We start from the raw sequence: 115,343 nt of genomic DNA, 5'->3' as shown, positions 1-115,343 counted from the left end.
ATCCAAACCGCTTTCACGATTACCAGGCCTTTCTTGCTGAAGAACAACACTATAAAAAGATTGCCGATTTAGCCGCCGCTGTGCTGGAGCAAAAACCGCTGAGCCAGTCGGTCGCAACCGAACTCAGTCAATTGCTGGCAGACAGCGACAGCACAAAGGCGCTGCAAACCTTGCAACAAACTGATTGCAGCACTGAGGAGCGTGAACTGGCGCTACAACAACTGCTCAGCCAGTTATTGGATCGCCACGGTACTGGCCGTATCTTATTTCGTAATAGCCGCAGTGCAATTTCAGGTTTTCCACAACGTCAGCCACAGACCATAGCTCTGGAGTTGCCTGAACAATATAAAAACGCACTTAAAGTGCAGCAGGCCTTTAATAAACAACAAAGTCTGGAACAAAAAGCCAAAGCCAGTTTGTTTCCTGAGCGGGTATTTCAGGAGTTTGAAGGTAAAGGCAGTAGCTGGTGGCAGTTTGACCCCAGGGTTGACCACCTGATAACGCTGCTAAAACAGCATAAACGCAGTAAATTCCTGCTGATCTGTGCTCATGCCGACACAGCGATCGCGCTGGAGGAAGCGGTGCGGGTGCGCGAAGGCATTCGGGCTTCAGTCTTCCATGAGGGCATGAGCATTGTCGAACGGGATATGGCGGCGGCGTATTTTGCCCAGGAAGACAACAGTGCTCAAATACTGATCTGTTCGGAAATCGGCAGTGAAGGTCGCAACTTCCAGTTTGCTCATCATCTGGTGCTGTTTGATTTGCCTTTGAATCCGGATTTACTGGAACAACGTATTGGTCGTCTGGACCGGATAGGTCAGACCCAGAATATTCAAATTCATATCCCCTATTTTGCGGATCATCCACAGCAGGTATTGCTGGATTGGTATCAACAAGGGTTACAGGCGTTAAGCCAGACCTGTCAAACCGGCCGATCCGTATTTGAACAAGTCGCCACAGAATTGTTTGAACTGCTTGCCGCCACAACTATGGAGCGTGCTGCAGTTCAATCCCTGATCGCAAAAAGTGCAGAACTAAACCAGCAATTGAAACAAAAGCTGGAACAAGGCCGCGATAAACTGCTTGAAATCAATAGTTCAGGTCAAGGCAAGGCACGTGAACTCGCTGAAGCTATCGCCGCTTTGGATGATGAAACGAAGTTACCCATGTTTATGTTACGTGCCTGGGATGTGCTGGGTGTCAACCAGGACGACCGGGGTGAAAACAGCATGGTGCTGACCATGTCAGAGCATCTGCATAGCCATTATCCGATGCTGGATGACGATGGCATCAGTGTCACTTTTGACAGAGCAACAGCGTTAGCGCAGGAAGATATCCAGTTTTTAAGCTGGGATCATCCGATGGTGCGGGGTACCCTGGATATTCTGACTAACGAGCAAATGGGTAATAGTTCCGTGGCCTTGTTACCCAACAAAGCCCTGCCTGCCGGCACCTACTTTGTAGAATTTGTGTTTATTGTCGAAGCCAGCGCGCCAAAAGAATTACAGCTAGGTCGTTACTTACCCGTCACTCCGGTGCGCCTGCTATTGGAAAAAAATGGCAAAAATCTGGCTGCGAATGTGGCTTTCGAGCAGTTTAATAAACAACTAAAACCTGTAGGCCGGCAACCCGCTGCCAAAATGGTGAAAGCACTGCAAAGCTTTATCCATCCGTTAATAGGTAAGGCTCAGGAGTTAGCTACTGTGCGTCTGATTGAAGTCCAACAACAAGCACAAGAGCGGATGCAACAGACACTAACCACTCAAATCGAGCGTTTGCAGGCGCTGCAAAAACTGAATCCGTCAGTACGGCAGGAAGAAATTACTCATCTGCAACAACAGAAACAACAATTAACGGATTATATCAGTAAAGCCAGGTTAAAATTTGATGCGCTGCGGGTAGTGGTTGTCAGTCATGACTAAAAGTGAATACAATGTTACTTGATTACAGACCGCCCACACACCCTTACCTGGATATTGTCTTTCAGGATGATGATATTGTGATCCTGAACAAACCAAGCGGACTGCTGACGGTTCCGGGTAAAGCGCCAGAGCACAAAGATAGTCTGGATTACAGGGTGCGTCTGGTGTGGCCACAAGCACGGATAGTCCACAGACTGGATATGGCCACCTCAGGCCTGGTGGTCATGGCGATGCATGCTCAGAGCCAACGTGATTTAAATAAACAGTTTGAATTGCGCCAAACGCAGAAGCGTTATTTTGCGTTACTCGAAGGGCAAGTCCCTGTAGACTGCGGAGCCGTTGAGTTACCTCTGTTGTGTGATTGGCCCAACAGACCCAGGCAAATGGTGCATTTTAGATCCGGAAAGCCATCACTCACGTATTTTAAAGTGCTGGAACGAAACCAACATCAAACCAAAGTTGAGTTAACACCAGTAACAGGGCGCTCCCATCAGCTCAGAGTGCATATGTTATGGCTTGGTCATCCGATCCTCGGGGACAAGTTTTATGGCACTGAACAAGGAAAAAGTTCAGTCGATCGACTTCAGTTGCACGCTGGCTCTTTGGCTTTCAGGCATCCAACTTCAGGATCTGAGCTATATTTTGAAGTTAGTTGTCCGTTTTAGTCAAAAAGGACAGTAGTAGCTGATTGCTTTGTTAACCTAAGGTTCAGTTAAATAAGGTAAACTTGGCATCAGGGTAAGTAGTCAGATGGATATCTGACTTAAATTAGTAATAACGAGCAGCTAAATTTGACTAAATTTTTTAGTTAAATAGAATAGCCGCCGCAATTTACCTCTTAGGAGATATGGATGAAACTCAGTACTAGCGCAATCGCCATTATGGCAACTTTACTTTCGACAACTGCTTTAGCAGACAGTTCAAAACCTTTAGTCACTGACCGTGTTTTTGGTTCAGTTTTTGGTGAATATTATTTCCCGGACGGCGACAAAACAGAATCAGCCGAATGGTCTTACCTGGACAGAGGTTATGGTTACGGTTTAGAAGTTGGTTACAACCTGGATGAATCCTGGGCGCTGCGTGCTGAATTCAGCAGACAACACCTGAAACAACAGCTGTCAGACGACAAGCTGGTTGGCAAGCGTGTAGGTCTTGACGCTTTATACAATCTGCCAGGTACCTCAGCTTATCTGGTCGGTGGTCTGAAACATTTAGATGTTGAAGCAATCGACGATGAAACAGCTCTGAATATCGGTATTGGTTACCGCAAATACCTGACTGAAAACTTCTCAGTTTTTGGTGAAATGAACCGTTTCCAGGGTATCAGCGAAAGTTTTGCTGACGCGAACATCAAGTTCGGTATGTCTGTACTGTTTGGTGACGCTCCTGTTGTAGCAGAGCCAACTGCAGCTCCTGAGCCTGTAGCTGCTCCTGTGGTTGTAGTAGCAGACAGCGACAACGATGGTGTACCTGATGCTAACGATCTGTGCCCAGGCACTCCGGCCACAGATAAAGTCGACGCCACAGGTTGTTCAATCTTCACTGAAAAAGAAGTGAACTTCACGCTGAAAGCTCAGTTTGCGAACGACTCAGCCGAAATCAAGCCAGAATACAGAGCAGAAATCGCTGAATTAGCGGCGTTCCTGAAACGTTTCCCTGGTACTGATGTTGAAATCGGTGGTCATGCTTCAAACGTAGGTACTGCGGCTTACAACCTGAAATTATCACAACGTCGTGCAGACGCTGTAGCTCAGGTTCTGACTAATGAGCACGGTATCAGTGCAAGCCGTGTAACGGCAACAGGTTACGGTGTAACCCGTCCGAAAGTCGAAGGTAATACTCCGGCTGCTCACGCTGCAAACCGTCGCATCGAAGCTATCGTGACAGCGACCATCAAAGAAAAAGTAGAGCGTTAATCTCTGCTGATTGAAAAAACCGCCGCAAGGCGGTTTTTTTATTCTATTTTTTCATTGATTCTTGTTGATAAAGTTTGGCTGCTGGCTGCCGATAGCCTGTCATAGATTATGAGTCTTCTGAGTTGATCCGATGCCATCAAAACTTTCAGCTATTGTCTTGTTACTAAGCGGCGGCGTTTTGGCTGCAGAACCTACCTCACTAGAGCAATGGCACCAGTCTGATTTAAGCTGGCAGCTACCCGCCGATGAAATTACCGAATTACTGGCAGGTGATAAAAGTTTTCTGGCGTTAAAAAGAGCTGCATTCACTGCACAAGTCAAAGGGACTATCTTGTTGCTGCCTGATTGGTCACAGCATGCATCCAGTCCTAAATACCTGAATTTACTTCGTAAAGAATTTAATGACTACGGCTGGAATACCTTGTCTATTGCGGTACCGGACGCACCTTTTGAAACCGACATCGCGGCCATCGATGGTTATAAAGCGCAGCTACAACAACGTATTGCAGCCGCCATGGTCAGTGTGCAAGCTGAAAACAACGCCGTTATAGTAGTTGCTCAGGGCAGTAGCGCCGCTTTAGTCAGTCAGCTATACGCGGAGAAAAAACTACCGGAACCACAATCTCTTATTTTGCTAGAGGCCTATTTACCTCAAGCCGATCAGCACCGCAGCCTGGCCCTCGCTATTGCTAAACAACAGGTTCCCACATTAGACCTGATGCAAGAACAAGGCAATCAGCAGGTTGCAGCACAATGGCAATTGAGAAAACAGCTGGCACGACAACAGCAAAAACTACTTTATCGGCAGCGTGAAATCAGTGGACTGATGGCACAGGCAGAAACTCAGCAGCGGGTCCTCAAAGAAATTCAAGGTTGGCTGAACTATCAGGGCTACTAAAAATTCCTTTGTCTTCGATAAAAAACAATTACACTGGGCGCTATCAACTGCCCTTTCACTCTATGCCACAGAGGCTGGACTATGTCGCCATTGCTCCAAACTGTTTTACTACTGACCGCCAGTAATATTTTTATGACCTTCGCCTGGTACGGGCATCTCAAGCATTTTAAAAGCTCAGCTCTGTATATCGCTATTGCGGTGTCCTGGGGAATAGCGCTGTTTGAATACATGCTGATGGTGCCTGCCAACCGGATAGGCCATCAGGTATTAAGTTTAGCTCAGCTAAAAATTCTTCAGGAAGTCATTACTTTGAGTGTGTTTATTCCATTTGCCGTGCTTTATATGAAGGAACCATTTAAATGGAATTATGTTTATGCCGGTTTGTGCCTGCTGGGTGCTGTCTATTTTATGTTTTTCCGTGATTAGCCACGGTGATTGCGGATCAACTCATAAGCAGCCTGAATATCCTGCGTTTTTTGTTTAGCCATATCCATCAACTCAGGTGGTAAACCTTGTGACATCAGCTTGTCCGGGTGATGCTGAGCCATCAGTTTTTTGTAAGCCTTTTTAATGGCCGCCTCAGAACTGTCAGCATGGACTCCTAAAATTTTATAGGCATCCGTCAGGCGATTTGCTATATCCGTAGTACCGCTCTGGCTGCTTTTGGCAAAACGGGCTTCGGCCTCGTAGCGACTAATCATCTGTTGCAGTTGAGCCGTACTAATACCCAATTCGAAAGCGACTTGTGCCAGGATCCTTTGTTCTGCGCTACTGAGATTCAAGTCGACATAAGCCGTACTGATTTGGATCTCCAAAAACATCAGCAACAGATCCGGTCTGGATCTGTACGCAGATTTAAACTCGGCTAATTGCTCTGTTAAAGGAAAATCAGCCTGTTTCCCATGCCGAAATGCCGCCTGAGCTTCTTGTTTTTGTGCCGCAGTTAAGCCAAGTTGCTCCATAAAAGCAGTAGCTTGCTGAATATGCGATTTAGTCACTACACCATTTGATTTGGCAATATGCCCCATCACTGCAAAGGTGTTATAACGGAAAATGCCCTGAGCTTCAGATTTATCGCGGGAAAAGCCATTAAAACCACCCCGGCTGGCAAAAGCACCTCCATAGGACTTATCGAACCAATGCCCAATCAAGAGTCCGAGCAACAAGCCAGGAACTTTTAGCAATGCCATACCAAACAAGGCACCAAGAATTTTACCCCACATGCCGGGACTCCAGTTGCGCTGATAACTCCATCAGTCGTTGCACTGTGCCAATATCATGCCAGACGCCCTGATACAGCTCGGCTGAGACTTTGCCCTGCTGCATGGCCTGGCGTAAATAAGGAGCCAGCTTTTGTTTACCCGACGGTATCTGTTCGAAAAACTCAGGCCTGTATACCGCAATGCCGCTAAAAGTAAAACAGCGTCCGGCCTCCGCCAACGCATACCCCTGTTCACTGATACCAAAATCGCCATCGGGATGCTGTGACGGGTTAGCGACAAGAACCAGATGCGCCAGACAATCCGCGGCCAGTTTGTGCTTTAGCGATGGGTAAGGATAATCAGTGAACACATCACCATTCACCACAACAAAAGGGCCATCGCCCAGCAAGGGCAAGGCTTTTTTAATCCCCCCTGCTGTTTCCAACCCTTCAGCGCCCTCGTCTGAGTACTGTATCTTTACCCCAAATTGCTCACCTGTCCCTAAATACTCAGGTAACAAGTGCCCCAACCAGGCATGATTGATCACTATCTGCCGGATACCTGCAGCAGATAGCGCCTCAAGGTGGTACTGGATCAAGGGTTTGCCAGCAACGGACAATAAGGGTTTGGGTAACTGATCCGTCAGAGGACGCATGCGCTCGCCACGGCCGGCAGCCAGTATCATTGCTCTCATCTTAGCCTTTGGCCTCCAACACTGGTTTTACTTTGGTTTTGAGCCACTGATCCAGCACTTCTAACTCGGGATAGAGTGAAGTAACCTCAAGCACATAATCGAAGACCCGAGGTAAATCAGCAAGGTAACCTGATTTTCCATCACGATGGTATAAGCGGCAAAAAATTCCACAGACTTTAATATGGCGCTGTAGCCCCATCCAATCAAACCACTGCTGAAACTGCTGCGGGCTGACGTCGGCTGGGATCTCGGCCTGCTCATGCAGCTCCTGATAAAACTCCTGACATAAACTGTGCACCAGCTCAGCCGGCCATTTGATGTAACAGTCTTTTAATAACGACACTGCGTCATAACTGACTGGGCCTGTCACCACATCCTGAAAATCTATCACGGCGAGACGGCCATCAGGTTGCAACATCAGATTGCGGCAATGATAATCCCTGTGCATCCCCGCCTGAGGTTGCTGCAATGCAGAGTCTGCCAGCAACAGAAAATAGTGCTGCAGCATACTATGCTCTTGTTCATTCAATGATAACTGCAGGTGTTGTAGTACGAACCAATCGATGAAAATCTGCATCTCACGCAGCAGAAATTCCCGATCAAAGACAGGTAAAGCTCCGGCACTGGTTGCACTGATCGTACGAACCTGCTTCAGTTGCGCCAAGGCCTGACGGTAAAAAGCTGTCACAGTGTTTTCGGTCAATCTGGACAATAACAATGTGTCGCCCAAATCGCTCAGTAGTAACAACCCATGCTGGATGTCTTGCGCAATGATCTGTGGAACCTGCAATCCCGCTGTGGCAAAGGCCTGTTGTGTTGCCACAAAACGACCACAATCCTCTGTTGGTGTGGGAGCGTCCATCAGAATATAACTTTGATTGCCCCTGAAAAAGCGGAAATAGCGTCGAAAACTGGCGTCACCAGTGATCGGATCCAACTGAATTGTTTCGCCAGGAAAACACGCTGCTAAAAAACTTTGAATGAACTGCATTCGCTCTGGCACTTTGCTCTCTCCATCGGGTCAAAGCCAGCACTATAACGGATTAGCAGGATCCGGAAAATTGATTTATTATAGCCCGCTCGGTGTTCCGGTCGTTTTCACCTGTTTCAGGTAATTGTACTAAGTAGGTTGCATGACTCATTCTCTGATCTATCGCCTCATTATCATGGCTCTTGGTCTCCCCTATCTCACCCATGCAGAGGAGCAAACGCCTCAACCTATTGAGCAATGTTACACCCCAATTGAAATGCCAGCGAAGTTAGCTACCCTGTCAGCGAAAGACAGCAGACTGCAAATTCTGTCTGATCGGATCAAGATGATGCAGGACCAGACGGCATTATTTGACGGTAATATAGAAATTCTTTACCGCAATACCATGCTCAACGCGGCCAATGCACAGCTCAGTCAAAAAGAACAAACCTTAGTTGCCACAGGCGGGATCCAGTATTACAGCCCAGGTTTGAGAGTCAGTAGCAGTCAGTTCAGTGCGCAGCTAAAAGAAGACAAGGCCATATTAAGCGATGCTGATTATCAGTTGGTCAGTCAGTCTGGACGCGGTTATGCCAAAGAAATGAGTGCAGTAAAGCAACAGATTAATCTGTCAGAGGCCAGTTTCACTACGTGCCCTGAAAACGACAGCAGTTGGGCTTTGCATGCAGATAAAATAGATATTAATGCAGATGATGGATGGGGCGAAGCCTGGCATTCGGTGATCAAAATTCAGGATGTTCCGGTGTTCTATTTGCCTTATATGACCTTCCCTGTCAGTGATAAGCGCAAAAGTGGTTTATTGTTTCCAAAAATTGGCAGTTCACAAAGGTTAGGACTGGATATTGAAACCCCTTATTACCTCAATCTGGCAGAAAATTACGATGCGACCATCAGTCCACGTTTGATGAGTAAAAGAGGCGCACAGCTCAATACCGAGTTTCGCTACCTGACAGAGGACCATGCCGGGCAACTGCAACTGGAAGTGTTACCTAATGACAACGATAAACCGTCAGACTTTGGCAGTCGTTATCTCACCCATTTCAGCCACACCGGCGATCTGTCGGATCGCTGGCGTGCCAGTGTTGATTTTACCGATGTCAGTGATGATGCCTATTTGTCCGAACTGGGCTCAGACTACAGTAATCAGAGTGACACACAACTGTATCGTCAGGCCAGTCTGAATTATTTCGGTGATTACCTGAACTCGGAAATTCGTCTGCAGGGTTTTGAGATCCTCGGCAATTATTCCCCTTCTTATGCAGCTTTGCCGCAGGTTGACCTCAGCTCCGCTACCCCTTTGGATTTAGCCGCAGGTTTTGAATTCAACTGGCACAGTCAGTATGCTCATTTTCGCAATGACGCAGCCATCATTAACGATGCCGACCGCTTGCACCTCGAACCCAGTATCCGCTGGCCTTTGATTACTCCGGCCATGGAGCTGGTCGCCGAAACCAGCCTGTTACATACCCGTTATCAACAAAATACCGATCAAACCACCCTGCTGGTGCAAGAAGAAACAAGCAGAACTGTGCCCAAAGTGCAGATTAACGCCAAACTGAATATGGAGAGAGAATTGGCCTGGGAAGACTCAGGCTCTCTGCAAACCCTTGAACCACAGGTGCAGTATCTTTACATTCCTTATCGCGACCAATCTGATATCGGACTTTATGATACCGCCAGGCTGCAAGACGATTATTACGGTTTGTTCCGTGAAAACAGGTATTCAGGTTTAGACCGGATTGCAGATACCAACCAACTGACAGTGGGCTGGACAACCCGGCTTTATGACTCAGAAGATACCGAGCTCTTCCGTTTCAGTTTAGGTCAGATCGTATTTCTGGATGATCCTAAGCCGATAGACAATTCCTTACTGGACAAAGAACAGTCTACGGACTCAGTGCTTGCTTCTGAACTACTGTGGAACTGGAGCAAAGGCTGGTACCTCAATACGGCATTGCAGTATGATTCCAGTAATGAGCGTATGGTGAAAAGTAACGTTACATTGGATTATGTGGCTGACGATAAAAGTTTGATCCAGTTGAACCACCGTTACAGTCGTGAGGTCTCAGACTACGAAATTGCTCAGGTTGGTTTTCTTGGCACCACACCTATCGATGATAAATGGAAATTGATTGCCAGTTATTATCGTGACATCAACAAGCATCATATGATAGAAGCTAACTTTGGTTTGCAATATGAGTCCTGTTGTTGGGCAATACGTATGGTTGCCAAGCGCCAAATCAATACCAACCTTGAATTGGCACTGAATGATTTATCACAACCTCCAACTTTTGATAACGGGATCGCCGTACAATTTGTCTTAAAAGGTTTTGGTGAAGGCGCTGGCTTCTCGGTCAGCGACATGTTGTCGAACGGTATTTTTGGTTATAGACGCCCATATTTACTAAATAATTAATGTAGGAACCTATGAAGTTACAACTTTTGATTGCCAGCTCTGTGGCCGCATTTCTGGCCTTCTCGGGCCAGGCGGCAGAACAAAAGATCGACGGTGTTGCAGCTATCGTCAATAACGGTGTCGTATTGGACAGCGAAGTGACGGATATGGTCAATAAAGTAAAACGCAACGCCCAAAGCCAGGGACAAACTTTGCCATCAGACCGCGCTCTGCGCACACAGGCGCTTGAACGTCTGATCAGTAACAGCTTACAAATGCAAATGGCTAAACGTATGGGGTTACAAATCACTGACCCGCAATTAGATCAGGCGCTGGAAAACGTTGCACGTAGTGAAAACCTGACCATGGAGCAATTTCGTCAGCGGATAGTGCAGGAAGAAGGCGATTACCAGGAGTTCCGTGAGCGTTTTCGGGAAGAAATCACCACAGGTGAGGTGTTAAGAGCCAACGTACAGCGCCGTATTTACATCAGCCCGCAAGAAATAGATACCTTGATGAAGGTGATGGAAGAACAAGGCGCCTCCAACGAGCAATACAATATAGGTCATATTCTGATCTCTATTCCGAATCAGGCGACTACAGAGCAAATCACCGAAGCGAAAGATCGTGCCGACAAAGTGATGAAATTACTGCGCGAAGGCAGCGATTTTAAGAAGTTGGCCATAGCCTCCTCATCAGACAGCACAGCCCTTGACGGCGGTGATATGGGCTGGATGAATATCAACGAAATGCCAACTTTGTTTTCGGATGCTATTCGCGGCAAGAAAAAAACCGATATGATAGGGCCTCTGCGTTCTGGTGCAGGCTTTCACATCCTGACCATTTTTGATATCCGTGGTGCTAATGTGGCAGAGCTGAATGAGGTTAAATCACGCCATGTTCTGATTAAACCTTCCATCATCATGAGCGAAGAGAAAGCCCGGGATACCCTGAAGCAATTCGTTGCTGATTTCAAAGCAGGGAAAGCAGACTTTGCCGAATTTGCCTCTGCAAATTCTGAAGATCCAGGCTCGAAGTTAAAAGGGGGTGAGCTGGGTTGGGCTGATCCGGCCATGTATGTGCCAGCCTTCCGCGATACATTAAACATGCTGCAGATTGAAGAAATCAGCGAACCTTTCCGGACTGAACACGGCTGGCACGTAGTGCAATTACTGGATAAACGTGTTGTCGACATGACTGCGGAGAAAAAACAAGACCAGGTCTACCGTATGCTGTTTAATCGCCGCTTCAATGAAGAACAGGCAAACTTCCTGCGTGAGCTGCGTGACCAGGCCTTTATCGAAGTACTGGCGGAGACTGAATGACGTTAAGGATAGCAATCACCCCAGGTGAGCCAGCCGGTATAGGCCCTGATCTGGTGGTGATGTTGGCGCAACAAAGCTGGCCAGCCCAGTTGGTTGTTTGTGCCAACGCCGACCTGTTAAAACAAAGAGCGGCAGTGTTAAATCTGCCGCTTCAGCTTTTACCTTATCAGCCAGATCAACCAGCAGTACCGCAACAAGCTGGTACTTTAACTTGTGTTGATTTTGCGCTGGAAGCGGATGTTGTCACAGGACAGCTTAACGAAGCGAATGGCCGCTATGTGGTTGATACCTTGCGATATGTCGGCGAAAAATCTATATCCGGGGAATTTGACGCTATAGTCACAGGCCCGGTACACAAAGGTATTATTAACAAAGCCGGAGTGCCTTTTAGCGGTCATACCGAATATTTCGCTCACCTGTCCAATACACCTTATGTGGTGATGATGCTGGCCACTGAAGGATTGCGGGTGGCACTTGCAACTACCCATATTCCGTTGGCTTATGTGGCAAAAGCGATCACCAAAGAGCGTCTGCACAAAGTGATTTCAGTGTTACATCATGATTTGAAGCATAAGTTTGCTATCGAATCTCCGGTAATTTACGTCTGTGGCTTAAACCCCCATGCCGGAGAGGATGGGCATCTGGGACGTGAAGAAATTGATGTGATCAGCCCCACGTTAGACGAGCTGCGAGCACAAGGTATGGATTTAGTTGGCCCTCTGCCAGCAGATACTTTGTTTCAACCCAAATATTTGCAGCACGCCGATGCAGTCCTTGCCATGTATCACGATCAGGGATTGCCTGTGCTGAAATACAAAGGCTTTGGACGCTCCGTCAATATCAGCCTGGGTTTGCCTTTAATCCGCACCTCAGTCGACCATGGCACGGCTCTGGATTTAGCAGGTACAGGCCAAGCCGACCCGGGAAGTTTGTTCCATGCCCTGGAACAAGCCATTTATTTAGCGCAACGAGCCAAGTTATCACATGACAGATAAAGTACACCTGGGTCATACAGCCCGAAAACGTTTTGGTCAGAACTTCCTGCACGATCCTGTAGTGATCGAGCGCATCGTCAAGGCCATTAATCCAAAACCGACGGATATACTGGTTGAAATTGGCCCTGGCTTAGGCGCAATTACAGAACCTGTGGTAGAAAAAGCCGGTCACCTGAGCGTGGTTGAGTTAGACAGAGATTTGGCTCAGCGTTTACAGGAACACCCTGTTATGGCGGACAAGCTCACCATTTTTCAGGCAGATGCGATGAAGTTTGATTTCCGTCAGTTGTTACAGCCGGGCAAAAAACTCAAAGTGTTCGGTAATTTGCCCTACAACATCTCTACTCCTCTGTTATTTCATCTGTTTGATTATGCTGACGATATTGAGAACATGCACTTTATGCTGCAAAAGGAAGTGGTTGAGCGTATGACTGCAGGACATGGCTCAAAAACTTACGGGCGGTTATCCGTCATGACTCAGTTCTTCTGTCATGCCATGCCTGTGGTCGAAGTTGGACCAGGCGCCTTTAAACCAGCCCCTAAAGTGGATTCGGCTGTAGTTCGGCTAATTCCAAAACCGGTCGCAGAGCGCCAGGATGTGCCTGTTGCGGTATTAAACAGAGTTTGTCTGGAAGCTTTTAATCAACGCCGTAAAACCTTACGCAACTGTTTCAGCAATTTTGCAACAGCAGAGCAGATTATTGAGCTGGGGATAGATCCAACCTTACGTCCGGAACAATTAAGTGTCGAGCAATTTATTGGTATTGCCCGCTGGCTGCATCAACAAGAGCAACACCAGTTATGAGCCTGAGTTTTGAAATTCCTGTTTCAGTTGAAACATTTTATGTCGCAGCTCAATCAGACCCGAGCAATAACCGCTATGTTTTTGCGTACACCATTACCATCAAAAACCATAGCGCCGAGACGGTACAACTGCTCAGACGCTACTGGTTAATCACGGATGCCAATGGCAAAGAGACTGAAGTTCATGGTGACGGAGTGGTCGGCGAGCAGCCTCAGTTGGCCCCTGGGACCAGCTACAGTTATACCAGTGGCGCCGTGCTTGAAACACCTGTCGGCACCATGCAGGGTTATTATGAAATGACCAGTCAGAGCCAGTTGTGTTTTAAAGCAGCCATCCCGCTGTTCCGTCTGGCTATTCCACATATACTGAATTAATTTCATGCCAGGCTATGTGATAGGTGATGTGCAAGGTTGTTTTCAGCAACTGCAATCGCTATTGGCTAAAATCCAGTTTGATGCCAATAAAGACTACTTATGGTTTTGCGGAGATTTAGTCGCCAGAGGTCCCGACTCGCTGGCAACACTGCGGTTTATCCGCTCTTTAGGTGATACAGCCAAGGTAGTGCTGGGCAATCATGATCTGCATTTTCTGGCCTGTGCTTTTGGTTTTGCTAAAGCCGATGCAAAAGATCTGTTAGACGACTTGCTGCATGCGCCGGATCTGGCTGAACTCGTCCATTGGCTACAACAGCAACCTTTGATGTACTTTGAACCAGAGCGGCAGTTATTACTGGTTCATGCCGGTTTAGCCCCCCACTGGCCCGTGGAAATCGCATTGCAAGCCGCAGAGGAAGTCAGCGTTGTACTCAAGAGCTCTCCTGAGAGACTATTTTCTGTCATGTATGGCAATAGCCCGGCGTTATGGTCTGACGCCCAATCGGAGCAAGATCGCTGGCGTTTTACTATCAATAGCTGTACCAGAATGCGATTTTGTCTGGCAAATGGCGCACTTGAACTCAAAGAAAAGCGCCATCCGGAAAAAGTCAGTACGCTGATCCCTTGGTATGCGTTTTGGCAACAAAAACCTCACCCACAAATTTTTTTTGGTCATTGGGCCGCCTTGATGGGCGACAGCCCGGTGAAAGGTATTCATGCGCTGGATACCGGATGTGTTTGGGGAAATTATTTAACGGCCTATTGTATTGAGACGGCACAGCGTTATAGTGTTTCTGACTAAAAATAACGCTATAATGCGACGCTGTTTCAAAATGATATATTTTGAATTGTTATTGTGTGGTGACAGGGTGAATAATGCCCTTTTAGCCTGGATACTGGGAGTAAGGTTATGAAGTTAACGGTAGCACTTCGGATTATTGGTGGTTTTGGTGTCATTTCACTTCTGCTGCTGGTAATCGGTATTACCTCGTACATGAGCTTGAATAGTATCAATGCCTCAACCACGCAAGTAAATGAAATCTCGATCCCAGCTTTAGAAAACAGCGCAGTGCTGCAAAGCGAATTTGTCAAAATGAGCAAAATCAGCTTGCAGGCTTTTTATGCCACCGAAGTCAAGCAAGTGAAGGATCTGGAAGTTCAGTTTGGTGCTGAACAAGCCTTATATGACACAGCGGCTAAAGCACTGCAAACTGTAGTGGCTGAAGAAGAAACTCTGGCCAACTCGTTTAAAGAGGTCTCAGCAGCGTACACTGAGTTTACGCCAATCAGTAAAAAGCTGTTTGCGGAGTTGAGTAAAAGCCTGACCTTACGCGATCAAATTGCCTCTCAGTTATCCGATGTTGAATTAAATGCCGATGATTCAGCCTCTTTACTGTTGGATTTCAGCGACGTCAGAGAGGTAACACGTCGTTTTCCTCAAGCCAGTAAAGCAGCCACTGAGCTTGAAACCGGCCTGAATACGTTAGTAAGCGTTGTGGTGGATTTAACCCGCACCACCTCAGCTACGACCGCAGACACCATCTCCAACGAGGTGACTTCACGTTTACAAGGCGTCAATCAGCAAATGACCATCATCAAAACTGAGGCGGGCGCCAGTGTGGATATGGTGGCAGACTTGGATGAAAAGATCACTGCTATCAATGATTTGCTGACTGGTGATGAAGGCATTCTGACATTAAAAGCACAAATGTTAGCGGCAACAGCAGAAGCCCAGAAGCAGTTAGCGCAAGCAGAATCACATAACAAAACAGCGTTGGACGGATTAAATCGTCTGTTATCGCGCGCTCGTACAGTGGCTGGTGAAATTCAGGCTGAAGCACAATCTGATGTCAGTGGTGCCATTACGACCATATTCCTGGTCGTGCTGATCTCCATCGGTTTAGCCGTTGGTATAGCTATGGTCACGGTGCGCAGTATTACGGTCCCACTGGCAAAAGTGAATGAAATTTTAGGCGTAGTCGCATCAGGTGACTTAACCAAACGTCTGGATGACAAAGCCCAGGACGAGTTTGGTGATCTGGCGCGCAACTGTAATCAGGTTATTACTAACTTACGTCAGTTGATCCAGGGCATTATTTCACGCTCTACCCAGCTTGCCGCAGCCTCAGAGCAGACTTCAGCTATTACGGTAGAAACGACCACAGCTATTCGTGAGCAGAAGTCTCAGGTCACTCAGGCTGCCACTGCCACTACAGAGATGAGCAGTACCTCGCAGGGTGTAATGCAAAGCTCAAACGATGCCTTGGCTGAAATCAAAAATGCGGACAGCGAGGCTGAGCGCGTCAAAGTAATTTCTGAGAACAACAAGCAAACCATACTGCAGTTATCAAAAGAAGTGGACCAGGCGTCTACTGTAATCAATAAACTGCACAAAGACAGCGCCTCTATCGGCAGTATTCTTGACGTGATCCGTGGTATAGCTGAACAGACCAACTTGTTGGCGCTCAACGCAGCAATTGAAGCCGCCCGTGCCGGTGAGCAAGGCCGTGGTTTTGCGGTAGTTGCAGATGAAGTTCGTTCACTGGCCAGCAAAACTCAGGCATCTACTCAGGAAATTCAGGCGATGATTCAAGTTCTGCAAACCGGTGCTCATGCTGCTGTAGAAGCGATGAACAAAGGTAAAAAGCAGGCTGAGAACTGTGTGACTCAAACTGAAGTGGCGGCTCAGGCGCTGGAGTCTATCACCAATGCGGTGCACTTAGCCCACGATATGAGCGAACAAATTTCTCATGCGGCAAAAGAACAGAATCAGGTGTCTAACGAAATCAGCCACTTGTTAGAGTCTATAGTGACCATCGCTGAACAAACTGCTTCAGGTGCGGAACAAACCTCACAGTCCAGCCATGAAGTCGCTCGTTTAGCTGAAGAGTTACGTCAATCAGTCGATCAGTTTAAAGTCTAAACTGATCGCTGAACTTCGACGAAAAAAATCCGCCTGATGGCGGATTTTTTTATTGCGTCAGAAGGGGAGTATTACTCACCACCGCCGGCACGTTCTTTAATAACAGCTAACAGAGGAGAAGAAGCAAAACCATTGCTTTCAGCCCAGGCAACGTCACCTGATGCAGCCACCTGAGCAGCAGGCAACTGTTTGACAATAAACTCGCCCACATCAGCGGCATTATTTTTGATCGCAAAGCGAACCAGACTATCACCACTGCAGGTTACGCCTTCATAAATATTGCGCAGACGCAGACGGTAATCACTCAGTACTTTACGTAATCTATTCTTATCGTCAGCCTTGACATAATCGCACATCGAAGCCGCTAACTGGTCGTCAGCATGCACCACCGGGGACACCAATACTGCACCGGCCACCACTACACCACAGAACACTGCTGGCAACAATTTCATACATTACTCCTGAAGCAGTCAAAAAACAGACAAAAGTATAGTAACAACATGTAGCAGCAGGTGCAATGAAGTCCTGTTCATTCTCTGTTCAGGATACGGAAATGATAGCAGTGAGGGTTAGTTGAATCGGCCTGATGTGACTCTGATACGGCTACATGCCAGGGACCATCGGCCTGGTAATCAGGGAAAAACGCATCTCCCTCAACAGTTAAATCTATGTCGGTAATATACAATCTATCGGCCATAGGCAGCGCCTGACGATAAATCTCTGCACCACCTATGATCATCACTTCGGCTTCCGCTTGCACCAACGCCAGCGCCTGCTCGATACTTTGCACCCAGTCGGCATCTGTACTCAATGCCGTGCCTTGTCTGCTGATCACAATATTACGGCGTCCTGGTAAGGCTTTACCAATAGATTGGTAGGTTTTGCGGCCCATGATCACCGGCTTACCTAAGGTCATTTTTTTAAAATGTTTCAGATCGGCCGGTAAATGCCAGGGCATCTTGTTGTCTTTGCCGATAACTCTGTTATTGGCCATAGCCGCAATCATTGCAATCCGCATTGTTACCTCTAACGTCTGTAAATGACTTCAACGTCGTAATCATCTTCATCGAAATCATCATCATCGTCCAGATCGTCTGCAACAGACAACACATCTGTATGATAATCATCCCATTTGAAGCTGACCGCGTCTTCCACCTGCTCTTTTGCTTTTTCAACCGGCAGCGTTTCGATATAGTTCAGAATATCAGCGGCCAGACGTTCAGTATTGGTGCGGCTGGCTGCGGCAATCTTATGCACCTCACCTTGCCAGTTAATGGCTTTAGTGACACGCTCAATAATTTCTTCCAGCTCATCTTCCAGCACTAAATCCAGTTTATTAAACACCAGCCAACGTGGTTTATTGGCTAACTTCTCACTGTATTTATCCAATTCTTTTAAAATAGTCACAGCGTTTTCTGCCGGATCTGAACCGTCAGCAGGCAGTACATCCACCACGTGCAATAATAAACGGCAACGCTCTAAATGCTTTAAGAACTGAATACCTAAGCCAGCACCTTCGGCAGCACCTTCAATCAGGCCCGGAATATCGGCTATGACAAAAGAACGATGACTTTCAACCCGAACCACGCCCAGGTTAGGAACCAAAGTGGTAAAAGGATAATCAGCGACTTTTGGCTTGGCAGAAGAGACAGCACGGATCAGAGTCGACTTACCGGCATTCGGCAGACCTAACAGGCCGACATCAGCTAACAATAGCAATTCTAAGCGAATATTACGCACTTCACCGGGCGTACCATTGGTTTTCTTACGTGGAGCTCTGTTGGTACTGCTGGTAAAACGAGCGTTCCCCAGGCCATGCCAGCCACCTTTCGCAATCATCAGCTTTTGACCATTTCTGGTCAAATCACCTATAACCTCTGCAGTGTCAATATCTACGGCTCTGGTCCCAACAGGGACACGTAAAATCAGGTCATCACCGCGCTTACCGGTGCAATTGGTACTCATACCGTTCTGGCCACGTTCTGCCTGGTGATACTTTTCGAACTGATAGTCCACCAGCGTATTCAGGTTGGTATCCGCCATTAAATAAACATCACCACCATCACCACCGTCACCGCCATTTGGGCCACCTTTGGCGACAAATTTTTCGCGACGGAAACTGACAATACCGTTGCCGCCATCGCCGGCTTCAACCCGAATTTCCGCTTCATCTACGAATTTCATCTGGACTATCCTGATCTAAATAACTATGGGCTTATTATACTATCAATTCAGCCCCGACATGAATGCGTAGCAGGTCTGGATGAATTGAAAGCAACAAAACTGACCTTCAGCAGACTCAAGCATCAGCCTTTGATCGATTCTTAATAAAAAAGCCCCGCACTAGGCGGGGCTTTTCGAATCAATGCGTCGTTACTCGCTAACGATGCTTACGAATTTGCGATTGTTTTCGCCTTTCGTTTCGAATTGCACTTTACCGTCAGTTAAGGCGAATAATGTGTGATCTTTACCGATACCAACATTAGTACCAGCGTGGAACTTAGTACCACGTTGACGAACGATGATGTTGCCAGCTAATACTGACTCACCACCAAAACGTTTCACACCTAAGCGTTTCGCTTCTGAATCGCGACCGTTACGAGTGCTACCTACACCTTTTTTACTTGCCATGAGTAGTTACTCCTTCGATTACGCGCTGATGCCGGTAATTTTCACTTCTGTAAACCACTGGCGGTGACCAGCTTGTTTACGGTAGTGTTTACGACGACGGAATTTGACGATTTTAACTTTATCGCCACGGCCATGGTTGACCACTTCCGCTGTTACTTTACTGCCTTCAACTAAAGGAGTACCGATCTTGATGTCTTCGCCGTTAGCGATCATCAGAGCTGAAAATTCAATAGTTGCGCCGGTTTCTAAGTCTAGTTTTTCTAGACGAAGGGTTTGCCCTTCCGTTACACGGTGCTGTTTACCACCACTTTGGAAAACCGCGTACATAGTTAACTCCGTACAAAGCACGCCGACTTTTAGAGGCGTGTTAATTATAATCACAGGGCGCGAATTGTACGCAATTTCCCCTACCCTCGCAAGCACAATTATTAAAAAGATCAATGAGCCAGAAAAAGGATCGGGTTTTGCTTTAGCTGATCCGCTGCAATGGTGTAGAATCAGCACTATTCTATACCTAAGCAGTTGTTTTACCAGATGACGCTCGAAGAGATCCGCCAGCTCAGTCTCAATGACATGACGGCTGTGAACCAACATATATTCTCTCAGCTTAGTTCTGAGGTGGCGCTGATTAATCAGCTTGGTATCTATATAGTCAATAGTGGCGGCAAACGCCTGCGTCCATTGTTGGCGGTATTAGCAGCCCGAGCTCTGGGTTATCAAGGTCAGCAACATATTACCCTTGCCACTATAGTGGAGTTTATTCATACCGCCACCTTGTTACACGACGATGTAGTGGATGAATCCATGTTACGCCGGGGTAAAGAAACCGCCAATGCGGTGTTTGGTAACCAGGCCAGCGTCTTAGTCGGTGACTTCCTCTATACACGAGCGTTCCAGTTGATGGTGTCGCTGGACAAAATGCAGATCATGCAGATTCTGGCCGATGCCACCAATATCATCGCCGAGGGCGAGGTGTTGCAGTTGATGAACGTCAACGACCCCGAAACCTCAGAACAGAATTATATGCAGGTGATTTACTGTAAAACGGCCAAACTATTCGAAGCCGCCACCCAGCTTGCTGCTATATTGGCAAATCAGCCTGAATCTGTGGTGAATGCGATGAAACTGTATGGCATGCACTTAGGTACGGCCTTCCAACTGATTGACGATGTGCTGGATTATCAGGCGGATGCAGACGAATTAGGCAAAAATATTGGTGATGATTTGGCTGAAGGTAAACCAACCTTGCCACTGATTTATGCGCTGCGCCACACCAGCGGTGACGATCAGCAGTTATTGAAAGATGCGATTGAGCATGCCAATGGTATGCAGCATCTGGAACGCATTATGGCGATTCTGCAGCACACCCAAGCCTTTGAGTACACCCGCACTATAGCTGAGCAGGAAGCAGAAAAAGCTCGTCAGTGCATCGCCTTTTTACCGGCTTCTGACTATAAAGATGCGCTCTTGACCCTGGCTGATATCGCAGTACAACGCAATCATTAGAACTGATGCTGTGTAAAAGAAAAAAGCCAGCAATCGCTGGCTTTTTTGATAGTCAAAGCATCTTAGTTTGCTTTTGCTACAAACTCTTCGCCTAAGGTAATGTCCGCTTTTAACGTACCTAACATATCGTTCATGGCTTTCTGTTCGTACGCGCTTAACTCGCCGATAGGTAACAGCGCTTCAACACCGTTTTTACCTAAGACGATTGGCTGCGCGAAGAAACGGGCATATTCACCCTGACCTTCCACATAAGCGTATTCCGTTACTTTTTCGCCCTGTAAACCTTTAATTAAAGACACACAGAAACGGGCTGCAGCCTGACCCATTGACAGAGTGGCCGATCCGCCACCGGCTTTCGCTTCTACAACTTCAGTACCAGCATTCTGGATGCGGTAAGTTAATGAAGACACTTCTTCATCTGTAAAAGTAACATCTTTGACCTGAGACAGCAGAGGCAGAATCGTAGTACCGCTGTGACCACCGATCACCGGAACAATAACTTCAGCAGGATTCTTGCCCTTTAATTCAGCAACAAAAGTTTCAGCACGGATCACATCCAGTGTAGTGACACCGAATAAACGCTTCGGATCATAAGTACCCGCTTTCTTGAATACTTCAGCGGCGATAGCCACAGTAGTGTTCACAGGGTTAGTAATTACACCTACTAAAGCTTTAGGACAGTTCACTACAATAGCTTCAGCCAGAGTCTTCACTACGCCGGCGTTGATGTTAAATAGATCAGAGCGGTCCATACCAGGCTTGCGCGGCATACCGGCAGGGATCATCACGATATCAGCACCAACCAGCGCTTTGTCCAGGTCTTCTTTACCGAAACCTGTAATTTTTACCGCTGTAGGGATATGACTTAAATCAACAGCTACACCTGGTGTCACAGGGGCTAAATCGTACAGAGCTAAATCAGTACCTGCTGGTAAGTTTAACTTCAATAATAAAGACAGCGCCTGACCTATACCACCAGCAGCACCTAATACGGCAACTTTCATGCTATTCTCCCAATTTACGGTTCAAAATAAACGCGCCAACAATACTGAAATGTGGCACAAAATACAAATCACTTACGCCTAAAGTCTAAGCATTTTATCCGATTTTGGTGTAATTTACTTGCTGAACCACAGTATTACTCCAAGTTCGGTTAATACGGCCTAAAAAACAAAAAGTTTAAATAAAAATGATGACTAAACAATCGAAACAAGAAGCTTTGATCCTAGCCTTTAAATCCTTATTAAAAGAAGAGCGTTTTGGTTCCCAAAGCGATATTGTGGATGCACTGAAAGCGGAGGGCTTTGACAATATCAGTCAATCGAAAGTCTCCCGCATGTTAAGTAAATACGGTGCAGTACGAACCAGAAATGCGAAGCAGGAAATGGTGTATTGCTTACCTCCTGAGCTGGGTGTTCCAACGACGAAAAGTCCATTGCGACAGTTAGTGCTGGATATTGAACATAACGATGTAATGATTATCATCAGAACCAGTCCTGGTGCAGCTCAGTTAATTGCCCGCTTATTGGATTCTGTCGGGAAAGCGGAAGGAGTTCTGGGCACCATAGCAGGGGACGACACTATTTTTATCGCTCCTACCAGCGTGAAAAATATTAACTTCACGCTAAACAAAGTAACTGAGTTATTTGAAAAGGTCTGATCCCGCCTGCTGTTCCAGAAAACTTACAGAGGGGGCGAAAAATGCAGCCCCCGCTTCTACTTGGCAATAGTCGAGCAATAAATCTGTCTCTTCGTCGTTGTCGCCCGAACGCTGAGCTAACCACAGAGGCAGATCCGTTGCATTGGCAGAAAAACCGATGGACATCATGCCTTGTGCACGAACATCAGCTACAGGCATGTTTTGCCAGAGGATTTGCTTTCGGCCTGTCGCAGTTTCCAGCGCTGTTTTATCGGCGTGAGAATTTGCCAGCCGTTGTGCTGAAGGCACTAATTGACCATCCAGCTTATTGCGCCCCATCACGGCCTCCTGCTCTGACATCGTCAATTGTTGCCAACGTTGCAGGTCGTATTGATAACGCAACATATAGACGTAGCTGCCCGCGCTCATAAAACTCTTGGGCTCATTACTGATTAAAGCACAGGAGCGTCGTAGCTTGCCTTTAGGATTATCCGGGCAGTCATGGAATCCGGTCAGATTGCGGCCATCCAGATAACGAAAAGCATGCACCTGTTCGAACAAATCCACATGTTGTTGCAGTAAATGATAGATTTGCTGAGTTGCGATATGGATCACATCAAAACGATCAGCACGAATTTGGATTAATAAATCCACAGAGACCACGGGGATACCGGCCTGATTTTCAGTGAAGTCAGGCCAGGGTTCAGGTTGTTGCTCCGGATATAAATGAAGCCAGTAATTTTGACCTATCGCAACTACAACATTGAGCATGGCCTCTGAAAATTGATCTGATAAACGCTCCGCCAATAGCGGAATTTTAGCTAACTGCAGACGCAGATAATGCTCATGACCATCCAGAGCATTCAGCAGCAAATAACAACAATGCAAATTCGCTTCGGCACAGATGCCAGATTGTTCCCGGGCCATAACTGTCTCATCAAAATCAAAGGAGAATGATCATATCAATTTGGCTACTCCCGGTCAGTAGTTTTCATATCGATCAGCGGCAAGCAGACAATCGCCCTGTATCTTTGTGAGATATATCTCACAAATCAGTAAGCCAATACAGCTTTTGCTGCAAGCAACACTCCGGTAACAAATAGTTAAAACACTGATTATTAAAGATAAATAATGCAAACCCTAAAGATTTCAATAATATTTCAGTACAAGTATTTAACAAACAAGGTCCTTTTACCGGGATAAATGTACGATAATTGTTTTGTCGCTGGATGTGACGGCTCACCAGGACGATGAGCAGGACAAGCTACAAGAGGTAGCAGCAGGAAGCAGGGACACCAAAGGATTGTGCAGGGCTGCACAAGGATGAACAGGACAGGCTCCGGAGTGGGCATACATCTTCAGGATGAAGATACAAAGGATAAGGACTCTGCCGGAGGCAGAAGACACTCTCAGGATGAGGGTTAAACGGACAGGGATGCTGCAGGAATGCAGTGGGAATGTTCAGGACGAACACAGGGATGATCCATCAGGGATAGCGGTTGGAAGGACGCCACCAAGTTTTAGGGGCCGCGAAGTTCGCGGCCCGTCTTGTTTTCACAGCACCCGCTTTATCTCTTCGTCGTTCCAATCCGCACCATCATCGATGCACCACATCACAGCACCCTCTGCGCCACACTGATGCAATTTAGAGTTTTCGCACTAGCCATAATGTTGTTTTTTTCAGCAAGGCTCTTTTCCTGTGTGAAAACAGCTGTTAGATTACAGGCGTTCTTTGCAAAAATGATTTGGCGACTGCACTAAAACAGCGCACAGGTCCGTGGCTAAGACCACAAGAAAAAACCCCGGAAGCTTAGGCCGCCGGGGTTGTCTGATAAAGACAAAGGACAAGGATAGACGAATTTGGTGGTACGGGTTTAGTTGCCAAGACCAACTGCTACTTGCGTAGTGAGTGGCTTGGCAACCAGCTCCTGAGAAGCCCCACCGGCTCTTCCCAGGCTGCTTACTTTACTGTAGATACAAATTCAGGATAGGCTTCTACACCACACTCTGAACGATCCACGCCTTCATATTCCTCCTGCTCTGTGACACGGATACCCATAGTCATCTTCAAAGCAAACCATACGATAGAGCTGGCTACAAAAACCCAGACGAAAATAGTAGCGGCACCGGCCAGTTGACCCACGACAGTGGCCGACTCTTTGGTCAGAGGAACAATCAATAATCCAAATAAACCCACAGTACCATGCACAGAAATCGCACCGACCGGGTCATCAATTTTTAACTTGTCTAAGGCCAGGATAGAGCCCACCACTAACACACCCGCGATGGCACCAAAAATTGAGGCTTCTAAAGGTGTAGGTGTTGAAGGTTCCGCGGTAATGGCGACCAGACCTGCCAAAGCACCGTTTAATGCCATGGTTAAATCCGCTTTTTTGAACAGCAACATGGACAAGCCAATAGCGGCAATAGTTCCGGCGGCAGCGGCAGCATTGGTATTTAAGAACACCACAGCCACGGCATTCGCGTTGGCAATATCACCTAACTTCAGCACTGATCCGCCGTTGAAACCAAACCAGCCTAACCACAGAATTAAAGTACCTAAAGCCGCCAGTGGCATATTAGAACCTGGAAACGCATGAGCTTTGCCATCTTTACCGTATTTACCTTTACGGGCACCTAACAGCAATACACCAGCCAACGCAGCAGCGGCGCCTGCTAAATGCACTATGCCTGAACCGGCAAAGTCTGAGAAACCTAAGTCACCTAAACTATATAAACCAAATACAGATTGACCACCCCAGGTCCACGAACCTTCCATCGGATAGATAAAGCCTGTCATGACCACGGCAAAGCTCAGGAAAGCCCATAACTTCATCCGCTCAGCCACAGCACCAGAGACGATAGACATAGCAGTGGCAACAAACACCACCTGGAAGAAAAAGTCCGATGCTTTCGAGTAAATCGCTTTACCTTCAAAGCCATTTTCACGCTCAGCAAAACTGGTCAAGGTTTGAGCCACATCAACTTCACCTATACCGGCTAAGAAGTAGCCACCACCGTACATCAACTGGTAACCACAAATCAGATACATGACACAAGCTACTGAATACAACACCACGTTTTTGGTCAAAATTTCCGTGGTATTTTTCGCACGGACCAGACCAGCCTCCAGCATAGAAAAGCCAGCGGCCATCCACATCACTAAAGCGCCGCACACCAAAAAGTAAAAAGTGTCCATCGCAAACTGTAAATGATAAATTTGTTCCTGCATGATTTACCCCTTAGATGGCTTCTGAGTCCATTTCACCAGTACGGATCCGTACAACTTGTTCCAGATCGTAAACGAAGATTTTTCCATCACCGATGCGGCCTGTATGGGCAGCCTTTTGGATCACTTCCAATAAACGCTCGACGTTTTCATCCAATACTGCGATCTCTAATTTTACCTTTGGTAAAAAATCGACCTGATATTCAGCTCCCCGGTAAAGTTCTGTATGACCTTTCTGACGACCAAAGCCTTTCACTTCGGTCACAGTAAGACCTTCAATACCGATGTCCGCAATGGCTTCACGGACATCGTCAAGCTTAAATGGCTTGATGATGGCACATACGAGTTTCATGGTTATTATCCTTATGGTGTCTTGTTGCATTTGCCAATAAGACAAGAAAACCTTGTGCCAAGATTTATAATTGTTATTTTTCAATTAGTTACACAATTAACTTTAAATCGCTCAAAAAAAATGCACCAACAAGGTGCATTTATTCACTGCCAGAGTGCAGTTGATAGGTAAAAAAACTCAATCAGGTGGGTAAAAATTGTTGCCATTGCTGCACCACGTGCAGCAGATCCTCCAGACCACATTCGGCATAAAGCTGGCTTTGATCCAGCGCCAAATCCAGCTCTGGATCCAACATCATTCCGCTCCCCTGCCCCTGCAACAATGAAAAGTGACAAATCACCACTTCAGATGCCTCTATAGTCAGACGATACTCTTTGCCGTCCCATTGATACTGACTTTGTGGCTTTAACTGCTGTAGCTGTTCCAGCAGCCCCTGATAAGCGCTCGCCCGATGTTCAAACTCATCCAATAAAAAACATTGCAACGCCAACTGCTCAGAACTTAACTTCAGGCTGTAACGTTTCGTATCAGTGTTGTAAATAAAATCGAATTCCATGCTATGGTTCCCGAAAAGCAAAAGGCCCGCTTAGTACGGGCCTTTTGGCTGTGACCACTCTGGTCTGTAAATTATACAGCTTGCTGAATAATTACATTGGCCGCTTTGCTGGTGTACTGGCTCATCTGATGGAAATTCAGGTAGCGGTAGGTATCCGCAGCCGTGGTTTCAATCTGCTTGGCGTACTCCAGGTACTCAGGCACTGTTGGCAGGCGGCCGATGATGGATGCCACAGCCGCTAATTCAGCGGATGCCAGATAAACGTTAGCGCCCTGACCTAAACGGTTCGGGAAGTTACGGGTAGAGGTTGATACCACAGTGGTATTGTCGCCTACACGAGCCTGGTTACCCATACATAAGGAGCAACCTGGGATCTCAATACGGGCGCCAACACGGCCATAAATACCGTAATAGCCTTCTTCAGTTAACTGATCCTTATCCATCTTGGTAGGTGGAGCTATCCACAGACGGGTTGGGATCTGGCCTTTGAAATTGTCTAACAGTTTACCGGCCGCACGGAAGTGACCGATGTTGGTCATACAGGAACCGATGAAGACTTCATCAATCTTATCGCCTGCCACTTGAGACAGTAAACGGGCGTCATCCGGGTCGTTTGGCGCACACAGAATTGGCTCTTTAATATCCGCCAAATCGATTTCGATCACCGCAGCATATTCAGCATCGGCGTCAGCACGTTCCAGTTTTGGATCGGCTAACCAGGCTTGCATCGCCTGAATACGACGTTCGATCGTACGCACATCACCGTAGCCCTCGCTCAGCATCCACTTCAGCATCACGATGTTGGACTCTAAATACTCAGCCACTGAAGCTTCGGACAAGGTGATAGTACAACCAGCAGCAGAACGCTCCGCTGAAGCGTCAGACAATTCGAAGGCTTGCTCAGCCGTTAAATGCTCCAAACCTTCAATCTCTAACACACGGCCAGAGAAAATATTCACCTTGCCTTTCTTCTCAACAGTCAGCAAGCCTTGCTGGATAGCGTAATAAGGAATGGCATGCACTAAATCACGTAAGGTGATACCAGGCTGCATCTCGCCTTTAAAACGCACCAGCACAGACTCAGGCATATCCAGTGGCATCACACCTGTTGCCGCCGCAAAAGCCACTAAGCCAGAACCTGCCGGGAAAGAAATACCGATAGGGAAACGGGTATGAGAGTCACCACCAGTACCTACAGTGTCTGGTAACAACATACGGTTTAACCAGCTATGGATTACACCATCACCCGGACGTAAAGAAATACCACCACGGTTCATAATGAAATCAGGCAGCGTATGGTGCGTGTTCACGTCTACAGGCTTTGGATAAGCCGCAGTGTGGCAGAAAGACTGCATCACTAAATCAGCAGAGAAACCTAAACAGGCTAAGTCTTTTAACTCATCCCGGGTCATAGGACCTGTAGTGTCTTGTGAGCCGACTGTGGTCATTTTTGGTTCACAGTATTGGCCAGGGCGAATACCTTTGACGCCACAGGCTTTACCCACCAGCTTCTGCGCTAAAGTGAAGCCTTTGTTGCTCACTTCAGTCACTGCAGGACGCTGGAATACGGTTGAATGCGGCAGACCCAGGGCTTCACGGGCTTTGTCTGTTAAACCACGACCAATGATCAGAGGAATACGGCCACCGGCACGTACTTCGTCCAGTAACACGTTTGAACGCAGTTCAAAGGTAGATATAACTTCATCAGTGCCATGGCGTTTCACCACACCTTGATGTGGGAAAATATCGATCACATCGCCCATGTTCATCTTAGATACGTCTAATTCGATAGGCAATGAACCTGAGTCTTCCATGGTATTGAAGAAAATAGGTGCAATCTTACCACCTAAACAAACACCACCAGTGCGCTTGTTTGGCACAAATGGCATATCTTCACCCATAAACCACAGCACAGAGTTGGTGGCTGATTTACGGCTTGAACCAGTACCTACCACATCACCGACATAGGCCAGTGGGAAACCTTTGGCGATCAGCGCTTCGATTTGTTTGACCGGGCCTTTTGAACCTGGCACATCCGGCTCAATCCCATCGCGCACGTTTTTCAGCATGGCTAAAGCATGCAGAGGAATATCAGGACGTGACCAGGCATCCGGCGCTGGCGATAAATCGTCTGTATTGGTTTCACCTGTGACTTTAAATACAGTCACAGTGATTTTTTCAGGAATAGCAGGTTTGCTGGTGAACCACTCGGCATCAGCCCAGCTTTGTAATACGGCCTTAGCGTTGGCGTTGCCTTTGTCGGCTTTTTCTTTCACATCGTGGAAAGAGTCAAACATTAATAAAGTATGTGATAAACCTTTAGCCGCCAGACCACCTAATTTTGCATCATCCAGTAAGTCGATCATAGGCTGGATGTTGTAACCACCAAACATAGTGCCCAGTAATTCAGTTGCACGCTCAGGTGTCACTAACGGGCTTGTGACTTCGCCTTTGGCGATTGCAGTTAAGAATCCAGCTTTCACGTAAGCCGCTTCGTCTACACCCGGTGGAATACGGTTTTCTAACAGATCAACTAAAAATTCACCTTCACCTGCCGGTGGATTTTTTAATAATTCAGTTAATGACGCCACTTGTTGCGCATTCAGTGGCAACGGAGGAATGCCTTGAGCCGCACGTTCAGCTACATGTTCACGGTATTGTTGAAGCACAGTAATGTCCTCTGGTTAGGTCGCCACAGCCTACTGTATCTGTGCCGCAGCGATAGACAGGAATCTCGAACAGGCTGGATTATAAGAAAAAACCGCCCGAATTGACACCTGAGTATAAGCAAGCAAGCTTATAGTGGCTATAAGTTTTGTGAATACCTCGGCCAGTTGAGAATTATTCTCAAAAATAATACTGAAACTGGTCGTGCAGATAGACAAAATCGTCTGAAACGATTTTGAACATCGGAGCACAGTGACGATCGCCCGAAAGGGATTTAGCAGGACAACAGATATACCAATGGCCGCATAAAGCGGCCATTGGTCAGTGATAAAAACGTATTACCAAATCTTCACGCGGTTTTCCGGTGCTATATACAGCTTATCGCCTTCTTTCACATCAAAAGCCGTGTAGAACACTGGCAGGTTCGACACTATGCCATTGACACGGTAGTGTGGCGGTGAGTGAGGACCTGTTGCCAGTTGTTGTTTCATCATTTCTTCACGGTATTGAGAGCGCCATACCTGAGCCCAACTGATAAGCACACGTTGCTCACCGGTAAAACCGTCCATCACTGGTGCTTCTTTACCTTGCAATGACAATTGATAAGCCTTCAGTGCTACAGTTAATCCTCCCAAATCACCAATGTTCTCACCCAGAGTTAAGTCTCCGTTGACGAAGTGACCGGGTACGGGCTCAAATTTGCTGTACTGAGCACTTAATGCCTTGCCTAAAGCTCTGAACTTGGTTTCATCCTGCTCAGTCCACCAATTGCGTAAATTGCCTTCACCATCGTATTTAGCGCCCTGATCGTCAAAACCGTGACCAATTTCATGACCAATCACAGCACCGATACCACCATAATTGACTGCATCTTCAGCGGCCATATTAAAGAATGGAGGTTGCAAAATAGCGGCCGGGAATACAATTTCATTATTGACCGGATTGTAATAGGCATTGACAGTCTGAGGCGTCATAAACCACTCGTCCTTATCGATTGGTTTGCCTAATTTCGCCAACATCTGATCGTAACTCCAGTGTGTAGAGCGAACAAAGTTACCGACTAAATCGTCAGCTTTGATCTCCAGACTGGAATAATCTTTCCACTTATTCGGGTAACCTATTTTGGGCGTAAAAGTGCTGAGTTTGACCAAAGCAGCTTTTTTGGTGTCTTCCGACATCCATTCCAACTCTTTAATCGACTGCTCATAAGCACTGATTAAATTGGCCACTAACAGCTCCATCCGCTCTTTAGCTTCAGGTTTGAAGTGACGCTCCACATAGAGCTTGCCGGTTAACTCACCCAGTACTGCGTCACTGGCATCCACAGCTTTTTTCCAGCGCGGTTTTTGCTCTTTAATGCCGCGTAAGCTGGTGGAGTAGAACTGGAACTGACGATCTTCAAAAGCTTTGTTCAGCTTATCCGCAAAGGCGTTGATGGTATGGAATGTCAGGTAATCCTGCCAGCTTTGCAGATCGGTCGCTGCGACAATGTTGCCCAAAGCTGCAAAGTAGCTTGGCTGACCGATAATGATTTCATTCACATTGGTTAACTTAGAGCCAGCGGCAAAATCACCCCAGCTCAACTCACCCAAAGTTTTGCTTAAATCAGCAGTGGATACTTTGTTATAGGTTTTATCTGCATCGCGGTTTTCTACCCGCGTCCACTGGTTTTTTGCCAATTCAGTCTCAAGCGCATAGACACGCTGAGCTGCAGCAGCAGGGTCGGCATGCTTAGCTAAAGTGAATAAATCCACTAAGTAGGTTTGATAGTCAGCCTGAATTTTTTTCGAGGCGTCATCGTCTTTGGTGTAGTAATCACGGTCAGGTAAACCTAAACCACTTTGGTCGGCATACACGGCATATTCAGTGGACTTTTTTGCGTCATTGTTGACATACCAACTCAGTGGAATAGTCACACCGTCGCGTTGTAAAGCAGCAAAAATACTGGCCAGTTGCTTTTTATCTTTTAAGCCCTGGATCAATTCTAACTGTGGTTGTAAGGCGGTTAAACCTAACTCTTCCAGTTTAGCTTCATTCATATAACTGTTGTAGAAGCTACCCAACTTATGGCCATCTGAACCAGGCGCTAAATCCGTGCGGCTGGCCACTTCGTCGATAATAGCTTTTACGGCCAACTGAGAGTTATCTGCTAACACATGAAAAGAGCCATACGAAGATTTGTCTGCCGGAATTTCAGTTTTCTTTAACCAACCGCCGTTGACGGCTAAAAAGAAGTCATCCTGAAAACGCACTGTTGAATCAAAGTTTTCTTTATCTATGCCAGAAACCAAGTTTGCTACCGCGGCTGTTGCTTGTTGTTCTGCTGCTGGTTTTGCTGTTTCAGTGGTGGTAGTTTCCGGGGCTTTGCCACAGGCCGCCAGGCCAAGCGCAATAGCAACGCTCAGCGCCGTTAAGGTAATTTTTTTCATCCAGAGGGTTCCTGCCAAAAGGGTTAAATAACCAGATCATACTACTCCCCGCAGGAGCATTTTTGTTAATAGAAGTTGTAACAAAATATAAAAAACCGGCAATGCGAAGCAGTTGCCGGTTATTGCGCTGTCTGTTAGCGAACAGTCAGTTTATTTTTTCTTAGCTTTTGGATTTGGCAGGTCAGTGATAGAACCTTCGTAAATCTCAGCGGCTAAGCCAATAGATTCGTTTAACGTCGGGTGAGCATGGATGGTCAGAGCGATGTCTTCAGCATCTGCACCCATTTCTACGGCTAAACAGATTTCGCCTAACATTTCACCGGCGTTAATACCAACAATAGCGCCACCTAAAATACGGTGCGTTTCTTTGTCGAAAATTAACTTAGTGAAGCCTTCAGTACGGGCTGAAGCGATAGCACGGCCAGAAGCAGCCCAAGGGAAAGTGGCGGTTTCAACAGCAACACCTTTTTCTTTAGCTTCTTTTTCAGTGAGTCCTACCCATGCCATTTCCGGATCTGTGTAAGCCACAGATGGAATGCAACGTGGGTCGAAGAAATGCTTCAGGCCAGAGATCACTTCAGCAGCGACGTGACCTTCATGTACAGCTTTGTGCGCTAACATTGGCTGACCAATCACATCACCAATAGCGTAGATATGAGGTACATTGGTACGCAGTTGTTTATCTACATTGATAAAACCACGCTCATCCACGTTGACACCAGCTTTAGCTGCATCTAACAGCGCGCCATTTGGACGACGACCCACAGCCACTAAAATTTTGTCGTAACGAACTGGTGAGGCCGGTGCGTTTTTGCCTTCGAAAGTCACATACAAGCCATCAGCTTTGGCTTCTACAGCCGTCACTTTCGTCGACAGCATAATGTTGAAGTTGTCTTTGTTGTACTTGGTGTACACCTTCACCAGATCCGCATCAGCCGCAGGAACCAGTTGGTCAGCAAACTCTACTACAGACACTTTAGAGCCTAAAGCACGGTACACAGTCCCCATCTCTAAACCAATGATACCGCCACCTAACACCAGCATTTCGCCAGGAATATCTTTTAATTCCAGCGCACCGGTTGAATCGATCACCCGTGGGTCATCTTTTGGAATAAATGGCAGAGCCACAGGCTCAGAACCAGCAGCGATAATGGCGTGTTCAAAAGTGATGGTGGTATCCCCGGCCACTAATGTATTTGGGCCAGTGAATTTACCGTAGCCAGTCACGACTTTGACTTTACGCATTTTTGACATGCCGGCTAAGCCGTTGGTCAACTGACCTACTACTTTGTCTTTCCAGGCGCGGATTTTGTCTAAGTCAATTTGTGGTGCACCAAAAGTTACACCGTGAGAGGCCATCTCACGGGCATCGTCGATCACTTTGGCCACATGTAATAACGCTTTAGATGGGATACAGCCAACATTTAAACAAACACCACCAAGTGTGCTGCGTGCTTCAACTAAAGTCACTTCCAGACCTAAGTCAGCAGCGCGAAATGCTGCAGAATATCCACCAGGGCCAGCGCCTAACACCACCACTTGAGTTTTGATTTCGTTGCTCATCGGTTTACCTTTTTATCTTTGGCTAAGATAGCCACCCGCATACGCGGGCAGCCAGGAAATAAAAGTGGCGGAATTTTATCACCCCGCCTGAAAGATGTCCCGTAACTTTTCAGAACACGGCACAACTTTCACTGTTGTTTTACATAATGATCTGACGGATATCGGCCAGATAAGAGGCCAAAGTCGCAGTAAAACGCGCCGCTAAAGCACCGTCAATCACTCTATGGTCATAGGACACGGACAAAGGTACCATCAGGCGTGGTTCAAATTCTTTGCCATTCCACTTCGGTTTGATATCCGATTTAGACACACCCAAAATAGCCACTTCAGGCGCGTTGACGATAGGCGTAAAGGCCGTACCACCAATACCACCTAAGCTGGAAATAGTGAAACAGCCACCCTGCATATCTGCAGCCGTCAGCTTGCCTTCACGGGCTTTGGCTGAAATATCCTGCAGCTCACGCGATAATTCGATAATGCCTTTTTTATTGACATCACGTACCACAGGCACCACTAAGCCATTTGGCGTGTCGACCGCTATACCTAAATGCACATACTTCTTCAGAATAAGGCTGGAGCCGTCTTCTGATAATGAGCTGTTAAAGGTTGGGAATTCCTCCAGCGCCTTGGCCACGGCTTTCATAATAAAAACCAATGGGGTGTATTTGACACCCATTTTCTTTTTATCAGCCAGTGCATTTTGCTCTTTGCGGAACTCTTCCAGGGTGGTGATATCGGCTTCATCAAACTGAGTCACATGCGGGATACGCACCCAGTTGCGGTGTAAGTTAGCACCGGACAATTTCTGAATACGGGACAGTGGTTTTTCTTCGACAGTGCCAAACTTGCTGAAATCCACTTTCGGCCAGGGGATTAAATCAAAGCCCACACTGTTGCTACTGCTGGTAACGTTACCTTTGCCTGAGGCCACTTGCGCAAGAATATTTTTCACATAATTTTGCACATCTTCGCGCTGTACGCGGCCTTTGCGGGCTGTGCCTGTGACTTTGCTTAAATCGACACCAAATTCACGGGCTAAACGACGCACCACAGGGGATGCATGAGCATAAGCCTGATTCTCGGTAAATTCGCCTGCTGGCGCAGATGGCGCTGCAGCCGGCGCTGATACTGCAGGTGCAGGCGCTGCGACCGGAGCTGGCGCAGCAACAGCAGCCGGAGCAGCGACCGTTGCAGCAACAGCAGGAGCACTGCCTGCCACTTCAAAGACAAACACCAAGGAGCCTGTTTGTACTTTATCGCCCACTTTCACTTTGATTTCTTTCACAGTACCGGCAAATGGTGCTGGCACTTCCATCGAGGCTTTATCGCCTTCCACCGACAACAGCGATTGGTCAGCGGCAACAGTGTCGCCGACTTTCACCATCACTTCCGTCACTTCAACGGCGTCACCACCGATATCAGGTACCTGAACTTCTTTTAACTCTACCGCAGCCGGAGTAGCAGGAGCGGCAGCAACAGGAGCGGCTGTTGCTGCAGGCGCCGGAGCTGCTGCTGGTGCAGCAACGGCAGCACCTTCAGCTTCGAAGACCATAATCAATGAACCGGTTTTTACTTTATCACCGGCTTTCACTTTGATTTCTTTCACAGTACCAGCTTCAATAGCCGGAACTTCCATCGACGCCTTGTCGCCTTCGACCGATAACAACGACTGGTCCAGTGCAACTTTGTCGCCCACCTTCACCAGTACTTCGGTGACTTCCACTTCATCCGCACCTATGTCCGGCACATGAATTTCAATCGTCATGACAAATCCTCTTATGCGTACAGTGGGTTAGTTTTGTTGGTGTCGATACCAAAACGGGCAATGGCATCTGCCACTAACTGCTTGTCGATTTCACCACGTTTCGCCAGCTCACGTAACGACGCCAGAACTATGTAACCCGCGTTCACTTCAAAGTGACGACGCAGATTTTCACGGCTATCAGAACGGCCAAAACCATCTGTACCCAGAACTTTATAAGACACCGCAGGCACAAAAGAGCGCACCTGATCAGCATAGTTTTTCATATAGTCAGTGGCTGCAATAGCAGGCGCTGTGCCCAGCACTTTGGCAATATATGGCACTTTTTCTTCTGCCATAGGATGCAGCATGTTGTATCGCTCACAATCCTGACCATCACGAGCCAGCTCGTTAAATGAAGTGACAGAGAACACATCTGAACCCACGCCATAATCTTCACTTAAAATCTCAGCCGCTTTACGCACTTCATTCATGATGGTACCGCTGCCTAACAACTGAACTTTGGCTTTGTCGCCAGCATGAGTTTCCAGTTTATATATACCACGACGAATACCTTCTTCAGCACCAGCAGGCATGGCCGGGTGATGGTAGTTTTCGTTCATTACGGTGATGTAGTAGTAAATATTTTCCTGAGAAGCACCGTACATACGGCGGATACCATCCTGAATGATCACTGCCAGCTCATACGAGTAAGTCGGGTCATAGGAAATACAGTTAGGTACTGTGCCTGCCAGAATGTGGCTATGACCATCTTCGTGTTGTAAGCCTTCACCGTTTAAGGTGGTCCGGCCAGCCGTAGCGCCTAACAGGAAACCACGGGCTTGTTGATCACCGGCCAACCAGGCCATATCGCCAACACGCTGGAAACCAAACATCGAGTAGTAAATGTAGAACGGGATCATCGGCAGATCGTTGGTGCTGTAAGAGGTTGCAGCAGCCACCCACGACGCCATAGCACCCAGCTCGTTGATACCTTCCTGCAGCACCTGACCTGAAGTTTCTTCTTTATAGTAAGACACTACAGCGCGGTCTTCCGGCGTGTAGGTCTGGCCACGTGGGTTATAAATACCAATCTGACGGAATAAACCTTCCATACCAAAAGTACGGGCTTCGTCGGCAATAATAGGCACAATTTGCTGGCCGATATTCGGGTCTTTTAACAGCACGTTCAGCGCACGGACAAAAGCCATAGTGGTTGAAATTTCGCGCTTTTGCTCTTCTAACAGAGGCTCGAATACATTCAGCTCCGGCAGTGTCAGAGGCTTGGTGAAATTCGGTAAACGCACTGGCGTGTAGCCGTTTAAGGCTTTCCGACGGGCATGCAGATACTGATGTTCAGGTGAGCCTTCAGGCAATTGAATATAAGGCAGAGACTGCACATCTTCTTCGCTGATGTAGTCTTCCAGACCCAGGCGCTTACGGATTTGCAGCACATGGGTCATATCCATTTTCTTGACCTGGTGCGCAATGTTTTTGCCTTCCGCCGCTTCACCCATGCCATACCCTTTAATGGTTTTGGCCAAAATGACAGTAGGGCGGCCTTTAGTTTCCTGCGCCGCTTTGAAAGCTGCGTATAACTTGGACGGCTCATGACCACCACGTTTTAACGCGAAGATTTCTTCGTCTGTCATATCCGCCACTAAAGCGGCAGTTTCAGGGTAACGGCCGAAGAAATGCTGACGTACATAAGCACCGTCTTTGGCTTTGTAGGTTTGATAGTCACCGTCGACAGTTTCGTTCATCAGTTGCAGTAACTTGCCTGTGGTGTCTTTGGCCAGCAGCTTGTCCCAGCCACTGCCCCAAACCACTTTAATCACGTTCCAGCCAGCGCCACGGAATAAACCTTCCAGTTCCTGGATAATTTTACCGTTGCCCATTACAGGACCGTCTAAACGCTGCAGGTTACAGTTGACCAGGAAACACAGGTTATCCAGTTTTTCACGGGCAGCAAAAGATAAAGAACCACGGCTTTCCGGCTCATCCATCTCACCGTCACCTAAGAAGGCGTACACACGTTGTGCGCTGGTATCTTTTAAACCGCGGCCTTCTAAATACTTCAGGAAACGCGCCTGATAAATAGACGTAATAGGACCTAAACCCATAGATACCGTAGGGAATTGCCAGAATTCAGGCATTAATTTAGGGTGTGGGTACGAAGATAAACCTTCACCACCCACTTCCTGACGGAAGTTATCCAACTGATCGGCGGTTAAACGGCCTTCAACAAAAGCACGGGCATAAATACCCGGAGAAATATGGCCCTGGTAATAGACCAAATCGCCGCCATCTTTTTCATTCGGCGCACGGAAGAAGTGGTTAAAGCAGGTTTCGTAAAAGGCAGCAGACGACTGGTAAGATGCCATGTGGCCACCTAAATCCAGCTCTTTTTTCGAAGCGCGCAGCACTATCATAATAGCGTTCCAGCGGATCACGGAGCGGATACGTTTTTCCAGATTGACATCACCCGGATAGGCAGGTTCCTGCTGTGGCGGTATGGTATTGATGTAATTGGTGGTGATGCCTGTTGGCATATCCACGCCTTCCAGGCGAGCCTGTTCCAGCACTTGTTCTAACAGGAACTGAGCGCGCTCTACACCTTCGGTGCGAACTACAGATTCAAGAGCCTCTAACCATTCTTTGGTTTCGAGCGCGTCGATGTCAATCTTATTGACTTCAGACATATCAAAGTTTCCTTAATCAGTTCCACGCCAGAGCGCGGAACATTAACAGTTAAAAAGTATGCTTACGCTCATTCGCTCTGTTGCGAACGTCTGAGCGAGCGTTCAATGCGTGAGCGCTCCCGGTCAGCTTCCAGCAATGCCTCTTCGATAAAGGCCAAATGGCTGTTGCTGGCTTGCCGGGCTTGCTCCGGCTCGCCATTGATCACCGCTTGCATCAGGCGATGCCTGTGCGAATTTAGCTGGCTCACTATGCCTTCTTTTTCCCGCAAAACTTCAAGGTTTAACTTGATGTTTTGCTCCACCAGCGGCGTTAAGCCGCGCACCAAATGCAAAAGCACCACATTATGCGATGCCTCTGCCACCGCCGAATAAAACTGGCCTACCGACCGCGCTTCAGCGTCTAAATCCTGTTGCTGCTGGGCAGCACAAATTTCTTCGTAGCGTTGTTTAATCAGCTCAAAGTCTGCTTGTGTGCCACGCAAAGCGGCGTAATAAGCGCAGATACCCTCTAACGCATGACGAAACTCTAATAAATCAAATTGCGACTCCGGATGACGACCAATCAATGCAAATAATGGGTCAGTCAAACCTACTGCCAGATTTTCGCAAACATAAGTACCACCGCCCTGACGGCGACTGACTAAACCTTTGGCTTCGAGTTTCTGGATGGCTTCGCGCAAGGATGGACGGGAGACATCAAACTGCAGCGCCAGTTCACGCTCAGGCGGTAACTTTTGTCCGGGCGTAAAAGTGCCTTCCAGCAGCATATGCTCCAGTTGCTGGACTATTTGGTCGGACAATTTGGCAGGTTTGATTCTCAGACTGGACATTGTCACCCTGATGTTAAGCGTTTGGTTTTTGCATTGACCACTTGTAAATTGGTCTTACCAATTAAATTTTATGCGGCATAACTTAGCAGAAAGGAATCAAACTGTAAATTAAACTGCAGAATTATGCGACCAAAGCGGCTAAATAATTAGAGTAAAAGCTCAGAAAAAAACAGAGAAAAAGATAGCAATAAAATTGGTCTGACCATTAGTATGAGTACATGCCGTCCTTCCATGGACATCGTCGCAACAAAAGCCCGGCCTTCGCCAGACGCGAAGGCGTGATATCGGCGAAATGCCAAATTGTTGGCATGTCGAAAGACCGCTATCACCCCTACAGTTGCGACATACCGTCCTTCCATGGACATCGTCGCAACACTGTTCCCTACAGTTGCGACATACCGTCCTTCCATGGACATAAAAAAAGCAGCCGAAGCTGCTTTTTTTAATTAGTCACTTTAACGCAGCCAGCCTGACAGTGTTAATACCGCCACTAATGCAAGGAAAAACAATACATTACGCTTAGCTAACTGCACCATGCACGAAGTTTCTTCAGCACAGTTATAGGCATCATCCGGCAAAGGTTCGGCCGCTTTGGCTACCGTAGTGACCACTTTGTCTGCCGGTGTTGTGAAGTCGCCTAAGAAGGCTAACAAAGCCGCTGAAGCGCGGGAGAAATGACCAACCAAGGCCAAACCCACGCCAAATAACCGCGCTGGCAGCCAATCCGCCCAGAACATCAACTGCTGGAACACCGCAGGAATATCAGGCGAAGCGTGCACAAATTCAGCGCTTACATCGCCTTCTTCCGCCAGTTTCATCGGTTTATCCCAACTGACAGGTTCATTCATCTGACGCAGCAACGCATAAGTGATAGCTCCAGCTCCGCCTAAAATGGCAAACCAGAACAACACTGCCGCGTAGTAGCGAAAATTCAGCCAGACCAAACGCTGACCATAACTTAAATCTGTATCCGTTAAACCCACATCGGCGCTGACCTGTTGCATCGTCAAAAAGCTAGCTTCGTTGTCCGCTCTTTCGCTGGCATTTAAATACTGCTTGTACAACTGGCGATAATGCCAGCAGCCAATACACACCAGTAACACCAGCGTATTAAGAACTAAAGTCACCAGACTGCTGTCGATTAACCACAGCAACAGAGCGTATACCAGGCCAGGTAACAGCAGCCAGAGGTACTGGCCTTTGCTGTCGGAAGATAATTTAGACAAAGCCGAATTATGGCTTAGAGACAGGTACTTTTTGGCATAAAACAAAAACTGCCAGGCCTCGCTGCGAACCGCCAGCCGCTCGATAATTAAGGCGATAAGCATACTGATCAAGGTCATTTATCCACTCTCCTTTAACGCAGATTGATAACGGTCCCAGTCAAACGACGGACCAGGATCGGTTTTCCGACCCGGCGCAATCTGCTGATGTCCCACAATACGCTCCGGCGTGATTGCCGGAAAGTCTTGCATTAGTTTTCTGGTTAACAGCACCAGACTTTGGTACTGAGCATCGGTATAAGGCTGATGCTCTGTCCCCTCCAATTCGATCCCTATCGAATAATCATTACAGTTTGGCCGCCCACCAAATTCCGATACACCGGCGTGCCAGGCGCGTAAATGAAAAGGCACATACTGTCGGACTAAACCGTTTCTGAAAATAACACAATGTGAAGACACTCTTAGGCCAGCTAAATCGGCAAAACTGGGATCGGCCGAGCTGTCCAACACCCCCATAAATAAATCGTCAATATAACTGTTGCCGAACTGACCCGCAGGCAAACTGATGCAATGGATCACCAACAGGCTGATATCAGTGTCACGCGGCCTTAAGTTCCAATGTGGACTTGGCCGCTGTTCAAGCTCAAAGGAAACCTGATGTTGATTCACCCTGTCGATCCTGTTTTGCAAATGCGCTTCATGCTCGGTTAAGCTGGAGCCTTTATTGTCAACCCTGAGACTTTGGAATGCAAGCATCTGACAATACAACTAAATTAGGCCGTTTATTTAGCTGGATCAGTTGGCTGCTGTTGCTTGGGCTGCTGTACTGGTTTTTTGAAGATCAGATTTCGTTACAAATAAACCCAAATCAGCAGCTACAAAGTCAGATTGGCAGTGGTGGTGAAAAAGTCACAATACTCAAACGCAATAAGGCTGGCCACTATGTGGGCACTGCTCTGTTTAATGGGGTGCCTATGGAGTTTATGCTGGATACTGGCGCTACGGTAGTGGCCGTCTCTGAACAGGCCGCACAAAAGCTCGGCATGAGCAAAGGTCGGCGTTATCAGGTCAGCACAGCCAACGGCCTTACTACGGCCTATGACAGTCGGCTCGATAGTCTGCAACTGGGTGATATTGTGCTTACCGACATACGCGCCAGTATCACGCCCGGCTTGCATGGCACTGAGATTTTGTTAGGCATGAGTGCGTTAAAACAATTAGAATTCAGCCAACAACAGGATGAGCTGAAGCTCATCCAACGCTAATGTTTAATCACAGGCTTCTGGCCTGTTACCACACCGGAACTATAAATACAGATGATAAACGTCCCTTACCTTACTGATTTACAACGGGATATTGAACTGACTGTTCGTCAGGCTCTGGCTGAGGATCTAGGCCATTTACCGCTGGAGCAAGGCGATATTACTGCGTCTCTGATCCCGGCAACCCAACAAGCCAAAGCGACTATTATCAGCCGCGAAGATTGTGTGTTCTGCGGCAGCGCCTGGTTGACTGAAGTGTTCCGTCAATTATCCACTGAGGTTGAGATCGAGTGGTTTGTAGAGGACGGCGAGAAGATCACCGCCAACTCTGTGTTGTGTGAACTGACAGGTCCGGCCCGTATTCTGTTAACAGGAGAGCGTACTGCACTGAACTTTATCCAGAGTTTAAGTGGTACAGCTACCACGACAGCTTTGTATGTATCCTTATTAGAGGGCAGCACTACCCGATTACTGGATACCCGGAAAACACTACCAGGCATGCGTTTAGCACAAAAGTACGCGGTGGCTTGTGGCGGCGGTAAAAATCATCGCCTTGGTTTATACGACGCGTTTTTAATCAAAGAAAATCATATTGCCGCAGCAGGTTCTATCGAAAAAGCGGTCAGCCTGGCACGGCAGAATTTCCCGGGGAAACCTGTGGAAGTGGAAGTGGAAGACTTGATTGAATTTGAACAGGCGCTTGAGGCTGGTGCCGATATCATTATGCTCGACAACTTTCATATCGCGGATATCCAGCAAGCCGTGAGTCAAAATAAAGGCCGGGCCAAACTGGAAGTATCGGGCAACATTACTGCCGAAGCACTGCGCTCTCTCAGCAGTACAGGCGTAGATTATATCTCCAGTGGCGCTTTAACCAAAAACCTGCAAGCCATTGATTTATCAATGCGTTTACGCAGCATTTAAGCCGAACTCTGCCGCTCAGACCTTTGTTCTGATCTGCAGCCATTCGTCGCAGCTTGCGGCAAAGCCATAAAAGGCTGATACACTTTGGTTAGTGTTCCCGCAAAGCTGTGATCACCATGGCTCATCTCTCAAGGTTGCAAGGCACAGTCTGCTACTGGCGTGACGATAAAGGTTTTGGTTTTGTCATCACGGATAACACAGAGCGGCTATTTTTTCATATCCGCGATTTCAGCCAGGCTCCGGCCAGACGTCCACAGCACGGTGATAAACTCAGCTTCCAAGTGAGATTGGACCAACAACAGCGCTGTTACGCTGTTTTGCTGCAGTTTGAGGATAGACCGGCCCTGTTGGAAAAACGGGCTGACGCAGCAGGGCCAAACTTCACTCAAATCCAGCAACACGCCTGGTATTTCCGTTACTTGTTTTTTGCCTTACTGCTGCTGTCATTACTGGCAGGTTCCTTCGCTTTTACTGTGCCTTTGTTTTATCTCGAAGCCAGTCTTTTTACTTACTGGTTGTATCAACTAGATAAAAAACTGGCTGCCAGCGGCCACAGTAGCCGTTTACCGGAAGAGAGTTTACAAATGTTTAGTCTGATAGGAGGCTGGCCTGGTGCTTTAGTCGCACAAAAACGTTTGCGCCATAAAGTACATAAAGTGCCTTTTCAACGTGAATTCCGTTTTGTGATTTACGGCAATAGTTGTTTTTTACTCTGGTTATTGTCTGAGCCCGGAGCACGGTTTTTAGATAAAGTGGCCGTATTCTGAGTATGCGCAACAAAACAAGCCCTCGAAATGATCACCTGATAGCTCCTTTAAAATCAGCCATTTAACTAATGGTTCACTTTTTATATTTGCTTTGTTTGCAACTACAATTAAACATCTGAGCAAAGCTTGCTTAATAACAAATATTCACCAGAATTAAGTAGCCCCAACTGTGGGCAAACCAATCAGGAGAAGTTTCATGAAACGTAATCAAGGTTTTACCCTTATTGAATTAATGATAGTTGTTGCCATTATTGGGATACTGGCGGCCATTGCTTTACCTGCTTATCAGGACTATACGGCCAAAGCTAAAGGGTCAAATGCTGTCGCCTCTTTAGGTGGACAAAAAATTAAAGTGGCTGAAGCTTATGCCACCAGCGGCACTTTAGGCTGTACCGACACCGCAGGTACAGCTATTCCGGATTGCACGGGCAACGGCGTACTGTCACTGACGTATGATGGCATCACAGCAACTATGACACCTACAGCCCCGGCCGCAGGCTCTGGCAATATCACCTGGGCTTGTGCATTAACAGGTACGGGCGCAGTACCTATCAAAGGCTGCGGTATTTAACCTCTGAGCTGTGCATCAAAAACGGCCCTGCCGGGCCGTTTTGAACCTGCTGAAACATAACCAGACAGGGCCAGTTCTGTTACAGGGGACTGTATGGCATTAAACCCAAACTCGATTTTATTAAGGCGTTTACACCAAGCGAATCTGGTCGACCCACAGATCACTGCTAAATTACTACAGGAAAAAAGCCATCAGTATCAGACCATTGCCGATCTGTTAATTGGCGAAAAACTGATCCAGGCCAAAGCACTGGCTGAAGCCGCCGCCGCTTTTACTTTGCACAGCGCGCTGGACCTGGATTTTTTTGATATCAATGCCATTCCTGATCCGCTGCGCAATGAAAAACTAATCCGCAAACATCATATTCTGCCGCTTGCCAAAAGACACAAAAGCTTATTTCTGGCTGTTGTAGACCCGACAGACATGACCTCTGTCGAAGACTTTGAATTTAACACCGGTCTGAATGCCGAAATGATAGTGGTGGAATTTGACAAGCTGCATAAAGCCATTGATAAACTCTTTGATACCACAGCCACAGACAGCTTTACCGATACGCAGTGGGACCTGGCTAAAATGGGTCTGGCTGGCGGAGAAGAAGAGGACATAAGAACAGTAGGCTCAGACAGTGAAGATCAGCCGATTATCTCCTTCATCAATAAAATGCTGCATGACGCTATTCGCAAAGGCGCTTCGGATTTGCATTTTGAGCCTTATGAAAAAACTTACCGTATCCGTTTTCGTATCGATGGTATTTTGCATGAAGTCGCCTCCCCTCCTGCGGCTTTATCCACCCGCTTGTCCGCCCGCTTAAAAGTGATGTCGAGATTAGACATAGCGGAAAAACGAGTGCCGCAGGATGGCCGGATTAAACTGAAGTTGTCACAAAAAAAGTCGATCGACTTTCGGGTCAGTACTTTACCCACCTTGTGGGGTGAAAAAATAGTCATGCGGATCCTCGATTCCGACAGCGCCATGTTGGGTATAGATGTCCTGGGTTACGAACCAGAGCAAAAACAATTGTACCTGGACGCTTTGGCACAGCCTCAGGGCATGATTTTGGTGACTGGTCCCACAGGCTCAGGCAAAACCGTATCACTGTATACGGGCTTGAATATCCTTAATACCGAGGAAACCAATATCTCGACTGCTGAAGATCCGGTCGAGATCAACCTGCCGGGCATTAATCAGGTGCAGGTCAATCCAAGAGCTGGCCTGACCTTCCCCTCGGCTTTAAAGGCGTTTCTGCGGCAAGACCCTGATGTCATTATGGTCGGTGAAATCCGCGATCTGGAAACCGCAGAAATAGCCATTAAAGCGGCACAAACCGGGCATTTGGTATTAAGTACCCTGCACACAAACTCGGCGCCCGAAACCTTAACCCGCCTGCTGAATATGGGTGTACCGGCCTATAACGTCGCGAGCTCGGTCACGCTGATTATCGCTCAGCGTCTGGCCCGACGTTTGTGCAATCATTGCAAAGCTGCAGAACAGATCCCCGAACAAGAGGCGCTCAAACAAGGCTTTACAACTTCTCAGCTCAGCCAGTTAAAACTGTTTAAGCCGGTAGGTTGTGACCATTGTACTGGTGGTTACAAAGGACGTTTGGGTATTTATGAAGTGATGCCTATCACAGCCCAAATCGCCGCTAAAATTATGGCAGGGGCAAATTCGCTTGATATCGCAGCTCAGGCGCAAACGGAAGGCTTCCCTAACTTACGTCAGTCGGCGTTAAAAAAAGCCGCGGCAGGCCTCACCAGTCTGGCCGAGGTGAACAGGGTAACCAACGCTTAAGATGATTGCAGGCACAGCAGGGACTTAAATCATGGCCGAAGTGAAAGTAAAGCAGCTAGATACCTTCCTGTGGAAAGGCATTAATAAAAGAGGTAAAGCCAGCAACGGAGAAATCAGGGCCGGATCGGTGGCAGAAGCGAAAGCCTTGTTACGTCAACAAGGGATCACACCCTCTTCTGTGAAGAAAAAAAGTAAACCGCTGGCGTTTACCCAACCGAGCATCAAGTCTTCTGATATTTGTGTGGTGACCCGACAAATCGCTACTATGCTGGGAGCCGGCGTTCCTCTGGTGCAAAGTATTGATTTAATAGCGAACGGTGCGAGCAATGAAACCTTACGCCAACTGATGACTAAAATCTCGGTCAAGGTACAAGGTGGCACCCCCTTGTCCGAAGTGCTGCGCGAACATAAAGATTATTTCGATGAATTGTATTGTGATTTGGTCAAGTCCGGTGAGCAATCCGGTGCATTGGACAGGATATTTGACCGTATCGCCGTTTATAAAGAAAAAGCTGAAGCCCTGAAATCTAAAATCAAAAAAGCTATGTTTTATCCGATAGCGGTGATTGTAGTAGCGGGCATAGTCACCTCTATTCTGCTGATTTTTGTGGTGCCGCAGTTTGCCGAAATTTTTGGCAATATGGGCGCTGAATTACCTGCCTTTACCTTGTTTGTGCTGGGTATCTCAGATTTTATGCAGGATTATTGGTTATTTGTGGTGGCCCTGGTTGTGGTCACGCTGGTCCTGGTATCGAAATCCTATAAAACCAGTCACAGTTTTAAAGTCAGTGCCGACCATGCCATCTTAAAACTGCCCGTCATTGGCATGATTTTAAACAAAGCATCTGTCGCTCGCTACGCCCGAACCTTATCCACCACTTTTGCGGCTGGTGTTCCTTTGATTGAAGCTTTGGAATCCGCGGCAGGCGCTGCCGGCAATGAGAAATACCGGGCCGCTATTTTGTCAGTCCGCGAAGAGGTTGCAGCGGGCAATCAAATGCACCTGGCAATGAAAAACACAGCGGCTTTTCCTGAGATGGTGAATCAAATGGTTGCGATAGGAGAAGAGTCCGGAGCATTGGACAGTATGCTGGCGAAAGTAGCGACTATTTATGAGCAGGAAGTAGACGATGCAGTCGACGGTCTCACCGCTTTGCTGGAACCCTTGATTATGGCGGTATTAGGTGTCTTAATAGGCGGACTTATTATTGCGATGTATCTTCCGATTTTCCAACTGGGCAGTATTGTGTAATGGATGTTTTTTCTCCTCTGGTGCAAGTGTTCGAACAGTCTTTGTTCACCTTTTATAGTGTTGTTGTTGTGTTGAGTCTGGCTGTCGGCAGTTTTCTGAATGTGGTGATCTACAGATTGCCAAAAATGATGGAATTAGCCTGGCAACAAGACTATCAGCAGTATTTCAATCAAAATGCCGATCAAACGAAAACCCGCTTTAATCTGGCATTACCGCGTTCACATTGTCCAAAATGTCAGCATCCGTTGTCAGCGATGGACAATATTCCATTGTTCAGTTGGTTGCTGTTAAAAGCCAAATGTCGTTATTGCAAAGCACCTATCAGCGCACGTTATCCATCCATTGAAGCCTTCACAGCTCTGTTGTCTTTGCTGGTCGCTATGCATTTTGGCGTCACAGAACAGACGCTGATTTATGTTGTGGTGACCTGGTGTCTGATTGCGTTGTCTTTTATCGATATCGACAAAATGTTGTTGCCGGATCAAATCACGCAGCCGTTGCTGTGGTTTGCGCTGCTATTGAGTGTCACAGGCTGGACCGTCTCCCCTACAGACGCATTGATCGGTGCCGCCGCAGGATATTTAAGTTTATGGTCTGTGTTCTGGTTATTTAAGCTGGTGACTGGTAAAGAAGGTATGGGTTATGGCGACTTTAAGTTGCTGGCTATATTTGGTGCCCTGCTCGGCTGGCAATTATTACCACTTATTATTCTGTTGTCCTCTGTGGTAGGGGCAGTGTTGGGCTCGCTTATGCTGTTGCTTCAGGGCAAAGGTAAAGCCACTCCTATTCCTTTTGGACCCTACATAGCCGCAGCCGGCTGGATTGCGATGTTATGGGGCAAGGACATCACCGCCTGGTATCTGAGCACTATGGGTCTATAAGTGATGAGGCTTTGAGCTTATGTCTGGCTATGTAGTAGGACTGACAGGTGGAATAGGCAGCGGTAAAACGACTGTCGCCAATCTATTTCATGAGTTAGGCATCCAAAGTGTTGATGCTGATCTGGTGGCCCGTGAAGTGGTAATGCCGGGCGAGCCTGCTTTGGAAACTATAGTGCAGCATTTTGGTAGTAGTATTTTGCAGCCGGATGGTCAACTGGACCGCGCAGCATTGCGCTCCAGAATTTTTACCCATGATGCGGAGAAACTCTGGCTGAATCAGCTATTACATCCTTTGATCCGCCAGCGTATGCTGCAGCAATTAGCCGCCTGCACCTCCGACTACGCCTTGTTAATCGCGCCTTTGCTGCTGGAAAATAAATTGCAGATCTTTACAGACAGAGTGCTGGTGATTGATGTGCCGGAAGAGCTACAACTCAGCCGCACCATGCAAAGGGATCAGGTACCGGTCGAACAAGTGCAAAATATTCTGAACAGTCAGATCTCAAGATCTGAGCGTCTGCGCCTGGCCGATGATGTGCTGCTCAATACAGTACCTGTTGTTGAGCTTCAGGCACAGATACAACCACTACATCGCCGTTATCAGCAGTTTGCCAAGGAAAAACTGGCAAAAAGCTCAGCTTAGGTTTATGGTAATGAACATTGTTAACAAATGTTTCAGCTATGACCTCAATTCTCTACGAACATCCGTTGAACGAGAAAGTCCGCACTTATTTGCGGGTAGAGTATTTGTTTCAGCAAGTCACCAAGTTGTTGCCACTGGAGACAGAATGGCAGCAGCAAGGCTTCTTTACCTCGTTATTCTCGTTGATTGAAGTACTGGAACGTAATGATGTGCGACCGGATTTGATCAAAGATGTAGAGCGTTGTGAATCCGCTTTGGTGAACTGGTCACGTCATCCATCGATCTCCGATGACATGCTGCAAACCATGTTACAAAAAGCAGTACGACTACAAAGTGACTTGTTGAGGTGCAGTAAATTTGCCACCAGCTTAAAAGAAGATAAGTTTCTCGCCCCTTTACGCCAGCGTTTTTTTATCCCCGGTGGCACCTGTTACTTTGATTTACCTCAGTTGCAGTATTGGTTTTCTCAGCCTTTGGTGCAACGCAAAAAAGCAGCTCAGGATTGGCTGGAGCAGTTGGCTTTGGTCGAAACCGCCATTGCTTATGTGCTGACCTTTATCCGCGAGCGTGGCCAATTCCAGCCATTGATCGCTGAAAATGGCTTTTTCCAAAGCAATACCGAACAATTTGAATTACTGCGCATTGAATACTCAATGGAGTACCAAAGCTACCCGACCATCAGCGGTAACAGATACCGTTACGCCATACGTTTTATGCAGTTGTGTGACAGCTTAGGTCGCACCACCATAGATAAAGCTATCCCCTTCAAATTAGCTTGTTGTTAGCCTGCGGCCCGATTTAAGTTCGCCTGAAATACAGAGTCTGCGGTACACTAGCGTAGTTTATGAATAGGCTTTCGGAGTATGTCGTATGACCACCATAGTCAAATGTCCAACCTGCCAGAAAGAGGTGATTTGGGGTCCGGGATCTGCTTTCCGGCCTTTTTGTTCAGACCGTTGTCGTTTAATAGACTTAGGTGCCTGGGCTAATGAAGAACACAGAATACCGGATAAAGGCCGCACTGATTTGCCGCTGTCTGAGCAGCAATTGGCAGAATTAGAGAATGAGTTACTGGAACAGGATAACGAATTTTTTAAATAATCCCCGTTGTACTTGAAGCCGTAGCTTTGTTGACTGCGTGCCCTCGCCCCAGTCATCTTGAAAATGTATGGCTAACTTGGCTCGAGCATTCTCGCATCAATCCAATGACACATAGACAACTATGCTCCTGGGGTCTTGCTCACTTGTCGTCGCGCTGCAACTCCAATTACTTAGGGGATAGAATAAAAAAATTGCCGGGAGCAATTTTTAACAACGCGAAGTGTTGGCCCTTTAAGGGGTGAGCGCCATGGATGGCGGTGAATAAAAAAACATCAGGAGTGTTTTTTAACAGCTTGAGCTGGCCCGGCAGGGTGAGCGCCATGGATGGCGGCGAATAAAAAACATCAGGAGTGTTTTTTAACAGCTTGAGCTGGCCCGGCAGGGTGAGCGCCATGGATGGCGGCGAATAAAAAAACATCAGGAGTGTTTTTTAACAGCTTGAGCTGGCCCGGCAGGGTGAGCGCCATGGATGGCGGCGAATAAAAAGGGCGCTATCAGCGCCCGAATTCATTTATCAATTTGTCGAGTATAGGCTGATTCGCATCAGGGAACTGATACTGATTAAGCTCCGATAAGGGCACCCAGCGCACCGGCTGGCCTTCCAGACCTTTCGCTTTACCTGCAAAATCCTGCACCAGATGAATATCCAGCAACACCGTTTTTTCTGGGTAGGCATACTGCAGTTCAAACCAAGGGGTTGAGCCTGCGATATCCAGATCCACTTCTTCTTTCAGTTCACGCGCTAAAGCTTGTGCAGTGGTTTCACCTGCTTCCACTTTGCCGCCTGGAAACTCCCAGCGCCCGCCCTGGTGTAACTTGTCAGGACGCAGCGCTAATAGCACCTGCTGGTCCTTTAAAATTACACCTACGGCGACATGTACTACTTTGGGTGTCATCCGTTAGACCAACTTACCGTGACACTGCTTGTATTTTTTCCCAGAACCACAAGGGCAAGGGTCATTACGCCCTACCTTTTCAGCGTCCCGGAATACAGGTGCCGGATTGGTATGTGGTACTTCAGTCGCAACCTGTTCAACTTCTTCATGCTGGAACTGCATGTCAGTACTTTCGGCTTTACGGCGTTGATCTTCTACTGCATCGACATCTTCAGCAGCACGGATTTGCACCCGCGATAACACTCCTATCACGTCCAGCTTAAGGTTATCCAGCATAGTAGAGAACAACTCAAAAGCTTCACGCTTGTATTCCTGCTTCGGATTCTTCTGGGCATAACCACGCAGATTAATACCCTGACGTAAGTGGTCCATCGCCGCTAAATGTTCTTTCCAGTGCGTATCTAAACTTTGCAGCATCACTGATTTTTCAAACTGACGCAGCACGGAAGGCCCCACCATGTGCTCTTTCAGCTCATAGGCCTTATCCACCACTTCGTGGATTTGCTCACGCAGTTTTTCTTCAAACAGCTTCTTATCGTCTGCTAACCATTTAGCAATCGGCATGTCGATAGCAAAATCAGCACGGAAACGGGCTTCTAAGCCTGGAATATCCCACATCTCATCCAACGACTGCGGTGGAATATACTGGTCAATCACAGACGCCACGACGTCATGACGAATCGCCTTAATGGTCTCAGAGATATCTGCGGCATCCATCAGCTCATTGCGTTGCTCGTACACCACTTTACGCTGGTCGTTGGCCACATCATCAAATTCCAGCAACTGCTTGCGGATATCAAAGTTACGGGCCTCCACTTTACGTTGGGCGTTTTCGATAGCACGGCTAACCCAAGGGTGCTCAATGGCTTCGCCAGGTTCCATACCTAGCTTACGCATCATACCCGCCATGCGGTCCGACGCGAAAATACGCATTAAAGCATCGTCTAACGACAGGTAAAAACGGGAAGAACCCGGATCGCCCTGACGACCGGCACGACCACGCAACTGGTTGTCGATACGACGCGATTCATGACGTTCAGTACCAATGATATGTAAACCACCGGCGGCGATAACAGCATCGTGGCGTTCCTGCCACTGGGCTTTCACTTTAGCAATTTGTTCTTCACTGGCATCAGCACCTAAAGCAGCCAGCTCTGCCTGCAAGTTACCACCCAGCACTATGTCGGTACCACGACCGGCCATATTGGTGGCGATAGTGACTGTGCCCGGTTGACCTGCCTGAGCAATGATTTGAGCTTCGTTGGCATGGAACTTGGCATTTAATACCTGATGCGGAATTTTCGCGTCTTGCAGCAACTTCGACAGATACTCAGAGCTTTCAATGGAAGCAGTACCGACCAGAATAGGACGCTTCAGAGCACGGTTTTCTTCAATATCTTTGATAATAGCCTGATACTTTTCTTCCACTGTCAGATAGACCAAATCGGCCATATCTTTACGAACCATAGGTCTGTTGGTGGGGACTACTATAGTCTCTAACCCATAAATAGACTGGAATTCAAAAGCTTCAGTGTCGGCAGTACCTGTCATCCCCGCCAGTTTGTCGTACAAGCGGAACAGGTTTTGGAAGGTAATAGAAGCTAAGGTCTGGTTTTCGTGGTTAATACGCACGCCTTCTTTTGCTTCTATCGCCTGGTGCAAACCTTCAGACCAGCGACGGCCTTCCATAGTACGGCCCGTATGCTCATCAACTATAACGATTTCGTTATCTTTAATCACATAATCGACGTCTTTCTTAAACAGGTTATGAGCACGCAGCGCAGCATAAGTATGGTGCAGCAAAGTGATATTGGCCGCAGAGAACAAGGAGTCGCCCGGCTGGATTAAACCCAGTTCCTGCAAAATTTCTTCAACACGAATTTGACCACGTTCCGTCAAATACACTTGTTTGGCTTTTTCGTCTATGGTGAAGTGACCATCACCCATAGCCCCTTCTTCATCTTCTTTTTCTTGTTTGACAAGCTGAGGCACTACGGTATTAATCACACGATACAGCTCAGAACTGTCTTCAGCCTGACCAGAAATAATCAGCGGCGTGCGGGCTTCATCTATTAAAATAGAATCTACTTCGTCGATGATGGCATAAGCCAAATGGCGCTGTACCCGCTCAATGGCAGAAAAGGCCATATTGTCACGCAGGTAATCAAAACCAAATTCGTTATTGGTGCCGTAGGTAATATCGGCTTTGTAAGCGGCTTGTTTGTCTAAATGCCCCATACCAGGCACGTTGACACCTACGGTTAAGCCTAAAAAGTCAAACAAAGGCGCGTTGGTTTCAGCATCACGACGGGCCAGGTAATCGTTCACCGTAATCACATGTACGGCCTGACCACTTAACGCATTTAAGTAGGCTGGCAAGGTTGCGGTTAAGGTTTTACCTTCACCTGTACGCATCTCAGAGATTTTACCCTGATGCAGCACAATACCACCTATTAATTGCACATCAAAATGACGCATTTTAAAGACACGTTTACTGGCTTCGCGTACTGTGGCAAAAGCTTCTGGCAGTAAATCATCCAAGGTTGCGCCATCGGCAAAACGTTGCTTGAATTCAGCGGTTTTTAATTTGAGTTCTTCATCAGACAGAGCAACAAAAGCAGGTTCCAGGCTATTAATCAGATCAACCGTCTTTTTTAATTTCTTTAAATAACGATCATTACGGCTACCAATTAATTTGGCGAAAAATTTTCCAAACATTTTATAAATACCACTTCTTGGTTGAGACTCGCTCTGAGTCCGGCCTGAGCCTTTGTAACCCGACTGTCTGACACTCCTGTCTCAGCAAACCGGGTCTATATTATTGAATACGGCGATTAACAAACATCATAGGGTCAATTTGCTGACCATTTTTCAGAACTTCGTAATGCACATGTGGCCCGGTCGAACGGCCTGTATTGCCCATAATGGCAACTTCCTGGCCTTTGGTCACCATCTGTCCAACCTGAACAGTGATAGCCTGAGCATGAGCATACCGGGTGCGATAGCCATCGCTATGCTCAATTTCAACCATTTTACCGTAACCGAAACGTTCACCAGCCCAGGTGACTATGCCACCTGCGGTTGCAAAAATAGAATCGCCTTCTTTACCGGCAAAATCTACGCCACGGTGCACTGCGGGTTCGCCACTAAAGGGATCGCTGCGGACGCCAAAACTGGAAGACAGGTAACCACTTAATACAGGGCGACCAGACAACTGAACGCTTTTTCCTATATGGTGATTCAAATCCAGAGATTCAAGCATGGCAAAGCGGGTTTGCTCGGACTGCAGATTTTGCTCCAGCTCATTGAGCTGCAACAAGACCGCATTTAATTCAGCCAGACTGATTTCTGTCGGTGTTTGCGCAGGACCGCCCATCGCCGGAGTCTCATGCAGATTAAACTCTTCCGTCGACAAATTGGCGGCGTCAATTAAACGTTCACCGACCATATTCAGCCGGTTGACCTGCGCCTGCAACGTGGCCACTTTAGCCGTTAATGCCGCTAGCTGATTTTCAGCACGGCGGCGAATATCGGCAATTTCTTCTGTCTCTGCAGCGCGGCTTAACTGCGCCTTTTCAAGTTCTGCATTGCCTTGCTGAAATAAATTAGCAAAAGCTGCACCAGCGCCAGAGGCGATACAAAACAACAAGACGGCCGTGACTGTCAGTTGCGATGGCGTGCTGCCAAAGCTGAAGTGGCGGTGTTTGCCACGATAGAAAACTGTTACACTCATGCAACCTCAGTATAAATTTATCAGTGAAGATGGCGCGCTATTCTCAGAAACCCGTGGATCTAAGTCAGTTGCTGCAACAAAGCCCATTGTTGTCGACCATGCAGCACGCCGATCTGTTGCGCCAACTTAATACCGAATTAGCGCAGTTTCTGCAACTGGATCCATCCGGTTTTTGCAAAATTAGTACCATAAAAGCGGGTCGCCTGGTGATTTTATGCCAATCACCGGCCTGGGCCACCCGGCTGAAAATGCAAAGAGAGGCCATTCTAGACAATTTCCGCCAGAAAATCTTGCCGGATTTAGCAGGGATAGACATTGAAGTCTCACCCAATACCCAACTGCAGTATGCCAAAACGGAAGAAATCAACACTGAAGGACCTAAAATTTCTGAACAAGCGGCGGTGTATTTACTGGCTTTAGCACAAAACAGTGAAGGTGAGTTAAAGCAGAAACTACAGAGGTTGGCAGAGCTGGCTCAAAGCCGCTCTGCCCCCAAGACTTAGGCCAGTTGAGGTGCTAAGTATGATATTGGCATTTGCGCTTCTTTGTCGAAGCTGACAAATTCCCAGTTCGCCTGATCAGCTAATACTGCAGACAATAACTGGTTATTCAGCGCATGGCCGGTTTTATAAGATCGGAACTCACCCAGAATGCTGTGACCGGCCATATATAAATCACCGATCGCATCCAGAATTTTGTGTTTGATAAATTCATCTTCGTAACGCAGACCATCCTGGTTTAATACCCGGAACTCATCCAACACCACAGCGTTATCAAAACTGCCGCCTAATGCCAGATTATTGGCGCGTAAATATTCGATATCCTGCAGGAAACCAAAAGTACGGGCGCGGCTGATGTCTTTAATAAAAGACGCAGCAGAAAAGTCGAGCTTCATGCGCTGTTTGGTTTCAGAAATCACAGGGTGATCAAAGTCGATGGCAAAATCCATACGGAAACCATGGTGTGGCACAAACTCGGCCCACTTGTCACCGTCCTCGACACGGACTTTTTGTTTAATACGAATAAACTTTTTGGCTTTTTTCTGTTCGCTGATACCGGCTTCCAGTAGCAGGTAAACAAAAGGGTTGGCACTGCCATCCATAATTGGAATTTCAGCAGAGTCCACTTCGATAAACAGGTTATCTATACCTAAACCCGCCACTGCAGCCATTAAGTGCTCAGTGGTGGACAGGCGCACGCCGTCGTCGTTGATCAAACAGGTACACATTACAGTGTCGCCCACTAATTCAGGGGTGACTTTAAAATCAACGATCGGGTTCAGGTCGACACGCCGGAATACAATACCGGTATTATCAGGAGCAGGCCGGAGAGTAAGCGTAACCTTTTCTCCTTTATGTAAACCCACCCCGATCGAGCTGATTGATTTTGCAATGGTACGTTGTTTAATCATATTTTTTCCTGTTCAAATATTGAACAAATCCAAAATGGCGGCGAAGCATAACACAGCTGACCAGCTATGCCAACCTTTGAGCCTTTTGTCGGCTGACTAAAAATTAGTCAGCTTGTTTACGTAAAAACGCCGGAATATCGAAAATGTCGATGTTCGCTTGTTTTTCCGCGACCGGTTTACTTTGCACTGCAGGAGCTTCTAACGGCGCTTGTGACAAGTCACGGGCGGCGTTGCCCTGATGATGCGCATAGCTTGTACCAGCATTGCCATAAACGTGCGCTGAACGCACTGGTTCATGACGGTGATTGGGTACCAGGCTGATGTCCGGCTTACGCTCTGCACCTATACCTGTGGCAACCACAGTGACACGAAGTTCATCCGACATATCCGGATCAATCACTGCACCTACCACCACAGTAGCATTTTCTGACGCAAAAGCTTTGACTGCATTACCTACAGTTTCAAACTCTTCAATGCTGATATCCAGACCTGCAGTGATATTCACCAGAATACCCTTAGCGCCTGATAAATCGATATCTTCCAGTAATGGGCTGGAAATAGCTTGTTCAGCGGCTTCTTCAGCACGGTCCGGGCCTGAAGCACGGCCAGTACCCATCATCGCAGTGCCCATTTCTGACATCACAGTACGAACGTCGGCGAAGTCAACGTTAATCAGACCAGGACGGGTGATCAGTTCAGCAATACCCTGCACTGCGCCTAACAACACGTTGTTGGCCGCTTTGAATGCGTCCAGCAGGCTGGTGCCTTTACCTAAGACTTTTAATAACTTGTCGTTCGGAATAGTGATTAACGAATCGACGTGTTTTGCCAGCTCGCTAATGCCTTCGTCGGCATAAGTGGAGCGTTTTTTACCTTCGAACGGGAATGGTTTCGTCACCACAGCCACAGTTAAGATACCCATTTCACGGGCTACTTCAGCGACGATAGGTGCAGCACCAGTACCAGTACCGCCACCCATACCGGCAGCGATAAAGATCATGTCCGCGCCTTGCAGCGTTTTCTTGATGGTTTCACGGTCTTCTTCTGCCGACTTACGGCCTACTTCAGGGTTAGCGCCGGCACCTAAGCCTTTAGTCACGCCAGCACCCAGTTGCAACGTCATATGGGCAGACGAATTACGCAGCGCCTGCGCGTCAGTATTGGCAGCAATAAATTCAACACCTTCGATGTTGCTCGCCACCATATACTCAACAGCGTTACCGCCACCACCACCAACACCAATCACTTTAATGACAGCTTCTTCGCTGTGGTTTTCCATTAACTCAAACATAGCTCTCTCTCCGTTTTAGTACGCTTACTCAAAAGGTTAAAATTCGCCTTTAAACCAGCTGGTGAGACGTTTCACCATGCCGCCGACTGACTCGCGGGCAGCGACAGCTTTTTTCTGCTGGGTCCGCATGTCTTTTCCATAAATCAGTAAACCCACTACGCTGGCGTAGGCCGGGTCCTGAACATATTCTCTTAAACCTGTAATGCCTATCGGGTAACCCAATCGCACCGGCATCTGGAAGATATCTTCGGCAAACTCGATAGCACCTTCCATTTTGGCGGTACCACCTGTCAGCACTATGCCTGCTGCTATTTGCTCTTCCAGACCACTGCTTCGGATTTCCTCCAGCACCAGTTCAAACAATTCCTGATAACGTGGCTCTACGACTTCAGCCAGGGTATGACGTGACATGCTGCGGGCCGGACGACCGCCCACGCTTGGCACCTCAATGTTTTCCTCTTTACCGACCATGCTGCGCAGTGCACAGGCGTATTGCACTTTAATATCTTCGGCGTGACCTAAAGGTGTACGGAAGATTTTGGCAATATCGCTGGTGACCTGATTACCGGCCACCGGGATCACTGCGGTATGGCGTAAAGCACCATTGGTAAAAACCGAAATGTCGATAGTACCGCCGCCCATATCAACCACGCAGACACCTAATTCCTTCTCGTCATCCGTCAGCACCGCATAACTGGATGCTAAAGAGGAGAAAATCAGCTGGTCGACATGCAGCTCGCAGCGCTCCGCACATTTTTCGATATTCTTTGCCATATCATTGGCGCAGGTGATGATGTGCGCCTTGGCTTCCATCCGCACCCCTGACATGCCGATCGGGCTTTTAATGCCTTCCTGCATGTCGACTGAAAATTCCTGTGGCAGCACATGCAACATGCGACGCTCAGCCGAAATAGGCACGGATTTAGCGGCATGAATGACATTAATCACATCTTCTGCTGTCACTTCGGCATCATTAATAGGCACCATGCCACTTTCGTTCTGGCAACGGATATGTTTGCCGGTAATACCTAAATACACAGAAGACACGCGGCAATCGGCCATCAGTTCGGCTTCTTCTACAGCGCGGCGCACAGACTGCACCACCAGGTTCAGATCATTCACCCCACCTTTGTCCATACCACGGGCGACATGAGTGCCCACACCAACAATGCTTAATTGATTGTCAGCGGTAATTTCGCCCACTAAGGCTTTTACCTGTGCTGTGCCTATATCTAAGCCAACGATAAGATCACGTTCTGTCGACTTTGTCATCTTGTTCTCTTTGTTCTGGCGCTTCGACCCAACGTACAGCGACGCCAGTGTCATAACGCAAATCAACTTCGGCGACTGCCTGAGTTTTATGTTTACTAATCACAGGGTACAAATCGATAAACCGCTGCACCCGCTTTGCCGTATCTTCCCGGCCCAGAGTCAATTTGATGCCCTCTGCTAAATTCAGTTGCCAGGCCTGACGGGCCGACACTGTGAGTCCTGTTGCCGCATGCTGATGCACGCTCAGCATTTGATTCAATTGATTGAACATGGTCAGTGCATCCTGCTCGGCCCCGTCCGGACCTTGTAACTTCGGCAATGGCTGTTTTAGTTCAGCGACAGGAGCGACAAAGATCTGACCTTGTTGATTGAGTAAATAATGGTCATTCCATACCGCCACTGGCTTATGTTCAGTCACCACCACCACGAGCGTATCAGGCCATTGTTTGCGCACGGCTGCCTGAGCGACCCAGGGTTGTTGCTGCAGAAACAGCTGCACCTGATCCACGTTCAAATTAAAAAAGTTACCCAGATACTGCTGCTGCAGTTTTTGGTTTAACCCCGCCGCTTCAATCTGAGAAAAATCGCCATACAGCTTCACTTGCTGGATAGGCGCACTTTGTTGATCCTGACTCCAAAGCCAGATCTGATAACCCAACCAGCAGACAAACCAGACGGAAAAACAGAAAAACAGCACACCAGCCCAGAAGGCTTTGTCTATTGGTGCTCTGACTGTCTTGCCGTTTTTTGTCATACCGTCTGTTCTAAAATTTGTAAAACTAACTGTTCAAAACTCAAACCCGCAGCTTTCGCCGCCATAGGCACCAATGACTTCTCTGTCATACCAGGCACAGTGTTCACTTCCAGCAAGTAGAAATTACCCTGCTCGTCCAGCATCGCATCGACACGGCCCCAGCCTGAGGCACCCACAGCAGTAAAAGCGGCAGTGGCAGCGTTTTGCAAAAAGGCTGTCTGGTCGGCTGTTAAAGGCGCAGGGCAAAGGTATTCAGTGCTGTTGGACTGATACTTGGCTTCATAGTCATAAAAAGAGCGGGGTGTACGCATTTCCACCACTGGCAATGCTTTGCCATTGAGGATAGATACCGTAAATTCACGGCCCTGGATCCACTGTTCCACCAGTACATCCGAATCGTATTTAAAGGCCACAGCTAAGGCTTGTTCCAGTTCTTCGGCAGTGCTGGCTGCACTCATGCCAATACTAGAGCCTTCATTGGCCGGTTTCACCATCACTTTACCAGCTAATTGCTGCAAAATATCCTGATAATTCAGTTGCTTTCCAGCTTCAGCCACTAAAAATTTTGCGGTAGGTAAACCTTGTGCCTGAAACAGCCATTTACAACGGATTTTATCCATCGCCAGCGCTGAACCTAAGACGCGACTGCCGGTGTAAGGCAAGCCCATCAGTTGCAACGCGCCCTGCATAGTACCGTCTTCACCACCACGGCCATGCAGTACAATAAATACCCGGTCAAAACCAGCCGAAGTTAAAGCACTTAATGGTTGATCTTTTGGATCAAAGGCATGCGCATCAACCCCTTGCTTTTGCAAAGCGGCCAGCACAGCAGCCCCTGAGCGCAGCGACACTTCACGTTCTGCCGAGGTGCCGCCAAACATCACTGCTACTTTGCCAAATTTGCTGCTCATACTTCAAGCTCCCTCGTTTGGTTTTAATGCAGAAATTGCTAATTTAGCCGCCGCCAGTTGTTTCGCCAGCGCGCCTATATTGCCAGCGCCTTGCGTCAACAGCACATCTCCGTCTTGTAATACATCAGCCAAGGCTGCAGGTAAGTCAGCCGGTGTTGCCACATAAATAGGATCGAGCTGACCACGGGCGCGGATAGAGCGGCATAAACTACGGCTGTCGGCGCCTGGAATTGCAGCTTCGCCTGCGGCATAGACTTCAAGCAATAACAATAAATCGACAGACGACAGCACTTTGGCGAAGTCCTCGTATAAATCACGGGTTCTGGTGTAACGATGTGGCTGATACGCCATCACAATACGGCGTTCCGGCCAGGCATTGCGTGCGGCAGCTAAAGTGGCAGCCACCTCACTTGGATGGTGACCATAGTCATCCACCAGCAGCACTTTGCCACGGCCTGTGTCAAACTCACCGTACTGCTCAAAACGACGACCTATGCCCTCAAACTTTTTCAATGCCGCCAGAATAGCCTCTGTGGCTATGCCCTCGTCTTTGGCCACAGCAAAGGCAGCAGTGGCGTTCAGAGCATTGTGACGGCCAGCCAGATTCAGTTCGATTTTGTTGGCGACACCTGCTTTGTCTGTGATGGTAAACCGGCTTTGGGTACCACTTTGGCTGAAGTCGCTGACGACATAATCGGCATCTTCACTAAAGCCATAAGTAATGACGAAACGGCCTATTTGCGGTATTAACTCACGAACCACAGGATCGTCGATACACATCACAGCCACGCCGTAAAACGGCAGGTTATGGCAAAATTCCAGATAGGTGGCTTTCATTTTTTCAAAGTCACCCTGATAAGTTTCCATATGATCCGCTTCAATATTGGTGATCACGGACGCCATAGGCTGTAAATGCAGGAAAGAGGCGTCGCTCTCGTCCGCTTCGGCAATTAAATAACGCCCCGCACCCAAACGGGCATTGGTGCCGGCAGAATTCAGTAAGCCGCCAATCACAAAAGTAGGATCAGTGCCGGCCTCAGCAAAAATAGAGGCAATTAAGCTGGTGGTAGTGGTTTTACCATGGGTACCGGCAATGGCAATGCCATGACGGAAACGCATTAACTCAGCCAGCATTTCAGCACGGCGCACCACCGGAATACGATGCTCAAGAGCAGCCGCCACTTCCGGGTTGTCAGTTTTTATCGCACTGGACACTACGACTACACTGGCACCCTGGATATTTTCAGCCTTATGACCAATCACAATACAAGCACCTAAAGACGCTAAACGGTCAACCACTGGATTAGGTGCAATATCAGAACCCGAAACTTTATACCCTTCATTGACTAATACTTCAGCAATACCACCCATACCAGCGCCGCCGATCCCGACGAAGTGGATCCGCTCTACTCTGCGCATTGCATTTTTATTTTGTTGGTTGCTCATTTAGTCTTACCTGTCACTTCACCACAGACTCTTACAACTTGTTCTGCGGCATCATCTATTGCTGTTCTGCGGGCATTATTTGCCAAATGACGCAGTGCACTTTTGTCCTGTAACCAGGACTGGAGTAAAGGCAATAAAGCACCTTTACTGAATTCGCTTTGAGGCAGTAACACTGCCCCTTGTTTTTGTACCAACCAGCTCGCATTAGCAGTTTGATGATCATCAATAGCCGATGGCAAGGGTACAAAGACCGCAGCCACACCGGCACAGGCCACTTCGGAGACTGTTAAGGCTCCGGCACGGCAAATCACCAGATCTGCCCAGGTATAAGCCGCCGCCATATCGTCAATAAAAGCGCTGGCACTGGCTTTTAATGCAGGCAAAGCGGCGTAAGCCTGCCGCACTTGCTGCTCCATCGCCTGGCCGGTCTGATGCCGTATTTCCAGTTCGCCAAATTCTGCAGCTTGGGCAAACAAGGCCGGTAACTGCTGATTAAACACTTGCGCACCTAAACTGCCACCCACCACTAACACTTTTAAACTTGATGTTGGCGCCTGCTGTTGTTTTTGCGCCGACACGGCCAGCACTTCAGAGCGTACCGGATTACCCACCACCAGTCTGTCTTTGCGATCGGCAAAAGCCTGTGGAAACGCCACTAAGACTTTGTTCGCAATACGCGCCAATAATCGGTTGGTGGTGCCTGCCACTGCATTTTGTTCATGCACTATTAAAGGCTTACCCGCTAACCAGGCGGCTAAACCACCAGGGCCACTGGCGTAACCGCCAAAACCTAACACCAATTCCGGGTTTAATTGCTTGATTAAAGCCCTGGCCTGACTGATAGAGCGCCATAACATCAGCGGCGCTTTAATTAAGCTTTTTAAGCCTTTGCCGCGTAAACCCACCACAGCAATGCTATGAAAAGGGATACCAAACTGCGGTACCAAAGTCGCTTCCATCCGATCAGCAGTCCCGAGCCAGTGAATGCTCCAGCCCTGTTGTTTTAACAGTTCAGCCACAGCTTTGGCCGGGAAAATATGGCCGCCGGTGCCACCTGCCATAATCAGCGCCGTTTTTTGCTGTTTATCAGTAGTCTGCATCGGCTCAGGCATGAGGACCTCCGCTGATGGCATGACGACCTTTTAGCCGCACTTCAAAATCGATACGAATTAATAAGGCCGCTGCCACTAACATAATGATCAGACTACTGCCGCCTGAACTGATAAAAGGCAAAGTTAACCCTTTAGTGGGTAACACGCCGCTGGCCACACCCACATTGACGCAGGTTTGAAAACCAATCCAAATCGCCAGGGCATAAGCTAAAAAGCCATGGAAACTCATGCCTTTAAACAAGGCTTTGTTACCAATCCACAAAGCACGGCTGACCAATAAAAACAGCAGGCAAAGCACGACAAAAACGCCAATCAGGCCAGTTTCTTCGGCTATCACAGCAAAAATAAAGTCAGTATGAGCTTCGGGTAAATATTCGAGTTTTTGCACGCTGTTGCCCAGGCCCTGCCCAAACCAACTGCCGCGGCCAAACGCCATCAGAGATTGGGTTAACTGATAGCCACTGCCAAAAGGATCGGCCCATGGGTCTAAAAACGAAGTCACCCGGCGCCAGCGGTATTCGCTGTAAACAATCAATACGCCTATCGCAGCTAAACCTGTGAAAATTAAACAGAAAAATTGCCATAATTTAGCGCCGGCCAAAAACAGCAGTACCACCGAAGTGGCAAACATCACGATCACTGTTCCAAGATCAGGCTGCATTAACAGTAAAACTGCCAGAATAAACATAATGATCAGTGGCTTGATAAAGCCTTTAATGTTCTCTCTGACTTCCTCATGCTTACGCACCAGATAGCTGGACAAATAGACAAAAAAGAATAATTTGGCAGGTTCAGCCGCCTGAATATTGATCGGGCCCAATGCCAGCCAGCGGGTAGAACCATTGACATTGCGGCCAAACAATAACACTGCGATCAGTAGCACCAGGGCCAGCATCAACAACAATATGTTGGTGTTATGCCACCAGGACACCGGCACATTCAGCACCATATAAGCCGCAGCAAAGCCGATCAACAAATACACTAAATGCCGGATGGTAAAATGCAGCGGATTGCCGTGTAAGCGCTCTGCCACTGGTACCGAAGCGCTGGTGACCATAATAATGCCGACACCAAGCACCAGAACCAACAACACCAAAAACAGCTTGTCGTAGCTGTTGGCTTCGTCACGTTGCCACCACTGAGCTATAGCTTCAGTGGGTGAAGGGATCAGGTTCAGCAGCATTTGCTTCATAACCACACCTTCTGCACCGCTGCGGCAAATTGCTGGCCACGGTCTTCGTAGTTTTTAAACATATCTAAACTGGCACAGGCCGGTGATAACAACACCAAATCATCAGCAGTAGCAAGTTGTGCCGCAGTTTTCACCGCAGCCAGTAAATCTTTCACTTCAAAGCTGCCCGCTTTTAATGCTGCTATCGCAGGACCGTCCTGCCCTAAGGTAATCAGATGATCCACCTCATGATTCAGCACTGTCGCCAGTTCACTGAAGTCCGCACCTTTGCCATCACCGCCTGCGATTAAAATCAGTTTACCTTTAACTTCAGCACGTAAACCGGCAATAGCAGCCAAAGTCGCGCCGACATTAGTGGCTTTAGAGTCATTGACCCAGCGCACGCCTTTATGGTCCAGCACTAACTGACAACGATGCGGTAAAGACACGAAGGTTTTTAAGGCCTGAACTAAACCATCACGGCTGGCGCCTGCGGCTAAAGCGAGAGCACAACTGGCCAAGGCATTAAACTGATTGTGCAGACCAACAATAGTCATGTCGCGCACTGGCATTAACGGCTGGCCTGCGACCAGCAACCAGCTTTCGCCCTGATGCTGAATCACGCCGTATTCAGAACCCGCTAAATCTAACGCCAAAGATGAAACTGAAGTTTGTGGTGTGGTTAAAACATCGGCTTTATTGTAAATCGCCAGCTCCGTGCCCTGATACACCCGTTGTTTCGACGCAGCATAAGCGGCCATAGTGCCGTATCTGTCCATATGGTCTTCAGTCACATTCAAAATACATGCGGCTTTGCTTTGCAGCGAGTGCGTGGTATCGAGCTGAAAACTGGACAGTTCCAGCACAAACACATCAGCATCACTTTGCAGCGCATCCAAAATAGGCAAACCTATATTACCTGCGGCCACCGCCCGCAAGCCGGAACATTGCAACATATGCGCCGTTAAACTGGTGACTGTGGATTTACCGTTAGAGCCGGTAATAGCCAGCACTGGTGTTTGATTTTGTAGCGCAAACAGCTCGACATCACCACTCAGATGCGCCCCCTGGGCCAAGGCAAAACGTATCGCAGGGTGCTTAGGATCCAAGCCAGGGCTCACCACCAATACATCCATATGAGCTAAGCGATTGGCGTCCAGTTCACCTAAATAAATCCCGTCGACTTTGTCAGTGGGGATCTGTTCTAGGCCTGCCACTTTTAAGCGGGTGTCCATCAGCACAGGTTTGACGCCTTGTTTCAGCAAAAAGCGTACTGTGGCCAGACCTGAAAGGCCCAGTCCTATCACAGCAACACGTTTTCCCTGAAACAACTTAGCGTTCATATTTTATCTCAGTTTTAAAGTGGCTAAACCAATCAACACAAAAATCACTGACAAAATCCAGAACCGCACTATGACGCGGGGCTCAGGCCAGCCTTTTAATTCGTAGTGGTGATGAATAGGCGCCATACGGAAAATGCGCTGGCCGCGTAATTTGTAAGAACCCACCTGCAAAATCACCGACACAGTTTCCATTACAAAGACGCCACCCATAATAAAGAGTACGATTTCCTGACGGACTAAAATGGCGATGACACCTAACACCGCACCTAAGGCTAAAGAACCAACATCGCCCATAAACACTTGGGCCGGATAGGTATTGAACCAAAGGAAACCCAGGCCAGCGCCGACTAAGGCAGCACAGACCACCACCAGCTCACTGGCATGCGGCAGATAAGGAATATTCAGATAAGTGGCAAAATTCACGTTACCGCTGGCATAGGCAATAATGGCAAAAGCAAAGGCCACCATAATGGTAGGCACTATGGCTAAACCGTCCAAACCATCGGTTAAATTCACCGCGTTGCTGGTACCGACAATGACGAAATAACACAGGGCAATAAAGATAAAACCAAGCTGTGGCAACACATCTTTAATAAAAGGCACCACTAAGCTGGTTTCGGCCGGACGCTCAGCCGAGGCATACAGGAAGAAGGCAATAGCCACAGCAAATAACGACTGCCAGAAGTATTTCCACTTCGCGATTAAACCTTTTGGATCTTTACGCACCACTTTGCGGTAATCGTCAATAAAACCAATCCAACCAAAACTCACCAGGGTGAAAATCACTACCCAGACGTATTTATTGGCCAAGTCGGCCCACAGCAGAATACTGACCAGCACCGAGCCTAAGATCAGCAAACCACCCATAGTAGGAGTGCCTTTTTTGGAAAAATGGCTTTGTGGACCATCATCCCGTACCGTCTGGCCAATTTGCAGCTTTTGCAATCTGGCGATCAATTTGGGGCCCAGATACAAGCTCAGCATTAATGCAGTCAAAATGCCTAAAATAGACCTGAAGGTCAGGTAACTGAAGACGTTAAAGGCATTGATATATTGAGTTAAATACTCGGCTAACCACACTAACATGAGCTGATCTCCTGCTGACATCTTTCTAGCAAGTCCTGCACGACCAATTCCATTTTGGCGCTGCGCGAGCCCTTGACCAGCACAGTCGCATCGGACTGTTCATCAAGGATCGGGCTTAACTTTTGGATCAGTTGCTGACGGGAACTAAAATGGGCCCCTTGGCCGTTAAATAAATCACTGGCGCTCTGTGATAACACACCCAGGGTGAATAACAGATTAATCCCCTTTTGTTTGGCGTATAAACCTACTTCCTCATGGTACAAACGGGCATCAGCGCCCAACTCGCCCATATCACCAAAAACTAACACTCTAAAACCCGGATACGTCGCTAATAAGTCGATAGCCGCTTTGGTGGATTCAGAGTTGGCATTATAGGTATCGTCAATCAGTCGCAATTTGTCGCTGGCTTGAGTGACATTAATCCGGCCTTTGACTGGTTTCATTGCCGCTAACCCGAGCTGCACATCCGTCAGGCTGGCACCTAAGGTCAAAGTGGCGGCCGCTGCTGCTAAGGCGTTGGCGACATTGTGCTTGCCCGGCAATACCAGTTGAATAAAAATCCGGCCTTGTGGGCAAACTAAATCAAAACTGGCACAGCCCTGCTCATTCAGCACTATATGCTCAGCGCTAAAATCAGCGGCCTGGGTGCTGCTGAAAGTCAGTACTTTTTTGTCCTGTAAACGCTTTAGCCAGTAGTCAGAAAACTCGCTGTCCAGCGGCACTATGGCCACGCCATCTTTAGCTAAAGAGCCATAAATTTCGCCTTTGGCCCTGGCTACACCAAACAAGTCGCCAAAACCTTCCAAATGGGCGGCTGCCACATTGGTGATAATGGACACTTCAGGTTTTACTAACGACGAGGTGTAGGCAATTTCACCCAAATGATTGGCGCCCAGTTCCATCACCGCATACTGATGCTGTTCTGTTAAACGTAATAAGGTTAAAGGCGCACCAATATCGTTATTAAAGTTACCGGCGGTTGCCAGCACATTACCGATCCGGTCCAAAATAGCCGCCATCATTTCTTTGACTGTGGTTTTACCGACACTACCTGTGACAGCCACAGACTTAGGATTGACCTTGTGTTTCACACCAGCCCCCAAAGCGCCCAAGGCTAAGCGGGTGTCGGCGACTATAATTTGCGGCACAGCGACATCCAACCGCTGCTCAACAATCAAAGCCACAGCACCTTTGGCAATCACATCGGCGGCAAACTGATGACCATCAAAGTTCGGCCCTTTTAAGGCGATAAACAAATCGCCCTGATTGATATTGCGGCTGTCGGTGCTGACGCTCTGAATTTGAATATCAGCGCCAAGCAGTTGTCCCTGCACTAGTTGTGCTATTTCTTTTGTTTGTAAAGGGATCATAAAGCAGTCTCCGTCACCAGTTGTCGGACAAAGGCACGTTCGTCGTAGGGCAAAACTTCATGGCCAATGATTTGATAATCTTCGTGGCCTTTGCCAGCGATCAACACCAGATCACCCGCTTTGGCTTGGGTTAACGCAGTGCGTATCGCGGTTTTACGCTCAAGGATCAGTTGATAACGACCTGCACTGCAACCTGCAGCTATATCCTGACAAATCGCCATCACATCTTCAGTACGGGGGTTATCTGCCGTAATAATGAGCTGATCCGCCAAACGTTCGGCTATAGCGCCCATTAAAGGCCGTTTGCCTTTGTCGCGGTCGCCGCCACAACCAAACACCACCCAAAGCTGGCCCTGACAATGATGACGCACTGCGATTAACGTTTGTTCCAGCGCGTCCGGCGTGTGGGCATAATCCACCACAGCCATCACTTTGCGCTCAGCCTGATAAAACTGTTCGATCCGGCCCGGCACGCTGCTTAACTGTTGCACGGCCTGAGTCAAAGCCGCAAAGCTGTAGCCTAATTGCAGCATAGCGCCCAGAGCGGCCAATACGTTTTGGATATTAAATTCACCTAAAACCTGGAGCTGGAGCTGTTGCTGGCCTAAATGACTGCTTAAGCGGAACTGATACCCCAGTGGCGTAATTTCCAACTGGTCGTAGGCCAGATAGTCGCTATACCCCTGACAGTCTTCGAGCTTCCCATAAGCCAGCGCAGGCAAAGTGCAATTGGCTGCTAGCTGGCGGCCAAAGTCGTCAGAGACATTAATCACCGCTTTTTTGGCTAAATCCGCTTTAAATAACAACGCTTTGGCTTCGCCATAGGCTTGCATAGTGCCGTGATAATCCAGATGGTCGCGGGTTAAATTGGTAAACACCGCCACGTCAAACTGCAGACCAGCAACCCGTTGTTGCACTAAGGCATGAGACGAGACTTCCATCGCTACCAAAGCACAGCCCCTGGCGGCTTCAGTCGAAAGGATACGGTGAATATCCACCAGATGTGGTGTGGTGTTATTCAGTGCGGTCAAGCTGCGGTAATCGCCATAACCTAAAGTACCAATCACAGCGCCCTGTTGCTGTAACAACACAGAGAGTTGATTGACAAAAATAGCAGTGCTGGATTTACCATTGGTGCCAGTGATACCCACCAGTTGCTGCGCCTGATGTGGATAAAAAGCCGCAGCTAAGGCAGGCAATAGTTCCACCAGTTCAGGTACCAGCACAATGCGCTCATCACTCAGCGCGCCTTGAGTATCCGTCAGTACCAGCACAGCACCTGCAGCTAAGGCTTTTGCAATAAACTGATTACCATGAGTTTTTGTACCAGGCAGAGCCAGAAATACATCACCTGGTTGCACTTCAGCGCTGTTGATACGCAAATTCTGTAAGTGCAAAGCGGCGATTGACGCTGGTAACTGGATTGTAAAGGGAGTCAGCCACTGCTGCAGTGAGTTAGCCGGCATTAGGCACCCCACTGACTTTGCTGATACGGCTGTCGGTTGCGTCCGGCGCTATATTGAGTAACTGCAACGCAGCACCAGAGACGGCAGAGAATACCGGAGCCGCCACTTCACCGCCATAGTAATAGTCACCACTGGGTTCGTTGATAATCACCACCACAGCAATACGTGGGTCTGAAATAGGGGCTATACCGGCAAAAGAACCAATGTAATCATCGCTGTAACCACGAATACCGGCTTTTTTCGCCGTACCCGTTTTACCACCTACACGGTAACCTGGTACTGCGGCTTTTTTCGCACTGCCACCGGGACCCACCACAGCTTCTAACATAGCGACCATATTGTCGGCGTGCTGTTCGCTAACCACACGCTCACCTAATGGTTTTTTATTGGTTTTAAAAATAGACAGTGGATAAGACACACCACCATTACCTATAGTGGCGTAAATCCGGGCCAGTTGTACCGCATTGACAGTAAAGCTGTAACCAAAAGAAATGGTGGCTAAGGCATGCTCACCCCAGCGGCGCTGCTCACGTAAAACGCCAGGAGTTTCGCCCGTCAGGCCAAGACCAGTTTCTGAGCCGACTCCCATCTTGTAATACATATCAAGGAATTTGTCGGTTGGCAGACCTAAAGCTAAACGGGTTACGCCAATGTTACTGGACTTGCGCATAATGCCGGTTAAGTCCAAATCGCCATAACCGTTGATATCCCGTACTAATCGACCACCAATACGCACAGGGCCATAACCCGTGGAGATGACAGTATCCATAGTGGCGGTGCCATTTTCCAATGCCGCTAACACAGGCAAAGGTTTGATGGTCGAACCTGGCTCGAAGGTATCGGTAATAGCGCGGTTACGGTATCTGTTACTGTCGGTATTTTTTCTGTTGTTTGGGTTGTATGACGGCGCATTGGCTAACGCCAGCACTTCACCTGTATGTACGTCGACCACCACCACAGAGCCTGAAGTCGCGCCAAACTGCATCACGGCTTTTTTCAGTTCACGGTAGGCCACCGCCTGAATACGCTGATCGATACTCAACTGAATATTATTCGACGCCTGACCATCGGTTTGCGACAACACTTCAATTTCGCGGCCTTTGGCATCTTTACGCACAGTTTTCAGCGCAGGCTTACCGGTTAACACGTCGTTAAACTGACGTTCTATACCTTCCATGCCCTGATCGTCGACATTGGTAAAACCTAACAAGTGAGCAGTCACTTCACCGGCCGGATAATAACGGCGTGATTCCTGCACAAAAGCAATACCAGGAATTTTTAACTGTTTGATGTAATCGACAGTAGCAGGACTGGCCTGACGCTGCAGATAAACAAAACGTTTGGAATCGTCAGCACCAATTTTATCCGACAGTTGCTGCGGACTAATTTGCAGCATATCCGCCAGCGCGTGCCAACGGCGTTCATCAATTTTATGTCTGTTGCGGATCACCAGTTGCGGGTCAGCCCAAATCGACTGCACAGGCACACTCACCGCCAGCTCTTCGCCATTGCGGTCTAAAATCATGCCGCGCATCGCCGCGTCAGATTTCACCCTCAGGGTGCGCATATCGCCCTGTTCCAGCAGCATCTCAGGCTCTAATACCTGTAGGTAGGCGGCACGGATTATCAGGCCGCTAAATACCGCAAATAAGGACACAATTACAAAAGCAAAACGCCAACTGATGACAGTCGGCTGTTGATTCTTTTTTGCCTGCTTTTTAGGTGCTGCCGGTTTTTTTATCATGGTTCCTGCACCACCACATCTTGCGGGCCGCTGGGCCTGACCATATTCAGTTTGGTCGCTGCCAGCTCTTCCACCCTGCTGTGTTCAGACAAGGCGCGTTGCTCCAGCAATAAATTGCGCCACTCCATTTCCAGGGTGTCGCGTTGTTGCAAAATTTTATCTTCATACATCGTCAGTTGGCGGTTCATATGAGTGAACTCGACGACCGCCAAAGCAGAACCTAAACAGCATAAGATCAATACCAGCAGAAATTTATGCTGCCAGATATCACTCACAATAAGGCGGTTCAGTTTGATGGCGCTCATGCAGTTTTCTCCGCTATACGCAATACGGCACTGCGGGCTCTGACGTTGTGTTCCAGCTCGGCATCAGACGGCATAATAGCTTTGCCAATCAGTTTTAGCGGGGTATACAGATTCAGTTGATCCTGGGTTAAAGGCAGGCCTTTCGGAATAGCTGCGCCTTTGCTTTTTAAGCGCATAAACTGTTTCACCATCCGATCTTCCAGCGAGTGAAAGCTGATCACTGTTAAACGACCACCGGGTTTTAACACCTGCACCGCCGCCTCCAGCGCCGTTTTGATCTGATCCAGTTCGCTGTTGATATAAATGCGAATACCCTGAAAGCTGCGGGTGGCAGGATGCTTTTTCTCTTTATGGCTTTTAGGCACCACTGAACTGATTAAGCTGGCCAGTTGCGCTGTGCGGGTTAGTGGTTGCTCACTGCGGCTAGCCACTATGGCATTGGCAATACGCCAGGCTGATTTTTCTTCGCCGTATTCACGCAATACAAAAGTAATGTCTTCCACATCAGCTTTGGCCAGCCAATCGGCGGCAGAAATACCAGATGTCGGGTCCATCCGCATATCCAGCGGGCCATCGCGCATAAAGCTAAAGCCCCGCTCGGCGTCATCCAGTTGTGGCGAAGACACGCCTAAATCCAGCAAAATACCATCGACTTTGCCGGAAATACCTTTGTCTTCTGCAATCTGAGCTAAGGCCGCAAAGGGACTGTGAGTGATAGAAAAACGTGGGTCAGCCAATAAAGGCGCTGCAGCGGCAATAGCTGCCGGGTCGCGGTCAATAGCGTACAAACGGCCTTGTTCGCTTAATTTGGATAAAATCACTCTGCTGTGACCACCGCGGCCAAAAGTACCGTCGAGATAAATCCCGTCGGGTTTAATGGCTAATCCGTCTATGGTCTCGGCCAATAGCACGGAGATGTGGGCGCTTTGCTCCATCAGAGTACAAAATCCTGCAGCCGTTCTGAAATCTCAGCATCAGCAGACATATCACGTTCAATTGCCATATCTTCGGCAACCCGTTTGTTCCATGTCTCTTCGTCCCAGATCTCAAATTTATTTAGTTGTCCGACTAAGCGGATGTTTTTTGTCAGACTGGCATGGCTTCTTAGTGGCGCAGGTAATAGAATGCGGCCGCTTTTATCCATATCACAGTCCGACGCGTGGCCTATCAATAAACGTTTAAAGCGCAACTCTTGTGGGTTCTGGTTAGATAAGCGCTGCAGTTGTTCCGCAACCTCTTCCCATTCAGGTAATGGATACAGCAGCAAACAAGGATCTTTGGTATGGATAGTACAAACCATGGCCCCTTCCGCATCAGCAAATAAGGTATCGCGGTAACGCGTTGGTAGCGCTAACCGACCCTTATCATCCAATGTTAAAGAAAACGACCCACGGAACATGTTTATCCCACTTTCTTGTTGTTTGATCCTGATATTTGATCCACAAATACCCACAATTTCCCACTGATGTACAGTTTAGGGCTGCAGAAGAAAGCTTGTCAAGGTGAAAACCCCTTTGTTTGATCAGGATAGATCCAGCAAAAACAAGGCTTAGCGCGAAGATCCTGATTTCTGTGGGAAAAAGTGGAAGAAAAAAACTTTAAAATAATCAGAAATAATTTATTTAGTTACGCATAACTCAGGCATTCAGACTAACCGCCATCAACATGCGACTAAGCTATTGCTCTTTCGGGAATCACATCTGGTTTTGACATTAAAAAACTGAAATAACCTTATGATTTTCATCAACAAAGAATAGATGTTGGCTTATCCGTCTGGATAAAGACTGTGGTAACGACTGGAAAATGTAATCAGACAGCACAGCAAAAATCAGCGCCATAACCCCTGATAAAACGGCTAACACTCAACACAAAATCCAATAAAAAAGCGGCACAAAGGGTAAGCAAGCACTCACAATAGCAGATAAAAAAAGCCCTGACTCTGACTGCAGGATCAGGGCTAAAAACAGCAAGTTCAGCGACGGACTGCCGAGGCAGGTCGGGCTAACTGAAATATATCAGCCGCAACCCTGCTGTAACCTGAACCGCCAATACGACTGATCAAATCCATTTTGTACGGATCAGGCATCCCCTTGCCATCCAACATGGCAGGATTGATATACAGCGCCAGCACTTGTGCAAAAATCACCTCACAGCTCGGGTTTTCCGGCGGATAAGGTTGTAACTTGGCCAGGCGACACTCAAGCGCCACCGGAGCTAAAGCCACCCTGGGTACTTTAATCTGACTAGACGGTGCCTGTTCCAGCCGAGCTAACTCAAATTCGCTTTGATCTCCAGGCACAGCAGCGGCGCTGATATTCATCTCATTCGCCAGCGCATGAGGCACCAGATTGACGACAAAATCATGGGTGGCTTCAATATTGATACTGGTGTCTTTACGGCTACCATCGGCTTTATGCTGAGTAGAGATCATCAAGGTAGGCGGCTGATCGGTGACCATCTGAAAGAAACTAAAAGGCGCCAGGTTCAATACCCCCTCGGCGGATAAACTCGACACCCAGGCGATAGGACGGGGGGTAATAGTGCTGGTAAGCAGCTTGTACGCATTTGATGCATCTAACTGATTCAAATCAATCCACATTAAACAACTCCCCACAATGACAACACCAAACCAACAACAGCAGCACCCGCTAGCACCCGCATCACGTCCTGCTTAGCCACAAACAGGGCCAATGCAGCCAGCACAGTAATCAGCCCGGCTTGCCAGTCAAAAGCAGCGGCAAAACCTGCAGGCCAGAGCACATGGTAAGCAAAAAACAGTGCTAAATTGACAATAACTCCCACTACCGCAGCGCTGATGGCTGTCAGTGGTGCGGTTAGCTGCAATTTGCCCTGACTGGATTCCACCAAAGGACCACCGGCCAGAATAAAAATAAAGGAAGGTAAAAACGTAAACCAAGTCACCAGGACTGCCGCAGTGATCCCCGCCAGTAGCATTAAATCGGGCCCAAAGCTGGCTTGCACATAAGCGCCGACAAAAGCGACGAACACCACCACCATAATCAGCGGCCCAGGTGTAGTCTCACCCAGCGCCAGACCATCCATCATCTGCCCCGGCGTTAACCAACCAAATTTATCCACAGCCCCCTGATAGACATATGGCAATACCGCATAAGCACCACCAAAGGTCAGCAAGGCCGCCTTGGTAAAAAACCAGCTCATTTGGGTCAATTGATGCTGCCAGCCAAGGCTCAGGGTTAAAGCGGCCATAGGCAAGGCCCAAAGCAGCAGACCACAGCAAAACACCAGACTAAATCGGCTCCAGCGGAACAAGGCATGAGGTGGAGTAGGCGTGCTGTCGTCAATCAAAGCCGGGCCATAACTTTTTTGCGCACTAGTATGCGCACTGCCAGAAAAAGCGGCGGGTAGCAGTTTACTGCCAATCCAACCAATCACAGCGGCGGCAATAACAATCAGCGGAAAGGGCAACTTTAACGCAAAAATAGCGACAAAAGCCGCAGTAGCGATAGCCCAGAACAGTGGATGTTTCATTACCCGTCCACCTATTCGCCATGCCGCATGCAGCACTATGGCCGCTATCGCAGGTTTGATGCCATAAAAAATACCAGCCACCCAAGGGTGTTCGCCATAGACCAGATAAGCCCAGGACAACAGCACCAGTAACAACAGCGAAGGCAAAATAAATAACAAACCAGCAATAACCCCACCCAAAGTACGGTGCATCAGCCAGCCTAAATAAGTCGCCAGTTGCTGCGCCTCAGGCCCTGGCAACAACATACAATAATTCAGCGCATGTAAAAACCGGCCTTCACTGATCCAGCGGCGTTTTTCCACCAACTCAGTATGCATAATAGCAATCTGCCCTGCCGGTCCACCAAAGCTGATACAACCCAGCTTTAACCAGAACCAGAAAGCCTGCCAGAAGGGGATGGATTCAGGTATCGAAGATTTTGTTGTTTGCATAACGATCAGAACAAAGGAACAGAGGCAGCAAGACTAGCAAAATTGACACAAGGCTAGCTACATTGTTAAAAAAGAAAGGTGTGAGTCGGCCCGATAAGCCGGGTTCTGTCGTGGACAATCATTCCTCTAGGACGTACGTCACCGCACGCCTCAAGCAACCTACCCGCCCCCAACGCGGGCCGCGCCAATGGGGGCCTATTTGGTCTTGCTCCGGGTGGAGTTTACCGTGCCACGAACTGTTACCAGTCGCGCGGTGCGCTCTTACCGCACCCTTTCACCCTTACCTGATCCCACTTGCGTGGGCCATCGGCGGTTTGCTCTCTGTTGCACTGGTCGTAGGCTCGCGCCCCCCAGGCGTTACCTGGCACCCTGCCCTATGGAGCCCGGACTTTCCTCCCCCTGCTTACGCAGGCAGCGATTGTCTGGGCCAACTCACGGCGCGCATTATACCCTTATCCCCTGAAGCTGCAAGGTGATTGGCTGCGCCCTTTCGTCCCAATCACATAGTTTATCTATGTTCATGGGGACTCAAGCTCTTGCCGCCGCGTTGCAACTCCGATGAATTTGGCTAAACGGAACTAAGCTTTCATGGCCCAGCTATAATTCGCTCTAACTTATGGCCTCAGGCAAATTAGCCTTCAGCACCCCAACTCAACCCCAGCTTATACAAAGCATTTTTCTTTTCCCCGTGAATTTCAGCTGTTAAAGCAGCAGCTTTTTTCAGGGGTAATTCACTCATTAATAACTTCAGAGTTTGCTGGGCTGCAGGGTTAATTTCTTCTTCAGCCGCCAGAGTGGGCGCTATCATTAGCACCATTTCGCCCTGACAACGGGCAGGATCTTCATTCAGCCATGCGGTAATGTGTGCAGCAGTGCCATACACAAAATTTTCAAAGGTTTTGGTCAGCTCTTTGGCTAACACCAGCTCACGCTCAGCGCCAAAAACTTTTACCACATCGGCTAAGCAGTCTTTGATCCGGCGCGCTGTTTCATAGCAAATCAAGGTGCCCACACCTTGCGGAATGGCGCTGAGTACATTCTGGCGCTGCTGGCTTTTGGCGGGTAAAAAACCAATAAAATGGAATTTGTCGGTAGGCAAACCTGCACAGCACAAGGCACTGATCAAAGCACAAGGTCCAGGAATGGGTACGACGCGCACACCAGCATCACGGCATAACCGCACCAGACTATACCCAGGGTCGCTGATCAGCGGTGTGCCGGCATCTGAAATCAACGCCACGTCTTCACCGGCTTGTAGCTTCTGTAATAAAGCCGCAGCCCGTTGTTTCTCATTGTGATCGTGCAGTGCCAGCATTCTGGCTGAAATCCCCAGGTGGCTGAGTAACTTACCACTGTGTCTGGTGTCCTCTGCCGCGACCCAGGCGACAGAGCTTAAAGTTTTGATAGCGCGCTGACTGATATCATCTAAATTGCCAATAGGGGTGGCTACTATGTATAAATTTCCGCTTGGTGCAGTCATATGGCGCTTATTCCGTTGTACTTGAATTACTTTGGCTGGAATTCATTGAGCTTAGGCACGGCACTGAGTAAGATACCTGCATGTTTCCTTCATTGTACCTGTGCATTGTGAAATCCAGCAAACTGAAGCCACTTATTCTTTTCGGCAGCGCTATAGCGTTCGCCGGTTGTTCTTCCACACCGGATCAGGTTGCTCCGGTGCAACAAGCGCCTGTGCTCAAGCCTGCTCCTGTCGCAGAGGAAGAAGTCGAAGTTGTAAAAATTGAAAAACCTTTGTCCGGCGCTGACTTTATTGAACAAGCAGGCCAGCAGCAAGGCTCAGAGCAACAATGGCAACTGCTGGAAGCCGCTAAAGCCCATTTACAGCAGGGTGAAACTGAACAGGCTCAGGCCATCAGTCGTGTGCTGGCCAGCCAGGCAACCACAGAAGTGCAGCAAGCAAACTTACTGATCCTGTTTCAGGGGCTGATCGCAGCAGGTGCTCATGACGACATTGAAACATTCAACCGTCAGTATTCGGTAAGCTCGTTCAAACAGCAAGACAAAGCCGCTTATTTACAAAGCCTGGCACAGTACCAAAGCAGCAGAAGAGAACCGGATAAGGCGGTAAAAACTTATCTGCAATTGTTGGCATTAGAACCCGAACAAAGCGCCCATCAAACGGCCTTGTGGCAACAATTAGGTATGTTAACACCAGACCAATTAACCAGTCTGAGTCAGGATCTGGATGCCACTACCCAAGGCTGGGCTAAATTATTGCAGTTGCATCAACAGTATTTAGGCAATACACCCGCCTTAACTCAGGCATTGAGCGACTGGCAACAACAGTACTCGAACCTGCCGTCTTTGCAGCAATTACCGGCTGAAATTCAGCAGTTAAGTGCTGTGGATGCGTTTTCGCCTCAAACTATTGCCGTTTTACTGCCTTTTAACAGTAATTTCCGCCAGCATGCCGAAGCGATACAGCAAGGTATTCTGGCCGCGTCCGCCAACCAGCAAGCCCGGTTGATTTTTATTGATAGCCAAACAGAGGCTGCGGCGCTGAAACAACAATTGGCCACTGAGCAGGTAGATTTTGTCATTGGCCCCTTACTGAAAGAACAAGTGGATACGATTTCTCAACAAGCAGACTGGACCATTCCCACCTTATTCTTAAACGGTAAAACCAATGCGGCACAACACTCCGCGGATAAGTTTTATTTCTCGTTGAGTGTCGAAGATGAAGCGCATCAGATGGCCATGCTGTTTAAGCAAAAGAATTACAAACAACCCGTGTTGATGGCCTCGCGTAATCCGTTAAGTCAGCGGATGGCTGAGCAATTTGGCCGGGACTGGAAACAGATTGCAGGTAAAGAACCTGAAGTCTATTGGTTTGCCGATCAGGCCGGGATGGAAAGTACCATCAAGCAACTGCTGGAAACCGCAGCCAGCGAGCAGCGCATTCGCGAAATCAGTCAGTTAGCTGGTGAAACTGTGAAAGCCGAACCTCATAGCCGTCAGGACATTGATGCGATTTATTTACTGGCCGACCCGGCACAAACCCGTTTGTTAAAACCTTACATTGATGTGTCCGTCGCGCCAACTAAAACCACAGTGCCTGTCTATGCCAGTTCACGCAGCCATCAAAAATCGGCAGAGTTTACTGACCGCCGCGACCTGCAGGGTTTAACCTTCACTGAAATGCCGTGGATGCTCAGCGCTGGTCAGCAACAGGAATTCCGCCAGCAATTTGAGCAACTGTTTCCGCAGCAAGACGAAACTTTGCAGCGTTTATTTGCGATGGGCTACGACTCTTATCAATTAATTTTCCGCTTAAAGCAGCAGCAACAGTTTCCTGCGCTGCGTTATCAGGGACTGACCGGTAATTTGGCTCTGTCTGCCGACGGACAGGTTCAGCGACAGTTAACTTGGGGCAAATACAGTAAAGATGGTTTACTGATACCACGGGCTCCTTAGATGAGTAAAAGCACAGGGCAGTTTTATGAGCAACAGGCCTTAGTGTTTTTACAACAACAAGGCTTACAACTGGTGCAGCAAAACTACAGTTGTCGCTTTGGTGAAATTGATTTAGTGATGCGCGAGCAGCAAACGCTGGTTTTTGTTGAAGTAAAATTCAGACGCAGCAGCAATTTTGGTGGCGCTGCAGCGGCGGTAACTTTGAGCAAACAGCAGAAACTGAGCCGCACCGCATTGTGTTATTTACAAAGTGTTGGCCAGCAGCATTGCCGCTTTGATGTAGTGGCCATCACCGAACAGCCAGCGGATATATGCTGGATTAAAAATGCTTTTGCAGGAACAGTGAACTAATGCAAGACTCTATCAGGCAACTTTTTACTGAAAACATTCAAACCATGATAGCGACAGGCGAAGCCTTGTCTGCGCCTATCGAAAACGCTGCCGTCAGTCTGGTGAACTGCCTGATCAATGGCGGCAAAGTGATTTGTTGTGGCGAGGGCGCATCCTCGGCCTTAGCCAGCCACTTTGCTCAGCTATTATTGGATAAGTTCGAAGCCGAGCGTCCCTGTTTACCGGCCTTTGCTTTATTGAGCAACAACTCCAGCTTACAACCTGATAATCAGCAAAATCCGGACCATTTGGCGCGCCAGGTGCGGGCTTTGGGTCAGGCTGGTGATGTACTGGTTGCTATCTCGATGACAGGTGAAGAACATAATCTGATCAAAGCTGTCGAGGCCGCATTAACCAAAGACATGACAGTGGTGGCTTTGACGGTGGACAACAGCGGTGAATTATCAGGTTTGTTGGGCAATCAGGACACTGAATTAAAAGTACCGGCGCACCGACCAGCGCGGGTATTTGAGTGTTACACCTTTTTACTGCATGCGTTATGCGAACTGATCGACATAACGCTGTTTCCGCAACAAGGAGATCTTTGATGTTGAATAAATTAATGCTGGTAGTACTGACAAGCTGGTTACTGCAAGGCTGCGCTGCTGCCGTTTTAGCAGGGGGTGCGACAGCCGTTAAATCAGCAGGTGATCCACGTACTTTGGGTAGTCAGATTGATGATAAAAGCATTCAGGTAAAAGTGATCCGTGCTTTGGACGACAATGCTGAAACCAAGAACAAAGGCAATATCAATATGACCAGCTACAACGGCATAGTGCTGCTGACAGGTCAGGTGCCAAACGAGCGGGTGCGGGAAGTGGCGGGTCAGGTCGCCAGAGTAGAAGGTGTCAGAGATGTACATAACCAACTTCGTATTGCCAGTGAGATCAGCTTCGCAACCGGCAGTAAAGATAGCTGGATCACCACCCGTATTAAAGGCAAATTTCTGGCCGATGAAAACGTCAGTGGTTTAAATATCAAAGTAGTGACAGAAAACGGCGAAGTATTTTTAATGGGGCTGGTCAATCAACAAGAAGCAGACAGAGCAGTCAATCTGGCTCGCAATGTGGATGGTGTTGCCCGGGTGATCAAAGCCTTTGAATACAAGGCTGAGTAAGGACATACGTCGGGTCAGAGTAAACCAATAGCTGATTTTACTCTGACCCAGCCAGTTAACACTCCTGCAAAGCCTTCAGTGCTTTGGAATGAAATTCCCGGTGTTTCATCACGAGCAGAACAATCACTGCGGTCGCCATAAATAAGCTGGGATCAATAAACCAGGACAAGGTGGCCAGCGAAAAATACATCGATCTTAAGCCGTAGTTAAAAGAATGTCCTGCCTGATCAATCACTTTCGCTGTTCTGTTGGCATACAAAGCCTGTTCTTCTGCTGTCATTTCCCGGCCATCGGGAGCAGCACCAATCAAGACGCCACCAAAACCATATTGACGTAATGACCAGGTAAACTGAAAAAACGCAAAAACATAAATCACGGATAAAAACAGAATTTTCACCTGAATGGTTTCTTTGTTCTGACTGGTCCAGGGGGTCAGGTAAGTCAGCACTTCGCTGATGCTGTTGCTGGAGGCCAAAGCTGTTAACAAACCGGCCAGGATCAACAAGGTACTGGATGCAAAAAACGACACATTGCGCTCCAGTGTAGCCAACAAAGTCACGTCTGATATTTTATTTTCCCGGCCCAGCATCTGTTGCATCCAATGGGTCCGCTTGCGCCTTAACTCAAAGGATAAACAACTGACAGTGCGGGCCTTTCGTTTCGCGACTATGGTGTAGCCAGTCCACAGCGATAAAAACCAAACAACAGCTATTAAATCAAGTAACGTCAACATATCACGCCTTATTCGAGAGACAATTCGGTTGCCAGAGGCAAGGTAAAATAAAAACAAGCACCACCTGCAGCGGAGCGATGATAACCTATGCTTCCTCCCATAGCTCTCACCAGATCTTTGCATATTGCCAAACCAAGGCCGGTACCAGCGACTTGTCTGCGATCCGATGAATCTGCCTGTGAAAACTTCTCAAACAAACGCGACTCAAAATCTGCAGCCACACCATCGCCCTGATCCGTCACACTGACCCGCACGGTTTTGGCAGAAGGCTCCATACTTACCACAACCACAGCGCCAACAGGCGAATACCTGATGGCATTTGCCAGCAAGTTGGCCATCACCTGCTGTAAGCGAACTTCATCCACTTCGACCCATAAGTCATCCTGTTCAGCACAGTGCAGCTCCAGTTTGACCTGCCGCGGCAAAGCCACAGGCTGATTCAGCTCAATAGCCTGACGCAATAACTCAGCCAAAGGCCATAACCTGAGTTTAAACTGCATTTTATTAACGGCGAGTTTTTCGATATCGAGTAAGTCGTTGATCAACTTACCTAAACGCTGACTGTTTTGCTGCGCAAGCGTAAGCATGTGTTGCTGTTTATCATTCAAAGGCCCCAACGCGCCCCCCACAGCCAAACCCAAAGCTCCGGTAATAGCAGTTAAAGGTGTCCGCAGTTCATGGCTGACAGTGGAGACGAAATCATTTTTTAACTGCTCTATTTTTTTCCGCTCCGAAATATCCCGTATCAGCCAGACATAACGGGCTTTGCCCTGATGCTCGGTCCTGTTACGCGATAAATCCAGCGCAAAAATCTCACCATTTTGTCGGATGCCCTTCAGCTCTACCGCTGAGCCTTCACTTAAAGTCTGAGCAGCCAATACCTGAGCCTGACCAGGCGCTAACAACAAAGTGAACGATTGCCCTGTTAACTGAACAGGCAGATAACCAAAGACGGAACTGACGGCACTGTTAACACGGTCAATAGTACCATCCAGATCTGTGGTAACAATCACATCTAAAACGCTGTTCATAATGCGGCGTGAGTATATTTCGTTGTCTTGCAATGCATCAGCAAACAAAGCACTGCGACGATAGGAGTAGAGTAACCAGGCCAGCATCAGGCAAAACACCACGGACAGAGAGGCCCCTAACAAACGCCAATGCCACAGGTTCCAGCCCGTGGCTTCATCTAAAAACTTCACCGCGATTTGCCAGTCTGCACCTTTGATATTTAAATCAAGGATCAGAGCATCGTGACTGAATAAATGGGAGTAACCGAACAAAGCCCTGGAGTGTTGCCCTTTTTCACGGATCCCCAATTGAACCTGATAACTGTTGGCCTGTTGCAGCAGCATTTGATTAAAAGCGGTCAAGTCCAGTACTGTACTGACAATGCCCCAGTACCTGCCGTCATTCAAAAACAACGGCAAACGATACACATAGCCATCGCCGCCCTGAATAAGAGCAACTGGCCCCACCAATTTAGCTTGTTTGGTTTCAATCAGTTGTTTAATGTCGGGCCACTGCTGCGGTAAGTTTTTGTAGTTTAGCCCCAAGGCTCGCTCATTGCCTTGCAAAGGATAAATCAGACTCAGCACATTGTCCGGCGCCAGACCAATATTGCGAATATGCTTACCTTGCTCCAGTAAATTTTGCAGTAAAAACAACATCTCCCTGTCAGACAACTTGCCATCACTGGCGCGTATATGGGAGGCCAGCCCCAGGCTCATATACAAAGAAGTGTTTAATTCAGCTTCAACAAAAGAGCGCAACTGGCCTGAAATACCGACCAACTGCTGTAACTGCTGATTCTGACGCTGCTCCACCAGTTGCCTGGCTTGATATTCAGTCATAATGGCGGCACAAATTAAACAGAACAACGGGACCACCCATTGCCAGGGCAACAGCCAATCAGATTGATGTTTTAACGCACTGCTCTGTTCCATGGTCACTAACCTGCTGAACATATTCTGTCATCGCCACTGACTATAACCTATACCAAGCGGATGGTTCTATGCCAGCGCAACAGCATAAAACTTGTGCTGAGGATCCGGCCAAGCCGTGCTAAACTGCACCGCCCTGACGGCACGACACTGCATCAGTAGAGGAGAGCGCTGTGACTGAATTAATTCTGCAAACCCCGGACGACTGGCACTTACATTTTCGCGATGGCGATATGCTGAAAGAAACTGTGGCAGCCACTGCCCGTTGTTTTAAGCGCGCTATTGTGATGCCCAATCTTGTTCCTCCTGTTACCAATGCTTTAGAAGCTTTGGCCTACAAAGAACGTATTCTGTCCGCCCGCCCGGCAGGCAGCAGCTTTGAACCTCTGATGGTGTTGTATTTAACCGACAAAACTACAGCACAAGACATCATTGCTGCCAAAGCCGCTGGTGTAGTGGCGGCTAAATTGTATCCGGCCGGCGCAACCACCAACTCTCACTCTGGCGTGAGTAGCTTGAGCAAGCTTTATCCTGTATTAGAAGTGATGGCAGAGCAGCAAATGCTGTTGTTGGTACACGGAGAAGTCACCGACAGCCATATTGATATTTTTGACCGTGAAAAAGTCTTTATCGATCAGCATTTAACCCAGTTGGTTAACACTATCCCTGGTCTTAAAGTGGTGTTTGAACATATCACCACGGCTGATGCGGTTGAGTTTGTCAAAGCCGCACCAGAGCGTGTTGCCGCCACTATTACGCCTCAGCATTTATTATTAAACCGCAACGATATGTTAGTCGGAGGTGTACGGCCGCATAACTACTGCCTGCCGGTGCTCAAACGCCGCACGCATCAGGAAGCTTTACGTGCTGTGGTTGCGACCGGCAATAAAAAGTTTTTCTTAGGCACAGATTCAGCACCACACGCTAAACACCGTAAAGAAGCCGCTTGTGGCTGTGCCGGTTGTTACAGCGCCTGGAGTGCGATTGAGCTGTACGCTCAGGTGTTTGAAGATTTAGGTTGCTTAGACAAGTTAGAAGGTTTTGCCAGCCACTATGGCCCGGATTTCTACAACCTGCCACGCAACAGCGGCACCATCACTTTAGTGAAACAAGACTGGACTGTGCCAGCGGAGATCACCTTACCTGATGGCAGCCCTATAGTGCCGTTTTTCGCGGAGCAGCAATTAAGCTGGCAGTTAAAAAAAGGTCTGTAAGCTATATCAAGGGTCCGGTCAGGACCCTTTTTTTGTGCTTTTATTTCGCAGAGCAGTGCTGATAGCAACCAGGCTCCCGTGGACAATGATTGCCGCGCGAACAAATCAGTTGGGCGGGTTTATCTAAACTACGGGCCACCCAGTTGATATTCAAAATATTCGACACAGTGGTCAAGGTAGAGCGAATGGCTTTAGGCACTACGGCAGAACCGCCCTGACTGCGACAAAGTTGTTTTAGCTCCTGTGCCATAGTCTCCACATCCATGCCCTGCGCCTCTATCGCCGGATTTAAATCAATACCAGCGCACAGTACATGCGCATTACCCGCTAAATCCGACACTTTGGTCGATTCACAACAATAAATCCGCGGCTGGCCCTGCACCTCTAAAATCGACAACTGGGCTGAATGGGCCGATTCGGCCGCCTCGAACATGCGAAATACCGCCCAGTGCTGACAAGGGTCTTCCACCTGGCGCATATTGCCCCAGGGCAGCGGAATACCGTTGCCTCGATACACCGCCTTTAACTTACCCGGCGTATAGGCATCAAAATAATGCCAGTGGCTGTAGGGCGACACCGCAGTCATCCGCCGCATAGCAACAGAGGCCGATACACCAGCCAACTGATGTGAACTGATTTCATAACCTTGTTTATCTAATAGCTGACGAAACGGCATTTTAGGACACAACAAAGCACCGGCAAAAAAGCTCGATTCAAAATCCCGCCAGGCATGCAGAATATCCTGCGGTGCCACAGCACTGTCGTCCGTACTGACGGAGTCAAAAGCGCCACCTACCATCATGCCGCTTTTGACACCATCTTTGTTATGCAGCACGGCATGACCAATATGCACCGCCAGCTCGTATTTCAGCCGGGTTGGCCACTGCTGCAGCAACTTATTTAAATGCAGCGTAGCAGGAGGTAAAAAATACGAAGTCGGCACGTTTTTCGACAAGACGCCCAGCTCATCCAGCACTTCTTTGGGTGTTTGCTCAAACCAGCGAATTTGCAGGCCAAGCTGCTGCACTATCTGCATTAAATCGTCCACCGACAACGGCATCCGCTTCAGACCTACCTCTTCAGCAGCCCGTTCCAGCTCAGGGAAATGGTTTTGATGATGCTCCTGATGTGCACGGATCAGTAATTGGGCAAACTGACGGCCACTGATGCCGGTTTGTGACAACATCTCTGGAATCGCAATTTGTAAAATGTCGTTAGAAAACAAAAAGCCCGGTTCCAGCGCCATACCAGAAACCCCACCACGACTGCCCTTTTGTGGCGTGATATCCAGTTGCTGCTCTTCGCCATCCAAAAACCATTCGACATCTTTTTGAAACACCTCTGCAATCACCTGCAGCATATCCAGGCTCGGCACTCGTTTGCCGCGTTCAATCATCGACAAGTAGGACACAGACGGCGCGTACTCAGAGTTGACTCTGATGCAGCGGGTCGATAAGTCTTCCATGGTTAAATTATTGCGCTTTCTCAGGTTTCTGATCTTAGTACCAAGGAAATGCGACTTTCTCAGTAAACTTTTATTGGCTGTCATTTTGTAAAATTTACACTGTGAAGTTTTTATTGTGAAATTATTCATAAAACTAACATAGACTAAATATCAAGCAACAGCAATGTTGCTTTACCGGCCCTACAGCCATAACAACTTATTACAAGCAACACAGAACAGGACGAAAATCATGAACATGACAGCCACTCAACACTCCCACCAGGACCATGATATCCGGGAAGAGATCAGCCATATCGCAGAGCTGAACCAGAGTCATGTCCGTCAGATCATGGATTATTCCAAAGCTTTTCTGGATAAAGTATTCCCGCTGGACAGAGGTTCACACAAAGACGTTTGTAGTTATGTGGTGTATTACCAGCATCTATTGGCGTTTTTTGCCGACGGCAGTAATAGCGGTTTAAAAACTCCGGCGCAGTTTGTCGCCTTTGGCGGTCATCCGGAGCAGCCACAGTCGCTGCTGTTAAAAGATGGCGAACGCCATGTCGAATTATTGTTTTGCCACAAAGGTGTCCATGGCAGTCTGGATAAAGCCGGTATTGAAGATATTCAGTTACAACTGACAGGCGAGCAAACCGGCTGGTTCAGTATGATCCGTGGCAACGCCCAACCACAGCCTTGTATTGCCAGTGCACAAAATAGTCCGTGCTTTCGTGCAAAAGAAGGTGGCGATTACAGAGTAAATTAGTTATAACTAACGCAGTTGATTTTTTGTCCTCTCCACTACAGCAGTCAGGAGCAGGATAAGTTTGCCAAAGCTGATATAAATCAGCGGCAACACGAATAAAAACAACAGGGGACGATAGACGTTGACGGGGAGAAAAAGGCCAGCAAAAGCTGGCCTTTTTTATAGTTTTTGTTGCAACTTTTACGCGTTAGTCCGAACAGAGCAAAGCCCGCTTGCGGATTAATATCTAACTTGACTGACTTATATAGTTTTCTGGCTATAGGACTGAGCATGAACGAAAAGACCTCATCTGTAAGCTCTGATTGGCTGAATGAACTGAAACAACATGCCAGCGAACATAAACTGTCGGCAGCAGGTTTGGCTTTGGGCTTGTTTGCTGTGCTGATTTTGTTAGCGCAGAGCATAGTGCATTTATCCAACTCCCCTTCTTCCGAAAACCTAAAGCTGGCGTTAATAGGCGGCACCGCAGGTTTTGTCGCGACCACCTTAGGCGCGTTGCCGGCTTTGTTATTACGTAGTTTGCCTCAGGCCATGGAAGACAGTTTATTAGGTATAGCCGCAGGTATGATGCTGGCAGCCAGTGCTTTTTCCTTGTTACTACCAGGTATTGAAGCTGGCACAGAGTTATTTCAAAGCGACAGTTTAGGCGCTTTGATTGTGGTATTTGGTATGGCGCTTGGCGTTTTGCTGATGCTGGGGCTAGATGCTTTTACGCCACACGAACACGACAAAACTGGCCCTTGTGGCCCTGGTTATCAGGCCTGTGACCGTATCTGGTTATTTGTCTTTGCTATCGCCTTACACAACTTACCTGAAGGTATGGCAGTAGGCGTAAGCTTTGCCAATGGCGATATGTCGGTCGGTTTACCTCTGGCTACCGCCATAGCACTGCAGGATATTCCTGAGGGTTTAGCTGTGGCCTTATCCTTAAGAGCAGCAGGTTTTAAAGCGGGTTTTGCCGTTTTTGTCGCAGCAGCCAGCGGCATGTTAGAACCTGTAGGCGCGCTGATTGGTGTAGGTTTATCCAGTGGTTTTGCCGCTGCTTATCCTATGGGTTTAGGTTTGGCTGCAGGTGCTATGATTTTTGTGGTGTCGCACGAAGTGATCCCAGAAACCCATCGCAACGGCCATCAAACCGCCGCGACTTTAGGTTTAATGGCAGGCTTTGCAGTGATGATGGTATTGGACACTACCTTAGGTTGATTGATTAAATTTTACGCCGTTAAACCAAGCCAGTAGATTTAAGCCAAATGCTGGCTGGACAATAACCACAAAGCCCCATAAAATGGCCGCCGTTGCGCACCCATAGCTCAGCTGGATAGAGCGCTGCCCTCCGGAGGCAGAGGTCTCAGGTTCGAATCCTGATGGGTGCGCCATATAAATCAACCACTTAGGGGAGACTCAAGTGGTTTTTTTATGTCCGGTGACCAAACGGTGACCGTGGCGTGACCATTCATGTTTTTACCACCCGTTTCTGACTTCATAAAATGACCTTTGCTCCGAAAGCTCACGCGCCAGTAGAAGTCACCGTAGAGAGGTGAAATTATGCATCACATGTTGCATCTTCAGATCAGTAAGCGATACCCTAAAGTAACACTTTAATCACTTGACCTTTCCCCGGAGTTAATACCAATCCCGTGATGAGATTTTCCAGCCATTCATCGCAACCTGCAGTATCTGCACGCGCATGCTTTACCACTCCCGTTTTTTGTTGCTACCGTCCGTTAACTCAGCACCTCTTTTGCTGACATGCAGCTCGAGATCCAGCGCAGCTAAAATCTTGAATAAGGTTTCAAGTTTGGTCGATTCAGGCTTCAACTCAAAATCAGAGACTGTGGTTTGTTTGATCCCCACTAGATCCGCAATTTCACGCTGTGTATTTTGCCCCAACTTCCGCTGATCACGTACAGCATTTGCAAGCGCTGTGGGTGATGTTACTCTCATAGTCCACCTCACCAATATAACCCCTATAAAGGTTAAAAAAACTTTAACCCCTAAAGAGGATATTTTCAACTTTATCCGCCATGGGGGTTAAAAATTTTTGTTTGCTAAGGTCGCGTTTCTATCAGCGCACCTTAGTGCTGGTTCTGGTAGTTTGAAATTATTGGATCCCCAGATAAGGGGATTCATCATACGAGAATTACCAACATAGTGGCGAAAGTTGCCTGATACTACAGAAGACGATACCCATAAAGTTCTATCGGGAACAGGCCATAAACCTGTCTGATATTTGATGCTTGGCTTGTTACTATGGTATGAGAGTTACCTTTTGGTTTTGATTAAGAATTCAACGTCCACAATCAACACTGGTAACTCTCACTTTTCAAGGCAATATGTCAGATCAAGTCGAGACTAATTCACAGTATGTGACGAGCTACAACCAAAACTCAGCTTTCTAATTGCCTTAGTTCGCGGACACTGTGATAACCGATCCCCCAATTATCAAGCGACACTTCTTCGATTAAAACAAAGGTTTTCTCTGGTTTTTTATTAAGTACTTTGACCATCAGGTCGGTCGCACCTGCAATCAACTGTTTCTTCTGTTCTGTACTAACATTTTCGTCAGTAATTTGAATATGGATATAGGGCATATTTAGTACTCATCTGATTGATCTGAATAACATATAGTGCATCCACTGTAGTGCTATGTTGCAACGAATAGCCTGCGGTAGAGTTATAACCAGTTTCAATAGAATTGGTTACATACCGGAGGATTTACTATTCCCATAGACAGAATATTGCCTCCATTCAAAACACAATGGAAAGTAACATTATTTTTAGCTTTCACTTTATAACTGGTCACAGTTCCCGACGCTGAACGCTGCAGCAATTCAAGACTCGCTATCGGATGACCCGTTGCACCAGCGGCATATTCAACCAACTGTTGGTCTGTCAATATATTCGTCTTTTCGGCAACAACCGAACAGGCCGAAAGTAAGTGAATACAGGCAACGAGACTAAAAACTTTTATAGCCCGACCAACCAATGTTTTATTACTAAGTTTGAAACGTATCATAAAAATCCCTGATTTATATATCCGAAAAAAACTAAAGCGGACGACAAAAGCCTTAAGCGCCCTGCTTTATCTGAAACACTTTGCTGATAATTGACCACTGACCATCCACTCTGACCAAAGTTAAATAATCGACAAAATCCTTAGAGCCAATTGAGCATCGAACTTTAGCTCGCGCGGTATTTTCACCAGCCAATTCAACTGAATCTATGAAGTCTTTCCGTATTTCCTGTTTAGAAGCCGGAGATAGCCTTTCGGCTAGTACCTTCTTGTATTCAGACATGTTTCTGTATAAAAAGGCTTCTTCATCCGCAGTAGCGTAAATAGCTTTTGGGTGAAAAACCTTTTCAAACTTGTCTAAATCACAGAAATACAGCATGTCGAAGTAGTCATGCAGCAATTTATTGATAACAACGACCTGATCCATTTCGCTCATCATTAACCGCCTGTCAGCCCTTCTTTTTGCATAGCAAGCAACACACTTGGATGTGTTCCTAACAATTGCCAGAATTTGTGAACAGCAGGCCATGGCTGCAGTGAGAATTGTATAAATTGCGTCCAGTTCAGGATCACAAAGCCATAAAAGTCTGCAACAGATAAGGTAGTCCCTAATAAATAAGGGCCATTACCCGCTAACCGCTGCTCGAGTGTGTCTAATCTTTTCGCTAATTTAAGCTCTGCAGATGCACGTTCAGAGGCTGTAAGCTCTGTGTGCTGAAAAAAAGGGCTAAAGGCTTTATGTAACTCAGAGGCTAAAAAGGCTAAAGCTTCTCTTAGCCTGGCCTTGTCCAACATAGTCGAAGGAATCAACGCCCGGGCTGGTGCTAACTCCGCCAGATATTCAAGTATTGCCGGATTTTCAGTCAACACCTGACCTGGTGCCAGCTCCAGGGCTGGAACGTAACCGTTTGGATTGATATCCCGGTAATACTGTCCGGTTTCGGTTAACCCAGTCACAGTGTCGGTTAACTCAAGTGTGTGAGGGATGCCAATCTCAATTAAGGTGATGTGCGATGCCATAGAGCATGCGCCTGGTTTGTAATAAAGTTTCACTCTTAGTCTCCTAGTGGTTAGTGCGCTTACAATGATATCCACAAGAAACATGATTACTAGTAGTTACCTACAATTGAATGCTAGAATTGGGTTACCTTAGAGAAACCTACTTACGCCAATGTCACTTAAAGTTCGCTTAAATAAGAGTCCAAAACCTCCACAAACATGCCTTTTAACTGAGTGTATGTCTGTGATTTCCGGAGCCTGGGCTCCTAATGTCATTTGGAGCCTGCGATCTGGTCCCAGAAGATTTAATGAGTTGAGAATAGATATTCCGCCAATCTCTGCAAAAGTACTGTCTGCACGTTTAACAGAATTGACAGAGCGTGGAGTAATAGTCAGGAATGTTTTACCAACATCACCGCCCTCTGTTGAATATCAACTGACGGAATTAGGCCAGGAGTTAATCCCAGCCTTAGATGCGATCGTTCATGTTGGCTATAAATTAAAGGACAAAGGCTACATCGAATAGGCGTATCAACGAGAAACAGGCTCAGTGGTGAGCGTGAAAAAGCTATGCAGCGGATTGGCCGCACAACTTCGCCGAAGCCCAAAGTGAGTTGAACCAGCTCCATCACTACTGCTGGTATTGACCCGCTTCGGGGCTATTTTGAGCTGAGATGGTCAGCAGTGCATTCAACTGCAACACCATAACCAGCTCGGTAGAGTTCATCTACCTGTATTAGCCCGGGTACTTCTCTACCCGTAAGGCCTCTGCCCGCACTGCACGCTGTGCGTCAACCTCAACTTGCCAGCCGTGCAAATTGTCTTTAATCAGCTGACATAAGGCATCGATATGCGCAGGTTCAGCATTCAGTGCTGTGATGTACTCATAACGCTCACCACCGGCGTGCAGGAAATACTCTTTATTTTCTTCGCCAATTTCTTCAATAGTTTCAAGGCAATCGGCAGCGAAGCCGGGGCAAAATACCTGAACGCTTTTCACCCCCTGACCAGGCAACGCCTTTAAGGTTTCATCGGTGTAGGGTTTGAGCCATTCTTCGCGGCCAAAACGTGATTGGAACGTAGTGAGGTACTGATCTTTGCTCAGCCCTAACTCTTCAGCTATCAAACGCGAGGTTTTGTAGCATTCACAGTGATACGGGTCGCCATTGAGTAAATAGCGCTTTGGAATACCGTGATAAGACAACATCAGCTTGTCGGCCTGGCCATGTTGTTGCCAGTGCTGGCGGATTTTGTCTGCTGCAGCGCGGATAAAAGGCGCATAGTCGGGGTAATGCGAGATAAAACGTAAATCGGGCAACCAGCGCCTACGCATAAAGTTAGCGGCCAGCTCATCAAAGGTTGAAGCTGAAGTAGAGCCCGAATACTGTGGATACAAAGGCAACACCAATAACTTCCGCACACCCTGGGCAAACATCTTATCCAGCACAGTATCAAAACTTGGGTTGCCATAACGCATTGCAAAATCCACTACCAGATTCTGCATACCTTGCTGTTGGAGCTGTGCAGCTATGGCGTCGCTTTGCGCTTGCGTATTAAACAGCAACGGCGAACCTCGGTCAGTAAAGACAGTGGCATAAGCTTTAGCCGAACGACGGGGCCGGATTTGCAAAATCACGCAGTTTAAAATCAGCCACCACAATAACCGCGGTACTTCCACGACGCGAGGGTCTGATAAAAACTGCTTCAGATAACGCTTCAGCGCTTTGGGTGTGGGCTCATCAGGCGTGCCTAAGTTGGTCAGTAAAATCCCAATTTTGTCGTTTTGCTTGTGGTCGTAGTTCGGGCTATTGATATAACGCATCGCAGATCCAGTACTGTTCCGGCTAAGTGGCCTTAGTTTACGCCAATTCGCCGGAAAAGGTTTACCAGAAAAATCAGCCGGATAGAGATTTTTTCCGGATCTGCTCGCGGCAGTGCGCAAGAGCCTGAACCTCAGGCTCTTTCCGACGCTGTAGTCAGCTTAAACTGACTGGTCAGGTGAATGTGCTGCAACTGTGCAGACCTCTCCAGTCCTTGCTGCAGTACGTCGGCTATCTGGACAGAGGCTGCAATAGAATCAACGCAAACCCAACAATTCCGCTGTTTTTGTTTACCCAGATACAAAGCCGCATCGGCCAGTTGCACTAAAGTACCCCAGTCCAGCAGCCGTTGCTCTGGTCCGACGCAAGGATATACGGACACCCCTATAGTGCAACTGACATCAAGCTGTAGTTCAGAGGTCACCACAAAAGGCTGCTGACAAATGACTTGCCGGATCCGCTCAGCGATTTGATGTGGGTCTGTGGCCTGATCGGTGCGCGCCACAACTAAAAACTCCTCCCCTCCCCAGCGGATCAATAAATCTGTATCGCGGATCACTGTAGTAATGCGTTTAGAGAATTCAATCAGCACTTCATCCCCTGCATGATGCCCATACAGGTCGTTGATTTTCTTGAAAAAGTCGATATCAAACAGAAAAAAAGCCAGAGTGGTTGACCGTCCCTGCTGCTGGCACCGCCGGACATAATTCAACTCGCGCTCAATGTTTTGTTCAAAGTAACGCCTGTTGTGCAAGCCGGTTAAACCGTCCCGTACACTCAATAATTTATACTGCTGCGCCAATCTGCGTTTTTGCCTCAGTTGGATCACCACCGCCAGGATCACCAGTACTAAAATCAGCATAATGGCCACAATAAGCAGGGTTTGGCTCTGGCGTTTTTCCTGCTCGGCTTGTTTCAGTGACAGCTCTGTTTCCAACAGTTCAGTTTTAAGATCAGACTCCAGCTCTAACCGATTTAACTCGGTGTGCGACGCGGCCTGGGACGAACTTTGTTTCAGTTGCGATTCTAATCTGCTGATAAATAAGCCATGCAGCTTTTCCAGCCCCAGCAAACGCCACTCCGGCTCTGACATGGCCGCCAATCGTTTATAAATATCCAGCCGCACTTCCAGAGGCGCTTGCGCATCAACCTGCTGACACCGCTTTAACTCGCCACCCTGGCCCGTTTTCATCTGTACCAACTGCAGGTAACAATCCAGATAATCTGAGTTAATTTCGCTGCTGTTTGTTGCCGATGCGGCCTTAGTAACAAAGTCTGCAGCCTTATCTTTTTGACCTAGTTCAGCCGCAGACAAAGCAGAAAATACCAACGCAGAACGCCATACCTCGGTATGCTCAGGCTTCACTTTGCCAAACCAGTCCAGCGCCTGCTGATAATCCAATAAATGCAGCGCATAAGCCACGCCAACATTATGCTGAGTTAAACCAATGATCTGGCTGGCATAGTCTAAATCCATCGCATTAGATTTTTGCTGAACTAACTGCTCCAACCGCCCAATAGCCTCTTTCTGTAACTGCACACCTTTTTCAACATACCTCTGATCGCCGTGCATGACATATAAAGCAGCAGTATTTAACATCACATCATTTAAAGCTTCAGGACTGGCCTGGTTAGCCAAAGACAAGGCCACCTCGTAACTGCGAAATGCACTGGCAATATCCCCATGCTCAGATTGCTTCCAGGCCATACCAGACAACACCTGCGTCGCCAAATCTATGTTGGCGGCGGCTATGGCATCATCGTATAAAGCCATCAAATCACGCATATTGCTGTCGTAATCCAGACCATTGGCCGAAGTGCAAATAAATCGGTAATCCAAATCAAAAGCCTGAGGTGGGGTTTGGGCGCAAGCCTGCCGTAATGGCTCATTGGCGTAGGCAGAAAAATGCTGAAATCCAAGGCTGCTGCCTAACTGATAACGCCGCGCAGCATCGGAGGCCTGCACCAGTTGCTGTTGCAACCAGGCAATACGCTCAGCGTAAGGCCTGTCGTAAAAATCATCAGGATACTTAGGTTGCTGCTTTAGCTGAGCTTCCGTCACCTCAGTGCTCTCAGTAGCCGCGACAGAGCACAGCGCACAAGCCAGTAACGAACCAAGCAAAAGTATTGTTTTTACTGCAATTGTTACCATCAGATAGATCTTTGGATGAAAGTTTCCAAGAGTGTAGCAGGAGCAGCACCTTTAGGTCGATAAAACGGCAGAGTACGGAGTTTGAACCTTAGCCTTAGCTAAGTAGATAAGGCCGGAATCAAATTCAGCAGCAAAGGTTTTATTGAATCAAACTCCATAAAGACTTAGTATCGTTAATGCTGTCGGAATGCGGCAGCCATTTCACTTAACTTTGGTACTTTTTTGAACAAGATTGTAATCAACTAACAGCAACTTCAGTTGCTGCTTCTCTCGCCCTTTAAAACATTAGTTGTTTTAGAGAGTATTTTTATTGCCTAAAAAACGAGAATATGAAAGTTGAAAACTATTACATTTATTCGTGAAATGAAAAAGTCAGATTTAACTGCAGTAAAGCACATTGTTGATAACAATCAGATGTTTCCATCCGAGTATCTGGATGAGATGACTTCAGGTTACTTCAACAAGAAGTCTGAGGAACTTTGGTTTGTGGTTCAGGCTGACGATCAACTGTTAGCCGTAGCGTTTTGCGCTCCTGAGCGTATGACAGCCGGGACTTGGAATCTACTTTTAATCGCTGTACTGAAAACACATCAGGGACAAGGTATTGGTGCTCAGTTAATGGCCTTTGTTGAAGCTAAACTACGCAGCCTGACCGCCAGGGTGCTACTGGTAGAAACCTCAGGTATGCCTGAGTATCAACTGACACGGGCTTTTTATCCTCAGTGTGGCTACCAGCAAGTTGCAGTCATCCCTGAATTCTACGATATCGGTGACGATAAAGTGGTGTTCTGGAAATCGCTGACAAAATGAACTAGCTAGTTGAAAGCGGCTACAGAGTTTTGTATCCGCTTTTCTATTCAGCATGCCCAGTCTGTGACTGAGGATAGCTGACACTACAGCATGTGCTTTACTACGGCAGTTCCATCATGCTGATTCGGATGTTCTGCGAAACATAACCTGATAAATGAGATTTTGCAGGCCATTTTCAGTTCTTATAATCATATGATGAAAGTTTGCTTTGAGCGATTAGCGAACTGAAATTAGTCTTAAGTCGATTTGTGACGAATACAGAACCTCTTATCTATTCTTTTCAACTTGCTCAGTATTTTTTTGATTTGATTACAAAGTAAAACTATCTTTGACTTACTGCATCAATCTGCTTTAGCTTTGTTGGATATAAATTCCCACTCACGCAAATGAGATATGAATAATTGGTACTCAAGTAACGAGATTCGTAAGCTCCTGAAAATCAGCGGCTGCCAACTTATGCATATGCGGCAAGCTGGCAGTATGAAGTTTAAGAAAGTAGGCAACTCATATTTTTATCAATTACCAGTCAAAATTCTCAGCGATAAAAGTGATGAACAGTAATTCAGTTGAGGCGCTGCTTAACAGTCCTATCAGTCGCGAATTCACTCTGCGGGACATTTGCCATTGCGGTGAAACATGGCAAAAAATAAAAGTTCTGAATATTCCTCAACAAGAACAAAGTAAATTAGATCTGGTTTGTTTAGCAACAGAGCTACTTGATCCTATAAGTGAGCAGTTCGGTAAACCGGTGTTGACCTACGGATTTGCAGGTTATGAGCTATTAACTCATTTAAAGCGCAAAAAAAGATCTCGTATTGCGCCTAAACTAGATCAGCATTCTGCGTCAGAGTTAAACTCAAAAGGTGAACTTATTTGCTCTCGCTCAGGTGCCGCGGTGGACCTCTATCAACCTTCGTTCAGCAGCATTTCTCTAGCGCTTTGGATATCTAAAAATCTTCACTTTGACCGGCTGTATTACTATGGAGCTGATAAACCAATTCATCTGAGTTACCACAGAGAGCCACAACGCCAGATCGTCTTCGTAAATAGACGACATGATGGCTCTGTAATCCCCAGACGACTTAGTATATTTCAGCTGGAGCAACTAGCTATGCATGGGATTGAGCAATGTTGACTGCTGATATTTTTCGCCAATGGGTTCTGCAACTTCCATACAAGAAAGAACTACCCCAAGCGATTTATTTGCATAAAGACACCTTGGAACAAACTCATAAACCACTACACAAAGTAATCACGGCAATTTCTAATGCTCTTAAAATAGTCCCCGAGCAATGGAATGTAGTCAAACTATCCAAGACTCAGTTTCAGTTAGCGCTGTTAGATTATCCAAATTTCTATGATGTCCCTTATCCAGAACTAAAACAGAGTATTAACATTGATTTGGCTAAGCTAAGCCACAGAGTTCTACACTACGACATTGAGCAAAATCCGCCTATTTTGCATCGCAAAGAATTAATGTTATCGCCTGACCATTCTAGGTACAAAGAGTATAAGGACATCACAATTGAGGCAGAACAAGCTGGATTATATGAATTTGTTAATCAAATTGGCTTTCGTGATAGCTGGATAAGGTTGATAGCTAAAAAAGGCTATGTACTGGTCGATGGCCGCTTGTTTCGAGAATCTACGTTACCTATTGAAGAACAGCACAAAGTAGATCGTTACCGCACAGCATTAATGCGCAGGGACTTATCTTTACCGTTTAAATTATTGGAAAAAAACGATTTCCTTGTTTCAGAATACAGCTTCTTTGACTATGGCTGCGGTAGAGGCGACGACTTGACTGAATTGCTTGAACGCGGTTTGAATGCCTTTGGTTGGGACCCTAATTTCAGGCCGGATAACGAATGTCAAACAGCCGATATTGTAAATTTAGGTTATGTCATAAATGTAATCGAAGACCTAGACGAGCGAATTGAAGCTTTACTAAATGCCTGGCAACTCAGTGAAAAGCTGTTAGTAGTATCGGCGATGCTAGCAAACGACGATTTTATCGCTCGCTTTAAATCGTTTAAAGATGGCGTGCTGACTAGCCGCAATACCTTTCAAAAATACTATCAACAGGCTGAGCTAAAAGGCTTTATCGAGCGCACTTTGGACGAGCTTCCTGTAGCAATAGCTCCCGGCGTATTTATCGTCTTCCGAGATAAAGAACTGGAGCAACTATTTCTAAGTAGTAAACAACGCCGTCGGTCTGCTATACCCGAACGTATTCATAAAACTGATAAAAAACAGCAGTTAGGCTCTTTGTACCTTCAGCATCAGCAAAGTTTTGATGAATTGTGGCTGCGTTGTTTAGATTTAGGTCGTTTACCCGCAGAGACTGAGTATGCAAAATTAGAACTAACTATTCAGCTAGCAGGCTCTGCTCGAGTTTTGCAAAGGTGGCTAAGTCAAATTTTCGACGCGACTCAATTAGAGCTCGCAGCTGCGCAGCGTAAACAGGACTTATTAGTTTATTTTGCATTAAACCTGTTTGAGAAACGCCAGCAGTACAGAAACATGCCAGTTCGAATCCAAAACGATGTTCGGGAATTCTTTGGTACATTCAAAGTAATTGAACAGCAAGCGACAACGTTACTAAGGTCTATCGCACAGCCAATATTAATAGAACAAAGTTGTCTCCATGCTCACCAGCAACTGCCTGCAAGCCAGCTAAACGAAGCTCATTCATTAGTACTGCACAAAAATTACCTACAGCAACTACCTGCTCTATTGCGGGTTTACGTGGGGGCAGCACTACAACTCTATGGTGATTTAACAGATATTGATCTAATCAAAATTCATATTACATCGGGCAAAGTTAGCCTCATGGGCTATGACGACTTTAGTAAAGATATTCCATTGCTGAAAGAACGCATAAAAATAAAGATGGCGGAGCAAAAAGTAGACTTTTTTGACTATCTGGATGAATGGAAAATGCCGCCTTTGTTGAATAAAGAGCAGCTCGTAGCAAAACTTGAAGCTACTACTTGATTGATTTTAAAGAATCTTTCTTAGCTGCAATTTGTGACAAACATTGATCTCTTAGTTGTTCAAAGTTGCTAATATTTTGTTTTACCTCGTTAAGCAAACTTTGCTTATCAATCCCATCAGAAAAATCTGCGTCAGGCATATCCGGATTCTTTTGGGAGTCCAAGATTTTTCGCCTAAAAACAACTGTTTGGCTTTTATAGCCCTCTACAGCAGAGGCTGCGTCATCAGCACCAATAGAACGTAGCAGTAACTCAGACTTTTTGATCGACGACAAATGCTTGAAAAGAGCATCGCAGGCCTCTGAATATTGATCGTTGAACTTGTCGGATAATTTATCTCTGGATATTTCACCAGTGACATAAGCTAGCTTCGTTTTGGTCAAAGATAGATACAAACCGCAGGCATCAGAATAATCAATAAACTTCATTAAAGCGTCATAGAGAATGCCAACTTCTTTTTCAATCACCTTTTCAGCCAAGATCTTATTTGCATGCTGACGAAAACCAAGATAGATACCAGCGAAAGGAATAAAAGCCAACAAAAGTTGCCATAAGTATGTCAGCAAAGACTCCCAAAGCGAGCTTTCTGCTTCGACCATCAAGATTTCAATAGGCATACAGTTACCCCTGTAACGTTTTTATAGTTCGGACTATATCGTCAATAGGAAGCTCTTTTACACCTACACCCCATGACATCCTTACAGAACCTGCGATCAATTCTGAAGACAACCCCATGGCTGTTAGTACATGGGAAGGAGTATAACTGGCGGATGTACAAGCAGATCCGTTCGATACTGCGGCAATTCCTTTTAAAGTGACCATAAGTGCTTCTGAATTCACACCTGGAATTGAAAAGTTCATTACAAAAGGAGAAGTATTATCTCCATGAATCACAGCATTAAATGGGACCAGAGCTAGTTTCAACGATTCTTTTATAGACGAAGCGTCTGAGAGCCACTGCTCCCAACTTTTAGCTGCGATCTCGCAGGCTAAGCCAAAACCAGCGACCAAAGGTGCAGCCAGAGTTCCTGGGCGCAATCCACGCTCTTGCCCACCGCCAAAAGAAATGGGTTTTAAAGGCACTTTGTCATAACCACGACGTCGCATAATAAGCGCCCCAATACCTTTAGGCGCATAAATTTTATGTCCACTGGCGCTGATCAAATCAATCCGGCTGTTGGTCAAATCATGACGAAACTTACCAAAACTCTGAGCAGCATCTACGTGGAGATAAGCATCATGATCTTTCAAGACTTCACACAATTCTGCCAATGGTTGTATACAACCTGTTTCGTTATTTATGTGCATGACAGATACCAGCACCGTTTCTTTGCGGAGTAAAGATTGCAACTGTCTTGGATTGACTAAGCCTGATGCATCCACGTCAAGATAACTCACCTCAAAACCAAAGGACTCTAAATGCTCGACAGGCTCTAAAACAGCCTTATGCTCTATCCTACTGGTGATAATGTGCTTTTTACCCGTTTGCTCTGCATAGTCGCGAAGACCGAGTATTGCTATGTTATTACTCTCTGTCGCACCACTGGTAAATATAACTTCAGTTTTGTCAGCGCCAACCACGTCAGCAACTTGCTGGCGAGCAGTTTCAACGGCCTTTTTGGCTTTTACACCATACTCATGAGTTCTGCTACCAGCATTACCAAAGTCATCCACCATCATTTTGTACACTAAATCAGCGATCTCAGTGAGCACTGGTGTTGTGGCATTGTAATCAAGATAAACACTCATGGTTGGCACCTAAAAAAAGCTAAAGACATCTGCAAAACCTTTTGCTAACATGCCACACCCTGTTCGTACGAACAAACATAATTTTCGTTCGAACAAAATGTGAACGTACAGGAAGACGAGTTGTGAATCACATCCTATCTGGGAACAGCTTCCCCGCAATTAAAGGGGCACAAGCCGGGCATGAATACTATATTGTCATGTGCCCTCTGAAAAGGCTGAAGAAAATTTTTACTGTGGACGAGACTATGCTCGCCGTTAGCGATAGAGCTCAGCGAGTTCTAAATCACAGCCGTATCCCGCAGATCACTCGCTACATTCATAACAACAGATTCGATTATACATTTTCCTCTTTAACTGCCTGTATTGAGGGTCACACAAGCTTTCAACCCATAGCAGAAGAAGGACATGGCAGTAAAATTGGTACGCTACTCGTCGACGAAGATGCAGAGTTTTATCTGACAGACGGTCAGCATCGTAGTGCCGCAATTCAACAAGCATTAGAGGAAGATCCGAGCCTTGGCGACGAAACTATATCTGTTGTATTTTTCGTCAATAAAAACCTGAAAGAGCGGCAAAAGATTTTCAGAGATTTAAACCTGTACCCAGTTCCTACGAGTAAATCAATCGCAGTGCTGTATGGTTCAACACCTGAAGAAAATCTGACGAACAAAGTTGTAAACGATGGCGATTTTTTTAACGGCGTCGTTGAATTCTCAGATAGTCGCTTAAGTAAACGTTCATCTAAGTTTTTTATGCATAGTTCATTGCATGCGGCTTGCATGGAGCTGTGTAGAGATATCACTGAAGATAACTGGGAAAAGCAAGCGCAAAAGGCCATAGATTATTGGGACACACTAGCAACCAACCTACCTCTGTGGCAGCAAGCTAAAGCCCATCAAATAAAACCTGCGGACAGAGGTAATTACGTTCTTTTTAGTGCGGTACTTTTAAAGTCATTTGCGCAACTTGGTAAAGAACTATTATCTGAGCACAAAAACTGGAAAACACTGCTTAAACAACTGCAAAAACTAAACTGGGACAGAACTAATAAAATCTGGGCAGATCGTTGTTTCAGTAAAGGTCGTATGGACCATAGTAGCCACTCAGTCACTTTGACTTTGAATATTTTGAAGAAACATATGTCATTAAATCTCACTGCAGAACAACAGAAAGTGGAAGATAAATTCTTAGGGTCAGCTAAATGAGCGGCTTGGTTCAGACTTATTCCGCATTTAATGAGAAAGGCTTAAAAGCTGCTACAGCTGATGCTGTAGCACATATCAAGCAATTGTACTTATCTGATCAAATCCCATGGGTAATTGGTTATAGCGGTGGTAAAGATTCAACTGCCGTACTTCAGCTTATCTGGTATGCCCTGCGAGAATTAAGCAAAGAAGGAAAGTGCAAAAAAGAAGTGCACGTTATCAGCACAGATACGTTGGTTGAAAACCCTTTTGTTGCAATGTGGGTAGAAAAATCACTGGAGCGAATGAAAGAGTCCGCAGAAAAACAGAAGCTACCAATAATAGCGCATCGTCTTACACCAGCCGTAAAAGATAGATTCTGGGTAAACCTTATAGGCAAAGGTTATCCAGCTCCACGCTTCAAATTTCGTTGGTGTACAGATCGGCTGAAAATAGCACCATCGAATACCTTTATTAACAATATGGTTACGAGCAAAGGCGAAGCTATTTTGGTACTTGGTACTCGAAAAGCTGAAAGCACTACCCGCGCTGCGACTATGGAGCATTACGAAAGTATAGAAACCAACACAAGACGGGCTGATGGCTTAACTGCAAACGGTACTCTTGAGCGTGTTTGGGTTTATACCCCGATTGCGGAGTGGAGCAACGACGATGTATGGATTTATTTGAACTCAGTTGAAAATCCATGGAATTTCCCGAATCAAGACTTAATGGGTATGTACCAGGGCGCAACCGAAGGTGGCGAATGTCCGCTCGTTGTTGATAAAAGCACCCAAAGCTGCGGAGACAGTAGGTTTGGCTGTTACGTTTGTACTATGGTGACAGAAGATAAATCCATGTCCGCTATGATCGCCAATGACGAAGAAAAAGAGTGGATGTTGCCGCTACTAAGTCTGCGTAATGAAATTGATGTCAACGATAGTAATAGAGAGAAAAAACTCGACAAACTACGCCGAGATAAAAGCAGACGCGACTTCCGCCGCATGAATGGGTCACTGACTGTGCACATATCAAAGCACGGTGCTGATATTGTCCCAGGTCCTTACATTCAAAGTTTCCGCGAGGAACTACTAGAAAAAGTGCTGAAAGCTCAGGTCGCAGTACAAAAAATGGGGCCTAAAGAAGTTAAAAATCTGGAGTTGCTGCCACTGGAAGAGCTTGAAGAAATACGGCGTATTTGGTTGGAAGAAAAACTGGAAATAGAAGACAACCTGCCCAGTATTTACGAGCGTGTCACAGGCAAACAATACCAAGGAGCCAAACGCGCGCATCACCCTATTTTAAATAAAACAGTGATGGATAAGCTACAGGCATATTGTGCATCGCATCAGGATCCTGATGGTCTTATGTATCAGCAAATTCGCGCTGTGTTAGCTATTGCAAACAAACATAAAAACCAACTGAGAAGAGCAAACCTTTCTGCGGAGCTAAACGATAGCCTGGAGAAAGGAGCGTTTTCGTCTTTGAAAGATGCAAAAACCTTTGCTCTGGAACGTAAGCGCCACGAACTGCAAATCCAGCTAGACAATACTCCAAACTTGTCTGGCAAAGACAAAGAACAACTGTCGGAACAAATCGCCATAGTGACTCGTTCTATAAAAGAAGAAGGCTACAGCTCATTGCTGATTGAAACCGAGGTAGTCAGCGATGATTTTTAAAGAGCTTATTATTCAAAACTTTGGCATATACAAAGGCAAACACTCTGTAGATTTAGAAGTTACACCAGACAAACCTGTCGTCTTATTTGGTGCACTCAATGGCGGCGGTAAAACTACATTTCTGGACGCTATACAACTTGTACTGTATGGCAAGTATGCCAAATGCTCAAACCGAGCCAACCAAGCCTACGGCTCATTTCTGGCCAGTTGCAAAAATCGGTTTGCTAGTGCCGAGGAAGAGTCCACGTTATCTTTGGCTTTTTTTCACCATAGTGATAACGCCATTCGACGCTTTGATATCGAACGTAGCTGGCAAGTGAAAGGCTTAGAAGCAAAAGACAAAGTGAAAGTGTATTGCGACTTTCAATATGACGAGCACTTAAGCCAGTACTGGGACGAATTTGTGAATGAATTTATTCCACAAAATTTATCGGATCTTTTTCTGTTTGATGGCGAAAAGATCGAGAATCTTGCACATCCACAACGCTCTTCCGAACTGGTTAGAACCGGCATTGAGAGCTTATTAGGCTTAGATTTGCTGTCACAACTGCAAATCGACTTAGCCAACCTTGATAAAAAACGCCGAGTGAGTAACGTAGATCAGTCGGTGCTGGCTAAAGTAGAAGCCTGCGAAGAAGAGTTGGGGCAACACAATGTTGTACTCAGCGACTTAAAAAAAGATATTGCCGAACTGGAACAACAAGGTAGTGATACCAATATAGCTATAAACAAAGCACGACAAGCGGTTCGTAATGCCGGGGCACACCTTATTGAACAGCGCGATGAACTGAAATTCGAGTTAGGTGCTGTTGAAACTAAGCTAAAACTGAATAAGGCTGAACAAGTTAAGTTGGCTGCTGGCGTGGGACCTTTAGCACTGGTAAAAGACTTGATTGAGCAAACCAAGCAACAGATCAAACTGGAAACTGCAGCGAAAGAAGCAAAACTACTGGACCAAGCCATCACTGCTTACGACCAGCAAATACTAAACACACTGAAAGCGAGTAGTGTTAGTGAACTCGCATTAAGCCAGGTTGAAAAAACCATGGCGAAGATGTCAGCACAACGACAACAATTGGCCAACGTTGAGTGTTACTTAAATACAGATTTGAGCATTTTTAATGGCTTAGAAGAACGTATTGCTGACGAGGACAAGCAGAAGCAAAAACTTAAACGTGAAGAGCAGCATCTGTTAGAGAAGCAAGCTTTGTTGCAGAAGCAACTTGAAGCAATACCAGCCTACGACAAAGTACAACATTTATTAGCAGACTTAGCTGAACAAGAGGCTACCTTTAAAAATCTACAGGTACGTTTAAAACAGAAACAGCAGTCACTGGAGCAGGCCCAAGCCAGAGGTGCAGTATTATCGCAACGCTACACCAACCTGTTAGCTCAGCAGAACAAAGATACCTTCGAGCAGAAACGTATCGTCGAAGTTGGTCAGCATATTAAAAAGCTCAAAACCACTATGACAGGTTTTGCAGAACAGCTAATCAGTGAAAACATTGAACGACTGCAATCACTCGTAAAAGAAAAGTTCGATGCTTTAGGCCGTAAATCGCAGCTCATAAGCGACTTAACCATATGCCCAGCCAGCTTCACCATTACTTTATATGATGTAACTGGGGCTGCACTTGAACCTGCTAAGCTATCTGCTGGAGAGCGCCAATTGCTGGCCATCGCTATTTTATGGGGCTTAGCAGAGGCATCAGGAAAAGAATTACCAACCGTCATTGATACCCCTTTGGGGCGTTTAGATGGGAAACACCGCAGTAACCTAATAAACAACTACTTCCCCAAAGCCGGTTCTCAAGTAATCTTACTATCAACAGATGAAGAGATTATTGGTAACTACTACCAGCAGTTGAAACCCTATGTGTGTAGGGAATATCAGATCAGTTACAACGAACAAGACAAAACATCAAATTTTAACCCAGGATACTTTTAAGCATGCAAAGCATTGATATTATTCGTTTATCAGAAAAGCAAAAACAGCAGCTTGTTGTATTAAAGCGTAAAACCGGCATAGAAAACTGGAACGTATTATGCCGCTGGGCTTTATGTTTGTCTTTGGCCGACCCAACAGAACCACCGAAGGAGGATATTCCTTCGGATAGTAATGTGGAGATGTCAAGTAAGGTCTTATTTGGCGAGATGCAAGGTGTATATAGCAGTATTTTAATCCAGTATTTAAAGAGTAGTACTTACGATAGCGCATACAGTCTTTTGAAATCTCATATATCTAGGGGTATTCACTTATTGTCTAGCTCCCTCACAATGTAATTATGAATTCAATCAAAAATCAATTTTCCAAGTATTGAGCGCCCAAGCAGATAAATCTGATTGGCGCTGTTCGATGGATTGTCTGTTCCATTCAGAGTAACTTTCAACCATCTGAGTGGTCTTAAGGTGATTACTTTTAGTAAACAAGATATCTTTTTTCTTGTGAAATGAATAATTCTTTGCTTCTTTATTAATTTTGTTACCAGCTAAGCATAAGTTCCCAAGTCTGTTACACCACATATCAAAATCATCTTTTTCTATATTCAATGCCTTGAGACTCCAACCAGCTCCTAGATTCTGTGGCATAATATGCTCAATATTTACAATACTAGAGCTCTCATTTATTATTTTTTCATTACCAGAGATATATTCCTCTATTTCAGACAGGATGTATTTAGCTCTTTTTGTCGATGGTGCAACATAAGACTTAAACTTAATATCAAAGTCATAGTCACTAACATAAACACCTAAATCTTTAAGTTTTCTAGCAACTTTAATAGCTTTATTTAACTGACCTGAACGAATAAGAGGAGGAATAGAGGACATTGCACTAGAATATTTCGCCGTATGACTTTCGGATATTATTACATACCGAAACTGGAACACTTTAAGATATTTAATTAATTTTTTAATTTCGTCATTATCAAATGAATCAATCGCAGCCATCAGTATCGGATTGATTGCCTTTGCGCTCAATGCACGAAGTGTTTCTAAATCTTTCTTTGTTTGCTTATCATGCTCTTTCCAATAATCACTATCAAAATTATTTATATTTACATATGTCTTTGCAGCATTATATATCGACTCCGAAAATGCGAGAGATCTACCACTAGATTTGGACACATAATCTTTAATCAACTTAAACAAGTTAGATTTCTGATAAACACCATACATGGAAGTCCAATATTGCCCTAAAAAATCCCCGTAAGATTCCAGAGTGCCAAGAAGAGCAGTCATTTTTATCCAGTTATCTTGAACAACCTGAAAGTCACTACCTGCTTTAGCAAAAATAATATTTTTTACCAAATCCATTGTGTCTAATTCACGCCCACGATCATTAATCGTCTCGAATATTAAAAATGCATCTGATTCGTCATTTACCCTAATATTTATTATACTCAAGCCCGTTAGCACAAATTCGGCAAGTCCCTGGAGCTTTTCATAATCAAACTTATTTCCAATATGATCATTTACCGCTCGCCATAAAAAAATAATAGCTCGTAATAACTTATAGTTCGAATCATTTTTCTTAAGAGATGAAATTTTCTTTACTACATCTTTTTGATCGACGTCATTAACTACATAATCAATGAAAACAGAATGATTCTCGCTATTCATCTGATATATAGGGTTTCCTTTTTTCTTTAGCGCTGCATCTCGCTTAAAAAAACGTTGCTTCAGCGAAGAATGTAGTTCTCTTATGTCCTCGCAATTATTATCTTTCATTTCTAGTGAAAGTATTCGTCTAATTACACTTAGCAATACTAACGAAGTTGTTAATCTTTGCTGCCCATCTATTAACTCTACGCTCTTTTCAGAGATTCGCTTTGTAATAATTGGTCCTATAAAATACTTATTGCGTGCCTCATTGATTGATTGACTAACATCAGTCCAAAAAGTTTCGACATATTCTTCTTCCCAAGAATAGCTACGTTGATACAGAGGAACTTTAATTTGATCAAAATCCGATAACTGTGAATCGATGCTCTCTAACTTTGAAAAATCAATACTCATCCAACAAGCTCCCAAAACGCTTTATCTCTCATTTTTGTTAGTGTCTTTTTACCATCGATATATAAGCTGAAATGCTTTTCCAACCTGCGAACGGCTTCCATTAGATTCTCTTGTTCGCCTTTATCATCCACGTTAAATATTGCTTTGATATCGGCATTTCGGATCTCTGCTACACGGTGAATAACCCAGGTCAGGATATATGAGGCGTAGTTATTCTCACCAGTTTTGAAGTGAGTAATATCTTGAGTCGACAACACCACCCCCACTCCATATTCACGCCCTTCTTTTAAAATTCTGCGCAAGCTATTGAAGTTTTGCGACATAAAGTTATCAGCTTCATCAACCAGAATCATCTTGGTAATTTGGCGGTAATCTGCCTGCACTTTTGGCTTGCCGCGTTTTTGCATTTGCGAGTAGAACAAGTCCAAAGTAAGCGCCACTACCAGATTTTGGATTTCTGAAGGGTAGCCTGCCAACTCAATCACGGTAATACCAGACGTAAGTTCGTAAAGGCTGGTCATATTCTCAGGTATTGATTCGAAGATCTTAAAGCGTGCCAATTTTGACAAGGCTGCGTAAAGCGAATCTTCCTCAACTTTTTCCTGTGCGATAAATAACGCCCAAATATCTTCAATGGTGGGAGCGGGCTTATGCCAGCTCGACGCATCTTCAGGTGTAATACCCGCAGAGGTATAAGCCTCTAAAATAAGGTTCTCTAGTTTTAACTGCTGTTTCGGTCCCAAGCCATAGGCTTTTGCCATAGTTTCTGAAAAGCCCGCAGCGGTATGAATTGGCAACATGGGTGTGTCACCAAATAAACTTAGCGGGTTATAAGGCAATTTAAACAGCTTGTACTTTTTGGCATTAGTCGCGTTGATAAAGGCATCGTCAACATAATCTGATTTATAGTCAAAAATCAGCATGCCTATAGGTGCACTATTGACGTTGTGATGCTGATTACGATGCAACTGGGTAATCATTGCTTTGGTAAACTGAGTTTTTCCCGTACCCATAGTGCCGATAATACCTGTGTTGGTATTCATAAAGCGGGCTGTATTCGTGGGCTCCCAGTACAGCGGCTTATCATTTCGAGCATCGTGTCCAAACAATACTTTTAACGGCTCTTTTTCCGCAATAATCACTTGTGGCAGGATCTCAGGTTTCGGCTGTTCTCCAGTATATGTCTCAGCCGCTTGCCTTAATTCCGTCCCCATATTCGCCTGATATACTGGCTGTTCTGAGACCGCTTCAGCGTGGTGAGGACCCAGCAGATACTGTTCAGGTATATGAAACAATGTCTCTACGCTGGCTGTTGCCAACATAGTTTTTAACGGGCGTTTAATAAGATCAGACAACAAGCCACTGGGTAACTCAATTTTTAAAATACCCTGTTCTTCTGTAAAACAAGGGGCGGAAAAGAAGTTATCCTCTACGTTCACCAGAAGAAAACCTTCAGGGTAGTCAGCTAACTCACCAATACTGTATTGTCCTTTTAACCACCATTCCCGTTTTGAAGTAATAGGCTCAAAGTAATCCTGCTCGTACAGACTATACAAACGGTATTTTTCAACCTGCATCAATACCTGGCGGGCAAACAAACCACGATATAACCAACCAGCCAGATCATCGCGCCCCAACAAGTCTTCAGCAAAATAGCGCTTTAACTCTTTTGCTTGTATGTAGCCTTTGGTATGCGTTTGCCGTTTACCGGTTTTCACTTCTAGCGGCAGCAAATACAACTTGTCGTCCTTGAAGCCGGCAAATAATACGTCATCTGATATGGCGCCCTGTTTATAGCCTTGCACTTTACGGGCGAAATCTGATTCACTGATCTTCAATCCTATATTGCCTGCGACACGAACAATCTCAGCAATGGATAACGGAACCCAAGTGATATCAGACTTGGCAAGTAAACTATTCACATACTTGTACGCGCCGATAATGCCTCGCTTGGCTTTGCGTTCAGTGTCGCGGTCGGTGATCATCTTCAGTAACCACTCGCCATTGAAAGCATTAAACTCTTCAATGTGGCCACCTTGTTCGTCACGTTCTAATACCTTGCGATAAAGATCCGTTTGTTTTGTGACCGTAATAGCGTCGTAATTTGTCGAGTTGGTATAGTTGTCTGAGTAATGAATCAACACCACGTCTTTGGAGCTTTCAAAGAAATCCAAGGTTACTTTAGGGTCAATAATACAAGTCCAGATAGAACTATCGTATGAGCGTTCCAATAAAGTTCTAAATGCATCATTAACCGCCAAAGCAGTCGATTTCGCGTTACCGTGCTGTTCATTAGTTTTAAAGGCTGGTTTCAGTAATCTGTTGTAATCACGTGCTAACTGCAAATGGACCAGCTGGTCAGTTTCCACACCTTTTAAACCAAATGCTGTAAAGTAACTATCCTGTTTATTGTCTGCAGCCTCGCCAGCAATTAATCCATTACATACGACACCACTAAGCTCTTGTTCGGGGTCGATATCTGTTCGCTCAACCCGCTGGTTGTTACGGAAGAAACTAATGTGAGCATAGTTTTGCGATGCAACAGCCGTATTTTCAAACTTACTGTAAGTCAAACGAGTGCGCAGTAAATCAACAACCAGATCGGCGTATTCTCTGGCTTTTCCTTTGTCGAGTTCATAACGTTGCTTGAGTTCTTCATGCTTGCCAATGTCAGCAAAGCGATCGAATTCATTGTATTCCAGCTTGTCGTCGTAAACACTCACGTGAATGTAAGGCACTTTGTCTTTTAAAGTTTTAACTAAGTCTACTAACCCCATAAACAAATCAGAGTTATCGTGATTATTTACCGAATTAATGAGTAACTTAGCTTTAGGCCCAGAGCTGAACAACATACTAAATGCATTTTGGAATTCACTGACTTTCTCAAATACTAGTTTTCGCACATAGCTAAAACTTGTGTCTTTTTGAGCAACTAATTGCATCCAAAAGCTATTATCTCGCTCAACCTGAACATAACTAAAATCATGTTGAGGATTAAATACATAAGGTAATAATCCTTGTGCATTCAGTCGTTCTTTAGTAATACGTGGTAGCTCGGCAAAGCTTTGTGTCTTTTCTTTATCTAGGGAAATTTGCTCAGCAACAAATAAATAGTAAGCAAGTACCAGAGGATGTAATGGAGTAAGTAAGTCGTTGCCATCAAATACTGAGAACCCGAGATGCATTAGTTGTTTTTGTTCTTTGCTGAGGACTTCATTGTGCTGTATGTCAGACACCGCTGCAAAAAACTGCTCGACCACATGCTTAACAAGTGCTCTATAGCCGCTATCCCACCCACTTAAAGATGGTAAAGATCTGCGAGTTTGTAATTCAGAAAATAACGCAAGGTAAGCAGATTGCAGTGCTGGGTAACTAGTCAAATCTAGAGCAGAAATATTGCGAGTTGCTTCATCGTGCCTATAAAGCAACTGCTCGGTAACCAGTTGATGTTCCCACTGCAATAATGTCAGACGTCTACCTTTTGGAGCGACCTCTTGGTTATCCAAAATAATCTTGTTCTTTGAGCGATTAAACACACCGAAATAATCAGCATCAAACAGTCTCAAATAACGATCTGAATCCAACAGTAAAGGTAATGTCAGGCTATCTGAAGCTACTGCTCCTTCAACCTCAAAATCTAGGTTAAAAGCTGATGTTTTTACAGTAAAACTTAACTCTGCAGACTCGCTAGCCATTAACTCAAAGTCGATTGCACCTGTAGTTTTAGTTTCAAACACTTGCCCGAGTTGCTCCAACCGGCTTGAATTTTCTAAGTCAGAAATTTTTAGCTTGTTATCGTCAGTTTGAATCAGCAACTTTTTTGCTTTTGGCTGTACCAAAAAGTTATGAGCAATTTCATCGGTTTGAAAATCAGAGAAAGGCAATACAACTACTTTAAAGTTGTAGCTTTCAGATGTTTTATCACGTTTAAGTTTCAATGCAAAAAACAGTGGTTTATCCAACTGTTCGCAGCGAATTTTTATACGGCTGCGTTTACCACCAGCGTTACTAATACCAGCAATCTCGACTTTATTTTCAGACTGCTCCCTGATCTCCACTTCTTTACGTTCAACAGTATCACCGACAAAGGTCAGCTCAAAATCTACTTCGGTTGCACCTTCGTTCAGTACTAGAAGTAAATGACGCTCACGCTTCCCTGCCTTAGTGCTGGCTTTATCTCTCGGAATCAAAATAGATGTGACATCTGTACTTTCGGCTTCAAGTTGTAAGCCTGCGGCACGATTCTTTTTCTGCTCTTGTAAGCAAGCTTCTAATTCAAGCTCCTGTCGCCATTTTTCAGGTTCAGAGAAGTATTTGTCGACGAAACTTTCGCCGAAATCTAGCTCCGCTAATTTTTCAGTCAGTTCATTAGGAAAACGCTCTGTTATCTCGGCAATACGTTCATGTAATCTGCGATTTTCGTCCAAGCGGCTTTGTATCTGTCCATCTTCGTCGTATCTAATGAGTTCTGAATCATTTAACAAACCCAGCTCGTCAAACTTCAAATCACCATCGAGTATCGCTTTATACAAATCACCGAAACCAAAAACTGTTCCTCCATTTTCAATGATTTGTTTAAAAACCAGATTCAACAAATTATGAGAAACATGGCGTCGAGGGTCGAGCTGATTAATCAGACTTTTTAACTTCTCTTTGAGCGCAAGCGGATGCCAAACTTTGTCTTGTTGCGCTAAGTCATCTGCTGAATTAATGATGGTATCCAACATGCTATTGTGAATAACCAGCAAAGCGCTCGAATGAAACTCACCGCTTTGGGACGCCACCAAATCACGTAATCGGGATATATAGTTTTCGGTAAATCCAGAGTCGTTTGCACCATGCAGTACGGTGATCAACCTAATTCCGTTGATCATTAAATAACTTAGTGATGTGCCATTATCCTCCAAGTTACCGTCGTGGCGATGCCACAGCGCCTGAACTAATTTTTCGCTATTTGTGTTGTCAGGAGATTTAAACTGATAGCGGAAACCAGCTTTTAATTCCTCATTGCCCCAGTGAACCAACTGGTCAACTAAAAAATCCTCAAACTGTTTTTCTGACATAAACTGCGTCCCCACTGTCACTCATCCTTTCGACGTTACCGATCCGTTCGTAAAACTGCACAATCTCACTTTGACTTTGCTTATCAAAGTACACACCTCTTGTCTCAAAAGACTTCATTAATTCGTTTAATCTCAGTTTTTCTTGGTCGCCAATAGCTAGATTGGTTAATAACAATAAATAATCCTGGTTAATAACCAAAGTTGATCCTGCAGAGCCTCTTTGTTGAATAAAGTCGGTACAAAGCAACTTCAAAGTGGCCTTCGCAAAGTTGGTGTTGATATCATCTTTGTCTTTGTTACCCGTCTTAAATTGCTCTAAAGATAGCCTGAGTACCTGACGTAAAGCTTCTATAGCGCTCGCTTTTGGTAAAGCTCCGGTCTTCAATTGCCTTTCACTTATAAAATCAACAGCAAAAAGATTGAGCTGATTTAATGCCCAATCACTAGATCTAATGCTGTCAGCCAGAGCCCACAAAGGCTTCACGACATCTTTGTCAGATTGCAACATTTCTGACATGGTCAGGAAAGGGAAAATACGATGTACGTGCTTATAAAGCTGCTTATAGCCATAGTCTTTTACTTCACGCCGCTCTTGGCTGGCTTTTTCAATATCCAAAATAAGATAATTGGGTATTGGTTTAGGCTCTCCTTGATCCCAATTCACTAAGTTATGGGCAAGCTGGCTTGTATACAAAAAGCCATATAATTTCAGGAAACTATTAAAGCTTTCTAGCAAGTATCTGGGTTTAGAGCTAAGGAACTTTAAATCTTGTTTAAAACTTACAGCCAAAAAAGGTAAATAAACTTCTTCTTTAGCTTCGACACGCTTTATCTCTTTTTCTGGTTTTAACGCTTGTTCGAGTAGAACATCATAAATGACCTGTTCCAGAAAATTTAATCGAATAGGCTTCAGACGAACCAAGCTGGTATCTTCCAGCATATTGGTAAACATTTTACCGATCCGTTTATTATGTTGGTTATCTTCTTTTTGTTCCGATAGAAACAGCAAAAACTCAGGAGCAATTTTTAAAGCATCCTTTTGGGCAAAATACATTTGCTGTATCACGCTCCAGAATCCTGGGTCATCCAAACGTTTTTTTAACTCAGCCTCACATAGACTTTCGAAATGCTCAAAATCTTTATTTTTCAGCTCTTTGCGATAAACCTCAGCAATGACTTGCCCTAGAATACTGTTCCAATCAAATTCCTTACGTTCGTCTTTAGTTCGTAACGGGAAATAAGTTGTGAGTTTATTTTTCGTGACAGCCAATTCTTTAGTTAAGTACATTTTTAGCTCCCACTCACTTCTAGTTCGGTGCCATTACTTTCTGCATCGTACAACCTGAAACGCTGTGATTCCTTTGTGATAAACAAGGTTTTTGACTTACTGGCAAGCTCATGAAGTTGTTCAACTAATTCGTCCAATAATACTATTGCGTTTTTATCATGTTTATTAGGTTGGTAACCCTCGACTATTCGGTGTAGTAACCCCAAGAAGTTGATATTGATTGGAACAGGCTTTAAGGGCTGTTCATCCACCCGTAGGAACGCAGAAAAGTATCCCACATGCTCTAGGTCAGTTTTAGCTTCGTTTTTAATAGCATTGTTATCTTGCTTTACATCAACCTGCGCTGCCACATGAAAACCGTTACGAGTAGCAAGCAACAGTTCATCTTTGCCCAGCTGCGGAGCATTTCTGTTGTTGTAGCGACTTAACGCGTTAAGCAGTACTTCCCGATAAAACTCTTTCAATTGAACTCTAGCTTCAGCATCATCAGGGGAACGATGCAAACGCCATATAGTTGCGTACTTGTCCAATAACGAGTCATTGAAATCTGACTTAAAGCGGTGATGGTAGTTATTTCCCATGTCTTCGTTTTGCAGTAGATAAAATAGCCGAATATAACTTTCTGCAGTCCGGATACGACGAAGATCGAATCCTTCAGCTTTAAGTGTCTGTTTAAAAGACTCGAATTCAGGTTCTTTGATATCCAGTTTGTGACTCAAAACAAACTGGTCAATCAATTTTGTGCGCAACAAAGCGGGATCAAAATCAGCTATTTTGCTTACAATTTCGCTGTCATTACATGTGAATAGATTTTCAGAAATATAGTTAGAACCTGCCAATAAGTGATACACAAAATCAAGCAATGCTCTAGCTGTCAGAAACTGATCCCTCATCAAACGCGCTTTAAATAGTGATTCGACTACCAACTTTTGCACCGACGGCAGCGATAACAAACGGTAGTTTGCGCACAGCAATGAATCGACCTGTGGATACATCAATTCTTTGTCGTAATACTGTCGGATGATGTTATTTTCTGGGGCAGTAAGTCGCGTAAGTAGATCTTCAGTAAATCGTGAACTATAGCGGCGAGATTCCAGCTTGAACTTAGGGTAGTGTTCAAAATCAAGAAATGTATATCCTTGAGTTTGTTTACCAGAATCAAGATATAACTTTATGGCTTGCTTGGCGGAATCATCAATTCCTTCTTCAGCATAATTACCCAACATACCTGTATTTATGCCCACAACAAGTGCTTTAGAGCCTGCCGAATAATCTGATAAAACTTTGTTCAATCTTTCAATAGCAGTTTCTTTAGGCCCAAAACTGTGGGTGGCGTCAAGATGAAAATGTGCTTTATGGGAGAAGGCTTTGCTGTAGCGGGTTAGAATCTCAGATTTACCGTCGCCACTGCTACCACAGAGGAAAATAACCTTTTTTTCGCCAAAGCTCAGAGAATTCAGTTGGTCTTGGAAGTCTTTCTCAATATCTGTTTCGATATAAAGATAATTTTTAACTTCATCCAAACCTAAAGATATTTCAAACTCACGTTCTGTTTTCACTGCATACGGCGAGGCTTTAGATAAAACGCCAAGAACTTCACTAAGACGCATCAATTAATCCCTTAAATGATCCAAGATAACCAACATTGCTTGGAACTTCAGACTGTAGATTACTGTATCACATTAGAAACAGCCAGCGATCTGATTGAAAGACAAAGAAAATAAGACGTTGATAAATGCTTCAAAGTGATAACTTGGTCAAATGCATATCCGGCTGATATTGATTCACTCCCCATCAATATCCCGCCACACCAGTCTGTTGCGGCCCTGGTTTTTTGCTTCGTACAGTAGAATATCTGCGCCTTTGTATAACTGCTCAAAACTGGCTTTGGCGGAAATTGCCAGACCCAGGCTGACGGTTACCTTGATCCCCTGAATTTTTTCAGCTCTAAGTAGGGTCAGTATTCTTTCGGCAAATTGGATGGGAGATTCATGGTTTTGATTCAGCGTGATCATAGCAAACTCTTCGCCGCCAATCCGGGCCAAAATGTCGTCTGCTCTGCTGTTACTGGCCAATAACTGTGCTACCTGATGTAAGACATCATCTCCCACGTCGTGACCATGCTGGTCGTTGATTTGTTTGAAATGGTCGATGTCGATCATGAAAAAAGCGTAAGACAGTTTATGGCGCAATGCCTGTTTAATCAAAGTACCGGCTCTGGAGATAAAAGCTCTGCGGTTCAGCAAGCCTGTTAATTCATCCGTTTGTGATAACACCTCCAGCTTTTCGGCTCGTTGCTCTAAGTCGTTTCGCAGGTTCACCAGTTCCTGATACAAGCTGTCGCGCTGTTGCGCTATGCTAATCACCCAATAAATTAATTTGCGATCGGCGTCTTGAATTACCCGGGCATTCACCAGCACTGGCACAGGTTCAGCGGCTTCCATCTGAAGACTTAACTGAATTTCGGTGCAATGGCCTTGGTGCAGCAGCATAGGCATGACAAAACTTTCGATAATAATTTTGGACGCCGCAGTAAAAGCCAATCCAATACGGGCGCCAGTTTGAGGTTGTTGCTGACTGATTTGATAAAAATATCGGTTGGCAAACAGAATTTCGCGCTCTTCCAAGGTAGTGACCACTAAACCAGCAGGGAAATCGTCCAGAGCAAATTCAGTCTTCATACTGCGCTTTTACCTTATTGTAAGGACTGCATAAAGTGCTGAATATGCTCTGCAACCTGCTTTGGATGCGTCATATGTAAACAATGGCCTTTCGCTTGCACCACCTGTAACTGACTGTGGGGCAGGTGTTTTTGCATGTATTGGCCAATAAACATAGAAGCCAGAGCGTCGGTTTGGCTTTGCAGCAACAATACAGGATGAGTATTCAGGGGCAATAAAGCACGGTAATCGGAGAAAAAAGTCGCCTTGGCAAAGTTTTTGGCGGTAATAGGATTGGTGCTGCAGAAGCTTTCGCTCAGCTCAGTGCTGACAAGGTCTTTGTCTGTCGTGCCTGCCACCAAAGGTGCCAGATACTGCGCCCAGCCAATATAGTTTTTATCCATCAGATCAATTAGCTCTGTTAAGTCGCTCTGATTAAAACCACCCAGATAATCAGGTGGATGATTTAAAAAACAAGGCGACGGGCAGACCATCACCAGGCTATGTATACGCTCTGGAATTTGCCGGGCGGCAATTAAGCTAATCATACTGCTGACTGAATGGCCAACCAGCACCACATTGCTTAAATCCAGCCTGTTACAAATATCGACTAAGTCCTGAGCATAGCCTTCCAGATCAGAGTATTTTTGTCTGGAATACGCTGCCAGATTAGAGCCACCCGACCCAACATAATCAAACAGCACTAGCTTGTACTGGCTACTCAGCTCTGGAGTTAAAAAACGCCACATCAACTGGTTACAACCAAAACCATGCGCCATCAGCATCACCTGCTGGCCAGTGCCTATGATTTTGACATTGTTTCTCTGCAGGACGTTGTCATTGGCAGGCATAAAAAACTCCATTCCGTGCATGCTTACATCGAATCAAGCTAATTCGGGACAATAGTAGGACAAATAC

102 protein-coding genes, 1 tRNA gene and 1 other RNA gene (1 of these 104 running past the window's edge) are annotated in these 115,343 nt (G+C 46.6%); 41 read left to right on the top strand and 63 right to left on the bottom strand.

Features of this window, described 5'->3' with window-relative positions; translation table 11 throughout:
- The 5 genes from rapA to SD53_RS04850 form a co-directional block, all read left to right on the top strand.
- Positions 1-1,922, top strand: the 3' portion of a protein-coding gene (rapA, locus tag SD53_RS04870; protein ID WP_206539896.1) for an RNA polymerase-associated protein RapA. 994 nt of this gene lie to the left of the window's left edge; only the last 1,922 of its 2,916 coding nucleotides appear in the window; its start codon lies beyond the left edge, outside the window; its stop codon occupies positions 1,920-1,922.
- Positions 1,923-1,933: 11 nt separating this feature from the next.
- The gene (locus tag SD53_RS04865; RefSeq protein WP_046519098.1) at positions 1,934-2,587 is read left to right on the top strand and encodes an RluA family pseudouridine synthase; all 654 of its coding nucleotides are present in this window, start codon (positions 1,934-1,936) and stop codon (positions 2,585-2,587) included.
- Positions 2,588-2,773: 186 nt separating this feature from the next.
- A complete protein-coding gene (locus tag SD53_RS04860) occupies positions 2,774-3,838 on the top strand; it encodes an OmpA family protein (protein WP_046519097.1) in 1,065 nt (354 codons plus the stop codon).
- A gap of 130 nt (positions 3,839-3,968) precedes the next feature.
- Positions 3,969-4,736 carry a DUF3530 family protein gene (locus SD53_RS04855; RefSeq protein ID WP_046519096.1) on the top strand — a complete coding sequence of 256 codons (768 nt, stop codon included), beginning with the start codon at positions 3,969-3,971 and terminating at the stop codon, positions 4,734-4,736.
- An 81-nt stretch (positions 4,737-4,817) separates the two neighbouring features.
- Positions 4,818-5,162, top strand: a complete 345-nt coding sequence (locus tag SD53_RS04850) for a DMT family protein (RefSeq protein ID WP_046519095.1) — start codon at positions 4,818-4,820, stop codon at positions 5,160-5,162.
- Here SD53_RS04850 and djlA read toward each other — a convergent pair.
- The 3 genes from djlA to SD53_RS04835 are packed head-to-tail and all read right to left on the bottom strand — an operon-like array spanning position 5,159 to position 7,623.
- On the bottom strand, positions 5,159-5,959 hold the full coding sequence (djlA, locus tag SD53_RS04845; protein WP_046519094.1) for a co-chaperone DjlA: 801 nt from the start codon (positions 5,957-5,959) through the stop codon (positions 5,159-5,161). The two genes, SD53_RS04850 and djlA, sit on opposite strands and share 4 nt — an antisense overlap.
- Positions 5,949-6,632: an N-acetylmuramate alpha-1-phosphate uridylyltransferase MurU gene (murU, locus tag SD53_RS04840; protein ID WP_046519093.1), complete on the bottom strand. Its 684-nt coding sequence runs from the start codon at positions 6,630-6,632 to the stop codon at positions 5,949-5,951. Before murU ends, djlA begins: the two co-directional genes overlap by 11 nt.
- A gap of 1 nt (position 6,633) precedes the next feature.
- Complete coding sequence (locus SD53_RS04835) at positions 6,634-7,623, bottom strand: aminoglycoside phosphotransferase family protein (RefSeq protein ID WP_046519092.1); 990 nt, start codon at positions 7,621-7,623, stop codon at positions 6,634-6,636.
- 142 nt (positions 7,624-7,765) lie between these two features.
- Between SD53_RS04835 and SD53_RS04830 the strand changes: the two genes are divergently transcribed.
- From SD53_RS04830 to SD53_RS04800, 7 genes are all read left to right on the top strand, one after another.
- A complete protein-coding gene (locus tag SD53_RS04830) occupies positions 7,766-10,039 on the top strand; it encodes an LPS-assembly protein LptD (protein WP_046519091.1) in 2,274 nt (757 codons plus the stop codon).
- Between the two features lie 11 nt (positions 10,040-10,050).
- Positions 10,051-11,343, top strand: a complete 1,293-nt coding sequence (gene surA, locus SD53_RS04825; protein WP_046519090.1) for a peptidylprolyl isomerase SurA — start codon at positions 10,051-10,053, stop codon at positions 11,341-11,343.
- Positions 11,340-12,338 carry a 4-hydroxythreonine-4-phosphate dehydrogenase PdxA gene (pdxA, locus tag SD53_RS04820; protein ID WP_046519089.1) on the top strand — a complete coding sequence of 333 codons (999 nt, stop codon included), beginning with the start codon at positions 11,340-11,342 and terminating at the stop codon, positions 12,336-12,338. Before surA ends, pdxA begins: the two co-directional genes overlap by 4 nt.
- The gene (gene rsmA / locus SD53_RS04815) at positions 12,328-13,143 is read left to right on the top strand and encodes a 16S rRNA (adenine(1518)-N(6)/adenine(1519)-N(6))-dimethyltransferase RsmA (protein ID WP_046519088.1); all 816 of its coding nucleotides are present in this window, start codon (positions 12,328-12,330) and stop codon (positions 13,141-13,143) included. Before pdxA ends, rsmA begins: the two co-directional genes overlap by 11 nt.
- Positions 13,140-13,517 carry a Co2+/Mg2+ efflux facilitator ApaG/CorD gene (gene apaG, locus SD53_RS04810; RefSeq protein ID WP_046519087.1) on the top strand — a complete coding sequence of 126 codons (378 nt, stop codon included), beginning with the start codon at positions 13,140-13,142 and terminating at the stop codon, positions 13,515-13,517. The genes rsmA and apaG overlap by 4 nt, the downstream gene beginning before the upstream one ends.
- Positions 13,518-13,521: 4 nt before the next feature.
- A complete protein-coding gene (locus tag SD53_RS04805; RefSeq protein WP_046519086.1) occupies positions 13,522-14,319 on the top strand; it encodes a symmetrical bis(5'-nucleosyl)-tetraphosphatase in 798 nt (265 codons plus the stop codon).
- A gap of 108 nt (positions 14,320-14,427) precedes the next feature.
- Positions 14,428-16,440, top strand: coding sequence for a HAMP domain-containing methyl-accepting chemotaxis protein (locus tag SD53_RS04800; protein ID WP_046519085.1), 2,013 nt, complete (start codon positions 14,428-14,430; stop codon positions 16,438-16,440).
- Positions 16,441-16,511: 71 nt separating this feature from the next.
- Here SD53_RS04800 and SD53_RS04795 read toward each other — a convergent pair whose 3' ends face one another.
- The 5 genes from SD53_RS04795 to rplU all read right to left on the bottom strand — a co-directional run bounded on the left by SD53_RS04795 (position 16,512) and on the right by rplU (position 19,398).
- Positions 16,512-16,892, bottom strand: a complete 381-nt coding sequence (locus SD53_RS04795; RefSeq protein WP_046519084.1) for a DUF3718 domain-containing protein — start codon at positions 16,890-16,892, stop codon at positions 16,512-16,514.
- Between the two features lie 77 nt (positions 16,893-16,969).
- Positions 16,970-17,458, bottom strand: a complete 489-nt coding sequence (gene folA, locus SD53_RS04790; protein WP_082101778.1) for a type 3 dihydrofolate reductase — start codon at positions 17,456-17,458, stop codon at positions 16,970-16,972.
- Between the two features lie 8 nt (positions 17,459-17,466).
- Positions 17,467-18,624 carry an Obg family GTPase CgtA gene (cgtA, locus tag SD53_RS04785; RefSeq protein WP_046519083.1) on the bottom strand — a complete coding sequence of 386 codons (1,158 nt, stop codon included), beginning with the start codon at positions 18,622-18,624 and terminating at the stop codon, positions 17,467-17,469.
- 189 nt (positions 18,625-18,813) lie between these two features.
- Positions 18,814-19,071: a 50S ribosomal protein L27 gene (rpmA, locus tag SD53_RS04780; RefSeq protein WP_046519082.1), complete on the bottom strand. Its 258-nt coding sequence runs from the start codon at positions 19,069-19,071 to the stop codon at positions 18,814-18,816.
- An 18-nt stretch (positions 19,072-19,089) separates the two neighbouring features.
- Positions 19,090-19,398, bottom strand: coding sequence for a 50S ribosomal protein L21 (gene rplU, locus SD53_RS04775; RefSeq protein ID WP_008899666.1), 309 nt, complete (start codon positions 19,396-19,398; stop codon positions 19,090-19,092).
- A 207-nt stretch (positions 19,399-19,605) separates the two neighbouring features.
- Here rplU and ispB point away from each other — a divergent pair, with 207 nt between their 5' ends.
- Positions 19,606-20,577, top strand: a complete 972-nt coding sequence (gene ispB, locus SD53_RS04770; protein ID WP_046519081.1) for an octaprenyl diphosphate synthase — start codon at positions 19,606-19,608, stop codon at positions 20,575-20,577.
- 62 nt (positions 20,578-20,639) lie between these two features.
- On the opposite strand, the gene mdh is transcribed toward ispB, so the two are convergent.
- Positions 20,640-21,581 (bottom strand): malate dehydrogenase, encoded by a 942-nt coding sequence (gene mdh / locus SD53_RS04765; protein WP_046519080.1) that lies wholly within the window; start codon positions 21,579-21,581, stop codon positions 20,640-20,642.
- A 185-nt stretch (positions 21,582-21,766) separates the two neighbouring features.
- On the opposite strand from mdh, the gene argR reads away from it, so the two are divergent.
- The gene (gene argR / locus SD53_RS04760; RefSeq protein ID WP_241481752.1) at positions 21,767-22,237 is read left to right on the top strand and encodes a transcriptional regulator ArgR; all 471 of its coding nucleotides are present in this window, start codon (positions 21,767-21,769) and stop codon (positions 22,235-22,237) included.
- Here argR and SD53_RS04755 read toward each other — a convergent pair.
- From SD53_RS04755 to ampD, 12 genes are all read right to left on the bottom strand, one after another.
- Positions 22,220-23,143, bottom strand: a complete 924-nt coding sequence (locus SD53_RS04755; protein ID WP_046519079.1) for a Dyp-type peroxidase — start codon at positions 23,141-23,143, stop codon at positions 22,220-22,222. The two genes, argR and SD53_RS04755, sit on opposite strands and share 18 nt — an antisense overlap.
- A 1,033-nt stretch (positions 23,144-24,176) precedes the next feature.
- A complete protein-coding gene (locus SD53_RS04750) occupies positions 24,177-25,448 on the bottom strand; it encodes an ammonium transporter (protein WP_046519078.1) in 1,272 nt (423 codons plus the stop codon).
- A 10-nt stretch (positions 25,449-25,458) separates the two neighbouring features.
- A complete protein-coding gene (glnK, locus tag SD53_RS04745) occupies positions 25,459-25,797 on the bottom strand; it encodes a P-II family nitrogen regulator (RefSeq protein ID WP_008899672.1) in 339 nt (112 codons plus the stop codon).
- A gap of 181 nt (positions 25,798-25,978) precedes the next feature.
- Complete coding sequence (locus tag SD53_RS04740) at positions 25,979-26,353, bottom strand: YacL family protein (RefSeq protein WP_046519077.1); 375 nt, start codon at positions 26,351-26,353, stop codon at positions 25,979-25,981.
- Positions 26,354-26,424: 71 nt separating this feature from the next.
- Complete coding sequence (acnB, locus tag SD53_RS04735) at positions 26,425-29,022, bottom strand: bifunctional aconitate hydratase 2/2-methylisocitrate dehydratase (RefSeq protein WP_046519076.1); 2,598 nt, start codon at positions 29,020-29,022, stop codon at positions 26,425-26,427.
- A 336-nt stretch (positions 29,023-29,358) separates the two neighbouring features.
- The gene (locus SD53_RS04730; RefSeq protein ID WP_046519075.1) at positions 29,359-31,449 is read right to left on the bottom strand and encodes a M13 family metallopeptidase; all 2,091 of its coding nucleotides are present in this window, start codon (positions 31,447-31,449) and stop codon (positions 29,359-29,361) included.
- A 150-nt stretch (positions 31,450-31,599) separates the two neighbouring features.
- Positions 31,600-33,012 carry a dihydrolipoyl dehydrogenase gene (lpdA, locus tag SD53_RS04725; protein WP_046519074.1) on the bottom strand — a complete coding sequence of 471 codons (1,413 nt, stop codon included), beginning with the start codon at positions 33,010-33,012 and terminating at the stop codon, positions 31,600-31,602.
- A 139-nt stretch (positions 33,013-33,151) separates the two neighbouring features.
- Entirely contained in the window at positions 33,152-34,777 is a 1,626-nt protein-coding gene (gene aceF, locus SD53_RS04720; RefSeq protein ID WP_046519073.1) for a pyruvate dehydrogenase complex dihydrolipoyllysine-residue acetyltransferase, read from the bottom strand.
- 11 nt (positions 34,778-34,788) lie between these two features.
- On the bottom strand, positions 34,789-37,455 hold the full coding sequence (gene aceE, locus SD53_RS04715; RefSeq protein WP_046519072.1) for a pyruvate dehydrogenase (acetyl-transferring), homodimeric type: 2,667 nt from the start codon (positions 37,453-37,455) through the stop codon (positions 34,789-34,791).
- Positions 37,456-37,523: 68 nt separating this feature from the next.
- On the bottom strand, positions 37,524-38,285 hold the full coding sequence (pdhR, locus tag SD53_RS04710) for a pyruvate dehydrogenase complex transcriptional repressor PdhR (protein WP_046519071.1): 762 nt from the start codon (positions 38,283-38,285) through the stop codon (positions 37,524-37,526).
- Between the two features lie 455 nt (positions 38,286-38,740).
- A complete protein-coding gene (gene ampE, locus SD53_RS04700) occupies positions 38,741-39,628 on the bottom strand; it encodes a beta-lactamase regulator AmpE (protein WP_046519069.1) in 888 nt (295 codons plus the stop codon).
- The gene (gene ampD, locus SD53_RS04695; RefSeq protein ID WP_082101777.1) at positions 39,629-40,264 is read right to left on the bottom strand and encodes a 1,6-anhydro-N-acetylmuramyl-L-alanine amidase AmpD; all 636 of its coding nucleotides are present in this window, start codon (positions 40,262-40,264) and stop codon (positions 39,629-39,631) included.
- On the opposite strand from ampD, the gene SD53_RS04690 reads away from it, so the two are divergent.
- From SD53_RS04690 to yacG, 10 genes are all read left to right on the top strand, one after another.
- Positions 40,255-40,773, top strand: a complete 519-nt coding sequence (locus SD53_RS04690; protein ID WP_046519068.1) for a retropepsin-like aspartic protease family protein — start codon at positions 40,255-40,257, stop codon at positions 40,771-40,773. The genes ampD and SD53_RS04690 overlap by 10 nt on opposite strands.
- Positions 40,774-40,824: 51 nt before the next feature.
- Entirely contained in the window at positions 40,825-41,694 is an 870-nt protein-coding gene (gene nadC / locus SD53_RS04685; RefSeq protein WP_046519067.1) for a carboxylating nicotinate-nucleotide diphosphorylase, read from the top strand.
- A gap of 116 nt (positions 41,695-41,810) precedes the next feature.
- Positions 41,811-42,461 (top strand): cold shock and DUF1294 domain-containing protein, encoded by a 651-nt coding sequence (locus SD53_RS04680; protein WP_046519066.1) that lies wholly within the window; start codon positions 41,811-41,813, stop codon positions 42,459-42,461.
- Positions 42,462-42,657: 196 nt separating this feature from the next.
- The gene (locus SD53_RS04675; RefSeq protein ID WP_046519065.1) at positions 42,658-43,032 is read left to right on the top strand and encodes a pilin; all 375 of its coding nucleotides are present in this window, start codon (positions 42,658-42,660) and stop codon (positions 43,030-43,032) included.
- A gap of 93 nt (positions 43,033-43,125) precedes the next feature.
- Complete coding sequence (gene pilB / locus SD53_RS04670) at positions 43,126-44,823, top strand: type IV-A pilus assembly ATPase PilB (protein ID WP_046519064.1); 1,698 nt, start codon at positions 43,126-43,128, stop codon at positions 44,821-44,823.
- A gap of 31 nt (positions 44,824-44,854) precedes the next feature.
- Positions 44,855-46,075: a type II secretion system F family protein gene (locus SD53_RS04665; RefSeq protein ID WP_046519063.1), complete on the top strand. Its 1,221-nt coding sequence runs from the start codon at positions 44,855-44,857 to the stop codon at positions 46,073-46,075.
- On the top strand, positions 46,075-46,956 hold the full coding sequence (locus SD53_RS04660) for a prepilin peptidase (RefSeq protein WP_046519062.1): 882 nt from the start codon (positions 46,075-46,077) through the stop codon (positions 46,954-46,956). The genes SD53_RS04665 and SD53_RS04660 overlap by 1 nt, the downstream gene beginning before the upstream one ends.
- Positions 46,957-46,975: 19 nt before the next feature.
- A complete protein-coding gene (gene coaE / locus SD53_RS04655; RefSeq protein WP_046519061.1) occupies positions 46,976-47,599 on the top strand; it encodes a dephospho-CoA kinase in 624 nt (207 codons plus the stop codon).
- A gap of 38 nt (positions 47,600-47,637) precedes the next feature.
- Positions 47,638-48,384 (top strand): cell division protein ZapD, encoded by a 747-nt coding sequence (zapD, locus tag SD53_RS04650; RefSeq protein WP_046519060.1) that lies wholly within the window; start codon positions 47,638-47,640, stop codon positions 48,382-48,384.
- Between the two features lie 85 nt (positions 48,385-48,469).
- The gene (gene yacG / locus SD53_RS04645; protein WP_046519059.1) at positions 48,470-48,700 is read left to right on the top strand and encodes a DNA gyrase inhibitor YacG; all 231 of its coding nucleotides are present in this window, start codon (positions 48,470-48,472) and stop codon (positions 48,698-48,700) included.
- Between the two features lie 166 nt (positions 48,701-48,866).
- On the opposite strand, the gene SD53_RS04640 is transcribed toward yacG, so the two are convergent.
- The 4 genes from SD53_RS04640 to SD53_RS04625 form a co-directional block, all read right to left on the bottom strand.
- Positions 48,867-49,118 (bottom strand): hypothetical protein, encoded by a 252-nt coding sequence (locus tag SD53_RS04640; protein WP_046519058.1) that lies wholly within the window; start codon positions 49,116-49,118, stop codon positions 48,867-48,869.
- 76 nt (positions 49,119-49,194) lie between these two features.
- Complete coding sequence (gene mutT, locus SD53_RS04635) at positions 49,195-49,596, bottom strand: 8-oxo-dGTP diphosphatase MutT (protein WP_046519057.1); 402 nt, start codon at positions 49,594-49,596, stop codon at positions 49,195-49,197.
- A 3-nt stretch (positions 49,597-49,599) separates the two neighbouring features.
- Positions 49,600-52,314: a preprotein translocase subunit SecA gene (gene secA / locus SD53_RS04630; protein WP_046519056.1), complete on the bottom strand. Its 2,715-nt coding sequence runs from the start codon at positions 52,312-52,314 to the stop codon at positions 49,600-49,602.
- Between the two features lie 100 nt (positions 52,315-52,414).
- Positions 52,415-53,329, bottom strand: coding sequence for a M23 family metallopeptidase (locus SD53_RS04625; protein WP_046519055.1), 915 nt, complete (start codon positions 53,327-53,329; stop codon positions 52,415-52,417).
- A 29-nt stretch (positions 53,330-53,358) separates the two neighbouring features.
- Here SD53_RS04625 and SD53_RS04620 point away from each other — a divergent pair, with 29 nt between their 5' ends.
- Complete coding sequence (locus SD53_RS04620; RefSeq protein ID WP_046519054.1) at positions 53,359-53,832, top strand: DUF721 domain-containing protein; 474 nt, start codon at positions 53,359-53,361, stop codon at positions 53,830-53,832.
- On the opposite strand, the gene lpxC is transcribed toward SD53_RS04620, so the two are convergent.
- The 20 genes from lpxC to rsmI form a co-directional block, all read right to left on the bottom strand.
- Positions 53,829-54,740, bottom strand: coding sequence for a UDP-3-O-acyl-N-acetylglucosamine deacetylase (lpxC, locus tag SD53_RS04615; RefSeq protein WP_046519053.1), 912 nt, complete (start codon positions 54,738-54,740; stop codon positions 53,829-53,831). The two genes, SD53_RS04620 and lpxC, sit on opposite strands and share 4 nt — an antisense overlap.
- 103 nt (positions 54,741-54,843) lie before the next feature.
- The gene (gene ftsZ, locus SD53_RS04610; protein WP_046519052.1) at positions 54,844-56,031 is read right to left on the bottom strand and encodes a cell division protein FtsZ; all 1,188 of its coding nucleotides are present in this window, start codon (positions 56,029-56,031) and stop codon (positions 54,844-54,846) included.
- A 36-nt stretch (positions 56,032-56,067) separates the two neighbouring features.
- Positions 56,068-57,303 (bottom strand): cell division protein FtsA, encoded by a 1,236-nt coding sequence (gene ftsA, locus SD53_RS04605; protein ID WP_046519051.1) that lies wholly within the window; start codon positions 57,301-57,303, stop codon positions 56,068-56,070.
- The gene (locus tag SD53_RS04600; RefSeq protein WP_046519050.1) at positions 57,281-58,057 is read right to left on the bottom strand and encodes a cell division protein FtsQ/DivIB; all 777 of its coding nucleotides are present in this window, start codon (positions 58,055-58,057) and stop codon (positions 57,281-57,283) included. Before SD53_RS04600 ends, ftsA begins: the two co-directional genes overlap by 23 nt.
- Positions 58,054-58,968, bottom strand: coding sequence for a D-alanine--D-alanine ligase (locus SD53_RS04595; RefSeq protein WP_046519049.1), 915 nt, complete (start codon positions 58,966-58,968; stop codon positions 58,054-58,056). The genes SD53_RS04600 and SD53_RS04595 overlap by 4 nt, the downstream gene beginning before the upstream one ends.
- Before the next feature lie 3 nt (positions 58,969-58,971).
- Positions 58,972-60,414, bottom strand: coding sequence for a UDP-N-acetylmuramate--L-alanine ligase (murC, locus tag SD53_RS04590; protein ID WP_046519048.1), 1,443 nt, complete (start codon positions 60,412-60,414; stop codon positions 58,972-58,974).
- Positions 60,411-61,526, bottom strand: coding sequence for an undecaprenyldiphospho-muramoylpentapeptide beta-N-acetylglucosaminyltransferase (murG, locus tag SD53_RS04585; RefSeq protein ID WP_046519047.1), 1,116 nt, complete (start codon positions 61,524-61,526; stop codon positions 60,411-60,413). Before murG ends, murC begins: the two co-directional genes overlap by 4 nt.
- Positions 61,519-62,718, bottom strand: a complete 1,200-nt coding sequence (ftsW, locus tag SD53_RS04580) for a cell division protein FtsW (RefSeq protein WP_046519046.1) — start codon at positions 62,716-62,718, stop codon at positions 61,519-61,521. The genes murG and ftsW overlap by 8 nt, the downstream gene beginning before the upstream one ends.
- Entirely contained in the window at positions 62,715-64,040 is a 1,326-nt protein-coding gene (gene murD, locus SD53_RS04575) for a UDP-N-acetylmuramoyl-L-alanine--D-glutamate ligase (RefSeq protein ID WP_046519045.1), read from the bottom strand. Before murD ends, ftsW begins: the two co-directional genes overlap by 4 nt.
- 3 nt (positions 64,041-64,043) lie before the next feature.
- Positions 64,044-65,126, bottom strand: a complete 1,083-nt coding sequence (mraY, locus tag SD53_RS04570; RefSeq protein WP_046519044.1) for a phospho-N-acetylmuramoyl-pentapeptide-transferase — start codon at positions 65,124-65,126, stop codon at positions 64,044-64,046.
- Complete coding sequence (locus SD53_RS04565; protein WP_046519043.1) at positions 65,120-66,496, bottom strand: UDP-N-acetylmuramoyl-tripeptide--D-alanyl-D-alanine ligase; 1,377 nt, start codon at positions 66,494-66,496, stop codon at positions 65,120-65,122. The genes mraY and SD53_RS04565 overlap by 7 nt, the downstream gene beginning before the upstream one ends.
- On the bottom strand, positions 66,493-67,962 hold the full coding sequence (locus SD53_RS04560; RefSeq protein WP_046519042.1) for a UDP-N-acetylmuramoyl-L-alanyl-D-glutamate--2,6-diaminopimelate ligase: 1,470 nt from the start codon (positions 67,960-67,962) through the stop codon (positions 66,493-66,495). The genes SD53_RS04565 and SD53_RS04560 overlap by 4 nt, the downstream gene beginning before the upstream one ends.
- Positions 67,952-69,706: a penicillin-binding transpeptidase domain-containing protein gene (locus SD53_RS04555; RefSeq protein WP_173425686.1), complete on the bottom strand. Its 1,755-nt coding sequence runs from the start codon at positions 69,704-69,706 to the stop codon at positions 67,952-67,954. Before SD53_RS04555 ends, SD53_RS04560 begins: the two co-directional genes overlap by 11 nt.
- On the bottom strand, positions 69,703-70,011 hold the full coding sequence (gene ftsL, locus SD53_RS04550) for a cell division protein FtsL (protein WP_046519041.1): 309 nt from the start codon (positions 70,009-70,011) through the stop codon (positions 69,703-69,705). The genes SD53_RS04555 and ftsL overlap by 4 nt, the downstream gene beginning before the upstream one ends.
- Positions 70,008-70,946 carry a 16S rRNA (cytosine(1402)-N(4))-methyltransferase RsmH gene (gene rsmH, locus SD53_RS04545; protein ID WP_046519040.1) on the bottom strand — a complete coding sequence of 313 codons (939 nt, stop codon included), beginning with the start codon at positions 70,944-70,946 and terminating at the stop codon, positions 70,008-70,010. The genes ftsL and rsmH overlap by 4 nt, the downstream gene beginning before the upstream one ends.
- Complete coding sequence (gene mraZ, locus SD53_RS04540; protein WP_046519039.1) at positions 70,946-71,410, bottom strand: division/cell wall cluster transcriptional repressor MraZ; 465 nt, start codon at positions 71,408-71,410, stop codon at positions 70,946-70,948. The genes rsmH and mraZ overlap by 1 nt, the downstream gene beginning before the upstream one ends.
- 573 nt (positions 71,411-71,983) lie before the next feature.
- Positions 71,984-72,610 (bottom strand): flavin reductase family protein, encoded by a 627-nt coding sequence (locus SD53_RS04535; protein ID WP_046519038.1) that lies wholly within the window; start codon positions 72,608-72,610, stop codon positions 71,984-71,986.
- Positions 72,610-73,953, bottom strand: a complete 1,344-nt coding sequence (chrA, locus tag SD53_RS04530) for a chromate efflux transporter (protein ID WP_046519037.1) — start codon at positions 73,951-73,953, stop codon at positions 72,610-72,612. Before chrA ends, SD53_RS04535 begins: the two co-directional genes overlap by 1 nt.
- A 78-nt stretch (positions 73,954-74,031) precedes the next feature.
- Positions 74,032-74,387: RNase P RNA component class A (gene rnpB, locus SD53_RS17925), an RNA gene on the bottom strand.
- 197 nt (positions 74,388-74,584) lie between these two features.
- Positions 74,585-75,433, bottom strand: a complete 849-nt coding sequence (rsmI, locus tag SD53_RS04525; protein WP_046519036.1) for a 16S rRNA (cytidine(1402)-2'-O)-methyltransferase — start codon at positions 75,431-75,433, stop codon at positions 74,585-74,587.
- Between the two features lie 80 nt (positions 75,434-75,513).
- On the opposite strand from rsmI, the gene SD53_RS04520 reads away from it, so the two are divergent.
- The 4 genes from SD53_RS04520 to dolP are packed head-to-tail and all read left to right on the top strand — an operon-like array spanning position 75,514 to position 78,895.
- The gene (locus tag SD53_RS04520; RefSeq protein WP_052749249.1) at positions 75,514-77,388 is read left to right on the top strand and encodes a penicillin-binding protein activator; all 1,875 of its coding nucleotides are present in this window, start codon (positions 75,514-75,516) and stop codon (positions 77,386-77,388) included.
- Entirely contained in the window at positions 77,389-77,739 is a 351-nt protein-coding gene (locus SD53_RS04515; RefSeq protein WP_046519035.1) for a YraN family protein, read from the top strand.
- Complete coding sequence (locus SD53_RS04510; protein WP_046519034.1) at positions 77,739-78,326, top strand: SIS domain-containing protein; 588 nt, start codon at positions 77,739-77,741, stop codon at positions 78,324-78,326. The genes SD53_RS04515 and SD53_RS04510 overlap by 1 nt, the downstream gene beginning before the upstream one ends.
- Positions 78,326-78,895, top strand: coding sequence for a division/outer membrane stress-associated lipid-binding lipoprotein (gene dolP / locus SD53_RS04505; protein WP_173425685.1), 570 nt, complete (start codon positions 78,326-78,328; stop codon positions 78,893-78,895). The genes SD53_RS04510 and dolP overlap by 1 nt, the downstream gene beginning before the upstream one ends.
- 55 nt (positions 78,896-78,950) lie before the next feature.
- Here the strand turns inward: dolP and SD53_RS04500 are convergent, their stop codons facing one another.
- Entirely contained in the window at positions 78,951-79,628 is a 678-nt protein-coding gene (locus tag SD53_RS04500) for a DUF599 domain-containing protein (protein ID WP_046519033.1), read from the bottom strand.
- Between the two features lie 8 nt (positions 79,629-79,636).
- Positions 79,637-81,574, bottom strand: a complete 1,938-nt coding sequence (locus tag SD53_RS04495; RefSeq protein WP_046519032.1) for an ATP-binding protein — start codon at positions 81,572-81,574, stop codon at positions 79,637-79,639.
- 170 nt (positions 81,575-81,744) lie between these two features.
- Here SD53_RS04495 and pyrC point away from each other — a divergent pair, with 170 nt between their 5' ends.
- Positions 81,745-82,785, top strand: a complete 1,041-nt coding sequence (gene pyrC, locus SD53_RS04490; RefSeq protein WP_046519031.1) for a dihydroorotase — start codon at positions 81,745-81,747, stop codon at positions 82,783-82,785.
- 40 nt (positions 82,786-82,825) lie between these two features.
- On the opposite strand, the gene SD53_RS04485 is transcribed toward pyrC, so the two are convergent.
- Positions 82,826-84,334 (bottom strand): DUF3612 domain-containing protein, encoded by a 1,509-nt coding sequence (locus SD53_RS04485; protein ID WP_046519105.1) that lies wholly within the window; start codon positions 84,332-84,334, stop codon positions 82,826-82,828.
- A gap of 145 nt (positions 84,335-84,479) precedes the next feature.
- Between SD53_RS04485 and SD53_RS04480 the strand changes: the two genes are divergently transcribed.
- The 3 genes from SD53_RS04480 (at position 84,480) to SD53_RS04470 (ending at position 86,371) form a co-directional block, all read left to right on the top strand.
- Positions 84,480-84,995, top strand: a complete 516-nt coding sequence (locus tag SD53_RS04480) for an aldolase/citrate lyase/malate synthase family protein (protein WP_046519030.1) — start codon at positions 84,480-84,482, stop codon at positions 84,993-84,995.
- A 270-nt stretch (positions 84,996-85,265) separates the two neighbouring features.
- The gene (locus SD53_RS04475; protein WP_046519029.1) at positions 85,266-86,198 is read left to right on the top strand and encodes a ZIP family metal transporter; all 933 of its coding nucleotides are present in this window, start codon (positions 85,266-85,268) and stop codon (positions 86,196-86,198) included.
- 96 nt (positions 86,199-86,294) lie between these two features.
- Positions 86,295-86,371: transfer RNA gene (locus SD53_RS04470), tRNA-Arg, on the top strand.
- Between the two features lie 316 nt (positions 86,372-86,687).
- Here SD53_RS04470 and SD53_RS04465 read toward each other — a convergent pair.
- The 5 genes from SD53_RS04465 to SD53_RS04445 form a co-directional block, all read right to left on the bottom strand.
- Complete coding sequence (locus SD53_RS04465; RefSeq protein ID WP_046519028.1) at positions 86,688-86,939, bottom strand: helix-turn-helix domain-containing protein; 252 nt, start codon at positions 86,937-86,939, stop codon at positions 86,688-86,690.
- Between the two features lie 443 nt (positions 86,940-87,382).
- Positions 87,383-87,586 carry a tautomerase family protein gene (locus SD53_RS04460; RefSeq protein ID WP_046519027.1) on the bottom strand — a complete coding sequence of 68 codons (204 nt, stop codon included), beginning with the start codon at positions 87,584-87,586 and terminating at the stop codon, positions 87,383-87,385.
- 95 nt (positions 87,587-87,681) lie between these two features.
- Positions 87,682-88,011 carry a hypothetical protein gene (locus tag SD53_RS04455; RefSeq protein WP_046519026.1) on the bottom strand — a complete coding sequence of 110 codons (330 nt, stop codon included), beginning with the start codon at positions 88,009-88,011 and terminating at the stop codon, positions 87,682-87,684.
- Positions 88,012-88,063: 52 nt separating this feature from the next.
- Entirely contained in the window at positions 88,064-88,447 is a 384-nt protein-coding gene (locus tag SD53_RS04450; protein ID WP_206539895.1) for a nuclear transport factor 2 family protein, read from the bottom strand.
- Positions 88,447-89,061, bottom strand: a complete 615-nt coding sequence (locus SD53_RS04445) for a glutathione binding-like protein (protein ID WP_046519025.1) — start codon at positions 89,059-89,061, stop codon at positions 88,447-88,449. The genes SD53_RS04450 and SD53_RS04445 overlap by 1 nt, the downstream gene beginning before the upstream one ends.
- Before the next feature lie 184 nt (positions 89,062-89,245).
- Here SD53_RS04445 and SD53_RS18245 point away from each other — a divergent pair, with 184 nt between their 5' ends.
- Positions 89,246-89,533, top strand: a complete 288-nt coding sequence (locus tag SD53_RS18245) for a winged helix-turn-helix transcriptional regulator (RefSeq protein WP_206539894.1) — start codon at positions 89,246-89,248, stop codon at positions 89,531-89,533.
- A gap of 210 nt (positions 89,534-89,743) precedes the next feature.
- On the opposite strand, the gene hemH is transcribed toward SD53_RS18245, so the two are convergent.
- Positions 89,744-90,829, bottom strand: a complete 1,086-nt coding sequence (hemH, locus tag SD53_RS04440; protein WP_046519024.1) for a ferrochelatase — start codon at positions 90,827-90,829, stop codon at positions 89,744-89,746.
- 131 nt (positions 90,830-90,960) lie between these two features.
- Positions 90,961-92,979, bottom strand: a complete 2,019-nt coding sequence (locus SD53_RS04435) for a GGDEF domain-containing protein (RefSeq protein ID WP_052749248.1) — start codon at positions 92,977-92,979, stop codon at positions 90,961-90,963.
- A 336-nt stretch (positions 92,980-93,315) separates the two neighbouring features.
- Here SD53_RS04435 and SD53_RS04430 point away from each other — a divergent pair, with 336 nt between their 5' ends.
- From SD53_RS04430 to SD53_RS04420, 3 genes are all read left to right on the top strand, one after another.
- Positions 93,316-93,789 carry a GNAT family N-acetyltransferase gene (locus SD53_RS04430; protein ID WP_125060862.1) on the top strand — a complete coding sequence of 158 codons (474 nt, stop codon included), beginning with the start codon at positions 93,316-93,318 and terminating at the stop codon, positions 93,787-93,789.
- Between the two features lie 550 nt (positions 93,790-94,339).
- The gene (locus tag SD53_RS04425; protein ID WP_052749247.1) at positions 94,340-94,924 is read left to right on the top strand and encodes a hypothetical protein; all 585 of its coding nucleotides are present in this window, start codon (positions 94,340-94,342) and stop codon (positions 94,922-94,924) included.
- The gene (locus SD53_RS04420; RefSeq protein ID WP_052749246.1) at positions 94,918-96,786 is read left to right on the top strand and encodes a DNA phosphorothioation-associated putative methyltransferase; all 1,869 of its coding nucleotides are present in this window, start codon (positions 94,918-94,920) and stop codon (positions 96,784-96,786) included. The genes SD53_RS04425 and SD53_RS04420 overlap by 7 nt, the downstream gene beginning before the upstream one ends.
- Here SD53_RS04420 and SD53_RS04415 read toward each other — a convergent pair.
- Together SD53_RS04415 and dndA are read right to left on the bottom strand one after the other, a co-directional pair.
- Entirely contained in the window at positions 96,779-97,402 is a 624-nt protein-coding gene (locus SD53_RS04415; protein WP_046519022.1) for a hypothetical protein, read from the bottom strand. The two genes, SD53_RS04420 and SD53_RS04415, sit on opposite strands and share 8 nt — an antisense overlap.
- 4 nt (positions 97,403-97,406) lie before the next feature.
- A complete protein-coding gene (gene dndA / locus SD53_RS04410) occupies positions 97,407-98,534 on the bottom strand; it encodes a cysteine desulfurase DndA (RefSeq protein ID WP_046519021.1) in 1,128 nt (375 codons plus the stop codon).
- A 122-nt stretch (positions 98,535-98,656) separates the two neighbouring features.
- Here dndA and dndB point away from each other — a divergent pair, with 122 nt between their 5' ends.
- From dndB to dndE, 4 genes are read left to right on the top strand one after another with little or no spacing between them, the layout of a single operon-like run.
- The gene (dndB, locus tag SD53_RS04405; RefSeq protein ID WP_046519020.1) at positions 98,657-99,739 is read left to right on the top strand and encodes a DNA sulfur modification protein DndB; all 1,083 of its coding nucleotides are present in this window, start codon (positions 98,657-98,659) and stop codon (positions 99,737-99,739) included.
- Positions 99,736-101,397, top strand: a complete 1,662-nt coding sequence (dndC, locus tag SD53_RS04400) for a DNA phosphorothioation system sulfurtransferase DndC (protein WP_046519019.1) — start codon at positions 99,736-99,738, stop codon at positions 101,395-101,397. The genes dndB and dndC overlap by 4 nt, the downstream gene beginning before the upstream one ends.
- Positions 101,387-103,345, top strand: coding sequence for a DNA sulfur modification protein DndD (dndD, locus tag SD53_RS04395; protein ID WP_046519018.1), 1,959 nt, complete (start codon positions 101,387-101,389; stop codon positions 103,343-103,345). The genes dndC and dndD overlap by 11 nt, the downstream gene beginning before the upstream one ends.
- A 2-nt stretch (positions 103,346-103,347) precedes the next feature.
- Positions 103,348-103,680: a DNA sulfur modification protein DndE gene (gene dndE, locus SD53_RS04390; protein ID WP_046519017.1), complete on the top strand. Its 333-nt coding sequence runs from the start codon at positions 103,348-103,350 to the stop codon at positions 103,678-103,680.
- Between the two features lie 12 nt (positions 103,681-103,692).
- Here dndE and SD53_RS04385 read toward each other — a convergent pair whose 3' ends face one another.
- From SD53_RS04385 to SD53_RS04360, 6 genes are all read right to left on the bottom strand, one after another.
- Positions 103,693-105,414, bottom strand: coding sequence for a DUF262 domain-containing protein (locus tag SD53_RS04385; RefSeq protein WP_046519016.1), 1,722 nt, complete (start codon positions 105,412-105,414; stop codon positions 103,693-103,695).
- A complete protein-coding gene (gene dptH, locus SD53_RS04380; RefSeq protein ID WP_046519015.1) occupies positions 105,411-110,477 on the bottom strand; it encodes a DNA phosphorothioation-dependent restriction protein DptH in 5,067 nt (1,688 codons plus the stop codon). Before dptH ends, SD53_RS04385 begins: the two co-directional genes overlap by 4 nt.
- The gene (gene dptG / locus SD53_RS04375; protein ID WP_046519014.1) at positions 110,458-111,765 is read right to left on the bottom strand and encodes a DNA phosphorothioation-dependent restriction protein DptG; all 1,308 of its coding nucleotides are present in this window, start codon (positions 111,763-111,765) and stop codon (positions 110,458-110,460) included. Before dptG ends, dptH begins: the two co-directional genes overlap by 20 nt.
- A 2-nt stretch (positions 111,766-111,767) precedes the next feature.
- Complete coding sequence (gene dptF / locus SD53_RS04370) at positions 111,768-113,375, bottom strand: DNA phosphorothioation-dependent restriction protein DptF (RefSeq protein ID WP_046519013.1); 1,608 nt, start codon at positions 113,373-113,375, stop codon at positions 111,768-111,770.
- Positions 113,376-113,549: 174 nt separating this feature from the next.
- Positions 113,550-114,446 carry a GGDEF domain-containing protein gene (locus SD53_RS04365; protein WP_046519012.1) on the bottom strand — a complete coding sequence of 299 codons (897 nt, stop codon included), beginning with the start codon at positions 114,444-114,446 and terminating at the stop codon, positions 113,550-113,552.
- Positions 114,447-114,460: 14 nt separating this feature from the next.
- The gene (locus SD53_RS04360) at positions 114,461-115,276 is read right to left on the bottom strand and encodes an alpha/beta fold hydrolase (RefSeq protein WP_046519100.1); all 816 of its coding nucleotides are present in this window, start codon (positions 115,274-115,276) and stop codon (positions 114,461-114,463) included.
- Between the last annotated feature and the right edge of the window lie 67 nt (positions 115,277-115,343).

This window comes from Rheinheimera mesophila, from assembly GCF_000986865.1.
In the GTDB taxonomy this organism is placed as follows: Bacteria; Pseudomonadota; Gammaproteobacteria; order Enterobacterales; family Alteromonadaceae; genus Pararheinheimera; species Pararheinheimera mesophila.
Note: the sequence above shows the minus strand (reverse complement) of the source record. Positions and strands in the feature narration are given on the sequence as shown.

Coding starts and splice junctions, on each gene's coding strand:
- ftsA (WP_046519051.1), bottom strand. CDS start 57,303: ATGACAAAGTCGACAGAACGTGATCTTATCGTTGGCTTAGATATAGGC.
- mraY (WP_046519044.1), bottom strand. CDS start 65,126: ATGTTAGTGTGGTTAGCCGAGTATTTAACTCAATATATCAATGCCTTT.
- SD53_RS04680 (WP_046519066.1), top strand. CDS start 41,811: ATGGCTCATCTCTCAAGGTTGCAAGGCACAGTCTGCTACTGGCGTGAC.
- SD53_RS04730 (WP_046519075.1), bottom strand. CDS start 31,449: ATGAAAAAAATTACCTTAACGGCGCTGAGCGTTGCTATTGCGCTTGGC.
- coaE (WP_046519061.1), top strand. CDS start 46,976: ATGTCTGGCTATGTAGTAGGACTGACAGGTGGAATAGGCAGCGGTAAA.
- SD53_RS04625 (WP_046519055.1), bottom strand. CDS start 53,329: ATGAGTGTAACAGTTTTCTATCGTGGCAAACACCGCCACTTCAGCTTT.
- murD (WP_046519045.1), bottom strand. CDS start 64,040: ATGAACGCTAAGTTGTTTCAGGGAAAACGTGTTGCTGTGATAGGACTG.
- rsmI (WP_046519036.1), bottom strand. CDS start 75,433: ATGACTGCACCAAGCGGAAATTTATACATAGTAGCCACCCCTATTGGC.
- SD53_RS04830 (WP_046519091.1), top strand. CDS start 7,766: ATGACTCATTCTCTGATCTATCGCCTCATTATCATGGCTCTTGGTCTC.
- ampE (WP_046519069.1), bottom strand. CDS start 39,628: ATGACCTTGATCAGTATGCTTATCGCCTTAATTATCGAGCGGCTGGCG.
- SD53_RS04495 (WP_046519032.1), bottom strand. CDS start 81,574: ATGGAACAGAGCAGTGCGTTAAAACATCAATCTGATTGGCTGTTGCCC.
- SD53_RS04740 (WP_046519077.1), bottom strand. CDS start 26,353: ATGGAATTCGATTTTATTTACAACACTGATACGAAACGTTACAGCCTG.
- SD53_RS04865 (WP_046519098.1), top strand. CDS start 1,934: ATGTTACTTGATTACAGACCGCCCACACACCCTTACCTGGATATTGTC.
- SD53_RS04450 (WP_206539895.1), bottom strand. CDS start 88,447: ATGATGAGCGAAATGGATCAGGTCGTTGTTATCAATAAATTGCTGCAT.
- SD53_RS04595 (WP_046519049.1), bottom strand. CDS start 58,968: ATGAGCAGCAAATTTGGCAAAGTAGCAGTGATGTTTGGCGGCACCTCG.
- SD53_RS04660 (WP_046519062.1), top strand. CDS start 46,075: ATGGATGTTTTTTCTCCTCTGGTGCAAGTGTTCGAACAGTCTTTGTTC.
- ispB (WP_046519081.1), top strand. CDS start 19,606: ATGACGCTCGAAGAGATCCGCCAGCTCAGTCTCAATGACATGACGGCT.
- apaG (WP_046519087.1), top strand. CDS start 13,140: ATGAGCCTGAGTTTTGAAATTCCTGTTTCAGTTGAAACATTTTATGTC.
- pilB (WP_046519064.1), top strand. CDS start 43,126: ATGGCATTAAACCCAAACTCGATTTTATTAAGGCGTTTACACCAAGCG.
- dptG (WP_046519014.1), bottom strand. CDS start 111,765: ATGTACTTAACTAAAGAATTGGCTGTCACGAAAAATAAACTCACAACT.
- pdxA (WP_046519089.1), top strand. CDS start 11,340: ATGACGTTAAGGATAGCAATCACCCCAGGTGAGCCAGCCGGTATAGGC.
- SD53_RS04835 (WP_046519092.1), bottom strand. CDS start 7,623: ATGCAGTTCATTCAAAGTTTTTTAGCAGCGTGTTTTCCTGGCGAAACA.
- SD53_RS04465 (WP_046519028.1), bottom strand. CDS start 86,939: ATGAGAGTAACATCACCCACAGCGCTTGCAAATGCTGTACGTGATCAG.
- dndD (WP_046519018.1), top strand. CDS start 101,387: ATGATTTTTAAAGAGCTTATTATTCAAAACTTTGGCATATACAAAGGC.
- rplU (WP_008899666.1), bottom strand. CDS start 19,398: ATGTACGCGGTTTTCCAAAGTGGTGGTAAACAGCACCGTGTAACGGAA.
- SD53_RS04425 (WP_052749247.1), top strand. CDS start 94,340: ATGAACAGTAATTCAGTTGAGGCGCTGCTTAACAGTCCTATCAGTCGC.
- nadC (WP_046519067.1), top strand. CDS start 40,825: ATGATAAACGTCCCTTACCTTACTGATTTACAACGGGATATTGAACTG.
- ampD (WP_082101777.1), bottom strand. CDS start 40,264: ATGCTTGCATTCCAAAGTCTCAGGGTTGACAATAAAGGCTCCAGCTTA.
- dndE (WP_046519017.1), top strand. CDS start 103,348: ATGCAAAGCATTGATATTATTCGTTTATCAGAAAAGCAAAAACAGCAG.
- chrA (WP_046519037.1), bottom strand. CDS start 73,953: ATGCAAACAACAAAATCTTCGATACCTGAATCCATCCCCTTCTGGCAG.
- SD53_RS04560 (WP_046519042.1), bottom strand. CDS start 67,962: ATGCCGGCTAACTCACTGCAGCAGTGGCTGACTCCCTTTACAATCCAG.
- dolP (WP_173425685.1), top strand. CDS start 78,326: ATGTTGAATAAATTAATGCTGGTAGTACTGACAAGCTGGTTACTGCAA.
- SD53_RS04640 (WP_046519058.1), bottom strand. CDS start 49,118: ATGTTTTTTTATTCGCCGCCATCCATGGCGCTCACCCTGCCGGGCCAG.
- SD53_RS04475 (WP_046519029.1), top strand. CDS start 85,266: ATGAACGAAAAGACCTCATCTGTAAGCTCTGATTGGCTGAATGAACTG.
- SD53_RS18245 (WP_206539894.1), top strand. CDS start 89,246: ATGTCTGTGATTTCCGGAGCCTGGGCTCCTAATGTCATTTGGAGCCTG.
- SD53_RS04520 (WP_052749249.1), top strand. CDS start 75,514: ATGTTTCCTTCATTGTACCTGTGCATTGTGAAATCCAGCAAACTGAAG.
- SD53_RS04360 (WP_046519100.1), bottom strand. CDS start 115,276: ATGCCTGCCAATGACAACGTCCTGCAGAGAAACAATGTCAAAATCATA.
- SD53_RS04750 (WP_046519078.1), bottom strand. CDS start 25,448: ATGCAGGAACAAATTTATCATTTACAGTTTGCGATGGACACTTTTTAC.
- argR (WP_241481752.1), top strand. CDS start 21,767: ATGATGACTAAACAATCGAAACAAGAAGCTTTGATCCTAGCCTTTAAA.
- SD53_RS04795 (WP_046519084.1), bottom strand. CDS start 16,892: ATGAAATTGTTGCCAGCAGTGTTCTGTGGTGTAGTGGTGGCCGGTGCA.
- zapD (WP_046519060.1), top strand. CDS start 47,638: ATGACCTCAATTCTCTACGAACATCCGTTGAACGAGAAAGTCCGCACT.
- mdh (WP_046519080.1), bottom strand. CDS start 21,581: ATGAAAGTTGCCGTATTAGGTGCTGCTGGTGGTATAGGTCAGGCGCTG.
- rpmA (WP_046519082.1), bottom strand. CDS start 19,071: ATGGCAAGTAAAAAAGGTGTAGGTAGCACTCGTAACGGTCGCGATTCA.
- dptH (WP_046519015.1), bottom strand. CDS start 110,477: ATGTCAGAAAAACAGTTTGAGGATTTTTTAGTTGACCAGTTGGTTCAC.
- SD53_RS04500 (WP_046519033.1), bottom strand. CDS start 79,628: ATGTTGACGTTACTTGATTTAATAGCTGTTGTTTGGTTTTTATCGCTG.
- murG (WP_046519047.1), bottom strand. CDS start 61,526: ATGCCTGAGCCGATGCAGACTACTGATAAACAGCAAAAAACGGCGCTG.
- SD53_RS04755 (WP_046519079.1), bottom strand. CDS start 23,143: ATGGCCCGGGAACAATCTGGCATCTGTGCCGAAGCGAATTTGCATTGT.
- SD53_RS04675 (WP_046519065.1), top strand. CDS start 42,658: ATGAAACGTAATCAAGGTTTTACCCTTATTGAATTAATGATAGTTGTT.
- SD53_RS04485 (WP_046519105.1), bottom strand. CDS start 84,334: ATGACAGCCAATAAAAGTTTACTGAGAAAGTCGCATTTCCTTGGTACT.
- murC (WP_046519048.1), bottom strand. CDS start 60,414: ATGAGCAACCAACAAAATAAAAATGCAATGCGCAGAGTAGAGCGGATC.
- SD53_RS04515 (WP_046519035.1), top strand. CDS start 77,389: ATGAGTAAAAGCACAGGGCAGTTTTATGAGCAACAGGCCTTAGTGTTT.
- SD53_RS04420 (WP_052749246.1), top strand. CDS start 94,918: ATGTTGACTGCTGATATTTTTCGCCAATGGGTTCTGCAACTTCCATAC.
- ftsW (WP_046519046.1), bottom strand. CDS start 62,718: ATGAAGCAAATGCTGCTGAACCTGATCCCTTCACCCACTGAAGCTATA.
- SD53_RS04860 (WP_046519097.1), top strand. CDS start 2,774: ATGAAACTCAGTACTAGCGCAATCGCCATTATGGCAACTTTACTTTCG.
- SD53_RS04600 (WP_046519050.1), bottom strand. CDS start 58,057: ATGACAAAAAACGGCAAGACAGTCAGAGCACCAATAGACAAAGCCTTC.
- secA (WP_046519056.1), bottom strand. CDS start 52,314: ATGTTTGGAAAATTTTTCGCCAAATTAATTGGTAGCCGTAATGATCGT.
- SD53_RS04510 (WP_046519034.1), top strand. CDS start 77,739: ATGCAAGACTCTATCAGGCAACTTTTTACTGAAAACATTCAAACCATG.
- lpxC (WP_046519053.1), bottom strand. CDS start 54,740: ATGATTAAACAACGTACCATTGCAAAATCAATCAGCTCGATCGGGGTG.
- cgtA (WP_046519083.1), bottom strand. CDS start 18,624: ATGAAATTCGTAGATGAAGCGGAAATTCGGGTTGAAGCCGGCGATGGC.
- SD53_RS04690 (WP_046519068.1), top strand. CDS start 40,255: ATGCAAGCATCTGACAATACAACTAAATTAGGCCGTTTATTTAGCTGG.
- dndA (WP_046519021.1), bottom strand. CDS start 98,534: ATGAGTGTTTATCTTGATTACAATGCCACAACACCAGTGCTCACTGAG.
- surA (WP_046519090.1), top strand. CDS start 10,051: ATGAAGTTACAACTTTTGATTGCCAGCTCTGTGGCCGCATTTCTGGCC.
- ftsL (WP_046519041.1), bottom strand. CDS start 70,011: ATGAGCGCCATCAAACTGAACCGCCTTATTGTGAGTGATATCTGGCAG.
- SD53_RS04850 (WP_046519095.1), top strand. CDS start 4,818: ATGTCGCCATTGCTCCAAACTGTTTTACTACTGACCGCCAGTAATATT.
- aceF (WP_046519073.1), bottom strand. CDS start 34,777: ATGACGATTGAAATTCATGTGCCGGACATAGGTGCGGATGAAGTGGAA.
- SD53_RS04415 (WP_046519022.1), bottom strand. CDS start 97,402: ATGCCTATTGAAATCTTGATGGTCGAAGCAGAAAGCTCGCTTTGGGAG.
- SD53_RS04565 (WP_046519043.1), bottom strand. CDS start 66,496: ATGATCCCTTTACAAACAAAAGAAATAGCACAACTAGTGCAGGGACAA.
- lpdA (WP_046519074.1), bottom strand. CDS start 33,012: ATGAGCAACGAAATCAAAACTCAAGTGGTGGTGTTAGGCGCTGGCCCT.
- SD53_RS04855 (WP_046519096.1), top strand. CDS start 3,969: ATGCCATCAAAACTTTCAGCTATTGTCTTGTTACTAAGCGGCGGCGTT.
- SD53_RS04455 (WP_046519026.1), bottom strand. CDS start 88,011: ATGATACGTTTCAAACTTAGTAATAAAACATTGGTTGGTCGGGCTATA.
- yacG (WP_046519059.1), top strand. CDS start 48,470: ATGACCACCATAGTCAAATGTCCAACCTGCCAGAAAGAGGTGATTTGG.
- rsmH (WP_046519040.1), bottom strand. CDS start 70,946: ATGGAGCAAAGCGCCCACATCTCCGTGCTATTGGCCGAGACCATAGAC.
- SD53_RS04480 (WP_046519030.1), top strand. CDS start 84,480: ATGAACATGACAGCCACTCAACACTCCCACCAGGACCATGATATCCGG.
- mraZ (WP_046519039.1), bottom strand. CDS start 71,410: ATGTTCCGTGGGTCGTTTTCTTTAACATTGGATGATAAGGGTCGGTTA.
- SD53_RS04800 (WP_046519085.1), top strand. CDS start 14,428: ATGAAGTTAACGGTAGCACTTCGGATTATTGGTGGTTTTGGTGTCATT.
- pdhR (WP_046519071.1), bottom strand. CDS start 38,285: ATGTCCAGTCTGAGAATCAAACCTGCCAAATTGTCCGACCAAATAGTC.
- rsmA (WP_046519088.1), top strand. CDS start 12,328: ATGACAGATAAAGTACACCTGGGTCATACAGCCCGAAAACGTTTTGGT.
- hemH (WP_046519024.1), bottom strand. CDS start 90,829: ATGCGTTATATCAATAGCCCGAACTACGACCACAAGCAAAACGACAAA.
- glnK (WP_008899672.1), bottom strand. CDS start 25,797: ATGAAACTCGTATGTGCCATCATCAAGCCATTTAAGCTTGACGATGTC.
- SD53_RS04460 (WP_046519027.1), bottom strand. CDS start 87,586: ATGCCCTATATCCATATTCAAATTACTGACGAAAATGTTAGTACAGAA.
- dndC (WP_046519019.1), top strand. CDS start 99,736: ATGAGCGGCTTGGTTCAGACTTATTCCGCATTTAATGAGAAAGGCTTA.
- SD53_RS04555 (WP_173425686.1), bottom strand. CDS start 69,706: ATGATAAAAAAACCGGCAGCACCTAAAAAGCAGGCAAAAAAGAATCAA.
- ftsZ (WP_046519052.1), bottom strand. CDS start 56,031: ATGTTTGAGTTAATGGAAAACCACAGCGAAGAAGCTGTCATTAAAGTG.
- SD53_RS04385 (WP_046519016.1), bottom strand. CDS start 105,414: ATGAGTATTGATTTTTCAAAGTTAGAGAGCATCGATTCACAGTTATCG.
- SD53_RS04665 (WP_046519063.1), top strand. CDS start 44,855: ATGGCCGAAGTGAAAGTAAAGCAGCTAGATACCTTCCTGTGGAAAGGC.
- murU (WP_046519093.1), bottom strand. CDS start 6,632: ATGAGAGCAATGATACTGGCTGCCGGCCGTGGCGAGCGCATGCGTCCT.
- SD53_RS04435 (WP_052749248.1), bottom strand. CDS start 92,979: ATGGTAACAATTGCAGTAAAAACAATACTTTTGCTTGGTTCGTTACTG.
- mutT (WP_046519057.1), bottom strand. CDS start 49,596: ATGACACCCAAAGTAGTACATGTCGCCGTAGGTGTAATTTTAAAGGAC.
- aceE (WP_046519072.1), bottom strand. CDS start 37,455: ATGTCTGAAGTCAATAAGATTGACATCGACGCGCTCGAAACCAAAGAA.
- SD53_RS04805 (WP_046519086.1), top strand. CDS start 13,522: ATGCCAGGCTATGTGATAGGTGATGTGCAAGGTTGTTTTCAGCAACTG.
- SD53_RS04535 (WP_046519038.1), bottom strand. CDS start 72,610: ATGTGGATTGATTTGAATCAGTTAGATGCATCAAATGCGTACAAGCTG.
- folA (WP_082101778.1), bottom strand. CDS start 17,458: ATGCGGATTGCAATGATTGCGGCTATGGCCAATAACAGAGTTATCGGC.
- dptF (WP_046519013.1), bottom strand. CDS start 113,375: ATGCGTCTTAGTGAAGTTCTTGGCGTTTTATCTAAAGCCTCGCCGTAT.
- SD53_RS04365 (WP_046519012.1), bottom strand. CDS start 114,446: ATGAAGACTGAATTTGCTCTGGACGATTTCCCTGCTGGTTTAGTGGTC.
- SD53_RS04620 (WP_046519054.1), top strand. CDS start 53,359: ATGGCGCGCTATTCTCAGAAACCCGTGGATCTAAGTCAGTTGCTGCAA.
- djlA (WP_046519094.1), bottom strand. CDS start 5,959: ATGTGGGGTAAAATTCTTGGTGCCTTGTTTGGTATGGCATTGCTAAAA.